The organism is Polynucleobacter difficilis (assembly GCF_003065365.1).
In the GTDB taxonomy this organism is placed as follows: domain Bacteria; phylum Pseudomonadota; class Gammaproteobacteria; order Burkholderiales; family Burkholderiaceae; genus Polynucleobacter; species Polynucleobacter difficilis.
On the sequence record NZ_CP023276.1, the window covers coordinates 1 to 113,063 of the forward strand.

The 113,063-nt window shown below is 49.3% G+C and carries 118 protein-coding genes, 7 tRNA genes, 3 rRNA genes and 1 pseudogene (1 of these 129 running past the window's edge); 112 read left to right on the top strand and 17 right to left on the bottom strand.

Annotated elements, in window-relative coordinates; translation table 11 throughout:
* The first annotated feature begins 40 nt into the window (after positions 1 to 40).
* The 21 genes from dnaA (at position 41) to priA (ending at position 21,980) form a co-directional block, all read left to right on the top strand.
* The gene (gene dnaA, locus AOC34_RS00005) at positions 41 to 1,486 is read left to right on the top strand and encodes a chromosomal replication initiator protein DnaA (protein ID WP_108468204.1); all 1,446 of its coding nucleotides are present in this window, start codon (positions 41 to 43) and stop codon (positions 1,484 to 1,486) included.
* Positions 1,487 to 1,747: 261 nt separating this feature from the next.
* Positions 1,748 to 2,863 (top strand): DNA polymerase III subunit beta, encoded by a 1,116-nt coding sequence (gene dnaN / locus AOC34_RS00010; protein WP_108468205.1) that lies wholly within the window; start codon positions 1,748 to 1,750, stop codon positions 2,861 to 2,863.
* A gap of 11 nt (positions 2,864 to 2,874) precedes the next feature.
* The gene (gyrB, locus tag AOC34_RS00015; RefSeq protein WP_108468206.1) at positions 2,875 to 5,373 is read left to right on the top strand and encodes a DNA topoisomerase (ATP-hydrolyzing) subunit B; all 2,499 of its coding nucleotides are present in this window, start codon (positions 2,875 to 2,877) and stop codon (positions 5,371 to 5,373) included.
* A 3-nt stretch (positions 5,374 to 5,376) separates the two neighbouring features.
* Positions 5,377 to 5,871, top strand: a complete 495-nt coding sequence (locus tag AOC34_RS00020) for an SET domain-containing protein (protein WP_108468207.1) — start codon at positions 5,377 to 5,379, stop codon at positions 5,869 to 5,871.
* Positions 5,872 to 5,880: 9 nt separating this feature from the next.
* Complete coding sequence (locus tag AOC34_RS00025) at positions 5,881 to 6,093, top strand: DUF3717 domain-containing protein (protein ID WP_199908326.1); 213 nt, start codon at positions 5,881 to 5,883, stop codon at positions 6,091 to 6,093.
* 41 nt (positions 6,094 to 6,134) lie between these two features.
* Positions 6,135 to 6,923, top strand: coding sequence for a sulfite exporter TauE/SafE family protein (locus tag AOC34_RS00030; protein WP_108468209.1), 789 nt, complete (start codon positions 6,135 to 6,137; stop codon positions 6,921 to 6,923).
* A gap of 102 nt (positions 6,924 to 7,025) precedes the next feature.
* Positions 7,026 to 8,939 carry a tRNA uridine-5-carboxymethylaminomethyl(34) synthesis enzyme MnmG gene (gene mnmG, locus AOC34_RS00035; protein ID WP_108468210.1) on the top strand — a complete coding sequence of 638 codons (1,914 nt, stop codon included), beginning with the start codon at positions 7,026 to 7,028 and terminating at the stop codon, positions 8,937 to 8,939.
* Positions 8,936 to 9,598 carry a 16S rRNA (guanine(527)-N(7))-methyltransferase RsmG gene (gene rsmG / locus AOC34_RS00040; protein ID WP_108468211.1) on the top strand — a complete coding sequence of 221 codons (663 nt, stop codon included), beginning with the start codon at positions 8,936 to 8,938 and terminating at the stop codon, positions 9,596 to 9,598. Before mnmG ends, rsmG begins: the two co-directional genes overlap by 4 nt.
* Before the next feature lie 15 nt (positions 9,599 to 9,613).
* Positions 9,614 to 10,384, top strand: coding sequence for a ParA family protein (locus tag AOC34_RS00045; protein WP_108468212.1), 771 nt, complete (start codon positions 9,614 to 9,616; stop codon positions 10,382 to 10,384).
* A gap of 13 nt (positions 10,385 to 10,397) precedes the next feature.
* Positions 10,398 to 11,282: a ParB/RepB/Spo0J family partition protein gene (locus tag AOC34_RS00050; RefSeq protein WP_108468213.1), complete on the top strand. Its 885-nt coding sequence runs from the start codon at positions 10,398 to 10,400 to the stop codon at positions 11,280 to 11,282.
* 25 nt (positions 11,283 to 11,307) lie between these two features.
* Positions 11,308 to 11,799 (top strand): ATP synthase subunit I, encoded by a 492-nt coding sequence (locus tag AOC34_RS00055; protein ID WP_199908301.1) that lies wholly within the window; start codon positions 11,308 to 11,310, stop codon positions 11,797 to 11,799.
* A gap of 30 nt (positions 11,800 to 11,829) precedes the next feature.
* Positions 11,830 to 12,699 (top strand): F0F1 ATP synthase subunit A, encoded by an 870-nt coding sequence (gene atpB, locus AOC34_RS00060; protein ID WP_108468214.1) that lies wholly within the window; start codon positions 11,830 to 11,832, stop codon positions 12,697 to 12,699.
* Positions 12,700 to 12,741: 42 nt separating this feature from the next.
* On the top strand, positions 12,742 to 13,008 hold the full coding sequence (atpE, locus tag AOC34_RS00065; protein WP_108468215.1) for a F0F1 ATP synthase subunit C: 267 nt from the start codon (positions 12,742 to 12,744) through the stop codon (positions 13,006 to 13,008).
* Positions 13,009 to 13,070: 62 nt separating this feature from the next.
* Complete coding sequence (locus AOC34_RS00070) at positions 13,071 to 13,541, top strand: F0F1 ATP synthase subunit B (RefSeq protein ID WP_108468216.1); 471 nt, start codon at positions 13,071 to 13,073, stop codon at positions 13,539 to 13,541.
* 1 nt (position 13,542) lies between these two features.
* Entirely contained in the window at positions 13,543 to 14,079 is a 537-nt protein-coding gene (locus tag AOC34_RS00075; RefSeq protein WP_108468217.1) for a F0F1 ATP synthase subunit delta, read from the top strand.
* Between the two features lie 42 nt (positions 14,080 to 14,121).
* Positions 14,122 to 15,663 carry a F0F1 ATP synthase subunit alpha gene (gene atpA / locus AOC34_RS00080; protein ID WP_108468218.1) on the top strand — a complete coding sequence of 514 codons (1,542 nt, stop codon included), beginning with the start codon at positions 14,122 to 14,124 and terminating at the stop codon, positions 15,661 to 15,663.
* 17 nt (positions 15,664 to 15,680) lie between these two features.
* Entirely contained in the window at positions 15,681 to 16,550 is an 870-nt protein-coding gene (gene atpG / locus AOC34_RS00085; protein ID WP_108468219.1) for a F0F1 ATP synthase subunit gamma, read from the top strand.
* A gap of 53 nt (positions 16,551 to 16,603) precedes the next feature.
* Positions 16,604 to 18,004 (top strand): F0F1 ATP synthase subunit beta, encoded by a 1,401-nt coding sequence (gene atpD, locus AOC34_RS00090; RefSeq protein WP_108468220.1) that lies wholly within the window; start codon positions 16,604 to 16,606, stop codon positions 18,002 to 18,004.
* 18 nt (positions 18,005 to 18,022) lie between these two features.
* Positions 18,023 to 18,439, top strand: a complete 417-nt coding sequence (locus tag AOC34_RS00095) for a F0F1 ATP synthase subunit epsilon (RefSeq protein WP_108468221.1) — start codon at positions 18,023 to 18,025, stop codon at positions 18,437 to 18,439.
* A gap of 14 nt (positions 18,440 to 18,453) precedes the next feature.
* Positions 18,454 to 19,560 carry a uroporphyrinogen decarboxylase gene (hemE, locus tag AOC34_RS00100; protein WP_108468222.1) on the top strand — a complete coding sequence of 369 codons (1,107 nt, stop codon included), beginning with the start codon at positions 18,454 to 18,456 and terminating at the stop codon, positions 19,558 to 19,560.
* A 221-nt stretch (positions 19,561 to 19,781) separates the two neighbouring features.
* On the top strand, positions 19,782 to 21,980 hold the full coding sequence (gene priA / locus AOC34_RS00105; RefSeq protein ID WP_108468223.1) for a replication restart helicase PriA: 2,199 nt from the start codon (positions 19,782 to 19,784) through the stop codon (positions 21,978 to 21,980).
* Here priA and gcvH read toward each other — a convergent pair.
* The 3 genes from gcvH to AOC34_RS00120 all read right to left on the bottom strand — a co-directional run bounded on the left by gcvH (position 21,972) and on the right by AOC34_RS00120 (position 24,008).
* Positions 21,972 to 22,364, bottom strand: coding sequence for a glycine cleavage system protein GcvH (gene gcvH, locus AOC34_RS00110; protein ID WP_108469947.1), 393 nt, complete (start codon positions 22,362 to 22,364; stop codon positions 21,972 to 21,974). The genes priA and gcvH overlap by 9 nt on opposite strands.
* A gap of 333 nt (positions 22,365 to 22,697) precedes the next feature.
* Entirely contained in the window at positions 22,698 to 23,732 is a 1,035-nt protein-coding gene (locus AOC34_RS00115) for a fatty acid desaturase (protein WP_199908327.1), read from the bottom strand.
* 200 nt (positions 23,733 to 23,932) lie between these two features.
* Positions 23,933 to 24,008, bottom strand: a tRNA-Arg gene (locus AOC34_RS00120).
* Between the two features lie 106 nt (positions 24,009 to 24,114).
* Between AOC34_RS00120 and AOC34_RS00125 the strand changes: the two genes are divergently transcribed.
* Positions 24,115 to 24,642 (top strand): c-type cytochrome, encoded by a 528-nt coding sequence (locus AOC34_RS00125; protein WP_108468224.1) that lies wholly within the window; start codon positions 24,115 to 24,117, stop codon positions 24,640 to 24,642.
* 40 nt (positions 24,643 to 24,682) lie between these two features.
* On the opposite strand, the gene rsmI is transcribed toward AOC34_RS00125, so the two are convergent.
* The gene (rsmI, locus tag AOC34_RS00130; protein ID WP_234408106.1) at positions 24,683 to 25,588 is read right to left on the bottom strand and encodes a 16S rRNA (cytidine(1402)-2'-O)-methyltransferase; all 906 of its coding nucleotides are present in this window, start codon (positions 25,586 to 25,588) and stop codon (positions 24,683 to 24,685) included.
* Between the two features lie 103 nt (positions 25,589 to 25,691).
* Between rsmI and AOC34_RS00135 the strand changes: the two genes are divergently transcribed.
* Both AOC34_RS00135 and AOC34_RS00140 read left to right on the top strand, forming a co-directional pair.
* A complete protein-coding gene (locus tag AOC34_RS00135; RefSeq protein ID WP_108468225.1) occupies positions 25,692 to 26,294 on the top strand; it encodes a phosphoheptose isomerase in 603 nt (200 codons plus the stop codon).
* A gap of 12 nt (positions 26,295 to 26,306) precedes the next feature.
* Entirely contained in the window at positions 26,307 to 26,948 is a 642-nt protein-coding gene (locus AOC34_RS00140) for a BON domain-containing protein (protein WP_108468226.1), read from the top strand.
* A 48-nt stretch (positions 26,949 to 26,996) separates the two neighbouring features.
* Here the strand turns inward: AOC34_RS00140 and AOC34_RS00145 are convergent, their stop codons facing one another.
* On the bottom strand, positions 26,997 to 27,647 hold the full coding sequence (locus AOC34_RS00145; protein WP_108468227.1) for a GNAT family N-acetyltransferase: 651 nt from the start codon (positions 27,645 to 27,647) through the stop codon (positions 26,997 to 26,999).
* A gap of 427 nt (positions 27,648 to 28,074) precedes the next feature.
* Between AOC34_RS00145 and AOC34_RS00150 the strand changes: the two genes are divergently transcribed.
* The 53 genes and pseudogenes from AOC34_RS00150 to dsbD all read left to right on the top strand — a co-directional run bounded on the left by AOC34_RS00150 (position 28,075) and on the right by dsbD (position 68,278).
* Positions 28,075 to 29,607: ribosomal RNA gene (locus tag AOC34_RS00150) — 16S ribosomal RNA — on the top strand.
* A 59-nt stretch (positions 29,608 to 29,666) separates the two neighbouring features.
* Positions 29,667 to 29,743: transfer RNA gene (locus tag AOC34_RS00155), tRNA-Ile, on the top strand.
* A gap of 30 nt (positions 29,744 to 29,773) precedes the next feature.
* Positions 29,774 to 29,849 (top strand) — tRNA-Ala (locus tag AOC34_RS00160).
* A 248-nt stretch (positions 29,850 to 30,097) separates the two neighbouring features.
* Positions 30,098 to 32,971, top strand: a 23S ribosomal RNA gene (locus AOC34_RS00165).
* A 103-nt stretch (positions 32,972 to 33,074) separates the two neighbouring features.
* A 5S ribosomal RNA gene (gene rrf / locus AOC34_RS00170) occupies positions 33,075 to 33,188 on the top strand.
* Together the 16S, 23S and 5S rRNA genes with 5 tRNA genes alongside form the textbook arrangement of a ribosomal RNA operon.
* A gap of 104 nt (positions 33,189 to 33,292) precedes the next feature.
* A tRNA-Tyr gene (locus tag AOC34_RS00175) sits at positions 33,293 to 33,378 on the top strand.
* 76 nt (positions 33,379 to 33,454) lie between these two features.
* Positions 33,455 to 33,528: transfer RNA gene (locus AOC34_RS00180), tRNA-Gly, on the top strand.
* A 25-nt stretch (positions 33,529 to 33,553) separates the two neighbouring features.
* Positions 33,554 to 33,628: transfer RNA gene (locus AOC34_RS00185), tRNA-Thr, on the top strand.
* 75 nt (positions 33,629 to 33,703) lie between these two features.
* The gene (tuf, locus tag AOC34_RS00190; protein WP_108468228.1) at positions 33,704 to 34,894 is read left to right on the top strand and encodes an elongation factor Tu; all 1,191 of its coding nucleotides are present in this window, start codon (positions 33,704 to 33,706) and stop codon (positions 34,892 to 34,894) included.
* Positions 34,895 to 34,911: 17 nt separating this feature from the next.
* Positions 34,912 to 34,987: transfer RNA gene (locus tag AOC34_RS00195), tRNA-Trp, on the top strand.
* Between the two features lie 19 nt (positions 34,988 to 35,006).
* On the top strand, positions 35,007 to 35,384 hold the full coding sequence (gene secE, locus AOC34_RS00200) for a preprotein translocase subunit SecE (protein WP_108468229.1): 378 nt from the start codon (positions 35,007 to 35,009) through the stop codon (positions 35,382 to 35,384).
* A 7-nt stretch (positions 35,385 to 35,391) separates the two neighbouring features.
* Complete coding sequence (nusG, locus tag AOC34_RS00205) at positions 35,392 to 35,964, top strand: transcription termination/antitermination protein NusG (RefSeq protein WP_108468230.1); 573 nt, start codon at positions 35,392 to 35,394, stop codon at positions 35,962 to 35,964.
* Positions 35,965 to 36,113: 149 nt separating this feature from the next.
* Positions 36,114 to 36,545, top strand: coding sequence for a 50S ribosomal protein L11 (gene rplK / locus AOC34_RS00210; RefSeq protein WP_108468231.1), 432 nt, complete (start codon positions 36,114 to 36,116; stop codon positions 36,543 to 36,545).
* Positions 36,545 to 37,246 carry a 50S ribosomal protein L1 gene (rplA, locus tag AOC34_RS00215; protein WP_108468232.1) on the top strand — a complete coding sequence of 234 codons (702 nt, stop codon included), beginning with the start codon at positions 36,545 to 36,547 and terminating at the stop codon, positions 37,244 to 37,246. Before rplK ends, rplA begins: the two co-directional genes overlap by 1 nt.
* Before the next feature lie 235 nt (positions 37,247 to 37,481).
* Positions 37,482 to 38,000: pseudogene (gene rplJ / locus AOC34_RS00220) on the top strand (50S ribosomal protein L10); the annotation flags it as partial.
* A gap of 138 nt (positions 38,001 to 38,138) precedes the next feature.
* Positions 38,139 to 38,516 (top strand): 50S ribosomal protein L7/L12, encoded by a 378-nt coding sequence (gene rplL, locus AOC34_RS00225; protein ID WP_108468234.1) that lies wholly within the window; start codon positions 38,139 to 38,141, stop codon positions 38,514 to 38,516.
* Between the two features lie 235 nt (positions 38,517 to 38,751).
* Positions 38,752 to 42,852, top strand: a complete 4,101-nt coding sequence (rpoB, locus tag AOC34_RS00230; RefSeq protein ID WP_108468235.1) for a DNA-directed RNA polymerase subunit beta — start codon at positions 38,752 to 38,754, stop codon at positions 42,850 to 42,852.
* A gap of 1 nt (position 42,853) precedes the next feature.
* Complete coding sequence (gene rpoC, locus AOC34_RS00235; protein WP_108468236.1) at positions 42,854 to 47,113, top strand: DNA-directed RNA polymerase subunit beta'; 4,260 nt, start codon at positions 42,854 to 42,856, stop codon at positions 47,111 to 47,113.
* 189 nt (positions 47,114 to 47,302) lie between these two features.
* On the top strand, positions 47,303 to 47,683 hold the full coding sequence (rpsL, locus tag AOC34_RS00240) for a 30S ribosomal protein S12 (RefSeq protein ID WP_108468237.1): 381 nt from the start codon (positions 47,303 to 47,305) through the stop codon (positions 47,681 to 47,683).
* Positions 47,684 to 47,841: 158 nt separating this feature from the next.
* Complete coding sequence (gene rpsG, locus AOC34_RS00245; protein WP_108468238.1) at positions 47,842 to 48,312, top strand: 30S ribosomal protein S7; 471 nt, start codon at positions 47,842 to 47,844, stop codon at positions 48,310 to 48,312.
* Between the two features lie 27 nt (positions 48,313 to 48,339).
* A complete protein-coding gene (gene fusA, locus AOC34_RS00250; RefSeq protein WP_108468239.1) occupies positions 48,340 to 50,442 on the top strand; it encodes an elongation factor G in 2,103 nt (700 codons plus the stop codon).
* Positions 50,443 to 50,493: 51 nt separating this feature from the next.
* Positions 50,494 to 51,684 carry an elongation factor Tu gene (gene tuf / locus AOC34_RS00255; protein WP_108468228.1) on the top strand — a complete coding sequence of 397 codons (1,191 nt, stop codon included), beginning with the start codon at positions 50,494 to 50,496 and terminating at the stop codon, positions 51,682 to 51,684.
* Positions 51,685 to 51,810: 126 nt separating this feature from the next.
* Entirely contained in the window at positions 51,811 to 52,122 is a 312-nt protein-coding gene (gene rpsJ, locus AOC34_RS00260) for a 30S ribosomal protein S10 (protein ID WP_011901899.1), read from the top strand.
* 187 nt (positions 52,123 to 52,309) lie between these two features.
* A complete protein-coding gene (gene rplC, locus AOC34_RS00265) occupies positions 52,310 to 52,966 on the top strand; it encodes a 50S ribosomal protein L3 (protein ID WP_108469950.1) in 657 nt (218 codons plus the stop codon).
* An 11-nt stretch (positions 52,967 to 52,977) separates the two neighbouring features.
* Positions 52,978 to 53,598: a 50S ribosomal protein L4 gene (gene rplD, locus AOC34_RS00270; protein WP_108468240.1), complete on the top strand. Its 621-nt coding sequence runs from the start codon at positions 52,978 to 52,980 to the stop codon at positions 53,596 to 53,598.
* Entirely contained in the window at positions 53,595 to 53,909 is a 315-nt protein-coding gene (gene rplW, locus AOC34_RS00275; protein ID WP_108468241.1) for a 50S ribosomal protein L23, read from the top strand. The genes rplD and rplW overlap by 4 nt, the downstream gene beginning before the upstream one ends.
* 2 nt (positions 53,910 to 53,911) lie before the next feature.
* Positions 53,912 to 54,742 carry a 50S ribosomal protein L2 gene (gene rplB / locus AOC34_RS00280; RefSeq protein ID WP_108468242.1) on the top strand — a complete coding sequence of 277 codons (831 nt, stop codon included), beginning with the start codon at positions 53,912 to 53,914 and terminating at the stop codon, positions 54,740 to 54,742.
* Positions 54,743 to 54,761: 19 nt separating this feature from the next.
* Complete coding sequence (gene rpsS / locus AOC34_RS00285; protein ID WP_011901904.1) at positions 54,762 to 55,040, top strand: 30S ribosomal protein S19; 279 nt, start codon at positions 54,762 to 54,764, stop codon at positions 55,038 to 55,040.
* Between the two features lie 7 nt (positions 55,041 to 55,047).
* Positions 55,048 to 55,380, top strand: a complete 333-nt coding sequence (gene rplV / locus AOC34_RS00290; protein WP_199908302.1) for a 50S ribosomal protein L22 — start codon at positions 55,048 to 55,050, stop codon at positions 55,378 to 55,380.
* Between the two features lie 8 nt (positions 55,381 to 55,388).
* On the top strand, positions 55,389 to 56,219 hold the full coding sequence (rpsC, locus tag AOC34_RS00295) for a 30S ribosomal protein S3 (protein ID WP_108468243.1): 831 nt from the start codon (positions 55,389 to 55,391) through the stop codon (positions 56,217 to 56,219).
* Positions 56,220 to 56,222: 3 nt separating this feature from the next.
* Positions 56,223 to 56,636 carry a 50S ribosomal protein L16 gene (rplP, locus tag AOC34_RS00300; RefSeq protein ID WP_108468244.1) on the top strand — a complete coding sequence of 138 codons (414 nt, stop codon included), beginning with the start codon at positions 56,223 to 56,225 and terminating at the stop codon, positions 56,634 to 56,636.
* 14 nt (positions 56,637 to 56,650) lie between these two features.
* Complete coding sequence (gene rpmC / locus AOC34_RS00305; RefSeq protein WP_108468245.1) at positions 56,651 to 56,845, top strand: 50S ribosomal protein L29; 195 nt, start codon at positions 56,651 to 56,653, stop codon at positions 56,843 to 56,845.
* A gap of 9 nt (positions 56,846 to 56,854) precedes the next feature.
* Positions 56,855 to 57,124, top strand: a complete 270-nt coding sequence (gene rpsQ, locus AOC34_RS00310) for a 30S ribosomal protein S17 (RefSeq protein ID WP_108468246.1) — start codon at positions 56,855 to 56,857, stop codon at positions 57,122 to 57,124.
* Positions 57,125 to 57,305: 181 nt separating this feature from the next.
* Positions 57,306 to 57,674: a 50S ribosomal protein L14 gene (gene rplN, locus AOC34_RS00315; RefSeq protein WP_011901910.1), complete on the top strand. Its 369-nt coding sequence runs from the start codon at positions 57,306 to 57,308 to the stop codon at positions 57,672 to 57,674.
* 9 nt (positions 57,675 to 57,683) lie between these two features.
* Entirely contained in the window at positions 57,684 to 57,992 is a 309-nt protein-coding gene (gene rplX / locus AOC34_RS00320; RefSeq protein ID WP_108468247.1) for a 50S ribosomal protein L24, read from the top strand.
* A 15-nt stretch (positions 57,993 to 58,007) separates the two neighbouring features.
* Positions 58,008 to 58,550 (top strand): 50S ribosomal protein L5, encoded by a 543-nt coding sequence (gene rplE / locus AOC34_RS00325; RefSeq protein ID WP_108468248.1) that lies wholly within the window; start codon positions 58,008 to 58,010, stop codon positions 58,548 to 58,550.
* A gap of 9 nt (positions 58,551 to 58,559) precedes the next feature.
* Entirely contained in the window at positions 58,560 to 58,865 is a 306-nt protein-coding gene (rpsN, locus tag AOC34_RS00330) for a 30S ribosomal protein S14 (RefSeq protein WP_108468249.1), read from the top strand.
* A 24-nt stretch (positions 58,866 to 58,889) separates the two neighbouring features.
* Positions 58,890 to 59,285, top strand: a complete 396-nt coding sequence (gene rpsH, locus AOC34_RS00335; protein ID WP_108468250.1) for a 30S ribosomal protein S8 — start codon at positions 58,890 to 58,892, stop codon at positions 59,283 to 59,285.
* 10 nt (positions 59,286 to 59,295) lie between these two features.
* Positions 59,296 to 59,829, top strand: coding sequence for a 50S ribosomal protein L6 (gene rplF / locus AOC34_RS00340; protein ID WP_108468251.1), 534 nt, complete (start codon positions 59,296 to 59,298; stop codon positions 59,827 to 59,829).
* 12 nt (positions 59,830 to 59,841) lie between these two features.
* Positions 59,842 to 60,195, top strand: a complete 354-nt coding sequence (gene rplR, locus AOC34_RS00345; RefSeq protein ID WP_108468252.1) for a 50S ribosomal protein L18 — start codon at positions 59,842 to 59,844, stop codon at positions 60,193 to 60,195.
* 21 nt (positions 60,196 to 60,216) lie between these two features.
* The gene (gene rpsE / locus AOC34_RS00350) at positions 60,217 to 60,735 is read left to right on the top strand and encodes a 30S ribosomal protein S5 (protein WP_108468253.1); all 519 of its coding nucleotides are present in this window, start codon (positions 60,217 to 60,219) and stop codon (positions 60,733 to 60,735) included.
* A 24-nt stretch (positions 60,736 to 60,759) separates the two neighbouring features.
* The gene (gene rpmD / locus AOC34_RS00355; RefSeq protein ID WP_108468254.1) at positions 60,760 to 60,951 is read left to right on the top strand and encodes a 50S ribosomal protein L30; all 192 of its coding nucleotides are present in this window, start codon (positions 60,760 to 60,762) and stop codon (positions 60,949 to 60,951) included.
* Between the two features lie 28 nt (positions 60,952 to 60,979).
* Positions 60,980 to 61,420: a 50S ribosomal protein L15 gene (rplO, locus tag AOC34_RS00360; protein WP_108468255.1), complete on the top strand. Its 441-nt coding sequence runs from the start codon at positions 60,980 to 60,982 to the stop codon at positions 61,418 to 61,420.
* 11 nt (positions 61,421 to 61,431) lie between these two features.
* Positions 61,432 to 62,775: a preprotein translocase subunit SecY gene (secY, locus tag AOC34_RS00365; RefSeq protein ID WP_108468256.1), complete on the top strand. Its 1,344-nt coding sequence runs from the start codon at positions 61,432 to 61,434 to the stop codon at positions 62,773 to 62,775.
* A gap of 2 nt (positions 62,776 to 62,777) precedes the next feature.
* Positions 62,778 to 62,996, top strand: coding sequence for a translation initiation factor IF-1 (gene infA, locus AOC34_RS00370; protein ID WP_068320132.1), 219 nt, complete (start codon positions 62,778 to 62,780; stop codon positions 62,994 to 62,996).
* Positions 62,997 to 63,030: 34 nt separating this feature from the next.
* On the top strand, positions 63,031 to 63,147 hold the full coding sequence (gene rpmJ, locus AOC34_RS00375; RefSeq protein WP_108468257.1) for a 50S ribosomal protein L36: 117 nt from the start codon (positions 63,031 to 63,033) through the stop codon (positions 63,145 to 63,147).
* A gap of 24 nt (positions 63,148 to 63,171) precedes the next feature.
* Entirely contained in the window at positions 63,172 to 63,537 is a 366-nt protein-coding gene (gene rpsM / locus AOC34_RS00380) for a 30S ribosomal protein S13 (protein ID WP_108468258.1), read from the top strand.
* Positions 63,538 to 63,555: 18 nt separating this feature from the next.
* The gene (gene rpsK / locus AOC34_RS00385; protein ID WP_108468259.1) at positions 63,556 to 63,966 is read left to right on the top strand and encodes a 30S ribosomal protein S11; all 411 of its coding nucleotides are present in this window, start codon (positions 63,556 to 63,558) and stop codon (positions 63,964 to 63,966) included.
* Positions 63,967 to 64,082: 116 nt separating this feature from the next.
* Positions 64,083 to 64,706, top strand: coding sequence for a 30S ribosomal protein S4 (gene rpsD / locus AOC34_RS00390; protein ID WP_108469952.1), 624 nt, complete (start codon positions 64,083 to 64,085; stop codon positions 64,704 to 64,706).
* A 23-nt stretch (positions 64,707 to 64,729) separates the two neighbouring features.
* Positions 64,730 to 65,710, top strand: a complete 981-nt coding sequence (locus AOC34_RS00395; protein ID WP_108468260.1) for a DNA-directed RNA polymerase subunit alpha — start codon at positions 64,730 to 64,732, stop codon at positions 65,708 to 65,710.
* Positions 65,711 to 65,726: 16 nt separating this feature from the next.
* Entirely contained in the window at positions 65,727 to 66,122 is a 396-nt protein-coding gene (gene rplQ / locus AOC34_RS00400; RefSeq protein WP_108468261.1) for a 50S ribosomal protein L17, read from the top strand.
* Between the two features lie 98 nt (positions 66,123 to 66,220).
* Positions 66,221 to 66,550, top strand: a complete 330-nt coding sequence (gene cutA, locus AOC34_RS00405; protein ID WP_108468262.1) for a divalent-cation tolerance protein CutA — start codon at positions 66,221 to 66,223, stop codon at positions 66,548 to 66,550.
* Positions 66,551 to 68,278 (top strand): protein-disulfide reductase DsbD, encoded by a 1,728-nt coding sequence (gene dsbD, locus AOC34_RS00410; protein WP_234408107.1) that lies wholly within the window; start codon positions 66,551 to 66,553, stop codon positions 68,276 to 68,278.
* Positions 68,279 to 68,292: 14 nt separating this feature from the next.
* On the opposite strand, the gene hemB is transcribed toward dsbD, so the two are convergent.
* Together hemB and yihA are read right to left on the bottom strand one after the other, a co-directional pair.
* The gene (gene hemB / locus AOC34_RS00415) at positions 68,293 to 69,300 is read right to left on the bottom strand and encodes a porphobilinogen synthase (RefSeq protein WP_108468263.1); all 1,008 of its coding nucleotides are present in this window, start codon (positions 69,298 to 69,300) and stop codon (positions 68,293 to 68,295) included.
* Positions 69,269 to 69,976 (bottom strand): ribosome biogenesis GTP-binding protein YihA/YsxC, encoded by a 708-nt coding sequence (gene yihA, locus AOC34_RS00420; protein WP_108468264.1) that lies wholly within the window; start codon positions 69,974 to 69,976, stop codon positions 69,269 to 69,271. Before yihA ends, hemB begins: the two co-directional genes overlap by 32 nt.
* A gap of 106 nt (positions 69,977 to 70,082) precedes the next feature.
* Between yihA and AOC34_RS00425 the strand changes: the two genes are divergently transcribed.
* Entirely contained in the window at positions 70,083 to 70,772 is a 690-nt protein-coding gene (locus tag AOC34_RS00425) for a c-type cytochrome (RefSeq protein WP_108468265.1), read from the top strand.
* A gap of 52 nt (positions 70,773 to 70,824) precedes the next feature.
* On the opposite strand, the gene lysA is transcribed toward AOC34_RS00425, so the two are convergent.
* A complete protein-coding gene (gene lysA / locus AOC34_RS00430; protein ID WP_108468266.1) occupies positions 70,825 to 72,126 on the bottom strand; it encodes a diaminopimelate decarboxylase in 1,302 nt (433 codons plus the stop codon).
* Positions 72,123 to 72,308: an LPS translocon maturation chaperone LptM gene (gene lptM / locus AOC34_RS00435; protein WP_108468267.1), complete on the bottom strand. Its 186-nt coding sequence runs from the start codon at positions 72,306 to 72,308 to the stop codon at positions 72,123 to 72,125. Before lptM ends, lysA begins: the two co-directional genes overlap by 4 nt.
* A gap of 32 nt (positions 72,309 to 72,340) precedes the next feature.
* On the opposite strand from lptM, the gene cyaY reads away from it, so the two are divergent.
* A complete protein-coding gene (gene cyaY / locus AOC34_RS00440) occupies positions 72,341 to 72,733 on the top strand; it encodes an iron donor protein CyaY (protein WP_108469954.1) in 393 nt (130 codons plus the stop codon).
* A 16-nt stretch (positions 72,734 to 72,749) separates the two neighbouring features.
* On the opposite strand, the gene aroB is transcribed toward cyaY, so the two are convergent.
* Genes aroB through AOC34_RS00460 form a run of 4 tightly spaced genes read right to left on the bottom strand, consistent with a single transcriptional unit; the run spans position 72,750 to position 76,249 of the window.
* Positions 72,750 to 73,835 (bottom strand): 3-dehydroquinate synthase, encoded by a 1,086-nt coding sequence (gene aroB, locus AOC34_RS00445; protein WP_108468268.1) that lies wholly within the window; start codon positions 73,833 to 73,835, stop codon positions 72,750 to 72,752.
* On the bottom strand, positions 73,832 to 74,317 hold the full coding sequence (locus AOC34_RS00450) for a shikimate kinase (RefSeq protein WP_108468269.1): 486 nt from the start codon (positions 74,315 to 74,317) through the stop codon (positions 73,832 to 73,834). The genes aroB and AOC34_RS00450 overlap by 4 nt, the downstream gene beginning before the upstream one ends.
* A gap of 51 nt (positions 74,318 to 74,368) precedes the next feature.
* A complete protein-coding gene (locus AOC34_RS00455; protein ID WP_108468270.1) occupies positions 74,369 to 75,481 on the bottom strand; it encodes a type II and III secretion system protein in 1,113 nt (370 codons plus the stop codon).
* Between the two features lie 3 nt (positions 75,482 to 75,484).
* The gene (locus AOC34_RS00460) at positions 75,485 to 76,249 is read right to left on the bottom strand and encodes a hypothetical protein (RefSeq protein ID WP_108468271.1); all 765 of its coding nucleotides are present in this window, start codon (positions 76,247 to 76,249) and stop codon (positions 75,485 to 75,487) included.
* A 108-nt stretch (positions 76,250 to 76,357) separates the two neighbouring features.
* On the opposite strand from AOC34_RS00460, the gene AOC34_RS00465 reads away from it, so the two are divergent.
* The 17 genes from AOC34_RS00465 to AOC34_RS10200 all read left to right on the top strand — a co-directional run bounded on the left by AOC34_RS00465 (position 76,358) and on the right by AOC34_RS10200 (position 95,191).
* The gene (locus AOC34_RS00465) at positions 76,358 to 78,694 is read left to right on the top strand and encodes a penicillin-binding protein 1A (protein ID WP_108469955.1); all 2,337 of its coding nucleotides are present in this window, start codon (positions 76,358 to 76,360) and stop codon (positions 78,692 to 78,694) included.
* A 12-nt stretch (positions 78,695 to 78,706) separates the two neighbouring features.
* Positions 78,707 to 79,414, top strand: a complete 708-nt coding sequence (locus AOC34_RS00470) for a transposase (RefSeq protein WP_108468272.1) — start codon at positions 78,707 to 78,709, stop codon at positions 79,412 to 79,414.
* A 198-nt stretch (positions 79,415 to 79,612) separates the two neighbouring features.
* Positions 79,613 to 84,394, top strand: a complete 4,782-nt coding sequence (locus tag AOC34_RS00475) for a glutamate synthase-related protein (RefSeq protein ID WP_108468273.1) — start codon at positions 79,613 to 79,615, stop codon at positions 84,392 to 84,394.
* Between the two features lie 31 nt (positions 84,395 to 84,425).
* Positions 84,426 to 85,889 carry a glutamate synthase subunit beta gene (locus AOC34_RS00480; protein ID WP_108468274.1) on the top strand — a complete coding sequence of 488 codons (1,464 nt, stop codon included), beginning with the start codon at positions 84,426 to 84,428 and terminating at the stop codon, positions 85,887 to 85,889.
* A 35-nt stretch (positions 85,890 to 85,924) separates the two neighbouring features.
* Positions 85,925 to 86,776 carry an ABC transporter ATP-binding protein gene (locus AOC34_RS00485; protein WP_108468275.1) on the top strand — a complete coding sequence of 284 codons (852 nt, stop codon included), beginning with the start codon at positions 85,925 to 85,927 and terminating at the stop codon, positions 86,774 to 86,776.
* Positions 86,773 to 87,567, top strand: a complete 795-nt coding sequence (mlaE, locus tag AOC34_RS00490) for a lipid asymmetry maintenance ABC transporter permease subunit MlaE (protein ID WP_108468276.1) — start codon at positions 86,773 to 86,775, stop codon at positions 87,565 to 87,567. Before AOC34_RS00485 ends, mlaE begins: the two co-directional genes overlap by 4 nt.
* A 34-nt stretch (positions 87,568 to 87,601) precedes the next feature.
* Positions 87,602 to 88,084 (top strand): outer membrane lipid asymmetry maintenance protein MlaD, encoded by a 483-nt coding sequence (mlaD, locus tag AOC34_RS00495; protein WP_108468277.1) that lies wholly within the window; start codon positions 87,602 to 87,604, stop codon positions 88,082 to 88,084.
* Between the two features lie 20 nt (positions 88,085 to 88,104).
* Complete coding sequence (locus tag AOC34_RS00500; RefSeq protein WP_108468278.1) at positions 88,105 to 88,851, top strand: MlaA family lipoprotein; 747 nt, start codon at positions 88,105 to 88,107, stop codon at positions 88,849 to 88,851.
* Between the two features lie 108 nt (positions 88,852 to 88,959).
* A complete protein-coding gene (locus AOC34_RS00505; RefSeq protein ID WP_407675569.1) occupies positions 88,960 to 89,604 on the top strand; it encodes an MlaC/ttg2D family ABC transporter substrate-binding protein in 645 nt (214 codons plus the stop codon).
* 10 nt (positions 89,605 to 89,614) lie between these two features.
* Entirely contained in the window at positions 89,615 to 89,881 is a 267-nt protein-coding gene (locus AOC34_RS00510; protein ID WP_108468279.1) for an STAS domain-containing protein, read from the top strand.
* Positions 89,878 to 90,630: an ABC transporter ATP-binding protein gene (locus tag AOC34_RS00515; RefSeq protein WP_108468280.1), complete on the top strand. Its 753-nt coding sequence runs from the start codon at positions 89,878 to 89,880 to the stop codon at positions 90,628 to 90,630. Before AOC34_RS00510 ends, AOC34_RS00515 begins: the two co-directional genes overlap by 4 nt.
* Entirely contained in the window at positions 90,627 to 91,406 is a 780-nt protein-coding gene (locus AOC34_RS00520; RefSeq protein ID WP_108468281.1) for an ABC transporter permease, read from the top strand. The genes AOC34_RS00515 and AOC34_RS00520 overlap by 4 nt, the downstream gene beginning before the upstream one ends.
* A gap of 41 nt (positions 91,407 to 91,447) precedes the next feature.
* Positions 91,448 to 91,696 carry a BolA family protein gene (locus AOC34_RS00525; RefSeq protein WP_108468282.1) on the top strand — a complete coding sequence of 83 codons (249 nt, stop codon included), beginning with the start codon at positions 91,448 to 91,450 and terminating at the stop codon, positions 91,694 to 91,696.
* Between the two features lie 52 nt (positions 91,697 to 91,748).
* Positions 91,749 to 93,011, top strand: coding sequence for a UDP-N-acetylglucosamine 1-carboxyvinyltransferase (gene murA / locus AOC34_RS00530; protein ID WP_108468283.1), 1,263 nt, complete (start codon positions 91,749 to 91,751; stop codon positions 93,009 to 93,011).
* Between the two features lie 7 nt (positions 93,012 to 93,018).
* A complete protein-coding gene (gene hisG / locus AOC34_RS00535) occupies positions 93,019 to 93,645 on the top strand; it encodes an ATP phosphoribosyltransferase (RefSeq protein WP_108468284.1) in 627 nt (208 codons plus the stop codon).
* 5 nt (positions 93,646 to 93,650) lie between these two features.
* Entirely contained in the window at positions 93,651 to 94,985 is a 1,335-nt protein-coding gene (gene hisD, locus AOC34_RS00540) for a histidinol dehydrogenase (RefSeq protein WP_108468285.1), read from the top strand.
* 29 nt (positions 94,986 to 95,014) lie between these two features.
* On the top strand, positions 95,015 to 95,191 hold the full coding sequence (locus AOC34_RS10200) for a hypothetical protein (RefSeq protein ID WP_159074762.1): 177 nt from the start codon (positions 95,015 to 95,017) through the stop codon (positions 95,189 to 95,191).
* A 54-nt stretch (positions 95,192 to 95,245) separates the two neighbouring features.
* On the opposite strand, the gene hisC is transcribed toward AOC34_RS10200, so the two are convergent.
* Positions 95,246 to 96,313 (bottom strand): histidinol-phosphate transaminase, encoded by a 1,068-nt coding sequence (gene hisC, locus AOC34_RS00545; protein WP_108468286.1) that lies wholly within the window; start codon positions 96,311 to 96,313, stop codon positions 95,246 to 95,248.
* A gap of 139 nt (positions 96,314 to 96,452) precedes the next feature.
* On the opposite strand from hisC, the gene hisB reads away from it, so the two are divergent.
* The 10 genes from hisB to tatC all read left to right on the top strand — a co-directional run bounded on the left by hisB (position 96,453) and on the right by tatC (position 102,253).
* Positions 96,453 to 97,040, top strand: a complete 588-nt coding sequence (hisB, locus tag AOC34_RS00550) for an imidazoleglycerol-phosphate dehydratase HisB (RefSeq protein WP_108468287.1) — start codon at positions 96,453 to 96,455, stop codon at positions 97,038 to 97,040.
* Positions 97,041 to 97,120: 80 nt separating this feature from the next.
* Complete coding sequence (gene hisH / locus AOC34_RS00555; protein WP_108468288.1) at positions 97,121 to 97,792, top strand: imidazole glycerol phosphate synthase subunit HisH; 672 nt, start codon at positions 97,121 to 97,123, stop codon at positions 97,790 to 97,792.
* Positions 97,793 to 97,808: 16 nt separating this feature from the next.
* Entirely contained in the window at positions 97,809 to 98,585 is a 777-nt protein-coding gene (gene hisA, locus AOC34_RS00560) for a 1-(5-phosphoribosyl)-5-[(5-phosphoribosylamino)methylideneamino]imidazole-4-carboxamide isomerase (protein WP_108468289.1), read from the top strand.
* Between the two features lie 3 nt (positions 98,586 to 98,588).
* On the top strand, positions 98,589 to 99,347 hold the full coding sequence (gene hisF, locus AOC34_RS00565; protein WP_108468290.1) for an imidazole glycerol phosphate synthase subunit HisF: 759 nt from the start codon (positions 98,589 to 98,591) through the stop codon (positions 99,345 to 99,347).
* A 48-nt stretch (positions 99,348 to 99,395) separates the two neighbouring features.
* A complete protein-coding gene (hisI, locus tag AOC34_RS00570; protein WP_108468291.1) occupies positions 99,396 to 99,800 on the top strand; it encodes a phosphoribosyl-AMP cyclohydrolase in 405 nt (134 codons plus the stop codon).
* Between the two features lie 9 nt (positions 99,801 to 99,809).
* Positions 99,810 to 100,196 carry a phosphoribosyl-ATP diphosphatase gene (locus AOC34_RS00575; RefSeq protein WP_108468292.1) on the top strand — a complete coding sequence of 129 codons (387 nt, stop codon included), beginning with the start codon at positions 99,810 to 99,812 and terminating at the stop codon, positions 100,194 to 100,196.
* A gap of 46 nt (positions 100,197 to 100,242) precedes the next feature.
* Complete coding sequence (locus AOC34_RS00580) at positions 100,243 to 100,599, top strand: histidine triad nucleotide-binding protein (protein ID WP_108468293.1); 357 nt, start codon at positions 100,243 to 100,245, stop codon at positions 100,597 to 100,599.
* 17 nt (positions 100,600 to 100,616) lie between these two features.
* Positions 100,617 to 100,853, top strand: coding sequence for a Sec-independent protein translocase subunit TatA (gene tatA, locus AOC34_RS00585; protein WP_108468294.1), 237 nt, complete (start codon positions 100,617 to 100,619; stop codon positions 100,851 to 100,853).
* A gap of 35 nt (positions 100,854 to 100,888) precedes the next feature.
* Positions 100,889 to 101,377 carry a Sec-independent protein translocase protein TatB gene (gene tatB, locus AOC34_RS00590; protein ID WP_108468295.1) on the top strand — a complete coding sequence of 163 codons (489 nt, stop codon included), beginning with the start codon at positions 100,889 to 100,891 and terminating at the stop codon, positions 101,375 to 101,377.
* Positions 101,378 to 101,380: 3 nt separating this feature from the next.
* Positions 101,381 to 102,253, top strand: coding sequence for a twin-arginine translocase subunit TatC (tatC, locus tag AOC34_RS00595; protein WP_108468296.1), 873 nt, complete (start codon positions 101,381 to 101,383; stop codon positions 102,251 to 102,253).
* 16 nt (positions 102,254 to 102,269) lie between these two features.
* On the opposite strand, the gene AOC34_RS00600 is transcribed toward tatC, so the two are convergent.
* Positions 102,270 to 103,898, bottom strand: a complete 1,629-nt coding sequence (locus AOC34_RS00600; RefSeq protein WP_108468297.1) for an SEL1-like repeat protein — start codon at positions 103,896 to 103,898, stop codon at positions 102,270 to 102,272.
* 206 nt (positions 103,899 to 104,104) lie between these two features.
* On the opposite strand from AOC34_RS00600, the gene AOC34_RS00605 reads away from it, so the two are divergent.
* Complete coding sequence (locus AOC34_RS00605) at positions 104,105 to 105,331, top strand: porin (RefSeq protein WP_108468298.1); 1,227 nt, start codon at positions 104,105 to 104,107, stop codon at positions 105,329 to 105,331.
* Positions 105,332 to 105,755: 424 nt separating this feature from the next.
* A complete protein-coding gene (locus AOC34_RS00610) occupies positions 105,756 to 107,747 on the top strand; it encodes an O-linked N-acetylglucosamine transferase, SPINDLY family protein (protein ID WP_108468299.1) in 1,992 nt (663 codons plus the stop codon).
* A 122-nt stretch (positions 107,748 to 107,869) separates the two neighbouring features.
* On the opposite strand, the gene AOC34_RS00615 is transcribed toward AOC34_RS00610, so the two are convergent.
* Positions 107,870 to 109,042 carry a Do family serine endopeptidase gene (locus AOC34_RS00615; RefSeq protein ID WP_108468300.1) on the bottom strand — a complete coding sequence of 391 codons (1,173 nt, stop codon included), beginning with the start codon at positions 109,040 to 109,042 and terminating at the stop codon, positions 107,870 to 107,872.
* A gap of 50 nt (positions 109,043 to 109,092) precedes the next feature.
* On the bottom strand, positions 109,093 to 109,527 hold the full coding sequence (mscL, locus tag AOC34_RS00620; RefSeq protein WP_108468301.1) for a large conductance mechanosensitive channel protein MscL: 435 nt from the start codon (positions 109,525 to 109,527) through the stop codon (positions 109,093 to 109,095).
* A 140-nt stretch (positions 109,528 to 109,667) separates the two neighbouring features.
* On the opposite strand from mscL, the gene petA reads away from it, so the two are divergent.
* The 4 genes in view from petA to AOC34_RS00640 are tightly spaced (at most 48 nt apart) and all read left to right on the top strand, a layout consistent with a single transcriptional unit that may run on beyond the window.
* Positions 109,668 to 110,270 carry a ubiquinol-cytochrome c reductase iron-sulfur subunit gene (petA, locus tag AOC34_RS00625; RefSeq protein WP_108468302.1) on the top strand — a complete coding sequence of 201 codons (603 nt, stop codon included), beginning with the start codon at positions 109,668 to 109,670 and terminating at the stop codon, positions 110,268 to 110,270.
* 11 nt (positions 110,271 to 110,281) lie between these two features.
* Positions 110,282 to 111,682 (top strand): cytochrome b, encoded by a 1,401-nt coding sequence (locus AOC34_RS00630; protein ID WP_108468303.1) that lies wholly within the window; start codon positions 110,282 to 110,284, stop codon positions 111,680 to 111,682.
* A gap of 41 nt (positions 111,683 to 111,723) precedes the next feature.
* Positions 111,724 to 112,500, top strand: a complete 777-nt coding sequence (locus tag AOC34_RS00635) for a cytochrome c1 (protein ID WP_108469957.1) — start codon at positions 111,724 to 111,726, stop codon at positions 112,498 to 112,500.
* A gap of 48 nt (positions 112,501 to 112,548) precedes the next feature.
* Positions 112,549 to 113,063, top strand: partial view of a glutathione S-transferase N-terminal domain-containing protein gene (locus tag AOC34_RS00640; protein WP_108468304.1) — the 5' portion only. The gene runs 97 nt beyond the window's last position; the window shows 515 of its 612 coding nt (coding positions 1–515); its start codon is at positions 112,549 to 112,551; its stop codon lies beyond the right edge, outside the window.

Consider the following 113,063-nt stretch of genomic DNA (forward strand, 5'->3'; position numbering starts at 1 on the left):
TGGATAACTTTAGAAAATCGCTACAATCAACCCTCCGAAAATGAGCAATCTAGAAAATAACATCACCCTCTCTTCCTTAAGCCCGCTGGGCTTTTGGGATCACGCCACCGCTACTTTGCTGCGTGAACTTTCCCCGCAACAATTTAAGACCTGGATTCAACCCCTTAAATTAAATGGTCTGGATGAGAGTGAGTGTTTGCTTACAATATCTGCTCCCAACCGGTTTAAGTTGGATTGGACGAAAAAAACGTTTTCCGATCGATTTCAAGAGCTTGCCCAAGGCTATTTTGGCAAGCCCTTCACTTTACTGTTTGTCTTGGATGACGGCGGCTCCCCATCGGCCGCAAGCCCTTTGGCTACAGCCCCCGCAAGCAGACCCCAAGAGGTAAATGCGGCGGCATCCGATTATTTACAGGCCGCGCCAGAAGCGGAGTTGGGTGAGTCATCCGCCTTTGAATTAGAAGACCATTCCAAGCTCAACCCCATGTTGACCTTTGAAACCTTCGTTACAGGTAAGGCAAACCAATTAGCACGTGCAGCCTCCATTCAGGTGGCACACAACCCAGGCACATCCTATAACCCCATGTTCTTATATGGCGGGGTTGGCCTCGGCAAAACCCACTTAATTCATGCGATTGGTAACCACCTTTTAAAAGAGAAACCAAACGCCCGCATTCGTTATATCCATGCGGAACAATATGTGTCCGACGTTGTTCGGGCGTATCAACAGAAAGCGTTTGACCGCTTTAAGCGTTATTACCACTCACTAGACCTGCTATTGATTGATGACATTCAATTCTTTAGCGGCAAATCACGAACCCAAGAAGAGTTCTTTTATGCGTTTGAGGCCCTTTTAGGTAATCGCGCACAAGTCATTATTACCAGCGACACCTACCCCAAAGAGATGGCTGGGATTGATGATCGGCTTATTTCCCGTTTTGATTCTGGTCTCACGGTTGCCATCGAACCCCCTGAGCTGGAAATGCGCGTCGCTATTTTGATGAAAAAGGCGGCGGCAGAAGGCATACCAATGTCGGAAGATGTTGCTTTTTTCGTGGCCAAGCATCTTCGCTCGAATGTGCGCGAACTTGAGGGTGCGCTACGTAAGATTTTGGCGTTTGTGCGCTTTCATGGGCGGGATGTAACGATTGATGTTGCCCGCGCCGCCCTGAAAGACCTACTGTCGATTCAAAACCGCCAAATTTCGGTTGAAAATATTCAAAAATCCGTAGCCGACTTTTACAACATAAAAGTAGCGGATATGTACTCCAAGCGCAGGCCGGCCAACATTGCCAGGCCCCGCCAAATCGCTATGTTTATGGCGAAAGAGCTGACCCAAAAAAGCCTCCCTGAGATTGGTGAGTTGTTTGGTGGGCGGGATCACACCACCGTTTTACACGCGGTCCGCAAAATTACCGAAGAACGTGCCCATGACAATCAACTAAACCATGAAATTCATGTGATTGAGCAGACGCTGAAGGCATAAATGGGCTGTGGATAAGTATGTGGATGAGTCTGTGTGTAACCGGGCAAATTACATGTGTATAAATTGGGGAAAACTGCCCTGATATGCAAAAATAGAGTTAGTTAAAAAAGTTATCCCAAACCTATCCTTCATTTATACCGAAGTTGTACACAGGTTTTTTTAGTTATAAGTGGTTGTTGTGTAAGTCTTTAGTGGGTTATCCACCGGTTTTTTAAAGCTTATTACTATTACTAGTTAGATATATACAAGGATTTAAAAGCAATGCAACTTATAAATACATCGCGCGATAGTTTATTAAAACCACTTCAAATCGTAAGCGGCATTGTTGAGCGTCGACATACACTTCCTATCCTGGCCAATCTGTTGTTTAAGAAAACAGGTGAGCGCGTTTCGTTTGTATCTACCGATATTGAAATTCAGATAGCAACCAGCGCCAATTTTGGTGTGGGTGATGCCGATATGACAACTACGGTTGCGGCCCGCAAGTTATTGGATATTTTGCGAGCGCTACCCGAAGGCCCAGTATCTTTAAATTTAAAAGATTCAAAGTTGGTAGTGCAGAGCGGAAAAAGCCGCTTTACCCTACAAACCCTATCTGCTACAGAATTCCCGGTGATGCAAGCTGTTGGTGAAATGACGGCCAGTTGGAAAATGCCACAAAAGGCATTTAAGCAATTAATCAGTCAAGTGCATTTCGCCATGGCGCAACAGGATATTCGTTATTACCTCAACGGCATGTTGTTGGTTATTGATGGTAAAGAAGTTGTTGCGGTCGCTACAGATGGCCACCGACTGGCATACAGCCGTGTCGAGTTAGCGCAGCCGGTTGCTGGTAGTGGTGGTCATCAGGAAATTATCATCCCTCGTAAAACAATTCTGGAGTGCCAACATTTGTTGGATGACACCGATGCCGAGCTTGAGGTTAGCCTTACCGCAAATCAAATCAAATTTAATTTTGGTGATGTTGAGTTGATTTCAAAACTGGTCGAGGGCAAGTTCCCCGATTTCCAACGGGTGATTCCAAAGGGCCATAAAAACTCATTAGTGGTTGCGCGTGAAACCCTCCAGGCAGCCCTGCAACGGGCCGCCATTTTGACAACCGATAAGTTCAAAGGTGTTCGCTTTTCCCTATCACCCAATCGCATTACGATTCAATCGACCAACGCCGAACAAGAAGAGGCTCAGGAGGATATTGAAACGGAATATGCCGGTGATTCAGTTGAAATTGGTTTTAATGTGAGTTATTTGCTTGATGTCCTTGCAAACGTCAAAGTGGAGCGCATTCAGATTAGTCTGGGTGATGCAAACAGTAGCGCTGTAATTACCTTGCCCGCGTCCGAGGACTTTAAGTACGTTGTAATGCCAATGCGCATTTAAATTAGAAAAATATGACTGAAGATATAAAGGCAGTAGAGCAGTACGGCGCATCATCCATTCAAATTCTGGAGGGTTTAGAGGCGGTTCGTAAGCGTCCCGGAATGTACATTGGCGACACATCTGATGGGACCGGTCTTCATCATTTGGTATTTGAGGTGCTTGATAACTCGATTGATGAGGCTCTTGCTGGGTATTGCACTGAAATCACCGTAGTTATTCAAACCGACAATTCGATTTCCATTGTCGACAACGGCCGCGGTGTTCCGACCGGTGTGAAGTTCGACGATAAGCATGATCCAAAACGTAGTGCAGCCGAAATCGTAATGACCGAGTTGCATGCGGGCGGTAAGTTTGATCAAAACAGCTATAAGGTATCTGGCGGCTTACATGGTGTTGGTGTAAGTTGCGTTAACGCCCTGTCTAAGTGGTTGAAGTTAACCATACGCCGCGATGGCAAAGTCCACTACATGGAATTTGCCCGTGGTGTGATTCAAAATCGCAACATTGAAGAGGCAAAAGGCGTAGCAATTTCACCCATATCCGTTACAGGTGTTACCGAAAAAACAGGTACCGAAGTTCATTTCTTGGCTGACGAAGAGATTTTTGGAAAAGTTGAGTTTCATTATGAAATCTTAGTTAAGCGCATTCGCGAACTTTCTTTCCTAAACAATGGTGTTCACATCCGCTTAATTGATCAGCGCTCTGGTCAGGAAGAGGACTTTGCCTATTCTGGTGGTGTAAAGGGGTTTGTTGAATACATCAACCAAACCAAGAACGTTTTACATCCCAACATTTTCTATGCCGAAGGTAATCGCCCATCGGATCTCGGCGGACAAATTACCGCTGAAGTATCGATGCAATGGAATGATAGCTTTAGTGAGCAGGTGCTCTGTTTCACAAACAATATTCCGCAGCGCGATGGCGGCACCCACTTAACTGGTTTGCGCGCAGCCATGACGCGCGTAATTAATAAGTACATTGATGAGCATGAGGTTGCTAAAAAAGCTAAAGTCGAAATATCGGGCGACGATATGCGCGAGGGACTTACATGCGTTTTATCCGTAAAAGTTCCTGAACCAAAATTCTCCAGTCAAACCAAAGACAAATTGGTTTCTAGTGAGGTTCGTGGTCCGGTAGAGGAGATTGTGGCAGAAGCGTTAAGCGCCTATCTTCAAGAGCGCCCCGCAGACGCCAAGATCTTATGCGGCAAGATAGTCGATGCAGCCCGTGCGCGCGAGGCTGCCCGCAAGGCCCGTGACATGACTCGTCGCAAGGGTGTGCTTGATGGTTTGGGTCTGCCAGGTAAGTTGGCTGATTGCCAAGAAAAAAATCCAGAAAAATCGGAATTGTTTATCGTCGAGGGCGATTCTGCGGGCGGTTCTGCAAAGCAGGGGCGCGATCGCCGCTTTCAGGCAATCCTTCCTTTAAAAGGAAAGATTCTGAACGTTGAAAAAGCGCGCTTTGACAAAATGCTCGCTAGCCAAGAGGTGGTGACTTTAATCACTGTGCTGGGCACTGGTATTGGTATTGAAGAGTACAAGGCCGATAAGTTGCGCTATCACCGCATCATCATCATGACCGATGCGGACGTTGACGGCAGCCATATTCGCACCTTGTTGTTAACCTTCTTTTACCGTCAGATGCCAGAGTTGATTGAGCGCGGCCACATTTATATTGCTCAACCCCCGCTGTATAAGGTGAAGTTTGGTAAGAACGAACAATACATCAAAGATGATTCTGAATTAAATCAATTGCTATTAAAAATAGCCCTGGAGTCCGCCTCGATTCAAACCCCGGGTGGTGAATTAATACAAGGCTCGGAATTGGATGAGTTGGCCAGGAACTACCAAGTCATACAGGCGGTTGTGGATCGTCTGTCGCGCACCATGGATGAGGATGCCTTGCGCGCTATTGCTGCTGGCATTCCACTGAATCTCGACACCGAGTCTGCCGCCCAAGAGTCCGCCGAGCGTTTGCGTGTGGCGCTTAAAGAAAGTTTAGATTCCCTTGCGCTTGCGCCCGAGGTGATTGTTCAAAAGGAAGATCGGACCGAGCGTTTCCGTCTTCTCTTGTCACGCCGAATTCATGGAAACTTAAAGTTGTCTGCCATTAGTTCAGACTTCATTCATGGCGATGATTATCAAAGCTTGACTGCAGCCGCTCGCGCCCTTAGCGGAAAAGTGTTGCCTGGTTCACGAGTGCGTCGCGGCGATCCTGAAAAATCACAAAAGGAGCAAGTGGTTGCCGACTTCCGCGCGGCATTTGCCTGGCTGCTGTCCGAGGCTGAGCGCGTTGTGAGTCGTCAACGTTATAAGGGCTTGGGTGAGATGAATCCTCAGCAGCTGTGGGAAACCACCATGGACACCACAACTCGCACTCTGTTGCGCGTCCAAATTGAAGATGCGATTGTGGCAGATCAGGTATTCACCACCCTAATGGGTGATGAGGTAGATCCGCGTCGCGCCTTTATTGAAAAGAATGCATTGATTGCCCGCAACCTTGATGTGTGATGTATGAAAAAAAGTAAGTTGTCTTTACCTAAGGTGAAGCGTGGCGCGATTGTTGTTCGCTCCTCTCCTGTCCATGGCAAGGGTGTGTTTGCAAAAGAGGCTATTAAAAAAGGCAGCGCCCTAATTGAGTACGAGGGTGAGCGGATCAGCTGGAAAGAGGCCGAACGCCGTCATCCACACAATCCCGAAGAGCCAAATCACACATTCTATTTTTCTTTGGATAGTGGTCACGTGATCGATGCCAATCGCGGCGGAAATGCGGCGCGTTGGATTAATCATTCATGTAAACCGAATTGCGAAGCCCAAGAAGGCGCATACAAAGATATGCCGCGCGTGTTTATTTTTGCTAAGCGCGACTTAGAGCCTGGCGAAGAATTGTTTTACGACTATTCGCTTGATGTTGAGGGTCGCCGCACGAAACAAATGAAAAAAGATTACGAATGCCGTTGTGGCGCCAAGCGTTGCAGAGGCACCATGCTTGCCAAGCGCGATAAGTAAGACGGCGGCATTATGTTTGTGTCTATTCAAGAATTAGAGGCGGCAATTAATTATTGGCGCAATCAATCCCCGGCATCGGGCGAGGCTCTCCAGTTGTGTGCTGAAGCCTCTGCCCTAGCAAAGCCTTACGCGATGATGATTGTTCAGGGCTCTGCTCGCATTCCTCTGGATGTGCTCGATGAAACTGCGCGCAGCGCACTGAAAGTATTTCTTGCGCGGTAAAGTGGTTTGGTTACAGCCCTTAAAGAGCGCAGGATGTTGCCTTGCTTGAAACAGCCATTGAATTTTCTTTGTACTTGTGGCCCCTACTCTTGGCGGCCTCTTTTTTTGCTGGCTTAGTCGATGCGGTCGCAGGCGGTGGCGGCCTAATTCAAGTGCCCGCTCTTTTTGCTGCATATCCTGAGGTCCAGCCAGCCACCCTGTTGGGTACCAATAAGGTGTCGGCCATTGGCGGCACAATTAATGCAGCTCGCAAATATTTGCGTTATGTACGCCTGCCTTGGGCATTGATTGTTCCTGCGATTATTGCGGGCTTTGTTGGCGCGCTTTTTGGCGCCGCTGCGGTTAGTGTGTTTCCTGCCGAGCCGCTGCGCAAAGCCCTTCCGTTCTTATTATTTTTTCTATTGATCTACACCATTTTTCAACCATCGCTTGGTCAGGATCACCGGCCCGGGGCGCATAGCCGCCTGTTACAGCTAAAAGGGATTGGTTTGGGATTGGTGGTGGGTTTCTACGATGGGTTCTTTGGGCCTGGGACAGGAAGCTTCCTTTTATTTGGCTTTGTCCGTTTTTTTCAGTTTGATTTTCTGCACGCGTCTGCTGCCACCAAGCTGGTTAATGTGTCGACCAATTTGGCGTCGATTGTTATGTTGGGCGGTTTGGGCAAAATTAGCTGGGCCCTTGGTTTTGCAATGATGATTGCAAATATTGCGGGCAGTCATTTTGGCAGCCGCCTTGCAATTAAGCACGGTAGCAGCTTCGTGCGGAAGGCCTTCCTGATTTTTGTTTCCGCTTTAATCTTAAAGTCGGCCTGGGATGCCTATTTTTCTTAATTAAATCAAAGCATTAGAAGTATTTTAGTATAAACTTGCTTGCCCTTGTTTCACGTGAAACAAGGCAAAATGATATGATCATGGCCCTTATTGAGGCAAACCATGCGGTACTCTAAAAAATTCGATGTCATTGTTATTGGCGGCGGGCATGCTGGCACCGAGGCGGCGCTGGCTTCCGCACGTATGGGCTGCGACACCCTGCTGCTTACCCATAGCATTGAGACGCTTGGCGCAATGAGCTGCAACCCTTCGATTGGCGGTATTGGTAAGGGCCACTTAGTAAAAGAAATCGACGCTTTGGGTGGCGCAATGGCTGCGGCTACCGATGAGGCGGGCATCCAGTTTCGAATATTAAATGCCAGTAAGGGCCCTGCAGTTAGGGCAACCCGCGCCCAGGGCGATCGCATTCTATATAAAGCAGCTATACGGCGCAGGCTTGAAAATCAACCGAACTTGAGCTTATTTCAGGCTGCCGTGGACGACCTCCTTGTTGTGGGTAATGCCGTTGTTGGCGTTCGTACCCAATCTGACCTTGAGTTTGCGGCTAGCCGCGTTGTCTTAACGGCGGGTACGTTTTTGGATGGCAAGATTCATGTGGGTCTGAATAGTCATTCGGGCGGCCGCGCTGGTGATCCTGCGGCCTTAACCTTGTCGGCGCGACTAAAAGACCTAGCCTTGCCACAGGGGCGCCTAAAAACCGGCACCCCCCCTCGCATTGACGGCAGAAGCATTGATTTTTCAGTGATGCTGGAGCAGCCGGGCGATCTTGACCCCGTTCCCTGTTTTTCCTATCTAGGGCGGCCCGAGCAGCACCCCAGGCAGGTTCCGTGTTGGATTACCCATACGAATGAGGCAACCCACGACATTATTCGGGGCGGCCTGGATCGTTCGCCGATGTATACGGGGGTTATTGAGGGTGTTGGGCCGCGCTACTGCCCTTCAATTGAAGACAAAATCCATCGCTTTGCTTCTAAAAATAGCCATCAGATCTTTTTAGAGCCTGAGGGCCTGACAACAAATGAGTATTACCCGAACGGAATCTCAACTAGCCTGCCCTTCGATGTGCAATGGGATTTGGTGCGCAGCATTCGTGGGCTCGAGAATGCCACCATCGTGCGCCCTGGCTACGCCATTGAATATGATTTTTTTGATCCGCGCCAGCTGCGGCACAGTTTAGAAACCAAGGCTATTGAGGGCCTTTATTTTGCGGGCCAAATCAATGGCACAACCGGGTATGAAGAGGCTGCAGCCCAAGGGCTTCTTGCTGGTATGAACGCGGGGCTAGCCGCTAGGGGCCTCTCACCTTGGGCGCCCAAGCGTAGCGAGTCCTACATCGGGGTTTTGGTAGACGACCTTATTACTCGGGGCGTACAAGAGCCCTATCGGATGTTTACAAGCCGGGCCGAGTATCGGCTTAGCCTGAGAGAAGACAACGCTGACTTGCGCCTAACTGAGATTGGAAGGTCCCTTGGTTTGGTGGATGATGCGCGCTGGTCGTTCTTTTGCAAGAAAAGGGACGCTGTTTCACGTGAAACAATGCGGCTCAAGGATGCTTGGGTGAGCCCAAAGCATGCCTCCGCACAATCATTGGCCCTGCTTTTGGGGCAAGAGTTGTCCCACGAGGCCAGCCTGGCCGACATTTTGAAGCGACCCACGGTCACCTACGCACTGCTTTCTGAGGCCTATGATGGTTCTACGCCGCAGCTCGATACGGACCCAAACCTAAATCAGCAAATTCAGGATCAGGTTGAGATCTCGATTAAATATGCGGGCTACATTGATCGGCAGGCCTTGGAAATTGCCCGCCAAGAGTTTAATGAGGGCTATCCATTGCCAGATTTCTTGGACTACAGCCTGGTTCGGGGGCTATCAAAAGAAGTCCAGCAGAAACTGGGCGCGCAAAAACCAGAAACCTTGGGGCAGGCTGCGCGCATATCTGGCGTCACCCCAGCGGCCATTTCTTTATTGTTGGTGCATTTAAAGCGGGGGATTGGCAAATCCCAGGAGTCGGCGTGAGGGCGGAAATCCTTGAGCTTGGGGTTGCCGAGCTTGGCTTAGCCTTATCGCAGAAGCAGGTGGCCGATTTAAATACCTTTCTGCAGGAGCTCGAGCGCTGGAATCGTGTGCATAACCTAACCTCGGTTGAGGGCGATCAAGCCAGTATTGATCTGCATCTCATTGATTCTATTGCAATTTTACCAATAATGCGTGAATTTTTGCCGCCAACACAAGTCCAAATTGCAGACCTTGGGTCTGGCGGGGGTTTGCCGGCAATCCCCATTGCCATTGCAGAGCCCAATTGGAGCATTAGCCTAATTGAGGCGGTTCGCAAGAAAACAGCCTTTTTGCAGAACGTAAAAGGCAAGCTCGGCCTTGGTAATGCATCAATTTACAGCGATCGCGTGGAGCATGTCGCAAGCCAAGAGCCAGGCAAATACGATGCGGTCATATCCAGAGCCTTTACAAGCCTAGATCGTTTTTTAGATCTGGCAGAGCCATTCTTGAAGCCGGGCGGCTTGGTTTTTGCCATGAAGGCAAAGCGAGCGGACGAGGAGCTCTTGGCTGTATCGACCGCGCGCTGGCGTCTTGTGGCAGACCGCTTTGTAGTTATACCCAACAGCACAGCAGAGCGGCGACTTTTGGTCTTTACGCCCCATGCGAAAATCACTTTTTAAGGGCAAATAAAAACCATGGCCAAAATATTCTGTATTGCAAATCAAAAAGGCGGCGTTGGAAAAACCACGACAGCAGTGAATCTAGCCGCAGGTTTGGCTGGACATAAGCAGCGGGTGCTGTTGGTTGATTTAGACCCACAGGGCAATGCAACCATGGGCTCGGGCGTTGAAAAAGCAGAGCTTGATATGAGCGTGTATCAAGTGCTGATTGGTCAAGCAACTGTAGCGGCCTGTGTGCAACGTTGCGTGAGTGCTGGCTATGACGTCTTGCCAGCAAACCGCGATTTGGCTGGAGCAGAAATCGAGTTGGTCGATCTTGATGAGCGCGAGCTGCGCCTCAAAGCTGCGCTGGCCTTGGTGGGCGCTGAGTATGACTTTATCTTGATTGATTGCCCGCCTGCGCTCTCCTTGTTGACGCTCAATGGCCTATGCGCAGCCAATGGCGTGATTGTGCCGATGCAGTGCGAGTACTTTGCCCTAGAGGGCTTATCGGATTTGGTAAACACCATCAAACAAGTGCACGCTAATCTCAATCCGGATCTGATGATTATTGGTTTGTTGCGGGTGATGTTCGATCCGCGTATGACCTTGCAGCAACAGGTTTCGGAGCAGCTGCTGGAACACTTCGGTGACAAAGTATTTAAAACAATTATTCCGCGCAACGTCCGTTTAGCAGAGGCACCCTCGTATGGCTTGCCGGGCGTTTCTTTTGATAAGTCATCCCGTGGTGCCAAGGCCTATTTAGATTTTGGTGCGGAAATGATTCAACGAATTCAACAAATGTGATTGATCAAACACCATGAGCACAATAAAGAAAAAAGGCCTTGGCCGCGGCCTTGAGGCTTTGCTGGGAGAAAAATCAAAACCAGCCCAAGATGGCGGCGCCATTACAAGCCTGCCCCTCGCCGCACTTCAGGCTGGCAAATACCAGCCCCGCCAAAAAATGGATTCAGGCCCACTGCAAGAGCTGGCTGAAAGTATCCGCGAACAGGGCATCATGCAACCCCTCTTGGTGCGCGCCATTTCCACAGGTAAATACGAAATTATTGCTGGCGAGCGCCGCTTTAGGGCTGCCACTTTAGCTGGGCTTGCCGAGGTTCCGGTCCTCGTGTCCCAGGCGGACGATAAGGGCGCGGCGGCAATGGCGCTCATAGAAAACATGCAGCGCGAGGACCTAAATCCCCTAGAGGAGTCGCAGGGGCTGGCGCGCCTAATTGAAGAATTTGGGTTTACACACGAACAGGCAGCAAAGTCTGTCGGCAAATCAAGAAGCGCCGTTAGCAACCTATTGCGTCTGACCCAACTGGCAAAGCCAGTTCAGGCAATGCTGTTGGCAGGCGATATAGACATGGGCCATGCGCGCGCCCTGCTCCCTCTGCCGGGGGCGAGCCAGGTTGCCTTGGCGCAAAAAATCATTGCCCAAGGGCTTTCGGTGCGCGAAGCCGAGCGACTCGCAGTTGTGCTGGCTCGGGCTGGCGGGCAAATCGGTACGAAGCAGCTCAAAAAAGGGGCCGACTCCCCGGCGGCGGATCCAGACTTACAGCGTTTATCACGCGAAATTGCGGATTTAATTGGCCTCAGCGCCGAATTTAAGCTTAAAGGCAAAGGTGGGGAGCTGCGGATTCGTTTCAGTAAAGCAGACGAACTGGATGCCCTTTTAAAAAAACTAGGTATTGAAACGTAAGCACAAGATAAGTCAAGGGATATATTTGAAAGCCTCAAGCGATCAACCGAACGCCGATGACCCGTGGAAGGAGCCAGAGCAGCCATATCGGGTCTATAGTGGCGAAGAAATGCAAGCACTATTGCAAGCCAACTCAGACAAAAGCAGATGGACCTTGCCATGGCGGGTAGTCGCTGGTCAAATGCTTGCAACAATCTTCGGCGCGCTCATTGCTTTTATTTTTTGGGACGACGGACGCATTAGCGTTTATACTTACTCGGCATTTTTAGGTGGGTTAATTGGTGTTTTGCCTGCGGCGCTATTTTTGCTCCGTTTAGAGATTGCAAGGCGTGCACAGCGTCTTACTTCTGGCGGTTTTTTGTCAGCGCTTGTTTCTGGTGAAGTAATAAAAATTACCGCTACAATCGCAATGTTTATTTGGTTGGCGTTTAATTACGCAGAATTAAAGTGGATACCGCTGTTGCTGACTTACATAGTCACGCTTAAATGTTATCTGCTGGGATTGTTTTGGCGTTAAACAGCATTTTGTAAAAAGGAATTGCTTACGATGGCAAGTGCAGTAACTGGAGCTCCTAATGAGCCATTAACGCCAACAGCGTACATTGCAGAGCATTTGCAAAATTTAAACAATATTGGCGGAGCCCAAACGTCAATTATTGATTTCAGCGTAATTAATTTAGACACTATTTTTTGGACCCTCGCAATGGGCCTATTAACGGTTGGATTTTTGCTCCTTGCCGCACGGCGCGCAAGCCCGGGAGTGCCTGGACGCTTCCAGGCGTTAATCGAAATGCTAGTCGAAATGGTTGAAACGCAATCCAAAAGCATTGTTCACGGCGACCGAAGCTACATTGCACCTCTGGCGCTTTTTGTATTCTGCTGGATCATTTTGTTAAACACGCTGGATCTTGTTCCCGTAGATTGGGTGGTAGGCGTGAACCACTTCTTTGAAAATTTTGGCATTCATGTGCCGCACCATAAGCTAGTCCCGACGACCGATTTAAATGCGACTTTAGGCATGTCTTTCGCGGTTTTGTTGCTGGTTTTTTACTACAGCTTCAAGGTAAAGGGCTTAGGAGGGTTTGTACACGAGCTTCTATCCGCACCATTTGGAGCAAAGTGGTATTTGGCCCCATTCAACCTTGTTCTAAACATAATCGAGTACATCGCCAAAGGGGTTTCCTTAGGCATGCGGTTGTTCGGAAATATGTATGCGGGCGAGCTAATTTTCTTGCTCATCGCCTTGCTGGGAAGCATTTGGACCTTTAGTCTCGACCTGAGTGTGCTTGGCCTTGTTGGGCACGTCATTGCAGGGTCTGCCTGGGCAATATTTCACATCCTTGTTATTTTGTTACAAGCTTTTATTTTTATGATGTTGACTTTGGTCTACATCGGCCAGGCACACAGCCACCATTAACCGTTTTATTTTTATTACCACTTTTATTACTCAGGAGTCATCATGCAAGAATTTTTAGCAAACATTCAAGGTTTAACTGCAATCGGCATCGGCCTCATTATTGGTTTGGGCGCACTAGGCGCATGTCTAGGCATTGGCCTTATGGGCGGAAAATTTATTGAAGGCGCCGCACGTCAGCCCGAGTTAATGAATGAACTGCAAACCAAAATGTTCTTGTTAGCCGGCCTGATTGACGCTGCTTTCTTGATCGGCGTCGGTGTTGCAATGTTGTTTGCGTTTGCAAACCCATTATTGGCCGTCATTAAGTAATTGTTCTGACGCGGACAACACTGTGTCGTCCGCACGCTCTTAACAATACCGAAAGGAATACCGTGAATCTGAACGCGACCCTATTCGCGCAAATGATCGTCTTTTTCATTTTATGGTGGGTAGTTGCACGCTTTGTGTGGCCACCCTTAGTAAAAGCCTTGGACGAGCGCGCCACCAAAGTTGCAGAAGGCTTAGCAGCTGCTGAGCGTGGTAAGGCTGATCTTGCCTCCGCATCAAAACTGGCCGAGGAAGAGTTAGTGCGTGCCCGTCAAGAAGGCGGACAGCGCGTAGCCGAAGCAGAAAAGCGCGCACAGCTTAGTGCGGATGAGATTCGAAGTAATGCACAAGCCGAGGCAGCCCGTATTATCAATCAAGCAAAGCAAGACGCAGAACAGCAAGTTTCCCGGGCGCGCGATGTGTTGCGAGCCGAAGTTGCAAGCCTGGCTGTGCGCGGTGCCGAGCAAATTTTGCGCCGTGAAGTGGATCCAAAGGCGCACGCTGCGTTGCTAGACCAACTCAAGGCAGAGCTCTAATATGGCTGATTTAGCTACCATTGCACGCCCCTACGCTGAGGCGCTTTTCTCAAGCGTTAAGCCTGCAGATCTGGGCTCTTCAATGGTTCAGTTAACTGAACTTGCGCAGTTGGCGGCGATGCCGGATGTGTCGGTGTTAGCCAATAATCCTAAAATTTCGGCAGAAGATCTCAGCAAGCTACTGAGCGGAATGGTTAAGACTAAATTGGACGACAAAGTTAGCGCTTTTTTGCGTTTGATTAATCAAAACCATCGCTTGGCAGCATTACCCGAAATTGCAGCCCAATTTGAGTTGTTGAAAAATCAAAGTGAAGGCGCTGCAGAGATTCTCATTACCAGTGCGTTTCCGCTTGAAGGTGATGCATTAAACAGTTTGTTGGCGAGCTTGAAAAAGCGCTTTGGCGGTAAGGAGTTGCGCCCAACGATTGAAGTGGACCCCAGCTTAATTGGCGGCGTCCGCATTCAAGTTGGTGATGAGGTATTGGACAGCACAGTTAAGGCCCAGTTGGCCACAATGCAAGCAAGCCTAAGCGCATAACCTTTTACTAAGAACATACGAAATAATATCCAGGAGTAATTGATGCAACTGAACCCTTCCGAGATCAGCGAACTGATCAAGAGCCGAATTAGTGAAATGGGAGTTGACTCCCAGCTGCGCAACCAAGGCACCGTTATTTCAGTAACCGACGGTATTTGCCGCGTATATGGTTTGTCTGGCGTGATGCAAGGAGAAATGTTGGAGTTCCCTGGCAACACCATCGGCCTTGCGCTGAACTTAGAGCGTGATTCAGTCGGTGCGGTGGTGCTGGGTGAGTACACCCATATCAAAGAAGGCGATCCAGTTAAATGCACAGGACGCATCTTAGAAGTTCCAGTTGGTCCGGAACTACTCGGCCGCGTTGTAAACGCCCTTGGTCAGCCGATCGACGGCAAGGGCCCAGTAAACGCTAAGTTAACCGACTTTATTGAAAAAGTAGCTCCAGGCGTAATCGCTCGTCAATCGGTTAGCCAGCCAGTACAAACTGGTTTGAAAGCGATTGATGCCATGGTTCCAATTGGCCGCGGTCAGCGCGAGCTCATCATTGGCGACCGCCAGACTGGTAAGACCGCAGTTGCTGTGGATGCAATCATTAACCAAAAAGGCAAAGGCGTCTATTGCGTTTATGTTGCGATTGGTCAAAAAGCATCTACCATTGCTAACGTAGTGCGCAAGCTAACAGAGCTCGGCGCAATGGAATACACCGTAGTAGTTGCTGCTAGCGCATCGGAATCCGCCGCAATGCAATACCTCTCTGCATATGCTGGTTGCACCATGGGTGAATATTTCCGCGATCGTGGTGAAGATGCTTTGATTGTGTATGACGACTTAACTAAGCAAGCCGTTGCCTATCGTCAAATTTCCTTGTTACTCCGCCGCCCACCAGGCCGCGAAGCATATCCCGGCGACGTGTTTTATCTCCACTCCCGTTTATTAGAGCGCGCTGCTCGTGTGAACGCCGATTACGTTGAGAAGTTCACCAATGGCGCTGTAAAAGGCAAGACCGGCTCACTAACAGCCCTACCCATTATTGAAACCCAAGCGGGTGACGTATCTGCCTTCGTCCCAACCAACGTAATTTCGATTACCGACGGTCAGATCTTCTTAGAGACCGACCTCTTTAATGCGGGCGTACGCCCAGCGATTAACGCTGGTATTTCAGTATCCCGCGTGGGTGGCGCTGCACAAACCAAAGTAATTAAAAAACTGTCTGGCGGTATTCGTACTGACTTGGCGCAGTACCGTGAGTTAGCTGCGTTTGCACAGTTTGCATCTGACCTTGATGATGCAACTCGCAAACAGCTCGAGCGTGGCAAGCGCGTTACAGAGTTGTGTAAACAGGCGCAGTACAAGCCTTTGCAAGTTTGGGAAATGGCGGCCTCACTTTATGCAATGAATAACGGCTACTTTGACGATCTCGAAGTAAAGCATGTATTGGCGTTTGAAAAAGGCTTGCAAGATCACCTCAAATCAAAATATGCAGACTTAGTTGGACGCATTGAAGAAACGAAAGACTTGAGCAAAGACGATGAAGCTGCTTTACGTGCTGCAATTGAGGACTACAAGCGCTCGGCCTCCTTCTAAGAGGGAACGCATACATCATGGCAAGTACAAAAGAGATACGGTCTAAGATCAAGAGCGTGCAAAACACGCGCAAGATCACGAAGGCAATGGAAATGGTCGCTGCATCGAAGATGCGGCGTGCCCAAGAGCGTATGCGCAATGCACGCCCCTATTCTGAAAAAATTAGGGAAATCGCTGCTAATTTAGCGGAAGCAAATCCCGAGTACCGCCCTACTTATATGGTGGAGCGCGAGGTTAAGAATATAGGGACAATTTTGGTAAGCACGGACAAAGGCCTCTGCGGCGGTCTCAATACCAATATATTGCGCCTGATTACAAACCAAGTTCGTGAAATGCAAGAAAAGAAGATTGGCATTGAATTTACAGCTATTGGCTCTAAAGGATTGCAATTTTTAAATCGCTCAAAAGCAAAGTTGCTGTCAGAAACGATTCAATTAGGCGACACGCCTCATATGGACACCTTGATAGGCGCCATTACTGCACAGCTCAAGGCCTTTGAGCGCGGCGAAGTAGATGAGGTTTATCTTGCATACACACGCTTTGTGAACGCGATGAAACAAGAGCCCGTATTAGAAAAGATCTTGCCGCTTGCCTCCACTGCGATTGCCGCCGGCAAAGATAAGGCAGCATCATGGGACTATATTTATGAGCCCGATGCCGAGACGATTTTGGACGGCCTGCTAAAGCGCTATGTTGAGGCTTTAATTTATCAGGCGGTTGCAGAAAACATGGCCTCAGAGCAATCTGCACGGATGGTTTCAATGAAGGCAGCGTCCGACAATGCGAAGAATGTCATTGGCGAGTTGCAATTGGAATACAACAAAACCCGTCAGGCCGCGATTACAAAAGAGCTTTCAGAGATTGTTGGTGGAGCGGCAGCGGTTTAAGCTGGCTGCATTTAGAAGTACGACAGAATTTAGGAATAAATCGGAGAGATGCGATGAGTAACGGAAATATCGTGCAGTGTATTGGTCCTGTAGTGGACATTCAGTTCCCGCGTGACAGCATGCCAAATATTTATGATGCCTTGACATTGGTCGAGAGCGGTGAAAAATCATTTGTTGAAAAAGGCTTGACCTTTGAAGTACAGCAACAAATTGGCGATGGTGTAGTACGCGCAATTGCCATGGGCGCAAGCGATGGCCTGCGTCGCGGCATGGAAGTGGCGTCAACAGGTAAGGCCATTTCTGTCCCTGTTGGCCCAGCAACACTCGGTCGCATTATGGATGTTTTAGGCCGTCCTATTGATGATGCCGGCCCTATTGCTACTCAAGAGCGCCGCGCAATTCACCAGCCAGCACCAAAGTTTGACGAATTATCACCATCGATTGATTTATTAGAAACCGGCATTAAGGTTATTGACTTAGTTTGTCCATTTGCCAAAGGCGGAAAAGTTGGTTTATTCGGTGGTGCGGGTGTGGGCAAAACCGTGAACATGATGGAGCTGATTAATAACATCGCAAAACAGCACTCCGGTTTATCCGTGTTTGCTGGTGTAGGTGAGCGTACCCGCGAAGGAAATGACTTTTATCACGAAATGAAAGAGTCCAATGTTATCGATAAGGTAGCAATGGTATTTGGTCAGATGAATGAGCCTCCTGGCAATCGTTTGCGCGTAGCTTTAACTGGCTTGACTATGGCCGAAGCCTTCCGCGATGAGGGTCGTGACATTCTCTTCTTCGTAGATAACATTTATCGCTACACCCTGGCTGGTACCGAGGTGTCGGCGCTATTGGGCCGTATGCCTTCCGCGGTGGGCTATCAGCCAACGCTTGCGGAAGAAATGGGTAAATTGCAAGAGCGCATTACATCGACCAAAACAGGTTCTGTCACATCGATTCAGGCCGTCTATGTTCCTGCTGATGACTTAACAGATCCATCCCCAGCAACAACCTTCTTGCATTTGGATTCCACCGTCGTGTTATCGCGCGACATTGCTGCTTTGGGTATTTATCCTGCGGTTGATCCGCTGGACTCCACTAGCCGCCAGCTTGACCCACAAGTTGTAGGTCAAGAGCACTATGAAGTAGCGCGGGGTGTACAAATGACATTGCAGCGCTATAAAGAGTTGCGTGACATTATTGCGATTTTGGGCATGGACGAATTGTCACCAGACGATAAGTTGGCCGTAGCCCGTGCCCGTAAGATTCAACGTTTCTTGTCCCAGCCCTTCCACGTGGCCGAGGTATTTACTGGATCACCAGGAAAGTACGTTCCACTGAAAGAGACCATTCGCGGCTTTAAGATGATTGTCAGTGGCGAGCTGGATCATTTGCCAGAGCAGGCATTCTATATGGTGGGCTCAATTGATGAGGCCATTGAGAAAGCCAAGAAGCTTTAATCGAACACCAAGGAAACCATGTCTACCATTCGCGTCGATGTTGTTAGTGCGGAGCAATCCATTTTTAGTGGAGAGGCAAAGTTTGTTGCCCTCCCCGGAGAAAATGGTGAGCTCGGCATTTTGCGTGGGCACACCCCGCTAATAACGCGCATTCGCCCTGGTTCGGTGCGCATTGAAAAAGCCGATGGTGATGAAGAATTTGTTTTCGTGGCAGGCGGCTACTTAGAGGTGCAGCCTGATCACGTCACAGTGCTTGCCGATACGGCCATTCGTGGCCATGATTTAGATGAAGCAAAAGCCCTTGAGGCAAAAAAGCGTGCAGAAGAGGCCATGCAAAATCGCGGCAGCGATTTTGATTTGGCCTTAGCGCAATCTGAATTTGCTATGGCTGCTGCACAGTTAGCAGCTATTGCCCGGTTTCGGCGCAAAAGATAAGTCTTCATCGGCACATGCTTCTAAACGATCGGTTTATTAAAGCCTGTCTTGGACAGTCGGTTGATCGCACGCCGCTGTGGCTAATGCGTCAAGCAGGACGCTATCTCCCTGAATACAATGCGACACGGGCAAAGGCCGGTAGTTTTTTAAGCCTTGCTAAAACCCCGGCATACGCAACGGAAGTCACCCTTCAGCCTTTGGATCGCTATCCACTGGATGCGGCCATTTTGTTTTCGGACATTTTGACGATCCCGGATGCGATGGGGCTTGGATTGCAATTTACGGCAGGCGAAGGCCCCAGCTTCCAGCACCCACTGCGCACCGAGGCGGACGTAAAAAAATTACGCGTTGCGGACATGGGTGAGTTGACCTACGTGTTTGATGCCGTATCTGAAATTCGTAAAGCATTAATTCAAGATAGTAAGCAACGTGTGCCCTTGATTGGCTTTTCAGGAAGCCCTTGGACCTTGGCGTGCTACATGATTGATGGCTCAAGCGCCGATGAATTTCGTCACGCTAAAACCATGATGTTTGATCGCCCCGATTTATTGGAGCGCATTCTCGAGGTTAATATTCAGTCGGTCGCTGCTTATCTCACAGAGCAAGTGAAGGCAGGAGCGCAAGCCCTAATGATCTTTGATACGTGGGGCGGCATGCTGCCAGACGGTTGGTACCAGCAGGTATCGTTGGCTGCGATGCAAAAAGTAATTGCCCTGTTGCCCAGAGAACACGAAGGTCAACGCATCCCGGTCATCATTTTCACCAAAGGCGGCGGTCTGTGGATTGAAGACATGGCCCAGGTTGGCGCAGATGCGATTGGGCTCGATTGGACTATTTCCTTAAGCCGTGCTCGTAAAGCCCTCTTGGCAGCCGGCAAGCCACTGGCGATTCAAGGAAACCTAGACCCATTAATTCTGTTTTCTAGCCCAGAGAAGATTGCCCAAGAAGCAGGTAAGTTGCTGACTGATTTGGCTGGTGCGCCAGCATTAAAGCCCGGACTGCATCCCTTAGATGGCCACGTTTTTAATCTGGGCCATGGCATTTCCCAATTTACCCCTCCCGAAAGCGTCACTGCCCTAGCCCAAGCGGTTATTGAGCATTCGCAAAAACTTCGCCGATAATCCCAATTGTTGACGTAAAGAAGCGTTTACTTACCTGCCCGCCTCAGGTTATGCACAGCTAGCAGTGCAAAAATTAATTCAGTGGGATTGCAGTTAATTTTCAATTAATTTATCGAAATTAAGACATAAGTAATTGATTTAATTGAATTTATAGTAGTTTAGTTAAAAAGAGCATTCTTGGTGCATTTCAAGGTGAAAATAGCAAAAAGCACCACAGACAAATGATATCCACAGACTTATCCACAGATCAGCAGCAGAGCGATACCAATAAAGTATCGCGGCATTGCTACGTGCAGGTGGTGCTGGATAAGCCTTTAGTTCAGGGCTTTGATTACATATGGGATGCAGATGAATTGGGCTGCATGCCCACAATAGGCCAGTTGGTTGAGGTGCCTTTTGGCAGGGCCAATACAGTCGCTATAGTAATAAAAGTAAGTAATCACTCAGATTATGAGCATTCTAAATTAAGGAAAGTAAGCCAACGGGCGCCCTTGCCCCCTTTGGACAGCAAGACCTTAGGCATGCTTAACTTTGCTAGCCAGTATTACTTCAGCACCTTAGGTGAAATTGCATTGCCATCCATACCGGCGTATTGGAAAAAACCCAAAAAATGGCAGGCACTTACACAGAAAGCAGATGATAACGAATTAAAGCCCGCAAAAAAGACCAGCAATAAAAAGGCGGCTGTAGAACAAAAGGCCGAAGTGCCCGAGCCCCCTTCCGGAATACAGAAAGACCAATTAAACGCAGAACAAACCAAAGCGCTTCACCACCTCATGGGCGATGCTAATGCCGAGCAGAAATATCGCGCCATCCTCTTGCAAGGTAAAACCGGCTCCGGAAAGACGGCCGTTTACCTGAACTGGATTAAGGCAGCGCTGCGAAGCGACGACGATCAAGCATTGATTTTGGTTCCAGAAATTAACCTCACGCCACAACTAGAAAAACGCATTGCAGAATTTTTCCCCGATAAGCGCATTGCAGTGATGCACAGTGGACTCACTGAAAAACGCCGTGGCATCGCATGGCAAGAAGCCGCCCTGGGCAAGGCGCAAATTATTTTAGGTACGCGATTGGCTGCACTTGCAGCAATACCAAATTTGAAGGCAATCGTGGTAGATGAAGAACATGATGCATCGTATAAACAGCAAGAGGGAACGCGCTATTCGGCCAGAGATCTCTGTGTGTGGCGAGCCCATCAATTAGCAATACCGGTAGTGTTGGCGTCGGCTACGCCATCATTGGAAACATGGCTTGCTGCTGAAGACGGACGCTATGAACGCATTCGGCTTGATACGCGCGCAGTGAGTTCAGTGATGCCAAAGGTAAAACTCGTGCGCTTGAATAAAACAGGCACAGCCAGTTCGCCGGGGAATCCACACCTCATATCATCCGAGGTACGCAATGCTGTTACACGGAACCTGCTGCAAAAAAAGCAAAGCCTGGTATTAATCAATCGACGCGGTTATGCGCCCATACTCAGTTGCTCTGCATGCAGTTGGTTATCGGGCTGCAGCAAATGCTCCTCCTATATGGTGATGCATAAGTCCAGTATCCTCGGTAAAAAAGCAGTATTGAACTGTCACCATTGCGGACTCATCAAAGAGGTGCCACCCTTTTGCCCAGAATGCGGCAACGCAGAGCTCGGCACCATTGGGCAAGGCACCCAACAGATGGAAGATTACATACAAGCCCAGTGGCCAAATGCAAAAGTCCTTCGAATCGATGCAGACTCCAGTAAGAAAAGTGCGAATGCCGAAGGCCTCTTTGAACAAATACATGACGGTACTGCCGACATCATTGTGGGCACCCAGATGATTGCCAAAGGCCATGATTATCAAAACATTGGTCTTGTTGCTGTGATCGATGCAGACAGTCGACTTTTCTCGCAGGACTATAGAGCGGCTGAGCGGTTGTTTGCACAGCTCGTGCAGGTTGCTGGGCGCGCTGGGCGTGCCAGCAAAGAGCAGGATGACGCAGGTGAGATCTGCATCGAAACGCGCTATCCCGATCTGCCCGTATTTCGTCACGTATTAGGGCATGACGTCGATGGATTTTTAGGGCACATTGCGGCTGAACGTAAAGATGCCCTATTGCCGCCCTATAGTTTTCAAGCGCTAATACACGCTGAAGCAAAAAACATCAGTACTGCAATTCAGTTTTTAGCGGACATTAAAAAAACCGTTCGTAGGGAGATAGATTTTCCAGATGGAGTTCGGATGTATGACCCGGTTCCAAAATCCATTGTGCGTGTCAGCAGCATGGAAAGAGCCCAGCTTGTAATTGAAAGCGATAGCCGAAAAAATCTACAGCAGGCATTAACGCAGCTCGATCAGGTATTGCGCAGATCATCGCAAGGACGCATCAGCATTGGTAGCCGAGTGCGCTGGTTAATTGAGCGCGACCCGCTCTTAATTTAATGTGGATTCGTATTGCGCGAGGGAATGAAGGCGCGCAAGCTCTTGCGTTTGAGATTCAACGCTGACAGTTTGGATTTTAAATAACCAAGTTCCGTACGGGTCCTGATTAATTGTTTCGGGTGCGTCAATGGCCGCTGAATTAACTGCAACCACGGTTCCGGATACCGGAGCATGAATGTCACTCGCCGCCTTCACCGATTCAATAACGGCGCATGCGTTACCTTGCTCAACCACCGCTCCAACAGCGGGAGTCTCCAGAAAAACAACATCACCTAAAGCGATTTGAGCATGATCACTAATGCCAACCCAGACGAGGCCGTCGGATTGAAGATCTGCCCACTCATGGGTGTCGGCAAAAAGGTAATTGGGCTTTGCGTTCGTCATGTCTGTGCTTGCCTGAGTTACAAAAGTACGGGCTGTGTTGTTTGGGGTTGAATCGAGAGGCCGTTGGATTACGCCATAGCGCAATGCCAAACGAAGATAGGGGACTAAAGCTTAGGTTTTAGCCGAGCCTGTACGGTGGGTGCGGTTATACAAACAGCTTGCGCAAATCCAGCGTTGCTTGCGGTTACTTGTTGGGATCCAGGTCCCGCCTTCAAGGCGCTTTTCTCGACTGCAAGAAGAGCAAAACTTTAAGCTCTGGGATGTATCTTGCGTTGATTCAGGTGCGGTGGTAGTCATGGGTAAGCTGGCCAACTAATCTACTAAAGCTCTATTTTACCCTGTTTGCCCTACGGGAGCAGGGGTTAGCATCACGCGCACTGAATCCGCTGTTTTATTGCCATCAAAGTCCAGCCAAGCCTTATTCTCAAAGTCATAGAGCTTGCATTTGCGGGCTGTATCGAAATACCACTTCCACGAGAATTTTTGAATGAAAATACGCTCTGGCAGCAGTGTTTCAAGGGTATTTTGGGCTTCTTGGAGGCGATATAGGGGCACGCTCATATCAACGTGGTGGGCGGTATGCTCCATGATGTGGTGCATTAAGGCGCCCCAGTAAAAGCCAAACGTCAGGTGTACTGTGGTCGACACAAAGGGTTGCGCGCGTAGCCATTCCGACTTTTTGTCATACCAAGAGACGGAGGGGTGGGTATGGTGTACGTAGACAACAAAACCGATCATGCCATTCCAAAACAAGAATGGCAGCACAAATCCAGTTAAAAGGCCAATCCAAACCGACTGACCAGTAGCTAAGGCTCCGGCGATCAGGCAAGCAATCCACACAATCGCAAAGCCGGTGACCAGGAGATTGTCTTTAAGGAAGATAGGGCGATCGCCCGGCTTATTCTGAGCATTGGGGAAGTATTCACGTCTCCACCAAATTTCGATTAAATAATAGAAGACCGGCCCCCAGCCACTGCGGTAAAGGCGCTCAAGGCTTTTGCGCCATGCTGGCAGGGCATCAAACTCGGCTTTGGAGAGCGGTGCCCACACAAAATCAAAGCCTTTTAAATCGGTTTGTCCATGGTGAACGACGTTATGGCCAACGTCCCACAAGCTGTATGGCGTAAGGGAGGGCAAAAAGGCAATGCGGCCCAATACTTTATTGAGCTCGCGGTTTGGTGTAAAGCTTTGGTGGCAGGCATCGTGCCCCAAGATGAAGATGCGGCCGGTAACAAAGCCGGCGATTACACCAAATACGATCTTGAGAATGATGCTTTCAACAAATATAGTAGCTGCAATCGCTCCAAGCCAGAGGGCTGCGTCGATCAACAAGAGCAACAATGCCCTGCCGGTTTGGCCTTCTGCCATCGGAATCAGCCAGCTCCGAATGATTTTGCGGTGTGGCAAGGGCTCCGTTGGCGCTAATGGCGCAACAATCGACGGATCAGTGAGCGTTGAGTTTAGGTGTGTAGACACAGTAGTTAGCAGTAATTAGCAGTAGTTAGACCTATGAATCATAGAGGTTTTCACATTATTCTGCATGGGCTGAACCAAATCCCTAGTTCAGCTGGTGCGCCCGGCAGGAATCGAACCTGCGACCCTTGGCTTCGGAGGCCAATACTCTATCCACTGAGCTACGGGCGCCAAGAATGTGGAAACTAGCCCCTATTGTAAGTGGCTGCATCAAAAACCACTCGCTATAATCGCAATAGTCTATTTTTTAACCCCAAACCAATAAGTTCACTCCAACATGAGCAACGACCACGGCAGTCTGATTAAGTCACCCAAACAACTCATCATCATGGTGTTTGTCAGCTTTTTTGTACCGTTAATAGTGATTTTGTTATTAATGGTTTATGTTGATAACGGCAAACGCACCGGCGGCGATGCCGAAGAGGCCTCTAAGTCAGCCAGCCAGCTCATTAAGCCGGTGGCTCAACTCGATTTTCGCGATGCAAACGCCCCCCGGGAAATGAAGACCGGCGCAGCAGTTTATAAAGCGGCGTGTGCCTCATGCCACGCCAATGGCGCTGCTGGCGCCCCCCGTTTTAACAATGCGGGAGATTGGTCCGGCAGGCTCGGCAAAGGCTACGATGCGCTTTTAACCTCGGTGATTAAAGGCAAGGGCGCAATGCCAGCCCGCGGCGGCGCAAACCCTGCTGACATTAGCGACTATGAGCTCGGCCTATCTGTGGTTTATTTGACTGCCTCTGCAGGCGGTAAATTTCCAGAGCCCAAAGCGCCGGCAGCAGCGCCAGCTGAGGCTGCCGCAAAGTAAGCAGCCACAAATGAACAGGCCGGCGTCATCGCCGGCTTTTTTATTTGCCCTCCAGCGCCAGCTGATACGCCTCTTTTTTCGATATACCCGTAATCGTGGAAATGACGTTCGCCAGTTCTTTGCTGCCCAAGAAGGGTTTGAGGGCCGCCACCCAGCGCAATATTTCTGCATGATTGGCTGGTGTATTGGTATTTTGCTCAGAAGCTGAAACAACCACAATAAATTCGCCTTTGAGGCTCTCGGCCTCACTCAGCCAGTTGGAAAGCTGACTGGGCCTTAAGTGGACAACCTGTTCAAATTTTTTAGTTAGCTCCCGCCCCACCATCACCATTCGGCTGTCGTCAAGGCAGGTCGCCAACTTCAGTAGGGTATTGGCAATTTGATGCGGGGATTCAAAAAAAACCGTTGCCTTACTGCAATGGGCAATCTGCCTTAGCCACTCTTCCTGATCGCGCAATTTGTGAGGCCAAAAGCCAAGAAACTGAAACTGCCCGTCCGACGGGAGGAGTACCGAACCCCCTACCGATACGGCGCTAGCAACGGCACTTGCGCCCGGTATGGGCACAACCCGAAAACCAGCTAGGCCAGCAGCAGCAGCCAGACGGGCTCCTGGGTCGGATATGCCTGGCGTGCCCGCATCTGAAATGTAGGCCCAGCGCTCGCCTTGTTGCAGGCTCCCAATCAGCGTATCCGATGCAGAGGCTTCATTATGGGCATGCAGCGCCAAGCGTTTCTTATGTATGCCAAAGTGATTCAGTAGGGGCGCGCTATGGCGCGTATCCTCGCACGCAATTCCATCCACTGCATTCAGAATATGCAGTGCGCGCAAGGTGATATCGCCTAAGTTGCCAATGGGGGTTGCGACCATATACAAAGTAGATGCTGGGAAGTCTTGCTGATTTAGAAAATCAGTCGACCACGTATTGGGCATGCTAGTAGTAACCATGGACTGATTATGCAGAAAAAAGCCAATAGGCACGAGTAATTCATGGCGCGTGCTGTGCGGCCATAAAGCGCATTAGGGCCTTTGTTTGGCGCATAATATTGCCATGGATACAAAAATACTGAATCGACTAAGCGAGCGTGCATCCGCACATTTTGTTGAGAGCATCGCAGTAAAGCAAGAGGCTCTAAAGTTGCTACCAGAACATGTTGCTAAAGGCGTTGTAGCCATGGCAAATTGCTTACAGTCGGGCGGAAAAATATTGGCTTGTGGCAACGGTGGATCTGCGGCCGACGCGCAGCATTTTGCCGCTGAATTACTTGGTCGATTTGAGCGCGAGCGTCGCGAGTTAGCAGCAATAGCGCTTACCACCGACAGTTCTATCCTAACGGCAATCGCTAACGACTATCACTACGACGAGATCTTTAGCAAGCAAGTTCGCGGCCTTGGAAAAAAAGGCGATATCTTGTTGGCGATCTCGACATCAGGAAATTCAAAAAATGTGGTCGCAGCGATTGAAGCCGCAAAAAAAATTGGCATGCACGTCATTGCGCTTACCGGCAATGGCGGCGGAAAAATAGCGGGACTTTTAGGAGAGCACGACATTCATTTGTGCGCTCCCTCTACTCGCACTGCACGCATTCAAGAAACGCATTTAGTATTACTGCACAGCCTGTGCGATGGCGTTGATCATCTACTCTTAGATTAAATAGGAAATCACATGACGCAATGGATGAAGTGGTCTCTTGGGTTCATAGCAACAGCGCTCCTGAGCGGGTGTGGAATTTTGGCGGTGGGCGCGGTGACCGGAACTACCACCATTCTTGCCGATCGCAGGTCGCCTGGCGTGCAAGCAATTGATGTCGGTATTCAGCTAGAGGCAGGCAATCAGCTCATCAAGCGCTATGGTGATAACGCACACATTACAGTCACATCGTTTAATCAAAAAGTCTTGTTGACAGGCGAAGCAAAAGACGCCGACATCAAGGGCGCAGCAGGCGCCTATGTGCAGAGTTTAAAAAACGTCCGTACTGTATTTAATGAAATTGTGATTGGGCCAAATAGTTCATTTACTGCGCGCGCGAACGATACGTATCTTGCCTCCCGCATCAAAACACAAATGATCTTTACGAACGAATTGCCATCCAACTCGATGAATATTGTGGTCGAGGCAAGCAATGTTTATTTGATGGGAATCTTGACAAAAGCAGAAGCAGAGCGCGCAAAAAAAGTGGCAAGCAATACGAGTGGTGTCAAACAAGTGTTCGTATTTTTTGACATCATTTCCGATGCGGAAAGACTGCGTCTTGAGCAAGAAGGTAAAGCAGATAGATCACAGCCCAACACAAACGTAAACAATTAACCTCAACTTGTTTTATGTCATCAATGCCCATGCATGCATGGGCATTTTTTATGGTTGGCTTTGCATGCCATAAAACCAACGCCACATTTGTTTGGATTGTTTTAGGTTTGCCTTGAGGGCGTAGTCAAGGTCCGCCATGTGCTCTTGCGATGCTTCATGCAAAATACTTTGCGCATTTACTGGCGGCAAAATTAAATATGCATCCGCATCGCCGTAAGCGAATTCCACTCGCATACCAAGCTTCTGCGCTAAGTGCATCATCGCTTTGTTTTTCGCTAAGCAATGCACAAATAAAGTATCGATGTGCGTATTGCGTGCATGGACAGCAGCGCGCGCTAAGAGTGCTGCGCCTAGACCGCGATGGCGGCTGTCGTGCAAGACAGAAACTCCAAACTCCGCAAAGCGCGGGCCGTCCTTAGCTGGTGGTACATACGCAAGATGCGCAATGCCGACAAGGTCCAGTGCGTCATTAAAAACACCAAACAACGCATCGCGGCTGAAATCCAGGTTTGCTACGTAACGCTCGATGACCGTATCCGAGGTGGGCGAGCCGAAGCGCAAGTGGCGGTCGTCAGCCTCTAAGGCCAAAAAATGCCTTAATACGGCGGCACCATGGCTGTCGTCAAGCTCGCGGACCGGCGCTGCTGGAGTGGGCGCTAGCCTTGTAGTGCGGGCGGCGGCGGATGGTGTGGGTGTCATTCAGACCACTCTAGCAGAACGGCTGGAATAAATCAGGGTTTTCCCTAGTTTATTTGCTCAGAACAAAAAGACGGAAGATTTTTAAAAACTCAGCAAAAAAAGTCTATTTCTTAACTTATTGATTTGTATGCATATTTCGCTAAACCTGCAAAAAAACATGCAAATAATAGGAAAAAGACTACGAAAGGTGTTGACAGACCTCTACAGTCATGGCATAGTCTCACCTCTCTGCCGAAACATTTTTATTTAAAGCGTTTTGGCCCTCTTTAAAAAATAGTCAATCGATAATTGTGGGTACTGAGTGAAAGCATCCAGTCCTTCGGGACAGATGTAAATAAACAGTACTCAATGTCAGTAAAAAGATTTGGTTTTATAACCAAGTCAATTTCTAATATGAGTGCGACGGACCGCAAGGTTCACAGTGATTAAACTGAAGAGTTTGATCCTGGCTCAGATTGAACGCTGGCGGCATGCCTTACACATGCAAGTCGAACGGCAGCACGGGTGCTTGCACCTGGTGGCGAGTGGCGAACGGGTGAGTAATATATCGGAACGTACCTTATCGTGGGGGATAACGCAGCGAAAGCTGCGCTAATACCGCATACGCCCTGAGGGGGAAAGCGGGGGACCGTAAGGCCTCGCGCGATTAGAGCGGCCGATATCTGATTAGCTTGTTGGTGGGGTAAAAGCCCACCAAGGCGACGATCAGTAGCTGGTCTGAGAGGACGATCAGCCACACTGGGACTGAGACACGGCCCAGACTCCTACGGGAGGCAGCAGTGGGGAATTTTGGACAATGGGGGCAACCCTGATCCAGCAATGCCGCGTGAGTGAAGAAGGCCTTCGGGTTGTAAAGCTCTTTTGTCAGGGAAGAAACAGCAGCTCTAACACAGTCTGCGAATGACGGTACCTGAAGAATAAGCACCGGCTAACTACGTGCCAGCAGCCGCGGTAATACGTAGGGTGCAAGCGTTAATCGGAATTACTGGGCGTAAAGCGTGCGCAGGCGGTTATACAAGACAGGCGTGAAATCCCCGGGCTTAACCTGGGAATGGCGTCTGTGACTGTATGACTAGAGTGTGTCAGAGGGGGGTAGAATTCCACGTGTAGCAGTGAAATGCGTAGATATGTGGAGGAATACCAATGGCGAAGGCAGCCCCCTGGGATAACACTGACGCTCATGCACGAAAGCGTGGGGAGCAAACAGGATTAGATACCCTGGTAGTCCACGCCCTAAACGATGCCGACTAGTTGTTGGGAATTTACATTCTCAGTAACGTAGCTAACGCGTGAAGTCGGCCGCCTGGGGAGTACGGTCGCAAGATTAAAACTCAAAGGAATTGACGGGGACCCGCACAAGCGGTGGATGATGTGGATTAATTCGATGCAACGCGAAAAACCTTACCTACCCTTGACATGTCACTAACGAAGTAGAGATACATTAGGTGCCCGTAAGGGAAAGTGAACACAGGTGCTGCATGGCTGTCGTCAGCTCGTGTCGTGAGATGTTGGGTTAAGTCCCGCAACGAGCGCAACCCTTGTCTTTAGTTGCTACGCAAGAGCACTCTAAAGAGACTGCCGGTGACAAACCGGAGGAAGGTGGGGATGACGTCAAGTCCTCATGGCCCTTATGGGTAGGGCTTCACACGTCATACAATGGTGCATACAGAGGGTTGCCAACCCGCGAGGGGGAGCTAATCTCAGAAAATGCATCGTAGTCCGGATCGTAGTCTGCAACTCGACTACGTGAAGCTGGAATCGCTAGTAATCGCGGATCAGAATGTCGCGGTGAATACGTTCCCGGGTCTTGTACACACCGCCCGTCACACCATGGGAGTGGGTTTTGCCAGAAGCCGTTAGCCTAACCGCAAGGAGGGCGACTGCCACGGCAGGGTTCATGACTGGGGTGAAGTCGTAACAAGGTAGCCGTATCGGAAGGTGCGGCTGGATCACCTCCTTTCTAGAAAAAAGATGCCGTAGCTTTAGTGCCCACACTTATCGATTGACAACAAAAGCCACGGGTCTGTAGCTCAGCTGGTTAGAGCACCGTCTTGATAAGGCGGGGGTCGTAGGTTCAAGTCCTACCAGACCCACCACCATAAGCAATACAGACTTAGTGGGTCGATGGGGGATTAGCTCAGCTGGGAGAGCACCTGCTTTGCAAGCAGGGGGTCGTCGGTTCGATCCCGTCATCCTCCACCATCATCTAAATGTCAAAACTAAGCGAATGCAGCACGTTTAGTTTTGCCATTTATGGCTGTTCTTTAAAAATTTGAGTAAGCAATGCGTTTGATGCATCTTTTGAGAGTGCGTCAAACATAAGTAGTATGGGTAAAGATTGAATCATCAGTAATACAAGCAATAAGTTTTATTTGTTTGGATTACGGCGCAAACATGTCAGAAGTAGAAGTAAAACCTATAGCGTTTACTAGCAATGGTGCTCGTTATAGGATCAAGTGAATAAGTGCATGTGGTGGATGCCTTGGCGATTACAGGCGATGAAAGACGTTATAGCCTGCGATAAGCCCCGGGGAGCTGGCAAATAAGCTTTGATCCGGGGATTTCTGAATGGGGAAACCCGCCGCTTTTGCGGCACCCACATCTGAATACATAGGGTGTGTGGAGCGAACCTCGTGAACTGAAACATCTAAGTAGCGAGAGGAAAAGACATCAACCGAGATTCCCAGAGTAGTGGCGAGCGAAATGGGAAGAGCCTTCTAGTGATAGCTCAGTAATTAACAGAACGGAATGGAAAGTCCGACAATAAAGGGTGATAGTCCCGTATGTGAAAATTATTGGGTGGTACTAGGCTAGAGACAAGTAGGGCGGGACACGTGAAATCCTGTCTGAATATGGGGGGACCATCCTCCAAGGCTAAATACTCGTAATCGACCGATAGTGAACAAGTACCGTGAGGGAAAGGCGAAAAGAACCCCGGGAGGGGAGTGAAATAGATCCTGAAACCGCATGCATACAAACAGTAGGAGCCTCGTAAGGGGTGACTGCGTACCTTTTGTATAATGGGTCAGCGACTTACATTCAGTAGCAAGCTTAACCGGATAGGGAAGGCGTAGCGAAAGCGAGTCCGAATAGGGCGTTAGTTGCTGGGTGTAGACCCGAAACCAGTTGATCTATCCATGGCCAGGTTGAAGGTGCGGTAACACGTACTGGAGGACCGAACCCACTAACGTTGAAAAGTTAGGGGATGAGCTGTGGATAGGGGTGAAAGGCTAAACAAAACTGGAAATAGCTGGTTCTCTCCGAAAACTATTTAGGTAGTGCCTCGTGTATCACCGTAGGGGGTAGAGCACTGTCATGGTTGTGGGGTCCATTGCGGATTACCGCGCCATAGCAAACTCCGAATACCTATGAGTGCAAGCACGGGAGACAGACATCGGGTGCTAACGTCCGGTGTCAAGAGGGAAACAACCCAGACCGCCAGCTAAGGTCCCTAATATATGCTAAGTGGGAAACGAAGTGGGAAGGCTAAAACAGTCAGGAGGTTGGCTTAGAAGCAGCCATCCTTTAAAGAAAGCGTAATAGCTCACTGATCGAGTCGTCCTGCGCGGAAGATGTAACGGGGCTAAGCATATAACCGAAGCTGCGGATCACAGCAATGTGATGGTAGGAGAGCGTTCTGTAAGCCTGTGAAGGTGCGTTGTAAAGCGTGCTGGAGGTATCAGAAGTGCGAATGCTGACATGAGTAGCGATAAAGGGGGTGAAAAGCCCCCTCGCCGTAAGCCCAAGGTTTCCTACGCAACGTTCATCGGCGTAGGGTGAGTCGGCCCCTAAGGCGAGGCAGAGATGCGTAGCTGATGGGAACAAGGTTAATATTCCTTGACCATTGTTAAATGCGATGGGGGGACGGATCGCGGAGAGTTGTCCGGGTGTTGGATGTCCCGGTTCCTGCATTGGAGATGGCTATTAGGTAAATCCGGTAGCGTAATTCAAGGGTGTGGGACGAGTGAGCTTGCTCACGAAGCAATTGGAAGTGGTTCCAAGAAAAGCCTCTAAGCTTCAGTTTAACAAGACCGTACCGCAAACCGACACAGGTGGGCGAGATGAGTATTCTAAGGCGCTTGAGAGAACTCAGGAGAAGGAACTCGGCAAATTTGCACCGTAACTTCGGGATAAGGTGCGCCCTTGTAGTTTGACTGTGAACAACAGGAGGACGAAGGGGTTGCAATAAAAAGGTGGCTGCGACTGTTTAATAAAAACACAGCACTCTGCAAACACGAAAGTGGACGTATAGGGTGTGACGCCTGCCCGGTGCTGGAAGATTAAATGATGGGGTGCAAGCTCTTGATTGAAGTCCCAGTAAACGGCGGCCGTAACTATAACGGTCCTAAGGTAGCGAAATTCCTTGTCGGGTAAGTTCCGACCTGCACGAATGGCGTAACGATGGCCACACTGTCTCCTCCTGAGACTCAGCGAAGTTGAAATGTTTGTGATGATGCAATCTACCCGCGGCTAGACGGAAAGACCCCATGAACCTTTACTGTAGCTTTGCATTGGACTTTGAACCGGTCTGTGTAGGATAGGTGGGAGGCGTTGAAATCAGGATGCTAGTTCTGATGGAGCCAACCTTGAAATACCACCCTGGTTTGTTTGAGGTTCTAACCTTGGCCCGTTATCCGGGTCGGGAACAGTGCATGGTAGGCAGTTTGACTGGGGCGGTCTCCTCCCAAAGTGTAACGGAGGAGTACGAAGGTACGCTTGGTACGGTCGGACATCGTACCTAAAGTGCAATGGCAAAAGCGTGCTTAACTGCGAGACCGACAAGTCGAGCAGGTGCGAAAGCAGGTCATAGTGATCCGGTGGTTCTGTATGGAAGGGCCATCGCTCAACGGATAAAAGGTACTCTGGGGATAACAGGCTGATACCGCCCAAGAGTTCATATCGACGGCGGTGTTTGGCACCTCGATGTCGGCTCATCTCATCCTGGGGCTGTAGCCGGTCCCAAGGGTATGGCTGTTCGCCATTTAAAGAGGTACGTGAGCTGGGTTTAAAACGTCGTGAGACAGTTTGGTCCCTATCTGCCGTGGGCGTTGGAGATTTGACGGGGGCTGCTCCTAGTACGAGAGGACCGGAGTGGACATTCCGCTGGTGTACCTGTTGTTTCGCCAGAAGCATCGCAGGGTAGCTATGAATGGAAGAGATAACCGCTGAAAGCATCTAAGCGGGAAACTTGCCTGAAGATGAGATCTCCCGTAGGTTTAACCTACATAAAGGGTCGTTGAAGACCACAACGTTGATAGGTCAGGTGTGGAAGCGCAGTAATGCGTTAAGCTAACTGATACTAATTGCCCGTTAGGCTTGATCCTATAACCAGCACTATTGTGTTGGCTGTTTGCGAGATTCAATCGCTTATCCAATAAATTGCTTACTCAAATGGGGTTGTAGATGTATTACAGCCCACCCTCTACGCCCGGTGACCATAGCGAGTTGGAACCACCCCTTCCCATCCCGAACAGGACCGTGAAACGACTCAACGCCGATGATAGTGCGGATTACCCGTGTGAAAGTAGGTAATTGCCGGGCACCAATGCGACGCCCAGACCCTTTTAGGTCTGGGCGTTTTTACTTGTGCAACGCCTTTTTAGGATTGACAGCAGTGCTAGAAGAGGCGAAAATTTAAGGTTCCCGGAGAGATGCCCGAGCGGCTAAAGGGGGCAGACTGTAAATCTGTTGGCTTACGCCTACGTTGGTTCGAATCCAACTCTCTCCACCAGTTGTTTTGTAAGAAAGTATTAAGTGTTTTAAGCGGGTTAGTTGGGGATGTTGCAGATTATTGAAATTGATACGCTGCGGGTGTAGCTCAATGGTAGAGCTGAAGCCTTCCAAGCTTATGACGAGGGTTCGATTCCCTTCACCCGCTCCAGCATTGCGGAGCATTTTGGAAATTCGCCCATGTGGCTCAGTGGTAGAGCACTCCCTTGGTAAGGGAGAGGTCGGCAGTTCGATCCTGCCCATGGGCACCACAATTGAAGTTGAGTTAACGCGCAGTTCATTTGCAATTGATTTAATTAAAGAGTTATTTAAAGGCAGACAAAAAAATGGCAAAAGAAAAGTTTGAGCGGACAAAACCGCACGTAAACGTTGGTACGATTGGTCACGTTGACCATGGTAAGACCACCCTCACTGCAGCAATTGCAACCGTGCTGTCAAAAGCATTTGGTGGCGAAGCAAAAGCATACGATCAGATCGATGCTGCTCCAGAAGAAAAAGCACGTGGTATTACGATTAATACCGCGCACGTTGAGTATGAAACAGCGAACCGCCACTATGCGCACGTCGATTGCCCAGGCCACGCTGACTATGTGAAGAACATGATTACCGGCGCAGCCCAGATGGACGGCGCTATTTTGGTTTGCTCTGCAGCCGACGGCCCAATGCCACAAACCCGTGAGCACATCCTCTTGGCTCGCCAAGTTGGCGTGCCTTACATCATCGTCTTTCTAAACAAGTGCGACATGGTGGACGACGAAGAACTCCTCGAGCTCGTCGAGATGGAAGTGCGTGAGCTTCTCTCCAAGTACAAGTTCCCTGGCGATGACACACCAATCGTGCGTGGTTCTGCTAAGTTAGCCTTGGATGGCGACGAAGGTCCTTTGGGCAAAGAAGCCATCATGAAATTGGCTGAAGCCTTAGATACCTTTATCCCCACACCAGAGCGCGCAGTTGACGGCGCTTTCTTGATGCCAGTAGAAGATGTGTTCTCGATCTCTGGCCGCGGTACGGTAGTAACTGGCCGTATTGAGCGCGGTATCGTTAAGGTCGGTGAAGAGATTGAAATCATCGGTATCAAGCCAACACTCAAGACAACCTGTACTGGTGTTGAGATGTTCCGTAAATTGCTCGACCAAGGTCAAGCGGGCGATAACGTTGGTATCTTATTGCGCGGTACTAAGCGTGAAGAAGTCGAGCGCGGTCAAGTATTGGCTAAGCCAGGCTCAATCACCCCACACACCCACTTTACTGCTGAGGTTTACATCTTAGGTAAAGACGAAGGTGGTCGTCATACTCCCTTCTTTAACAACTACCGTCCTCAGTTTTACTTCCGTACTACGGACGTAACGGGTTCGATCGAGTTGCCAAAAGACAAAGAGATGGTCATGCCGGGCGATAACGTCAGCATTACCGTCAAACTCATCGCCCCAATCGCGATGGAAGAAGGTTTGCGTTTTGCGATCCGTGAAGGTGGCCGTACTGTTGGCGCCGGCGTGGTAGCAAAGATTTTGGCTTAATTTAGTTCATTAGATAAAGGGGTGTAGCTCAATTGGCAGAGCGTTGGTCTCCAAAACCAAAGGTTGGGGGTTCGATGCCCTCCGCCCCTGCCACAGTTAAATAGAAAAGACTATGTCGCAACAATCGCTAAATCAAACTGAACAAAAGAGCGGCTGGATTACATTCCTAGCCGTGATTTTGCTTGTCGCAGCCCTGGTGTTGTATTACACCTTGGTGGACTATTCCATGGGCATTCGTTTGGCTGTGCTGTTTGGCGGTATTGCGCTGGCTATTTTAATTGTGGCCATTTCACCCGATGGGCGCCGTTTTATTGCGTACGCGGGTGATTCATGGCAAGAAGTAAAGAAAGTGGTGTGGCCAACCCGTCGTGAGTCCACACAGATGACACTCGTTGTATTTGGCTTTGTCGTGATCATGTCGCTTTTCTTGTGGCTTGCAGACAAATTAATTGAATGGCTTGTGTTTTCCGTATTCTTAGGCTGGAAGTGAGTAAAAAATGACTGATTCAGAATTAGCCACGAATCCACAGGCAACCGGCAATATGCGCTGGTATGTCATCCATGCTTACTCTGGAATGGAAAAAAGCGTTAAAAAAGGCCTGGAAGAGCGTATTGCACGCTCTGAAATGACCGATAAATTTGGCCGCATCCTTGTTCCGTCGGAAGAGGTCGTGGAGATAAAGGCAGGTCAAAAGTCGGTCTCCGAGCGCCGTTTTTTCCCCGGATATGTACTGATTGAGATGGAAATGACCGATGAATCGTGGCATTTGGTGAAAAACACGCCAAAAGTGACCGGTTTTGTTGGTGGTGTACGCAATCGCCCAAGCCCGATTTCCACTGCAGAAGTGACCAAAATCATGGATCAAATGCAGGCCGGGGTGGATAAACCCAAGCCCAAGACGCTATTTGAGGTGGGTGAAATGGTTCGTGTCAAAGAAGGTCCATTTACCGATTTCAACGGAAACGTCGAAGAAGTGAATTATGAGAAGTCAAGATTACGCGTTTCTGTTACAATTTTTGGCCGCGGCACCCCAGTTGAGCTGGAGTTCGGCCAAGTAGAAAAGATGTAAAAACAAGGACTTAGTCCGGTTTTGCAGTGCAGTAGTTTTAAGTGGTTAGCAATAACCGAGGAGCGGAGCTAGTAAGCCAAAAACTAGCAAAGCGTTTACTCAACAGCGGTCTTTCCTAATGAGGTGAGGCGCGCTTTTAGGAGCAACACATGGCAAAGAAGATTATTGGCTTTATTAAGCTGCAGATTCCTGCAGGTAAAGCAAATCCATCCCCACCCGTAGGCCCAGCCTTGGGTCAGCGCGGTCTCAATATTATGGAATTCTGCAAAGCGTTTAATGCGCAAACGCAGAGCATGGAGCCAGGTCTCCCAATTCCAGTTGTGATTACAGCGTTTGCAGACAAGAGCTTCACCTTTGTGATGAAGACGCCTCCTGCGACTGTGTTCATTAAGAAAGCGGCCAAGATTGAAAAAGGCTCACCACGTCCACATACCGACAAGGTCGGAAGCATTACACGTGCACAAGCAGAAGAAATTGCCAAGGCAAAAATGCCTGACTTAACAGCAGCTGACATGGACGCCGCTGTGCGCACCATCGCTGGAAGCGCCCGCTCCATGGGCATTACTGTGGAAGGAGTCTAATCATGAAAATTTCTAAGCGCGTAAAAGCAATTCAGTCCAAGGTTGACCGCAATAAATTCTATCCGCTCGACGAGGCGTTGAGCCTGGTGAAAGAGTGCGCAACAGCCAAATTCGATGAGTCAATCGACGTTGCTGTTCAGCTCGGCATTGATGCAAAAAAATCCGATCAAGTGGTTCGCGGCGCAGTGGTATTGCCAGCGGGCACCGGTAAGCACGTTCGCGTAGCGGTTTTTGCGCAAGGCGAAAAGGCAGAACAAGCCAAAGCAGCTGGCGCAGAAATTGTTGGCATGGAAGATTTGGCAGAGCAAATCAAAGCCGGAAAAATTGACTTTGATATTTTGATTGCCTCTCCTGACACCATGAAGATTGTAGGTACTTTAGGTCAGGTGCTGGGCCCACGTGGCTTGATGCCTAATCCAAAGGTTGGCACCGTAACCCCGGATGTTGCAACTGCTGTGAAGAATGCAAAAGCCGGTCAAGTCCAGTTCCGTGTTGATAAAGCCGGTATTGTGCACGCCACCATTGGTCGTCGTTCCTTTGAGCCAACAGCGCTCAAGAGCAACTTAATGGCATTGCTGGAGGCGCTCAATAAAGCGAAGCCACCAGCATCAAAAGGCATCTATTTAAAGAAGGTTGCCGTAAGCAGCACCATGGGTGCGGGCGTACGTGTTGATCAAGCATCACTGCAGGCAGCTCAATAAGCTGTTTGTAAAAAAGAACTTTGGGTCGACTCTTGGCTCCCATTAGCGAGAGTCGAACATCAAAGACCGTTGGTGAGTCTGTGCATTGAAAGATGAATGGATTCTTAATTGTTGCGAAAGCAGTGACCAACGCAGATGGCGACCCTGAAACCGATTTCACATAAATTGTGATTGATATATCAGACGCTGGTGTGCAACCCCAACTGGAAACAGTTGGTTTTTATGGAGTTAAACCGTGCCTTTGAATGTAGAAGACAAAAAAGCAATCGTTGCTGATGTCGGCGCTCAATTGGCGGCGGCCCAAACTGTCGTGCTTGCTGAATACCGTGGTATTCCAGTTGAGCAATTGACAAAGCTTCGTGCTAGCGCGCGTGACCAAGGTGTTTATCTTCGCGTTTTGAAGAACACATTGGCGCGCCGTGCAGCGCAAGGCACTCAGTTTGAGCCACTTGCTGATTCGATGGTTGGCCCCTTGATTTATGGTATTTCCGCAGACCCGATTGCTTCGGCAAAAGTGTTGCAGAACTTTGCCAAAACGCAAGATCAGCTAGTCATTAAAGCCGGCCTTTACAACGGCAAATTGCTCGACGTTGCAGGCGTAAAAGCCCTGGCAACAATTCCAAGCCGCGATGAGTTGTTGTCGCAGTTACTCGGTGTGATGCTGGCACCTGTTTCTGCAATGGCTCGCGTATTGGGCGCAGTAGCAGCGCAAAAAGCTGAAGGAGCACCTGCTCCCGTAGCCGCGCCTGTAGCTGAAGCAGCCGCTCCCGCAGCTGCCCCAGAAGCAAGTGCTGAGCCTGCAGCAAGCCCAGAAGCTGGAGCCGAGTCAAGTGTTCAAACCCCTGCCGCTGAATAAGCGCTGGACTAACTATTTAAGTATTAGGAGCTAAAAATGGCGATTACCAAAGAAGAAATTATTGAAGCAGTAGGTAGCATGTCTGTAATGGACCTGAACGACCTCGTTAAGGCATTTGAAGAGAAGTTTGGCGTTTCTGCTGCAGCAATGGCAGTTGCAGGGCCAGCTGGCGCCGGCGGTGGTGGCGCAGCTGCTGAAGAGCAAACCGAATTTACCGTTAACCTCCTTGAGGCTGGCGCAAACAAGGTTGCCGTTATTAAGGCGGTTCGCGAAATCACTGGTCTTGGCCTCAAAGAAGCCAAAGACTTGGTTGATGGTGCACCAAAGCCAGTTAAAGAAGGCGTTGATAAAAAGACTGCCGAAGAAGCCAAGAAGAAACTCGACGAAGCCGGCGCTAAGTCAGAGCTTAAGTAATACAAATATAGGCTGGTGCCCTGAATTTAAGGCCCCGGCTTATTTTGGTTTGATCTTTAGAGGTCAAACCCGATTTCATTTCAGTCAGAGTGATTGATATCGGGTTTGCCTTCTGATACGACTGCAGAAGACAAGTTTGGTCGGGCACTGAATCCATGCGATTTAGTGTTGTCCGCCAGTGGTTGGTAGAGGCCAGCCGCCAAATCTTTGCTCAGTCGCTGAATTCGGAGATGAAATGAACTATAGCTTCACCGAACGCAAGCGAGTCCGTAAAAGCTTTGCTAAGCGAGTAAACAATCACCAGGTTCCTTACCTGATCGCAACGCAGCTGGAGTCTTACGCTAAATTTTTACAGGCTGATAAAGCGCCGGCAACCCGCATTAATGAGGGTTTACAGGCCGCCTTTACATCAGCATTCCCAATTGTCTCGAACAATGGCTACGCACGTATGGAATACGTGTCGTTCCAATTGTCGCAACCGCCTTTTGACGTTAAAGAGTGCCAGCAGCGTGGCTATACCTACCACTCGGCATTGCGCGCTAAAGTTCGCTTGATTATTTATGATCGCGAAGCGCCTACCAAGGTAAAAGAAGTAAAAGAGAGCGAAGTCTACATGGGTGAAATTCCACTCATGACCGAAAACGGTTCTTTTGTGATCAATGGCACAGAGCGCGTAATTGTTTCGCAGCTGCATCGCTCACCTGGCGTGTTCTTTGAGCACGACAAGGGTAAGACACATAGCTCAGGTAAGTTGTTGTTCTCAGCACGCATCATTCCTTACCGTGGTTCATGGCTCGATTTCGAGTTTGATCCAAAAGACATTTTGTATTTCCGTGTTGACCGCCGTCGTAAGATGCCCGTCACCATTTTGCTCAAAGCCATTGGCTTAACCAATGAGCAAATTTTGGCTAACTTCTTTAACTTCGATCACTTTACGCTGAGCCAAAATGGCGCATCGATGGAATTTGTTCCAGAGCGTTTGCGTGGTCAGTTGGCTAACTTTGATGTGCTCGATAAGAATGGTGTTGTTGTTGTTCAAAAAGACAAGCGCATTAACGCAAAGCACATTCGCGAACTGGAAGCCGCAAAAACCAAAACCATCATCGTTCCAGATGACTATTTGGTTGGCCGCGTAGTTGCTAAAAATATTATTGATCCGGATTCGGGCGAGTTATTGGCCTATGCCAATGATGAAATCACCGAGGAGCTCTTGGCTTCTTTGCGCGATGCGGGCATTAAGCAACTCGAAACCATTTATACCAATGACCTGGATTCAGGCGCGTACATCTCGCAGACATTGCGCACAGACGAAACTGCTGATCAAACAGCGGCACGGATTGCGATTTATCGCATGATGCGTCCTGGTGAGCCACCAACCGAAGATGCGGTTGAGGCTTTGTTTCAGCGTTTGTTCTACAGCGAAGACAGCTACGATTTATCGCGCGTCGGCCGTATGAAGGTCAACAGCCGCCTTGGTCGTTCCGAAATGGAAGGACCAATGGTTCTGTCGAACGAAGATATTCTCGACACCATTAAGTCCCTCGTTGACTTGCGTAACGGCAAAGGCGAAGTGGATGACATCGATCACCTCGGTAATCGTCGCGTTCGCTGCGTTGGCGAATTGGCTGAAAACCAATTCCGCGCTGGTTTGTCACGTGTTGAGCGTGCGGTTAAAGAGCGTCTCGGCCAAGCCGAAACCGAAAACCTGATGCCGCATGATTTGATTAATAGTAAGCCAATTTCTTCGGCGATTCGTGAGTTCTTCGGCTCTTCACAGTTATCCCAGTTTATGGATCAAACCAACCCATTGTCTGAAATCACGCACAAGCGTCGTATTTCTGCATTGGGACCAGGTGGCTTGACACGTGAGCGCGCAGGCTTTGAAGTGCGCGACGTGCATCCAACCCACTACGGACGTGTTTGCCCAATCGAAACGCCGGAAGGACCAAACATTGGTCTGATCAATTCACTCGCGTTATTTGCGCGCTTGAATGAGCATGGTTTCTTAGAGACGCCTTATCGCAAGGTTGCTAATAGCAAGGTAAGCGACGAAGTGGTTTACCTCTCGGCGATTGAGGAGGCAAAGTATGTGATTGCGCAGGCCAATGCAACGATCGACAAAAACGGTAAGTTAGCCGATGAGTTGGTGTCGGCGCGTCAGGCAGGCGAGACCATGATGGTGAGCCCAGAGCGCATTGATTTCATTGACGTTGCTCCAAGCCAAATCGTTTCTGCAGCTGCTTCGCTTGTTCCGTTCTTGGAGCACGATGATGCAAACCGCGCCTTGATGGGTGCGAACATGCAGCGTCAAGCGGTTCCATGCTTGCGTCCAGATAAGCCTTTGGTTGGTACAGGCCTTGAGCGTATTGTGGCGGTGGATTCCGGCACGGTTGTATTGGCAACCCGCGGCGGTATCGTGGACTACGTGGATGCGAATCGTATTGTGATTCGTGTCAACGACGACGAAACAGCGGCTGGCGAAGTGGGCGTAGATATTTACAATCTCATTAAGTACACCCGCTCAAACCAAAATACCAATATCAATCAGCGTCCAATCGTTCAGGTTGGCGACCGTGTTGAACGTGGCGACGTCGTTGCTGACGGCGCATCGACCGATTTAGGTGAATTGGCTTTAGGTCAAAACATGACTGTGGCATTTATGCCATGGAACGGTTACAACTTCGAAGACTCCATCTTGATCTCTGAGAAGGTCGTTGCGGACGATCGCTACACTTCGATTCACATTGAAGAGTTGTCGGTTGTTGCCCGTGACACCAAGCTAGGCTCGGAAGAGATTACACGCGATATTTCCAATTTGGCAGAGTCACAACTTTCCCGCCTGGATGAAAGCGGTATTGTTTATATCGGTGCTGAAGTCGAAGCAGGTGATGTTCTGGTTGGTAAAGTAACGCCAAAAGGTGAAACTACCTTAACGCCAGAAGAGAAGTTGCTGCGCGCCATTTTCGGTGAGAAGGCCTCGGATGTAAAAGACACATCCCTGCGCGTTCCTTCCGGCATGATTGGTACCGTTATCGACGTTCAAGTCTTCACCCGTGAAGGCATTGAGCGCGATGTTCGTGCTCAGTCGATTATTCAGGAAGAATTGCAGCGCTATCGCCTGGACTTAAATGACCAGCTGCGTATTGTTGAGGGCGATGCCTTCATGCGTTTAGAAAAGTTGCTCATTGGCAAAGTAGCCAATGGCGGCCCTAAGAAACTAGCTAAAGGCACCAAGATTGACAAGGCTTACCTTGGCGACTTGGATAAATACCATTGGTTTGATATTCGTCCAGCAGACGACGATGTTGCTACTCAAGTAGAAGCGATTAAGTCGTCGATCGAAGCCAAGCGCAAACAGTTTGATGAGGCTTTTGAAGAAAAGCGCACCAAGCTCACGCAAGGCGATGATTTGCAGCCTGGCGTAACCAAGATGGTTAAGGTGTACTTGGCTGTTAAGCGTCGTCTGCAGCCTGGCGACAAGATGGCCGGCCGTCACGGTAATAAAGGCGTGGTCTCTAAGATTGCGCCAGCAGAAGATATGCCGTTTATGGCCGATGGCCGTGCAGTTGACATTGTCCTCAATCCACTTGGCGTACCGTCCCGCATGAACGTGGGCCAGATTCTGGAAACCCATTTAGGTTGGGCAGCCCAGGGTATTGGTAAACGCATTGATGCGATGGTCAAGGAGCACGTAAAGCAAGCCGAGCTACGCAAGTTCCTCAAGCAGCTTTACAACGAGACTGGCCGAATCGAAGACATCGATAACTTTACCGACGAGCAAATTACAGTACTGGCTGAGAATTTACGCCAAGGCTTACCATTTGCTACGCCAGTATTTGATGGCGCAACCGAATCAGAAATCGGCCGCATGTTGGAGTTGGCCTATCCTGCTGATGTTGCAGAGTCCCTCAAAATGACTCCATCGCGTCAACAGATGATTCTGTGCGACGGCCGTACTGGCGATCAGTTTGAGCGCCCAGTTACGGTTGGTGTCATGCACGTCTTGAAGCTCCACCACTTAGTGGATGACAAGATGCATGCCCGTTCAACCGGACCATACTCCTTGGTAACGCAGCAGCCTCTCGGCGGTAAAGCGCAGTTCGGTGGTCAGCGCTTTGGTGAGATGGAAGTCTGGGCCCTCGAAGCATACGGCGCTTCCTATGTCTTGCAGGAAATGCTGACAGTGAAGTCCGATGACGTCGCAGGCCGTACTAAGGTTTACGAAAACATCGTCAAGGGCGAGCACACGATTGATGCTGGCATGCCCGAATCCTTCAACGTACTGGTAAAAGAAATCCGTTCGTTGGGTATTGACATTGACATGGAGCGCAACTGATATGAAAGCATTGCTCGATTTATTTAAGCAAACGCAGGGTGATGAGCAGTTTGATGTCATCAAGATTGGCCTCGCATCTCCTGAGAAAATTCGCTCATGGTCTTTTGGTGAAGTACGCAAACCAGAAACCATCAACTACCGGACTTTTAAGCCCGAGCGTGATGGTTTATTCTGCGCCAAGATTTTTGGACCCACCAAAGACTACGAGTGCTTATGCGGCAAGTACAAGCGCTTAAAGTTCCGTGGCGTTATCTGCGAGAAGTGCGGTGTTGAAGTTACCCTCGCTAAGGTACGTCGTGAGCGCATGGGCCACATTGAGTTGGCGGCCCCAGTTGCACACATTTGGTTCTTGAAGTCCTTGCCATCCCGTTTGGGCATGGTTCTCGATATGACCTTACGGGACATCGAGCGCGTTCTCTACTTTGAAGCTTATGTCGTAGTCGATCCTGGCATGACGCCTGAAGGCGCGATGAAGCGCGGTCAGATCATGTCTGAAGACGAGTATTACGCTAAGACAGAAGAGTATGGTGACGGTGCATTCACGGCCATCATGGGCGCAGAAGGCATTCGTGATCTCTTGCGCGGCATTGATATTGACCGCGAAGTAGAAACCATTCGTGCGGATTTAAAAGCCACTGGTAGCGATGCCAAGATCAAGAAATACGCCAAGCGCTTAAAAGTGCTCGAGGCGTTCCAGACTTCAGGCATTAAGCCTGACTGGATGATCATGGAAGTGTTGCCAGTATTGCCACCTGAGTTGCGCCCATTGGTGCCACTCGATGGCGGTCGCTTTGCTACCTCTGATTTGAACGACCTCTATCGTCGCGTAATTAACCGTAACAACCGTTTAAAGCGTTTGTTGGAGCTGCGCGCACCAGAGATCATCGTTCGTAACGAAAAACGCATGCTGCAAGAAGCGGTGGATTCATTGCTCGACAACGGTCGTCGCGGTAAGGCCATGACAGGCGCTAACAAGCGTCCTCTCAAGTCCTTGGCTGAGATGATCAAAGGTAAGAGCGGTCGTTTCCGTCAGAACTTGCTCGGCAAGCGCGTTGACTACTCTGGCCGTTCGGTCATCGTGGTTGGCCCAACATTGAAATTGCACCAGTGCGGCTTGCCAAAATTGATGGCCTTGGAGTTATTCAAGCCCTTCATTTTTAATAAGCTCGAGACTTTAGGAATCGCAACCACCATTAAGGCGGCGAAGAAAGAAGTTGAAAGTCAGACGCCAATCGTTTGGGATATTCTCGAAGAAGTCATTCGCGAGCACCCAATCATGCTCAACCGTGCGCCTACATTGCACCGTTTGGGTATTCAGGCGTTTGAGCCAATGCTGATTGAGGGCAAGGCGATTCAATTGCACCCACTCGTCTGCGCGGCATTTAACGCCGACTTTGACGGTGACCAAATGGCGGTTCACGTTCCGTTGTCGCTCGAAGCGCAAATGGAAGCACGCACATTAATGTTGGCATCGAATAACGTGTTGTTCCCAGCCAACGGCGAGCCTTCCATCGTTCCTTCACAGGACGTGGTTTTGGGTCTTTATTACGCCACGCGCGACAAGATTAACGGCAAGGGTGAGGGCATGGTATTTGCCAACATCACTGAAGTGATTCGTGCGCATGAGGCCGGTGTTGTTGAAATCGCATCCCGCGTTGCTGTTCGTATTACTGAGTTTGAGATTGTGGATAAAAAGGCAGAGGGCGATGCCCGTTTTGCTGAGAAGACCAAGATTTATCAAACCTCGGTAGGTCGCGCGATGTTGTCGGAGATTTTGCCTAAGGGCATGTCTTTCGAGGAAATCAACAAGCCGCTGAAGAAAAAAGAAATCTCACGCCTGATTAATACGTCGTTCCGCAAGTGTGGACTGCGCGATACAGTGATCTTTGCTGATCGCCTCTTGCAGTCTGGCTTCCGCTTGGCGACTAAGGCTGGTATCTCGATTGCAATTGACGATATGCTGATTCCATCGTCCAAAGAGCGCATCATTACCGAAGCATCCACCAAGGTAAAAGAGTACGACAAGCAATTCATGTCAGGTCTCGTAACCAATCAAGAGCGTTATAACAACGTGGTTGATATTTGGGGTGCTGCGGGCGATCAAGTGGGCAAGGCCATGATGGACGAGTTGTCGTTTGTCGATGTACTCGACCGTAACGGTAAAACAGCACGTCAAGAATCCTTTAACTCCATCTACATGATGGCCGATTCTGGCGCGCGCGGTTCGGCAGCTCAGATTCGTCAGTTGGCTGGTATGCGTGGTTTGATGGCAAAGCCTGATGGCTCGATCATTGAAACCCCTATTACAGCGAACTTCCGCGAAGGCTTGAATGTATTGCAGTACTTCATTTCAACCCACGGCGCTCGTAAAGGCTTGGCTGATACTGCACTGAAAACAGCGAACTCAGGTTATTTGACACGCCGTTTGTGCGATGTGACTCAAGACTTGGTTGTGATCGAGGAAGATTGCGGCGCAACCAATGGCGTAACCATGAAGGCCTTGGTTGAGGGCGGCGAAATCATCGAAGCATTGCGTGACCGTATTTTGGGTCGCGTTTGCATCGGCGATATCGTTCATCCCGATACGCAAGAAGTCATCGTTAAAAATGACACCTTGCTCGATGAAGATCATGTTGACGAAATCGTCGGACTTGGTATTGATGAAGTAAAAGTGCGTACCGTATTGTCCTGCGAAACACGCTATGGTCTTTGCGCTAAGTGCTATGGCCGTGACTTAGGTCGTGGCGGCTTGGTGAACGTGGGCGAGGCAGTTGGTGTGATTGCTGCTCAGTCGATTGGTGAGCCAGGTACACAGCTCACAATGCGTACCTTCCACATCGGTGGTGCAGCGTCGCGTGCATTGGTAGCAAGCAACGTTGAGGCGAAATCCAATGGCGCCTTGAAATTCTCGGCAACCTTGCGCGTGGTTAAAAACGCCAAAGGTGAGCAGATTGTGATTTCACGTTCGGGCGAAGCCTTGATCGTGGATGACAACGGCCGTGAGCGTGAGCGTCACAAAGTTCCATATGGTGCAACTCTGTTGCTTAAAGAGGGTGCTGCTGTTAAGGCTGGCGCAAGCTTAGCAACCTGGGATCCATTAACCCGTCCAATCGTTTCTGAATATGCGGGGGTCGCTCGTTTTGATAACGTCGAAGAAGGCGTTACCGTAGCCAAGCAGGTTGACGAAGTAACTGGCCTCTCCACCTTGGTGGTGATTGATGGCAAGCGCCGCTCTGCAGCAAGCAAAGGCGTTCGCCCAGTCATCAACTTGGTCGATGACAAGGGTAATGAAGTGCTGATTTCTGGCACAGACCACCCCGTCACCATTGGCCTGCAAGTCGGCGCTTTGATCACCGTGAAGGATGGTCAAAAAGTCGAGGTGGGTGAAGTGTTGGCGCGTATTCCAATCGAATCACAGAAGACACGCGACATTACCGGCGGTCTGCCACGCGTTGCTGAGTTGTTCGAGGCGCGCTCACCAAAAGATGCTGCCGTATTAGCTAAAGTCACTGGAACCGTTTCCTTCGGTAAAGAAACCAAAGGCAAGCAGCGCTTGGTGATTACCGATATGGATGGCGAAGCGAATGAATTCTTGATTCCGAAAGAGAAGCAAGTGCTCGTTCATGACGGCCAGGTGGTGAATAAAGGCGAAATGATTGTGGAAGGCCCAGCCGATCCACATGACATCATTCAGCTCAAAGGCATCGAAGAGCTCGCAATCTACATTGTGGATGAAGTGCAGGACGTATATCGCCTACAAGGTGTGAAGATTAACGATAAGCACATCGAGGTGATTGTTCGCCAGATGCTGCGTCGTGTTCAGATTACCGATCCAGGCGATACCGATTTCATCACCGGTGAACAGGTCGAGCGCTCGAAGTTGTATGACGCAAATGATCGCGTTGTCGCAGAAGGCAAGCATCCTGCTCAATTTGAGAACATCTTATTGGGTATTACCAAAGCTTCTTTGTCGACCGACAGCTTCATTTCTGCCGCGTCCTTCCAAGAGACAACCCGTGTATTGACCGAAGCCGCCATTATGGGCAAGACCGATACACTGCGTGGCCTCAAGGAAAACGTCATTATTGGTCGTTTGATCCCTGCAGGTACCGGCTTGGCGTATCGCCGTGCACGCAAGGTCAGAGAGCAATTTGAGCGTGATCGTGCGCAAATGATTGCCGCCGAAGAGGAAGCAATGGCCAATATGCCTGAAGTTGAGGCTGAGGCGGCTGCTCCTGCTGGGGAGTCAGATCAGGCGTAATTCTCTGTATTCGATGCGAATTGGCCAGTTTCTCCCGCATTCAGTTGACGGGAGGGGCTGGCCAAGCTAGAATGCTGAGTTCTACTTGTTCAGTAGGGGGTCTAGTTTACTTAGAAATATTCTAAGTCCTTGATTTTCCTAAAGAAAGCATTACAGCAGTACTTAAAGAATTATTAACCGAGCCATTTTATGCCGACAATTAATCAGTTATTACGCAAGCCAAGAACACGGCTGACCGTTAAAAGTAAGAGCCCTGCGTTGCAAAACAGCCCGCAACGCCGTGGTGTGTGCACACGTGTGTATACGACAACCCCTAAAAAGCCAAACTCTGCGCTGCGTAAAGTCGCCAAAGTTCGCTTAACCAATGGTTTCGAAGTAATTTCGTACATCGGCGGTGAAGGCCATAACTTGCAGGAGCACTCGGTTGTATTGATCCGTGGTGGTCGTGTAAAGGATTTACCAGGCGTTCGTTACCACATCGTTCGTGGATCGCTGGACTTGCAGGGCGTTAAAGACCGTAAGCAATCGCGTTCTAAGTACGGTGCAAAGCGCGCTAAGAAATCAGCGTAATTGCATTGAAGTAGTTTAGTAATTCAGCATTAAGTCATTTATTGCCGGACTTTAAAGGCAAGTAAGTGGTTACTCCGTTTAGGCATCTTGCCTAAATAGTAGGGTAACCGGAGCGGAGATCTTTTTTGGATCTCCCTAACTGAACTGAAGGAGTGGTTATGCCGCGTCGTCGCGAAGTCCCCAAACGGGAAATCTTGCCTGATCCAAAATTTGGCAATGTAGAAGTAGCAAAATTCATGAACGTCCTCATGTTGGACGGCAAAAAATCGGTTGCGGAGCGCATTGTGTATGGCGCCTTTGAGCACATCGAGAAAAAAGCAAATAAAGAGCCAATCGAAATCTTTTCAAGCGCCATGGGCAATGTGAAGCCAATGGTTGAGGTGAAAAGCCGCCGCGTTGGTGGTGCGAACTACCAAGTTCCAGTTGAAGTACGTCCATCCCGTCGTTCAGCTTTGGCCATGCGCTGGTTGCGCGAGGCGGCGAAGAAGCGTGGTGAAAAATCCATGGCACAACGCCTGGCAAATGAATTATTAGAAGCGGCTGAAGGCCGTGGCGGCGCAATGAAAAAGCGTGAAGAAGTGCACCGTATGGCAGAAGCCAACAAAGCATTCTCGCATTTCCGCTTCTAATCGCACAGTAAAGAAAAGGTACCAACCGTGGCACGTAAAACCCCCATCGACAAATACCGCAACATCGGTATTTCTGCGCACATTGACGCAGGCAAGACAACAACCACAGAACGCGTTTTGTTCTACACCGGCGTTAATCACAAAATTGGTGAAGTGCATGATGGCGCAGCAACTATGGACTGGATGGAGCAAGAGCAGGAGCGTGGCATCACGATTACTTCTGCTGCTACTACCACGTTCTGGAAGGGCATGGCTGGAAATTTTCCAGAGCACCGCATTAACATTATTGATACCCCGGGTCACGTTGACTTCACCATTGAAGTAGAGCGCTCGATGCGCGTGCTCGATGGTGCTTGCATGGTTTACTGTGCGGTAGGCGGCGTTCAGCCTCAGTCTGAAACCGTTTGGCGTCAGGCAAACAAATACCAAGTTCCACGTTTAGCATTTGTGAATAAGATGGACCGTACGGGCGCGAACTTCTTTAAGGTCTATGACCAAATGAAAGTGCGCCTCAAAGCCAATCCTCTGTTGATTCAAATTCCAATCGGAGCAGAAGAAAACTTCAAGGGCGTTATTGACCTGGTCAAGATGAAGGCTGTTATCTGGGATGAAGCCTCACAGGGCATCAAGTTTGAGTACCAAGATATCCCAGCGGAATTGCAAGCATCTGCTGAAGAGTGGCGCGAGAAGTTAGTTGAAGCCGCCGCTGAAAGTTCAGAAGAGCTGATGGAAAAATACCTTGGCGGCGAGCCGCTGAGCGAAGACGAAATTAAGAAGGCATTGCGTGTACGTACCATTGCGGGCGAAATCGTTCCAATGCTGTGCGGAACTGCGTTTAAAAACAAAGGCGTTCAGGCTATGTTGGACGCGGTTGTTGAGTACTTGCCATCCCCACTCGATGTGCCACCGGTTCCATGCGAGAAGGAAGACGGCACACCAACAACGCGTAAAGCGTCGGATGACGAGAAGTTTTCTGCCTTGGCATTTAAGATCATGACCGACCCGTTCGTAGGTCAATTAATTTTCTTCCGTGTTTATTCCGGCATGATGAAGTCAGGCGACACAATCTATAACCCAATCAAGGGCAAAAAAGAGCGTGTGGGTCGATTGCTTCAGATGCACGCGAATCAGCGTGAAGAGATCAAAGAAGTGTACGCAGGCGACATCGCTGCAGCAGTTGGTTTAAAAGACGCAACCACCGGTGAAACATTGTGCGATCCAGACAGCATTGTTATCTTGGAGCGTATGGTTTTCCCAGAGCCTGTGATTTCACAAGCGGTTGAGCCAAAGACAAAAGCTGACCAAGAAAAAATGGGCCTAGCGTTGAATCGCTTGGCACAAGAAGATCCATCCTTCCGCGTGAAGACCGATGAAGAATCTGGCCAGACCATTATTTCTGGAATGGGCGAGCTCCATCTGGAAATTCTAGTAGACCGCATGAAGCGCGAATTCAGCGTTGAAGCAACTGTTGGTAAGCCACAGGTTGCTTATCGCGAAACTATTCGCAAAACCTGCGATGAAGTCGAAGGTAAATTCGTTAAGCAATCGGGTGGTCGCGGTCAATATGGTCACGTTGTTTTGAAGCTCGAGCCACAAGAGCCAGGCAAAGGCTTTGAATTCGTCGATGCAATTAAGGGCGGTGTCGTTCCTCGTGAATACATCCCTGCAGTTGAAAAAGGCATTATCGAAACCCTCAACTCCGGCATTTTGGCTGGGTATCCTGTTGTGGATATCAAGGCAACTTTGTTCTTTGGTTCGTACCACGATGTTGACTCGAACGAAAATGCGTTCAAGATGGCAGGCTCAATGGCGTTCAAGGACGGTATGCGTAGAGCTGCTCCCGTATTGCTTGAGCCAATGATGGCAGTTGAAGTAGAAACGCCAGAAGATTTCATGGGTAACGTGATGGGTGATCTTTCGTCCCGTCGCGGCATTTTGCAGGGTATGGATGACATTCCAGGCGGCGGTAAGATTGTGCGCGCTGAAGTGCCATTGGCCGAGATGTTTGGTTACTCAACGGGCCTACGTTCGTTGACCCAAGGTCGCGCTACTTACACCATGGAATTTAAGCATTATTCCGAAGCACCTAAGAACGTAGCTGAAGCAGTGATGGCTGCTAAAGCGAAGTAATTTATCCACATTATTTTGAATATTGACTAGCTAAAGAAGGCAGACAAAAAAATGGCAAAAGAAAAGTTTGAGCGGACAAAACCGCACGTAAACGTTGGTACGATTGGTCACGTTGACCATGGTAAGACCACCCTCACTGCAGCAATTGCAACCGTGCTGTCAAAAGCATTTGGTGGCGAAGCAAAAGCATACGATCAGATCGATGCTGCTCCAGAAGAAAAAGCACGTGGTATTACGATTAATACCGCGCACGTTGAGTATGAAACAGCGAACCGCCACTATGCGCACGTCGATTGCCCAGGCCACGCTGACTATGTGAAGAACATGATTACCGGCGCAGCCCAGATGGACGGCGCTATTTTGGTTTGCTCTGCAGCCGACGGCCCAATGCCACAAACCCGTGAGCACATCCTCTTGGCTCGCCAAGTTGGCGTGCCTTACATCATCGTCTTTCTAAACAAGTGCGACATGGTGGACGACGAAGAACTCCTCGAGCTCGTCGAGATGGAAGTGCGTGAGCTTCTCTCCAAGTACAAGTTCCCTGGCGATGACACACCAATCGTGCGTGGTTCTGCTAAGTTAGCCTTGGATGGCGACGAAGGTCCTTTGGGCAAAGAAGCCATCATGAAATTGGCTGAAGCCTTAGATACCTTTATCCCCACACCAGAGCGCGCAGTTGACGGCGCTTTCTTGATGCCAGTAGAAGATGTGTTCTCGATCTCTGGCCGCGGTACGGTAGTAACTGGCCGTATTGAGCGCGGTATCGTTAAGGTCGGTGAAGAGATTGAAATCATCGGTATCAAGCCAACACTCAAGACAACCTGTACTGGTGTTGAGATGTTCCGTAAATTGCTCGACCAAGGTCAAGCGGGCGATAACGTTGGTATCTTATTGCGCGGTACTAAGCGTGAAGAAGTCGAGCGCGGTCAAGTATTGGCTAAGCCAGGCTCAATCACCCCACACACCCACTTTACTGCTGAGGTTTACATCTTAGGTAAAGACGAAGGTGGTCGTCATACTCCCTTCTTTAACAACTACCGTCCTCAGTTTTACTTCCGTACTACGGACGTAACGGGTTCGATCGAGTTGCCAAAAGACAAAGAGATGGTCATGCCGGGCGATAACGTCAGCATTACCGTCAAACTCATCGCCCCAATCGCGATGGAAGAAGGTTTGCGTTTTGCGATCCGTGAAGGTGGCCGTACTGTTGGCGCCGGCGTGGTAGCAAAGATTTTGGCTTAATAGGTTTAAGTATTAAGTAGTAATAATTATTTAGCGTTTTGCTAACCGGTGGCGTCTGTGCTGCAGATGCCACCGAGCTCTTTAGAAATATAACGCGGCAGCACCGCACCGCTCTTTGGAATTACTATGCAAAACCAGAAAATTCGTATTCGTCTTAAAGCGTTTGATTACCGTCTCATCGACCAGTCTGCTGCTGAAATCGTTGATACAGCAAAGCGCACCGGCGCAGTGGTAAAAGGTCCAGTACCTTTGCCAACGCGTATCGAGCGTTTTGACATCCTGCGTTCACCCCACGTGAATAAAACCTCACGCGATCAGTTAGAGATTCGTACCCATCTGCGTTTGATGGATATCGTTGACCCAACCGAAAAGACAGTGGATGCATTGATGAAATTAGACCTCCCAGCTGGTGTGGACGTCGAAATCAAGTTGCAGTAATGGCATTTATCCGATTTAGGCCTTGCCTAAATCGGTTTAGCACGATAGAATTGAAGGCTTTTCTCGGTTCAGAGATGTAATTTCTGACTGGTTTTTGTTGTAAGTTATTGATTTATCGACATATTTGTCCATAAATCACTTAAATTAAATTATTGCTGACCAATCGAAGTCGGCGTGGAGCATGAATATGAGCTTAGGCTTAATCGGCCGCAAGGTCGGTATGACCCGTCTTTTTACGGATGAAGGGGATTCCATCCCAGTCACCGTTATTGACGTGAGTGATAACAGGGTTGCTCAAATTAAGACCCAGGAAACGGATGGCTACGATGCTATTCAGTTGGCCCACGGCACCCGTAGAGCAACGCGCGTAACCAAACCCATGGCAGGTCATTTTGCAAAAGCTGGCGTAATGGCTGGCAATGCACTGAATGAATTTCATTTGGATGCAGCCAAAATTGCAGAAATGAAGCCTGGTCAAGTTATTCCAGCGGATGCAGCATTTGCAGCCGGCCAAAAGGTCGACGTGCAAGGCGTTTCGATTGGTAAGGGTTATGCCGGTACCATCAAGCGTTACCACTTTGCTTCTGGTCGTGCCAGTCACGGTAACTCCCGTTCGCATAACGTGCCAGGCTCGATTGGTATGGCACAAGATCCAGGACGTGTATTCCCAGGTAAGCGCATGACAGGCCACCTTGGCGACGTTACACGCACCGTACAAAATTTAGTCATCGCCCGCATTGATACAGAACGTAATCTGATCATGGTGAAAGGTGCCGTACCCGGCGCCCCAGGCGGTAAGGTCATCGTTACTCCAGCGGTTAAGACTCCGCTGAAGAAGAAATAAGGAGAGCGAATATGGAACTCAAGCTTCTCCAAGATAACGGCACTCTCGCTGCAGGCATTCAAGCCTCACCCGAAGTGTTCGAGCGCGAATACAACGAAGCATTGGTGCACCAAGTTGTAGTGGCTTATCAAGCCAATGCACGTAGCGGTAACCGCGCACAAAAAGACCGCGAGCAAGTTAAGCACACCACGAAAAAGCCATGGCGCCAAAAAGGCACTGGCCGTGCACGTGCTGGTATGAGCTCTTCCCCATTGTGGCGTGGAGGTGGTCGGATATTCCCGAACTCCCCAGAAGAAAATTTCAGCCACAAAGTAAATAAAAAAATGTATCGCGCTGGTATGAGATCAATTCTGTCTCAACTCGCCCGCGAAGGTCGCTTAAACGTCGTAGATCAATTTGAGCTCGACGCACCAAAGACCAAAGTACTTGCTGAAAAAGTGAAAGCAATGGGCTTGGATTCGGTGCTGATCATCGTTGATCAGGTTAGCGAAAACTTGTATTTAGCTGCACGCAATTTGCATAAAGTTGCAGTAGTAGAGCCACAACATGCTGATCCGCTTTCCTTGGTTCAGTATCAAAAAGTGTTGGTGAGCAAAGCAGCGATTGCCAAAATCGAGGAGTTGCTGAAATGAGCCAAACACGCAGAAATGATCACAACCTGATGAAGGTTTTGCTTGGACCGGTTATTTCGGAAAAAGCAACGATGGTCGCTGAGAAAAACGAACAAGTCGTTTTTCAGGTGGATCGCGCAGCAAACAAGAGCGATGTAAAGCAAGCCGTTGAATTGCTATTCAAAGTTCAAGTGGACTCGGTTCAAATCGTCAATCAAAAAGGCAAGCCAAAGCGCTATGGCCGTTTTGAAGGTCGTCGCGATCACGTCAAGAAGGCTTACGTTAATTTGAAGCCTGGTCAAGAAATCAACTTTGAAGCGGAGGCGAATTAATCATGCCTTTGATGAAAACAAAACCGACCTCACCAGGTCGTCGCTCAATGGTCAAGGTGGTAAACCCAGACCTGCATAAAGGTAAACCTTTCGCAGCGTTGTTGGAGCCACAGATTCAAAAAGCCGGTCGTAATAACAACGGCCACATTACCACCCGCCATAAAGGCGGCGGTCATAAGCACCACTATCGCGTTGTTGACTTTAAGCGCAACGATAAAGATGGCATTGCAGCCAAAGTAGAGCGCTTAGAATACGATCCAAACCGTAGCGCAAACATCGCCTTATTGTTGTTTGCTGACGGTGAGCGTCGTTACATCATTGCCGCTAAAGGCATGGTTGCAGGTCAGCCCGTCATGAATGGTTCGCAAGCACCAATCAAAGCAGGTAACAATTTGCCAATTCGTAATATTCCAATTGGTAGCACGATCCATTGCGTTGAAATGCTCCCAGGTAAAGGCGCACAAATCGCCCGCTCTGCAGGTGGTTCAGCTGTATTGCTGGCACGTGAGGGAGTATACGCTCAGGTTCGTTTGCGTTCCGGCGAAGTACGTCGCATTCTGATTGACTGCCGTGCCACGATTGGCGAAGTTGGCAATGAAGAGCATAGCTTGCGTCAAATTGGTAAAGCAGGTGCAAATCGCTGGCGTGGTATTCGCCCAACCGTTCGCGGTGTGGCAATGAACCCAGTCGATCACCCACATGGTGGTGGTGAAGGTAAGACCGGCGAAGGCCGTGTTCCTGTATCACCATGGGGTACTCCAACCAAAGGTTATCGTACACGTCGTAACAAGCGTACAACTTCGATGATCGTTCAACGTCGTCAAAAACGTTAAGCGATAAGGATAAATAGATATGACACGTTCAGCTAAAAAAGGCCCGTTTTGCGACGCCAGCTTGGTAAAAAAAGTCGAAGTTGCACAGGCCAACAAAGACAAAAAGCCGATTAAAACTTGGTCACGCCGTTCCACAATTCTGCCCGACTTCATTGGTCTGACAATTGCTGTGCACAACGGTCGTCAACACGTTCCGGTTTATGTATCAGAAAACATGGTGGGTCATAAGTTAGGCGAATTCGCTTTGACCCGTACTTTCAAAGGTCACGCTGCTGACAAGAAAGTAACGAAGAAGTAAGGGGATGATGATGGAAGTTAAAGCTATTCACAAGGGCGCCCGCATTTCTGCGCAAAAGACACGTTTGGTCGCTGATCAAATTCGTGGTTTGCCAATTGCACGCGCCATGAACATTTTGAATTTCAGCCCCAAGAAGGCCGCATTTATTGTGAAGAAGGTAGTTGAGTCTGCAATGGCCAACGCTGAACACAATAAAGGTGCCGACATTGATGAGCTCAAAGTTGCCGCAATTATTGTTGACAAGGGTACCTCCTTGAAGCGATTTACAGCGCGCGCCAAAGGCCGTGGCAATCAAATCGAAAAACAAACTTGTCACATTAGCGTGACCTTGAGTAACTAAGGAAAGATATGGGCCAAAAGATAAACCCCACCGGATTCCGACTCTCGGTAAGCAAGAATTGGACATCACGTTGGTATGCAAACAATACTGACTTTGCAAAAATGCTCAAAGAAGATGTGGATGTTCGCATCTATTTGAAAAAGAAATTGAAGAATGCATCCGTTAGCAAAGTCATCATTGAGCGTCCCGCTAAAAATGCACGCATTACGATTTATAGCTCACGCCCAGGTGTCGTGATTGGTAAAAAAGGCGAAGACATTGAAGTGCTCCGCCGCGAACTGCAAAAGCGCATGGGCGTTCCTGTTCATGTGAACATTGAAGAAATTCGCAAGCCTGAAGTCGACGCACAATTAATTGCTGACTCGATTACTCAGCAGTTAGAGAAGCGGATTATGTTCCGTCGTGCAATGAAGCGTGCCATGCAAAATGCAATGCGCCTTGGCGCACAGGGCATCAAGATCATGTCTTCAGGCCGTTTGAATGGTGCTGAGATTGCGCGTCGCGAATGGTATCGCGAAGGTCGCGTTCCACTTCACACCTTGAAGGCGGACATCGATTACGCAACATCGGAAGCAGAAACAACCTACGGCATTATTGGTGTCAAGGTATGGGTATACAAAGGCGACACATTGGGTCGTGGTGCGGATGCTCCAGTAGCAGCGCCAGCAGAGCCAGTCGTTGATGAAAAAAAGCCACGCCGCGCTCCATCCAAAACAATCGCGCGTAAACCAGCAGGCGATGCAAAGCCATTAGTAGCTGCAAAGCCAGCCGTTAAGCGTGTTAGCAAAGCAGCCGCTAAGCCAGAAGCTGCCGCTGATACACAGAAGTCAGGAGAGTAAAGCATGTTGCAACCAAAGCGTCGCAAATATCGCAAAGAGCAAAAGGGCCGTAACACTGGGGTCGCAACGCGCGGCAGTTCAGTTGCCTTTGGTGACTTTGGATTAAAGGCAGTTGGTCGCGGTCGATTAACCGCGCGCCAAATTGAGTCGGCACGTCGTGCGATGACTCGCCATATTAAGCGTGGTGGCCGTATTTGGATTCGTATTTTCCCAGATAAGCCAATTTCGCAAAAACCAGCTGAAGTCCGTATGGGTAACGGTAAAGGTAATCCAGAGTACTACGTTGCTGAGATTCAGCCAGGCAAAGTATTGTATGAAATGGACGGAGTCGATGAGACCTTGGCGCGCGAAGCTTTCAAGCTAGCTGCAGCGAAGTTGCCTATTCAGACCACATTTGTGATTCGCCACTTAGGCTAATCGGGATAGAGATAATGAATAACAAAGAATTGCAAACCAAAGACCTGAATGCCTTAAACAGCGAACTGTCTGAGCTCCTCAAAACGAGCTTCAAACTGCGCATGCAAAAGGGTACTCAGCAACTTCAAAACACTAGCCAATTGGGTAAAGTTAAGCGCGACATCGCTCGCGTGAAGACATTCATTACTCAAAAGACTGCCCAGAAATAAGGAAGGGATATGACAGAAACCTCCAAACCCTTACGCCGGACATTAATTGGCCGTGTTGTAAGTGACAAAATGCAAAAAACAGTTACGGTCCTGGTAGAGCGCCAAGTAAAGCACGCGCTCTATGGAAAGTACGTTGGCCATTCCAAAAAGTACCATGCTCACGACGAAGCCAGTCAGTACAAGATGGGCGATACGGTTGAAATTGCTGAATCTAAGCCAATCTCACGTACAAAGTCATGGGTTGTTACCCGTTTGGTAGAGGCATCAAAGGGTATTTAAGGTTTTTAAGGGGGAAATGCGCAAGATTCCTTGCCATAGCCCCTGTTTCAGTAGTAGAATAGAAGGCTTTTCGCGGTACAGAGAAGTAGTTTTTCCATAAAATCCGGGTTTTAGCGTCGCTAAATGCCCATTGACGGAACCAAAACTGTTTGCCTTTGGCAAATAAGTTGGGAATTAAGAAATGATTCAGACCGAAAGTAGATTGCAGGTTGCCGATAATACTGGCGCCAGTGAAGTGTTGTGCATCAAGGTATTGGGCGGCTCTAAGCGTCGCTACGCCAGTATCGGTGATGTCATCAAAGTCAGCGTGAAGTCCGCTGCTCCACGTGGCCGAGTAAAAAAAGGTGATATTTATAACGCAGTAGTGGTGAGAACTGCTAAGGGCGTTCGCCGCCCAGACGGCTCATTGATTAAGTTCGATGCCAATGCCGCAGTACTGCTGAATGCCAAGCTTGAGCCGATAGGAACTCGCATCTTTGGACCAGTTACGCGTGAATTGCGTACCGAGAAGTTCATGAAGATCGTTTCCCTCGCGCCTGAAGTGATTTAAGGGGTAGATATGAAAAAGATTCGTAAAGGTGACTCCGTTATTGTTCTGACCGGCCGCGATAAAGGCAAAAAAGGAACAGTGACGGATGTACTCGAGAACAAATTGGTAGTTGAAGGTGTCAACGTCTATAAGAAGAGCGTTAAACCCAACCCAAATACAGGCACAACTGGCGGCATGATCGACAAAGTGATGCCAATTCACGTATCCAACGTGGCTTTGGTGGATGCAAACGGTAAACCTTCTAAGGTTGGTATCAAAGTGGATGCCGGCAAGAAAGTCCGTTTTCTGAAAACCACTGGCGCAACGTTAAGCGCATAAGGGCCCGGAGAAATTATGAGCACACGTTTTCAAGAACACTACAAAGAAAAAGTCGTTGGCGATTTGATGACCAAATTCGGTTACAAGTCGGTAATGGAAGTTCCACGCATTACCAAGATCACCCTAAACATGGGCCTTGGCGACGCAGTGAATGACAAGAAAATCATCGAGAATGCTGTTGGTGATTTGACGAAGGTTGCAGGCCAAAAGCCCGTCGTAACGAAAGCACGCAAAGCGATTGCCGGATTTAAGATTCGTCAAGGCTATCCGATTGGTGCAATGGTTACCTTGCGCGGCGCACGCATGTTTGAATTCTTAGACCGTTTTGTTACGGTTGCATTGCCACGTGTACGTGACTTCCGCGGCATCTCAGGCAAAGCATTTGATGGCCGTGGTAACTACAACATCGGCGTTAAAGAGCAAATTATTTTCCCTGAAATTGAATACGACAAAATCGATTCGCTTCGTGGTCTAAATATCAGCATTACGACAACCGCAAAAACAGACGATGAAGCAAAAGCGCTGTTGGCGGCATTTAAATTCCCTTTCCGCAATTAAGAGGCTAACGTGGCAAAACTATCCCTAATTGAGCGCGAGAATAAGCGCGCTAAATGTGTAGAGAAATACGCAGCAAAGCGGGCTGAACTAAAGGCCATCATCGCCGATACAGCCCGTAGCGACGAAGAGCGCTATGAAGCCCGCCTGAAATTGCAAGCTCTACCACGTAACGCAAGCCCGATCCGCCAGCGGAATCGTTGTTCATTGACCGGTCGACCACGTGGCACATTCCGTAAATTCGGTTTGGCCCGTAGCAAGATTCGTGAAATCGCCTTCCGTGGCGAAATCCCCGGTTTAACCAAGGCCAGCTGGTAAGCGGCGAAAGAATTAGGAGAACTCATGAGCATAAGCGATCCAATCGCCGACATGTTGACCCGGATTCGCAACGCGCAAGCGGTGCAGAAGCCGATGGTTGTCATGCCGTCATCAAAAATTAAAGTAGCTATCGCTAAAGTCCTGAAAGAAGAGGGCTACATCGATGGTTTTGAAATCAAAGGCGAGGCAGCGAAGCCGGTATTGCATATCGAGCTGAAGTATTACGCTGGCCGTGCTGTTATCGAACGCATTCAGCGCGTCTCTACGCCTGGATTGCGGATCTATAAAGGCCGTCACGATATTCCTGAAGTCATGAATGGTTTGGGAGTAGCAATCATTTCTACGCCCCAAGGCGTGATGACTGATCGCAAGGCTCGCGCTACTGGCGTGGGTGGCGAAGTTATTTGCTACGTCGCCTAAGGAGAGCACTATGTCCAGAGTCGGAAAATCCCCCATTCCAGTACCAAAAGGTGCTGAAGTAACAATTAGTGGTTTGAATGTAACGGTCAAGGGCCCATTGGGTACCCTGAGCCATACTTTGAACACCTGCATTGGTTTAAGCCAAGCAGACGGTTTCATCAATGTCGAACGCAAAGATGACACAGTCGAGTCCGCTGCACTGTCAGGTACTACCCGTGCATTAGTCAACAATATGGTGATTGGTGTTACCACTGGCTTTGAGCGCAAGCTCAGCTTGGTAGGTGTTGGTTACCGTGCTGCTGCTCAGGGCGAAACCCTGAAATTGCAACTCGGTTTCTCGCACGACATTATTTACAACCTGCCTAAGGGTGTAAAAGCGGAAACGCCATCACAAACAGAAATCATTATTAAAGGTTCCAACAAGCAGCAGGTTGGTCAAGTTGCAGCAGAGGTTCGCGCATACCGTTCACCAGAGCCATACAAAGGCAAGGGTGTTCGTTATATCGACGAAGTCGTGCATCTCAAAGAAACTAAGAAGAAGTAATCGGGATTAGATATGAATAAAGACGAATCAAGATTAAGGCGCGCTCGGCAGACCCGCATTCGGATCGCTGAAGCATTGGCAAACCGTTTAACGGTTATCCGCAGCAACTGCCACATTTCTGCACAGGTTTATAGCCCATGCGGTACAAAAGTACTCGCAACAGCCTCAACCATGGAAAAAGATCTCCGTGCAGCAATCAAGAACGGCGGAAGCGCATCTGCAGCCCAACAAATCGGCAAGTTAATTGCTGAACGCGCTGTTAAAGCTGGCGTTGTTGACGTTGCCTTTGATCGCTCTGGCCACCGTTATCACGGCCGTATCAAAGCATTAGCTGAAGCCGCGCGTGAAGCCGGCCTGAAGTTCTAACAGATTGGTTTAGGAAAAAACATGGCAAAAATGCAAACCAAAATGCAATCCGAAGAGCGCGATGATGGTCTTCGCGAAAAGATGATTGCTGTTAATCGCGTAACGAAAGTAGTGAAGGGCGGCCGTATTTTAGGTTTTGCTGCACTCACTGTAGTTGGCGATGGCGATGGCCGTATTGGAATGGGCAAAGGAAAATCGAAAGAAGTTCCTGTGGCCGTTCAAAAAGCAATGGACGAAGCTCGTCGCAAGATGATCAAAGTAACGCTCCGCAAGGGCACTTTGCAACACACCGTAATCGGTCAGCATGGCGCGTCACGGGTAATGATTTCCCCAGCCAAAGACGGTACAGGTGTTATTGCCGGCGGTCCAATGCGCGCTATTTTTGATGTAATGGGCGTAACCAACGTGGTTGCAAAGTCGATTGGCTCAACCAATCCTTACAACATGGTTCGTGCAACCATCGATGGTTTAAGCAAGATGAGCACTCCTTCTGAAATTGCTGCAAAGCGCGGCAAGTCAGTTGAAGAGATTCTCGGCTAAGACCACTAGATTAGGAATTTATAAATGACAACGCAATCCAACTCCAAAGTCAAACTGCAATTGGTTCGCAGTTTGATTGGTACTCGTGAAAGTCACCGTGCGACTGTTCGCGGTTTAGGCTTACGCCGTATCAATTCGGTTTCAGAATTACAAGATACGCCTGCAGTACGCGGAATGATTAATAAAGTTTCTTATTTGGTCAAAGTCATCGGCTAACGATCAGCAAGATATATAGGCAAATACTATGCAACTCAACACAATTAAACCTGCAGAAGGTTCTAAGAAAAATCGCCGCCGCGTTGGACGCGGTATCGGTTCTGGCCTTGGTAAAACAGCTGGTCGTGGACATAAGGGACAAAAGTCCCGTTCAGGCGGCTTTCATAAAGTTGGTTTCGAAGGCGGTCAAATGCCAATGTATCGTCGTCTGCCAAAGCGCGGCTTCGTGTCCTTGACACGCCGTCACGTTGGCCAGATTACATTGAATGATCTTGAAAAGATTGGCTTGCCAGAAGTAGATCTTTTGGTTTTGAAGCAGCATGGTTATGCCGGTGAGCAGATCAATGCCGTTAAGGTAATTAAGACCGGCGAGCTCAAGCGCGCTGTCACTTTAAAAGGCTTAACCGCAACAGCAGGCGCAAAAGCGGCCATTGAAGCTGCTGGCGGTAAGTTGGTTGATCAGGCTTAATTGAGACAGTAATGGCACTCGGCTCTTCCAACACGCAAGGCGCTGCGCAAGCAGGGGGCAAGTTCGGCGATTTACGCCGACGCTTGGTTTTCCTGCTGCTCGCTTTGATCGTGTTCCGAATCGGTGCGCATATTCCAGTACCTGGTATTGATCCAAATCAGTTGGCTGAATTATTTTCAGGCCAAAAAGATGGCATCTTGGGAATGTTTAATCTGTTCTCAGGTGGCGCACTGTCCCGCTTCACCGTATTTGCACTTGGCATCATGCCTTACATTTCTGCATCGATCATCATGCAGTTAACAACAATCATTGTTCCATCGCTCGAGGCGATGAAAAAAGAAGGTCCTGCTGGCCAGCGCAAAATTACGCAATACACCCGCTATGCAACCGTTGTTTTGGCAACCTTCCAAGCGTTGGGTATTTCTGTGGCACTGGAAGCCCAGCCTGGTCTTGTAATTGACCCCGGTATGGCATTTCAGATTTACACCGTGATTACCTTGGTTACTGGAACGATGTTCCTGATGTGGCTTGGTGAGCAAATTACTGAGCGCGGTTTAGGTAACGGCATTTCAATCATTATTTTTGCTGGAATTGTGTCTGGTTTACCCAGTGCAATTGGTGGCTTGATGGAGTTGGTTCGTACTGGCTCCATGAGCATCTTGGCTGGTCTATTCATTGTGCTCATCGTGATTGCAGTGACTTATTTCGTAGTATTTGTTGAGCGTGGCCAGCGACGCATCCTGGTGAATTATGCAAAGCGCCAGGTTGGTAACAAAGTGTATGGCGGTCAGTCATCCCATTTGCCTTTGAAGCTCAATATGGCTGGAGTTATCCCCCCCATTTTTGCTTCATCGATTATTTTGTTCCCTGCAACGATTGCTGGCTGGTTTACCTCAGGCGAACCCACCAATATGTTTAGTAGCGTGATTAAAGACTTAGCGGCGACATTGGCTCCAGGTCAGCCGGTGTATGTGATTCTGTATGCCACAGCCATTATTTTCTTCTGCTTCTTTTACACCGCTTTGGTATTCAACAGCCGTGACACAGCAGATAACTTAAAGAAGAGCGGCGCTTTTGTTCCAGGCATTCGCCCAGGCGATCAAACTGCCCGTTACATCGACAAGATTTTGGTACGTTTAACTTTGGGCGGCGCAATCTATATGGTGCTGGTCTGTTTACTACCTGAGTTCTTGGTCTTGAAGTACAACGTGCCGTTCTATTTTGGCGGTACCTCGCTCTTGATTATTGTCGTTGTGGCAATGGACTTTATGTCGCAAGTGCAGTCGTTTGTAATGCAGCAGCAGTATGGCTCTTTAATGAAGAAGGCCAACTTTAAGATGGGTATTACACAGTAACTATGTCAAAAGATGATGTTATTCAAATGGCTGGTGAAGTAGTTGAGAATTTGCCGAACGCGATGTTTCGCGTAAAGCTGGAAAACGGACACGTAGTATTGGGGCACATTTCTGGAAAGATGCGGATGCATTACATTCGAATCCTTCCAGGGGACAAGGTGACGGTGGAGATGACTCCGTACGACCTGACGCGCGCACGCATTATTTTCCGCGCGAAGTAGTAATTAGCAGTAAATATTTTTGAATAGGTGAGTTATGAAAGTATTGGCATCCGTAAAGGTCATTTGCAGAAATTGCAAGATCATTAAGCGCAAGCGCGTTGTGCGTGTGATTTGCTCGTCAGATCCACGTCATAAGCAGCGTCAAGGCTAATTCGGTTAATTAAGAGGAATTCTCATGGCACGTATCGCTGGGGTAAACATCCCAAATCATCAACATACCGTTATCGGTTTAACGGCTATTTTTGGCATTGGCACAACACAAGCGCGCAAAATCTGCGCGTCGACTGGTGTTCCAATTGACCGTAAAGTAAAAGACTTAACCGATAGCGATTTAGAAAAATTGCGCGACGAAGTTGGCAAGCTGACGACAGAAGGCGACCTGCGTCGTGAAGTTACGATGAGCATCAAGCGCTTGATGGACTTGGGTTGCTACCGTGGTGTTCGCCATCGCAAAGGCCTGCCAGTTCGTGGTCAGCGTACCAAGACAAATGCACGTACCCGCAAGGGCCCACGTAAGTCCGGCATCGCACTTAAGAAATAATCGAGAGAGTTAAACGACATGGCAAAACAGCAAACTAGTTCAAACGCAGCCGCCCAGCGTGCGCGTAAGAAAGTTAAAAAGAACGTAGCAGACGGCATTGCGCACGTACACGCCTCTTTTAACAACACCATTATTACGATTACAGATCGTCAGGGTAATGCGCTTTCATGGGCAACTTCAGGCGGCCAAGGTTTTAAAGGATCACGTAAGTCAACTCCATTTGCTGCTCAGGTAGCGGCTGAAGTTGCAGGTAAAGCTGCAATTGAATGTGGCATTAAGAATTTAGAAGTTCAAATTAAGGGCCCTGGCCCAGGTCGTGAATCCGCTGTTCGTGCCTTGAATTCCTTGGGAATCAAGATTACGGAGATTCAGGACGTAACGCCTGTGCCACACAATGGTTGCCGCCCACCAAAGCGTCGCCGTATCTAATTTTTTGTAGTTCGCAGTATCCGTTTAGTTATTTTTTATTAAAGCCCACTGTTCATCTGATGTAAGGGATGGACTCACCGCCGGTCGAAAGACTGCGGCAAAGAAAGGAAAGCATCGTGGCACGTTACTTAGGCCCTAAGGCCAAACTATCACGTCGGGAAGGTACCGACTTATTTCTGAAGAGCGCACGCCGTGCTCTATCGGACAAATGCAAACTAGACACCAAGCCAGGTCAACATGGACGCACATCGGGCTCCAGGACTTCGGACTACGGCAATCAGTTGCGCGAGAAGCAAAAAGTAAAGCGCATGTACGGCATTTTAGAGCGTCAGTTCCGCCGCTATTTTGCTGAAGCTGAGCGTCGTAAAGGCAATACCGGCGCGACATTGCTGCAGCTTTTGGAGTCCCGTTTAGACAACGTCGTGTATCGCATGGGCTTTGGTTCTACACGTGCTGAAGCACGTCAGCTGGTGTCGCATTGCGCCGTCATGCTGAATGGCAGTGCAGTGAATATTCCATCGATGCAGGTCAAGCCTGGTGATGTTATTGCGATCCGCGAAAAAGCAAAGAAGCAAACGCGCATTCAAGAATCACTCAATTTAGTACAGCAATCAAGTGCGGTCAACTGGGTTTCCGTTGATGCGGCAAAGCTAGAAGGAACATTTAAACAAGTGCCTGACCGCGATGAAATTAGCGGTGAAATTAATGAAAGTTTGATCGTCGAATTGTATTCGCGCTAATTAGGCACTCTAAGGAAGAAAATATGCAAACAAATTTGCTCAAGCCAAAAATTATTTCTGTTGAAGCAATTACAGCAAATCAAGCAAAAGTTGTAATGGAGCCGTTTGAGCGTGGCTATGGCCACACTTTAGGTAATGCCTTACGCCGTGTATTGCTGTCATCCATGGTTGGTTTTGCTCCTACAGAAGTTGCTATTGCTGGCGTTGTTCATGAGTATTCCACTCTGGATGGCGTCCAAGAAGACGTTGTTAACTTATTGTTGAATTTGAAGGGCGTTGTATTCAAGCTCCAGTCACGCGATGAAGTCACGATCAATTTACGCAAAGAAGGTCCTGGCGTTGTTACTGCAAAGGACATTGATTTGCCCCACGACGTTGAGATCATTAACCCAGATCACGTGATTGCGCATTTGTCCGCGGGCGGCAAGCTGGATATGCAGATCAAAGTTGAAAAGGGCCGTGGCTATGTTCCAGGTAACATGCGCCAGTATCACGATGAAGCGACCAAGTTAATTGGACGCATTGTGCTTGATGCATCGTTCAGCCCAGTTTCGCGCGTAAGCTATGCAGTAGAGTCCGCTCGCGTTGAGCAACGTACCGACTTAGATCGTTTGGTCATGACCATTGAAACCAACGGCGTGTTATCGCCAGAAGAATCGATTCGTCAAGCCGCTAGCATCTTGGTTGATCAGCTGGTTGTCTTTGCTGCGCTCGAAAGCAGTGAAGTGATGGGTGATTTGGCTCCAAGCCGCTCATCGACGGTTGATCCAATGTTGATGCGCCCAGTCGATGATCTCGAGTTGACAGTGCGCTCGGCTAACTGCTTGAAGGCTGAGAATATTTATTACATTGGTGATTTGATCCAACGTACCGAAAATGAATTGTTAAAGACGCCTAACTTGGGTCGCAAGTCCTTGAATGAAATTAAGGATGTATTGGCAGCCCGTGGTTTGAGTCTTGGCATGAAACTTGAGAGCTGGCCACCCGCTAGCCTCGAGAAATAATTAGAAAGGAAGCACCATGCGTCACGGAAACGGCTTACGCAAACTCAACAGAACTTCATCCCATCGTTTGGCGATGTTGCGCAATATGTCCAATTCGCTTTTAGAGCATGAAGTGATTAAAACCACTTTGCCAAAAGCAAAAGAATTGCGCATGGTTGTTGAGCCTTTAATTACCTTGGGTAAAAAAGACAATTTGGCAAACCGCCGCTTGGCTTTTAACCGCACACGCGATCGCGATATCGTTACCAAGCTCTTCGCCGAACTCGGTCCACGTTATGCAACACGCCCAGGCGGTTACTTGCGCATTTTGAAGTTTGGCTTTCGCCATGGCGACAATGCGCCAATGGCTTTGGTTGAGCTGATGGATCGCCCAGAAGTCGAAGAGACTGCAGTCGAAGCTGACGCAGCTTAAGTCTTTGGGGTATAGTCAAAAGCCAGGCTTCGGTCTGGCTTTTTGCTTTGTTAATAAGCCCAATTTATGAATCACACAGTGAACAATGGATTCTTGCAATGACTGAATTGCTCTTGGTGATGACAAGCCTTCCAGACCCAGATGCCGCCAAGGCATTGGCAAAGCGCTTAATTGATAGTCATTTAGCGGCCTGCGTGCAAATACAGACAGGCGTGCAATCCATTTACCGTTGGGAAGGGCGCATCTGCGAGGAGCAAGAGGTGGTATTGGTGGCAAAAACTACCGCTGCGCAGTGGCCTGGGATTTCAGCCTTTATCAAGCAAAATCACCCCTACGATGTTCCTGAAATTATTGCTCAGCCACTTACCCATAGCGATACGGACTATGCTCGGTGGGTTATTGCAGAGACAACAGGTACGACCAATTAGATGATGCTATTTCAAGCCCATTCCCGAATCAATGCGTGGCTATTGTCTGCCATGGCGATCGCAGCTAGCTTCCTATTGATGCTGCCGGCCAGCGCTCAGAAAGCATTTTTACATCCCGATAAAGCGTTTCCAGTAACCGTCAGCTGGCTTGAAAATAAGACGCAACTGGAAGTTAATTTTTTAACGGCAAAGGGATACTACCTCTACCAAGAGACCTTCCAGTTTCGGTTGATGCAAGGCGATGGTGCTAGTCAAGCCTTGACGGCAACATTACCCAAAGCGGAAGTGAAGTTTGACGAGACCTTTCAGAAAAACATGCCGATCTATCGCTACCCCATCGACGTCATTTTGACTCTGCCGGGCGGGGTTGCGTTAGCGGAAAAAGGTCAAGGGATTCAGATTGAAGTCGATTTACAAGGCTGTGCGGATGGCGGAATTTGCTACCCACCCACTACCTTGAAATTCAATATCGCTGCGCCGGGTGTACAAGTCATGCCCATGCCGGATGAATTAATTCCGAGTGCTAGTAGCGCCACTAGCAATCAACAAGTAAGCGTTTCAGATCGTTTTAAGGGCTTGTGGCAGCAGCGTGATGATGTGAATGCTATTGACCAATTTTTAAAGGAAACACCAACCGCTTATTTATTCATTGCTTTCTTTGTGCTTGGTCTGGCATTAGCATTTACGCCCTGTGTATTGCCAATGCTACCTATTTTGTCGAGCATTGTTTTCGGTACGCAAGGCAGTAAACCCATTAAAAAGTCCCGCGCAGCCGTGCTTGCGGCAGCATATATTTTGGGGATGGCCCTTATGTATGCGCTGGCCGGAGTATTGATGGCAGCATTGGGTAGCGGCGCGCAGCAAGCCTTACAAAATCCTGTCGTGTTAATTGCCTTTGCGATATTGCTTTTGGTACTTGCTGGAAGTCTATTTGGTTTTTACGGACTAAGCCTCCCCCAGTCTTGGCATGGTCACATTGATCGGATTGCCGGTCGACAAAAAGGCGGAAGTATCGCGGGTGCTTTTATTTTGGGCGGTGTATCCACCTTGGTAGCTAGCCCATGTATCACCGCGCCACTTGCTGGCGTGCTCGGGTTTATTGCTCACACCGGATCCATGAGTTTAGGCGGCGGCCTCTTGTTTGTGATGGCACTTGGCATGGGGCTACCACTCTTTTTCATTGCTGTAGAAGCGCGCATGCTGATACCAACTACAGGCAAATGGATGATTGGTCTTCAGCGCATACTGGGCATCATGCTGATCATGCTGGCTGCATGGATTGTGTCGCCGATTCTGCTTGGCAATACCAATTCATCAAGTGGTAATGGTGGTGGATTGGCGCGCTCTGAAAAGCAGCTTGGTGATTTGACCTTTAAGGTGATTGGATCGATCGAAGCATTGCAACCCTTCTTTGAAGAAGCTAAGCGCACAGGGAAACCATTGCTGCTCGACTTTTATGCCGACTGGTGCATTAGTTGCAAAGAGATGGAAATCAAGACCTTTGCCAATCCAGCGGTTGCAAAAAAAATGCAGGACTTTATTTTGGTACAGGCCGATGTCACCAGTAACTCTGCTGCGCACCAAGCCTTATTAAAGCGTTATGGCTTATTTGGCCCGCCCGGCATTTTGCTATTTAATGCTGCAGGCGAGGAGCTGATCAATCAACGCGTAGTCGGCTTCATGCCGCCGGATCGCTTCTTGCTGCGTTTGAACACTGCTGCACCCTAAGCAAGTAAGACTGCTTAGGGATTTGCTTTGAGCAGGCGCGCAGCCTCGAGTGCAAAGTACGTCAATATCCCATCCGCACCGGCGCGCTTAAACGCCATCAGCGATTCCATCATGACTGCATCGTGGTCAAGCCAGCCGTTTTGCGCTGCCGCTTTTAGCATGGCATATTCGCCGCTCACTTGGTAGGCAAAGGTGGGGTAAGCGAATGTATCTTTGGCCCGGCGCACAATATCCAGGTAGGGCATGCCGGGCTTGACCATCACCATATCAGCACCTTCGCTGATGTCGAGCGCCAGTTCACGCAACGCTTCATCACTATTTGCGACATCCATTTGATAGGTTTTTTTATCGGCTTTGCCGAGATTTTGGGCCGAACCCACTGCATCCCGAAATGGACCATAAAATGCCGACGCATATTTAGCCGAGTAGGCCATGATGCGCGTGTGAATCAAGTTTTGCTTTTCAAGTGCTGCACGAATGGCGCCAATGCGACCATCCATCATGTCCGACGGCGCCACGATATCGACACCGACGCTTGCATGCATCACAGCCTGCTTCACAAGGATGGCGGTAGTTTCATCATTCAGAATCCGGCCAGCATCATCCAAGACACCATCTTGACCATGGCTGGTGTAGGGATCAAGGGCAACATCGGTCATGATGCCCAGAGTAGGGAAGTGTTTTTTTAGCTCGCGTACTGCAGTCGGCACAAGGCCATTGGGGTTAAACGCCTCTTGCCCATCGGGGGTTTTAAGTTGGCTACTGATGACTGGAAACAGGGCAAGTACTGGGATGCCCAAAGTGACGCATTCTTGTGCAACCGGCAACAGTAAGTCGAGTGACACCCGATTAATGCCGGGCATGGACTTGACCGCTTCCGTTTGCTTTGATCCTTCCAGTAAAAAGACCGGGTAAATCAAATCACTGCAAGACAGGGTATTTTCTTGAATCAGGCGGCGCGACCAATCATCGCGACGCATCCGGCGGGGTCTATGGGCGGGGAACTGGAATAGTGAGCTCATGGGGTATGTCGGTAGTTAAAGGTGCAGTAATGGTTTGGGGTTCAGGAAACAGCCAACTTAGAATCAGTTTATCGGCTTCTTCCAGTCCTATTCGCTTTGTACTCGAAAATAGCTGTGCTGTTAATCGGGAAGATGCCTTAGCGCCGTCACCCAAGTCCGGATCGTACTGCTGTAATTGCTTAGTAACCGCCTCAAGGGCATGACGGCACTCACTTTTATTCAATTTATCGCACTTGCTCAGCAAGATATGAATCGGTTTGCCGGTGGGCACAAACCACTGAATCATTTGCTCATCCAGGTCGGTAATGCCTCGTCTGGCGTCGACAATCTGGATCAGGCCAACCAAGGGGTTGCGTTGCTGCAAATAGTCGCTTAGAAGGCCATTCCAGTGGTATTTGGTTTCGCGGTTGACGGCGGCATAGCCGTATCCCGGCAAGTCCACCAAATAAGCCAATAAGTCCTCTTTGGCAAAAACCCCGAAATAATTGATATGCTGGGTCCGTCCGGGGGTTTTACTGGCAAAAGCCAGCCTTTTTTGATTGCACAGCACATTAATCGCAGTGGATTTGCCCGCATTTGACCGCCCAGCAAAGGCGACCTCACGCAGCCCCAGCTCAGGCAGGCAGTGGATGTCGTTTACGGTAGTGGCGAAACGCGCTTGAAAGAGTTTAGACATGTGTGCAAGCTATTGTAAAATCACGGAAAATAGTGGAAGAAATGGTGGGCGTCGGTAAATTGGCGTTATCCATGCACTCTTAGGAATTTTTGTTAAGGTAAACATAATGCGTCAATCTGTTCAAATCTCCAAATTAAACGGCTTTCGGTCCGGTTTCATGGCCTTTTTAGTTGCCGCCAGTTTCGGCTTTAGTGCCTCTAGCATTGCTGCGGGCCCTGCTACCAAGCCAGCCAAACCCGATGCAGCAATTGGAGAGAAGTTGTATACCAATGGTGATCCACAGCGCGGTGTAATCGGCTGCGCAAGTTGCCACGGTGCGGAAGGCAAGAGTGCTGCCGGCGCATGGCCAAAGTTGGCTGGCCAACACAGCGCTTACACCATCAAGCAGCTTAAAAACTACAAAGATGGCACACGTGCAAATGCCATTATGGCCGGCATGTCAGCCGCTTTAACAGAACAAGATATGGCCAATATCGCCGCGTATCTGAGTAAGCAAACGGTTTCCTTGGGCGTTGCTCAGAACAAAGAGACCATTGGCTTGGGTAAGCAAATTTATGCGGGCGGTATTGCAGAAAAAGGCATCCCAGCTTGCGCTGCATGCCATAGTCCGAACGGCGCTGGTATTCCTGCACAGTACCCACTTCTGAGTGGTCAGTGGGCAGATTATTCCATGGCACAACTTGGTTACTTCCGCGATGGCACGCGGAAAAATAATGCAGCGATGACCGCCATTGCTGCCAAGCTATCGGACGTTGAAATGAAGGCAGTTTCAGATTACATGGCTGGTTTACGCTAAACCTGCTTGCTGCATCAAAGACAAACCCCGCATACTGTGCGGGGTTTTTGTTTTAAGGCAGGGTACGTTCGCCCGCAAAAAGATCGCTCACATTTTCACGATCACGAATCACATAGGCTTTATCGCCATCCACCATGATCTCAGCGGGGCGGGGCCGCGTGTTGTAGTTTGAAGACATCACAAAGCCGTATGCACCAGCAGACAAGATCGCTAAATAATCTCCTTCTGCAATCGCAAGCGCGCGATCACGACCAAGCCAATCACCCGACTCACAAACCGGTCCCACCACATCATAAGTTTGATGCGAAAGTTCTTTTGTCTGAATCGGCACAATCGCGTGATACGCCTCATAGAGTGCGGGGCGCATTAATTCGGTCATCGCCGCATCCACAATACAAAAATTCTTTTCCGCGCCGGGTTTGAGGTACTCCACACGCGTGAGTAAAACGCCTGCATTACCAACCAATGACCTACCCGGCTCAAGGACCACATCCAGGTGCGCAAAGCCACGTTTGGCAACGTGATTGAGCAGGGCGTTAGTAAATTCAGTAATGTCGGGTGGCGTTTCGGCTCCGTAAGATATGCCAAGGCCGCCTCCTAAATCGAGGTGGTGAATCACGACCCCCTCTTTTTTGAGGTGGACCACCAAGTCCAATACTTTATCAACGGCATCTAAGTAGGGTGCGATGCTGGTGATTTGCGAGCCAATGTGGCAATCAATTCCGACGACATCGATGTGCGATAAGAGCGCTGCCTCGCGGTAGGTCTTCAGAACCTCATGGTAAGCAATGCCAAACTTATTGTCTTTGAGGCCAGTAGAAATATACGGGTGTGTTTGTGCATCGACATCGGGATTAACGCGCAAGGAAATGGGGGCGCGGCAACCCTGCTGTGAAGCGATGCGATTGATTTGATGCAGCTCCGGAATAGACTCCACATTGATGCATTTAACCCCGGCTTTCAGTGCCGCTGTAATTTCAGTGGCAGATTTGCCTACTCCAGCAAATACGAGACTCGAAGGCTCAGCACCAATGGCTAGGGCGCGGGCCAGTTCGCCGCCACTCACTAAATCAAAGCCAGCTCCCAAGCGCCGCAAGCAATCCAAGACTGCTAAATTGCTATTGGATTTCATCGCAAAGTGGATGCGGGCACGCCGCTTACCGGCTGCGTCTACACAGGCACGATCGTAGGCTTGATAGGCCTCGGTGATTGCGCGCTTACTGTAAATGTAGAGAGGCGTTCCATATTGTTCTGCCAGGCTTGCTAAAGAAACATCCTCGGCATACCACTTGCCGCCACGCTCTGAAAAGCCAGCTAAATGGGGGAGGGGGTTAGATTGGGTGTCGACGGTCATTGCTTTGGTGGGTTGGCGCTAGCTGGACTACTAGGCGGGTATAAAACGCCCTTGGGCTCAGCTTGAGTTGGGGGATTGGGGACGGGTGGTACCGTGGGCAAGTACAGGGGGCCCCTAACCCCGCATCCCGTGAGGGATATTAGAAGTCCAATACCCAGTGCTCTGATTAGAATGGCTATCATGGTTATCTTTATTACGAATGATTGAATATAGCATGCAGCAGCCTGATACCAAGCCTAGTAATTCAGCGGCGGAAGCAATTGATGACTCGCAATTTCATCAGTTGGGTGCGCACCTGCTGCAGTCGATCGAACTGGCATTGGAAGCTACCGATGATCTCCTGGACTTGGATCTCGATGTATCGCGTCAGGGGGGTAATGTCATTACCATTCAGTTTCGTGATCGCAGTGTGATTGTGGTCAACACCCAGCCACCCCTCCATGAAATCTGGGTAGCCGCAAAGTGTGGCGGCTTTCATTACCGCTGGGCAGGTAGTATGGCAAAGCCGCTATGGCTGGACACCAAAACCGGCCGTGAGTTGCTCAGTGATTTATCCGAGTTTGCTAGTGCGCAAGCAGGCCAGCCACTAACCATCGCACTGAAATAAGCGCGACCTCGTTTTATTACGCTGCGCCAGTAGCAACCAGTGTTTCAATCACGGTAGCGTCCGGCACTTGCTGAATGCGCGCAGCGCCAATCGATCCCAATGTGATGTAGCGAATTTGCCCTGCCTCTGTCTTTTTATCGACCTGCATTAATTCCATAAAGCGCTCTGTGCCTAGCTTGGGCGGCACGATGGGCAAGTGCATTGCTTTAATCATTTGTTTCAGGCGCTGTGCATCAGCCTGGCCAATGTGACCTAAGCGCGCACTCAGATCGGCTGCCATCACCATGCCGCAGCCTACCGCCTCACCATGCAACCACTCGCCATATCCAAGCCCAGATTCAATCGCATGACCGAAGGTGTGACCAAAATTTAAGGTGGCCCTAATTCCTCCTTCACGCTCATCGGCAGAGACAACCGCAGACTTAATTTCGCAGGAGCGCAAAACCGCGTGGGCCATTGCATCGGTATCGCATGCAAGTAAGGCGCTGGTATTGGCTTCGATCCAATTTAAGAAATCAGCATCGGCAATCGCACCATGTTTAATCACCTCAGCTAGGCCAGCGGAGAGCTCGCGGGCCGGCAGTGTGCGGAGTGTATTTAAATCGGCAATCACGGCTACTGGCTGGTGAAAGGCGCCAATCATATTTTTCCCTAAGGGATGATTGATGCCAGTTTTGCCGCCAACCGACGAGTCAACTTGAGCCAATAGGGTTGTAGGGACTTGAATAAAGCGAATGCCACGCATGAAGCTAGCAGCGCCAAAGCCAGCCATATCGCCCACCACGCCACCGCCGAGTGCAACGATCATGCTTTGACGATCGGCACCATGTGCAAGTAGTTCGTCAAAAATGAGCTGCAGGTGCTGCCAGTCTTTATATGACTCGCCATCCGGTAATTCGAGTAAGCGAACGGTTTTACCCAGTTGGCTTAAGGTGCTCATCAGCGTCTTTGCATACAGCGGTGCAACGGTTGTATTGCTCACAATAAAAACCGTAGTACTGGATTTGAGGTGGGGCTCGAATAGCGCCTTCTGCTCAAGCAAATCCGTGCCAATGTAAATGGGATAGCTGCGGCTAGCTAAGTCGACGTGTAGTGTTTTCATGAGGAGAGTTCAAGTTGCATCAGTAATGTATGGACCAGCTGATTGACACTGGGTTTGCCAGTTTCAATCACATGGTCTGCGATTTCGCGGTAGAGGGGGTCACGTACCCGGTATAAATTTTCTAGGGTTTGGCGTGCATCTCCGGTTTGCAAAAGAGGGCGGCCTTCACCGCCTTTAGTGCGGTGCCAAAGCTCAGTTGGCCCTGCATGTAAATAAATCACAGTGCCTCTGCTGCTGAGTAAGGCGCGATTCTCTGGAAGAATGACAGCCCCGCCACCAGTAGCCAGAACAATTGACTCTTCCTGTGCTGCCTCCTTAATCGCTTGAGCCTCCCGCTTACGAAAGCCGGCCTCACCCTCCATTTCAAAAATGACGGGGATTTTGACGCCACAGCGCTCTTCGATCAATGTATCGGCATCAATAAATCGACGGTCTAATTTACGGGCCAATAATTTACCCACCGTGGATTTACCGGCGCCCATTAGGCCAACAAGATAAATGTTTTTTGTTAAGGAATTCACCTCTTGATTTTATTAGGGTTTGCCGACAACAGTGGGGGTTATAAAGACCAATAGCTCGGTTTTATCGCGTAAGGTGGATTTATGCTGAAAAAAGTGCCCAATTAGTGGGATGTCCCCCAATAAAGGGATTTTGACTACATCCTCGCGTTCTGTGGTTTGGTAGACGCCCCCAAGAATCACGGTTCCACCATTTTCAACCGTGACTTCCGAACTCAGATTTTTAGTATCAATGGCATACCCTTGTTCGGTTTTCATGCCGACCGTATCTTTGTTAATGGAAACCAGCATCGAAATCGTGTCGTCGGGATGAATTTTGGGAACGACCTCAAGGCGTAAGTTGGCCTTACGAAATTGCAGCTTACTGCCTGTTTGGCTCGATGTTTGATAGGGAAGTTCAGTGCCTTGCTCAATCGTCGCTTTTACCTGGTCAGCCGTCATGATGCGTGGATTCGACAAAATCTTCCCTTGACCATCGCTTTCCAATGCGGACAACTCCATCTGCAGTAATCGCGTTGCGCCCTTGGACAAAAGGGTAGCGGCTACTGTACTCGGATCAAGGCCCGCTAGCCCCGATGCCCCCAAATCCCAATTACTGATCAGCATGTTATCGGCATCCCCGCCTATGCCCTTGGCCTGCAATCCCAGTTTGGCACCTAAGTTCCGTGCAAAGCGGTGATCCGCTTCGACGATGCGCGCCTCAATCAAAATTTGCTTTGGACTGCTGAGGTGATCGCCCCCAAAAGGCAATGCGGCATCGTCTCTGCGGTGCTTTTGAAAACTCAGAATTTCGGCATGAGGAGCAATCCAGTAAATATCGCCTTGCCGAATGATACCCAAACCCCTGCTGGCTAAAATCGAGTGCAAGGCGGTATGCCATGCTGTATTTTTAAGGTCCAAGGAAATACGCCCTTGAATGGCCGCACTTAATAAAAAGTTGGTGTTACCCAGGCGCGCTAATTCGTGCAAAAGCGCGCTGACCTCAATGTTGGCAAAGTGGAGGCTAATGGTATTTTGCTGAGCTGGGCGCATGGCGGCTGGCCCGAGGTTGTCGGAGGCCGCATGTACACCATAAAAAGGGCTGAACGTAATGATCAGGAGAAAAAGTAGGCAATACACCAATCCCATGCATTACTCCTTGCTGACGGAAATCGCGACAGACTTGCCGTCATTGGATGTGAGCATGGCGAGCTCGCGTGTGACGGAGGAGAGGCGCCACCCTTCTACTGCGGGGCTGTTTAAGGAAATGTGTTGCATGCCTTCCCCCGTATGAAAAAGACCACTGGTGCCTGAACTGGAATTACTCATGCCCAAGTAGCGCCACCGCTTAAGGGATTGCTCAGCAGGGCTGATTTTTGGCGCCTGCGAACTATGGGCATTACGCGCCCGAGTTGTATTGGCATTTTGCAACACCACACTTTCCAGTGATTCCAGTTCGGATAACAGCAACGCTTGGTTATCTTCCAGCTGGTCCTTCAGACTTAAAACAAGCGCCTTGACCTGATCGACGCTCTGCCCCGCTTCATCCGCTGCAGACGGTTGCAAGCTTTGGGCTGTGCGCAACTCAAATAACCAATAACTATTGAGTAGGGTGGCCGCCGCCATGCAGACGACCATTGCAAGCCAAATGGGCCCTGCTTGTAAAAGGGCTCTTAACTGGAGATTTTTTGTCAGGGGGCTAGATGCCCCCTGAATGGAGTCCGCTTTGCGGTTTTGATGTGAGGGAAACTGCTCGGAAAGGCGATGGGCATCCGCTTCATATGAATGGCGATTCATGGTTTTGTTCTCAGGTATGGAGGTATTGCCACGTAGCTTGGAATGACCGATGGCAGGGTCATCCCCCAATTCACTCAAAATGGCATCAAAAGACTCGGGGGAAATGGATCGCTTCGGCACGCCATGATTTTTGCTGATCGCGCAATCCTGTGCTATCAGGAAAAGACTCCTCTTGTATCGGCTAAATCTGATTTAGAGGGGGATAAGCAGCCGACATATAATCCCAATATGGCGATCTCCCCTAAAGACAAGCCACCAGTCAAGCCCTCGCTCAAGCGATCGCCTGACGGTCGGTCTTACCGTCCACACCCAGATAATGTGTCGCTATCGAGCACCATTCGTGGGCCCTTGATTAAGGCCTTATTGGTCTTTGCTTTAGCCGGCGGGGTGATGGTTACGATGTTGATTGCCTATGCATTCATTATCGCTATTCCGAATTTGCCGCCAATCTCGGCTTTGGTCGACTACAAACCAAAAGAGCCGTTGCGTGTTTTTACGGCCGATAAAGTATTAATTGGGGAGTTCGGTGAAGAGCGTCGCACGGTAGTTCCTTTGTCTGAGATTCCATTGCAGATGCGCAATGCCGTATTGGCAATTGAGGACGATCGCTTTTATTCCCATGGCGGGGTCGATTACTTGGGTGTTTTGCGCGCAAGCTTAGCGAATTTACGGGGCCGCCTTTCTCAGGGCGCATCCACCATCACCATGCAAGTAGCGCGCAATTTCTTTTTAGGTAACGAAAAAACATTTAGCCGAAAGATCTATGAAGTATTGCTGGCTTGGGAGATTGAATCGAAATTATCGAAAGATAAGATTCTAGAAATTTACATGAACCAGATTTTTTTGGGTCAGCGGGCCTATGGGTTTTCAAGTGCAGCGCAAATTTACTTTGGTAAAGACCTAAAAAGTTTAACCATTGCAGAATCTGCCATGTTGGCCGGTTTACCTAAAGCACCTTCAGCATATAACCCGGTTAGTAATTTCCGACGCGCCAAGATTCGTCAAGAATACATTTTGCAGCGCATGCGCGATTTAGCTTACATCACGCCAGAGCAATATCAGGTCGCAATGGCAGAGCAGTTGCGGGTGCGCGGCCTTGGTAATGAGTTCTCGACACGCGCAGACTTTGCTGCAGAGATGGTCCGTCAATTATTGTTTAGTCAATATGGCGAAGCCATTTACTCACAAGGCTTGAGTGTTTACACCACCTTGATTAAAGCAGATCAGGATGCGGCGTATGCAGCGGTACGCCGCGGTATTTTTGATTATGACTTGCGGCATGCTTACCGTGGTCCAGAGGGCTTCATTGATTTACCTGAAGATGAACTCAAGCGGCAGCGCGCAATCGACATAGCTTTGCTGGATTACCCCCCATTGGATGAGCTGCAATCCGGCGTCGTATTGGAAGTGAAGCCAAAAGAGTTGCAGGTTATGATTGCAACAGGCGATGTCATCTCCATTAAAGGCGATGGCTTAAAGTTAGCATCCGCATCCCTAACGGACAGTTCGCAGCCTAAAAAACGCTTACGTCCTGGCGCGGTAGTTCGCCTGCTTTCCGATGGCGGTGTCTGGAAGTTAGCTCAGCTCCCCCAAGTCGAGGCAGCATTTATTGCTTTAGATCCGGAGAATGGTGCAATTCTCTCCTTGGTTGGTGGGTTTGATTTTCGTCGTAATCAATTCAATCACGTTACCCAGGCGCAACGTCAACCCGGCTCTGCTTTTAAGCCCTTCATATACGCCGCCGCAATTGAAAAAGGGTTTAACCCCGGCACCTCAGTCAATGATGCGCCTTTATCGATTGGTAGTTTGGAGACTGGCAGCCAAGCATGGGAACCAAAAAATTACGATGGTAAGTTCGATGGTTTTATGCCGCTACGAACGGCGCTCGCCAAGTCTAAAAACTTAGTGTCAGTGCGGGTGATACGCAAAATTGGACCATCCTATGCGCAAGACTTCATTCAGCGTTTTGGCTTTGAGCCGGAGAAGCATCCACCCTATTTAACAATGGCACTGGGCGCTGGATCGGTCACACCCTTACAAATGGCAACGGCGTATAGCGTGTTCGCCAATGGCGGATACCGTGTGGATCCCTTCTTAATTAGTAAGATGGTCGATTCCAAGGGCGTCGTTCTCTTTGAGGCACAGCCGGTACGCGCAAGTGTCGATGCCACCCGAGTGCTCGATGCGCGCACGACCTTTGTCATGGATAGCATGCTGCAAGAAGTTACGAAGTCGGGCACGGCGGCCAGCACGAGAGGCAAATTAGGCCGTACTGATTTGGCTGGCAAGACCGGAACAACAAATGACTCCCATGACGCTTGGTTTGCCGGCTACAACCCAGATGTTGTTGCAGTGGCGTGGATTGGGTTTGATCGGCCGCGCAGTCTTGGCGATCGCGAAACAGGTGGTGGATTAGCGCTGCCGGTATGGACCTCATTTATGGCAACTGCTCTAAAAGGGAGGCCTGAACAATCTCGATTGGTTCCTGAGGGGGTAGTGCAGTCCGGTGGAGATTGGTTTATTCCCGACTTTGCTCCGGCGGGTGGTTTAGGTACGGTTAACTAGGAGGCCAGCATAATGGCACGCCAGGCGCGCATTGTTATTTCGGGTCAGGCAATGCATGTGCTGGTGCATGGAAATAATCGTGAGACCTTGTTTCATGCGCCGGCAGACTACACCACTTACCTCGATTGGCTGCGCACTGCAGCCGCTCAATTTTCAGTAGCGGTTCATGCTTATGCGCTAATGCCCAATCATGTGCATTTGCTCCTCAGTCCCAAAGAGTCGCAGTCGCTAGCGAAATTAATGCAATCCTTAGGGCGGCGCTATGCGCAATTCTTTAATCAAAAGCACGGACGTACCGGAACAGTTTGGGAGGGCCGTTATCGCTCATCCTTAATTGATCCCGATTACGTTCTACGTTGTCAGCGTTACATTGAGCTAAATCCTGTCCGTAGCGGCCTGGAATCCCGGCCTACTGACCATCCTTGGACGAGTTATGCCAGTCACATCGGCGGAAAAGCGGAAGTATGGTTACAAGACCACCCGCGGTTTTGGGGCCTCGGAAATACCCCGTTTGAGCGTCAAATGGCTTGGGCAAACTGGGTCAAAGAAGGTGCCCCCCACTCGGAGGACCGCGCAATTACAGAAGCCGTTCTACGGTCAAAGCCATGGGTAGGCCCAGAGTATGCAAAAACCCTCTTTAAGGGCAATCTAGACTTTATGCAGATTCGCCCACGTGGGCGCCCGATTAAAAAAGACCCTCCCGAAGTAAGGCCAACTTAATTAACGGGCACTAAGGTTGGTGTGGAGTGAATAAGTGAATAAATAGTCACTCTGTCCCTATTAAAATAATCATCCTCGTTGATCTCCCTATTTAAATGGGACAGAGTCAATTAAAAAGATTGCACTTAAGGGGGTATTCCCCTATATTTGATCTCCCACGCGCTTTCGCGCCATTATGCGCCGTTATCGAGACACACTATGAATAGCAAAATTACCAAAAATACTTCAGATACTTCAAAAGTAGCGGCTGAAACAATTCGGCCAATCGCACAGGGTTTGTACGATCCGGCAAATGAACATGATGCATGTGGCGTCGGTTTTGTTGCGCACATCAAAGGTAAAAAATCCCACGCGATTGTGGCGCAGGGTTTGCAAATATTAGAAAACTTGGATCACCGCGGCGCTGTTGGTGCTGATCCACTGATGGGTGATGGTGCCGGTATTTTGATCCAAGTTCCCGATCTCTTGTATCGCGAGGAAATGGCCAAGCAAGGAGTCACATTACCTCCGTTTGGTGAATACGGTGTGGGTATGATCTTTTTGCCAAAAGAAAGCGCATCACGTTTGGCCTGTGAACAAGAGCTCGAAAGAACAGTTCGCTTAGAAGGTCAAGTAGTGCTTGGATGGCGTGATGTACCAATTGATGTCAAATTGCCGATGTCACCAACGGTACAAAAGACAGAGCCGTTCATTCGCCAAATTTTCATTGGGCGCGGTCGCGACATCATGACAACCGATGCCTTAGAGCGAAAGTTATATGTCATCCGCAAAACAGCGAGTCACGCCATTCAAGATTTGCACTTAAAGCACGGCAAAGAATATTTCGTTGCATCGATGTCAGCACGCACCATTGTTTACAAGGGACTCCTGCTTGCAAATCAAGTAGGTGCGTATTACTTAGACTTACAAGATCAACGCTGCGTGTCGGCGTTAGCCTTGGTGCATCAGCGTTTTTCAACCAACACTTTCCCGGCGTGGGAGTTGGCCCACCCTTATCGCATGATTGCGCACAACGGTGAAATCAATACCGTTAAAGGAAACGTAAATTGGGTTAATGCACGCACCGGCGCAATTAGCTCCCCAGTATTGGGTGATGATCTACAAAAATTGTGGCCATTAATTTATCCAGGTCAGTCTGATACGGCTTGCTTCGATAACTGCTTAGAGTTATTGGTTATGGCGGGCTACCCCTTGGCACAAGCCATGATGATGATGATTCCTGAGGCATGGGAACAGCACACCTTGATGGATGAGAACCGCCGCGCGTTTTATGAATACCATGCAGCGATGATGGAGCCATGGGATGGTCCTGCCGCCATGGCCTTTACCGACGGCCGTCAGATTGGGGCAACGCTCGATCGCAATGGATTACGTCCAGCACGCTATTACGTCACCGATGACGATCTCGTGATCATGGGTTCCGAGGCAGGTGTATTGCCGGTACCTGAGAACAAGATTGTGCAAAAGTGGCGCCTGCAACCCGGCAAGATGTTCATGATTGACATGGAGCAAGGCCGCATCATTGATGACCTTGAACTCAAAGATGCGGTATCGAAAGCCAAGCCATACAAGAGCTGGATTGATGCCGTACGCGTTAAGTTGGATGAAGTCGATTTATCCAAAAAAGATAGTGTGGATGAACAGGTTCATATACGGCCAGCTGCAAAACTATTGGATCGCCAGCAGGCATTTGGTTATAGCCAAGAAGACCTTAAGTATTTAATGGCGCCAATGGCCTTATCAGGTGAAGAAGCAATTGGTTCGATGGGTAACGACAGCCCACTGGCTGTTTTGTCGAATAAAGACAAATCCCTTTACAACTACTTTAAGCAACTCTTTGCTCAGGTTACCAACCCTCCAATCGATTCGATTCGGGAAAATATGGTGATGTCCTTAGTTTCGTTTGTGGGACCAAAACCCAATTTGCTCGACACCAACAACATCAATCCCCCAATGCGGCTAGAAGTGAGTCAGCCCATTTTAGATTTTGAAGAGATGGCGAAGATTCGCCACATTGAGCACTACACCAATGGCAAGTTCCGCACTTACGAATTGGATATCTGCTATCCAGTCGCTTGGGGCAAAGAAGGTATTGAGGCGCGCCTAGCATCCTTGTGCGCAGAGGCTGCCGATGCAGTTAGCCTCGGCTTCAACATTGTGCTGATCAGTGATCGCCAAGTGGATGAGAAGCACGTTGCTATTCCAGCGCTATTGGCAACGTCTGCCATTCACCAGCATTTGGTTGCTAAGGGATTGCGTACTAGCGTTGGTCTAGTTGTAGAGACCGGTAGCGCGCGCGAGACCCATCACTTTGCATTGCTCGCGGGCTATGGTGCAGAAGCCATTCACCCCTTCTTGGCAATGGAGACTTTGGCGGAAATGGCAAAAGGTTTGCCCGGTGATCTATCACCCGAAAAAGCCATCAAGAATTACGTAAAAGCGGTAGGCAAAGGCTTGCAAAAAGTCATGTCAAAAATGGGTATCTCAACCTATATGTCCTATACCGGATCACAAATTTTTGAGGCCATTGGACTCAATCAGGAAGTGATTCAACAGTATTTCAAAAATACGCCATCGAATGTGGGCGGTATTGGTGTGTTTGAAATTGCCGAAGAGGCCCTGCATATGCATCAGCAGGCGTTTGGAAACGATCCTGTGCTCAGCAATATGCTCGAAGCGGGCGGCGAATATGCCTATCGTGTTCGCGGTGAAAATCACATGTGGACACCCGATACCATTGCAAAGCTACAGCATGCAGCGCGTACGGGTTCTGACAAGGGCTACCAGACATATAAAGAGTACGCCAACATCATCAATGACCAGAGCAAGCGTCAGATGACCTTGCGCGGCTTATTTGAATTTAAGGTGGATCCTGCTAAAGCGATTCCGCTCGATGAGGTGGAGTCTGCTAAAGAGATCGTCAAACGCTTTGCCACGGGCGCGATGTCCTTGGGCTCCATCTCAACCGAGGCCCATGCAACCTTAGCAATTGCAATGAACCGTATTGGAGGTAAGTCCAATACAGGCGAGGGCGGCGAAGATCCGAATCGCTACAAGAACGAACTCAAAGGCATTCCGATTCGTAAGGGCGAAAGTCTTGCAAGCATTCTGGGTAGCGATGTGGTCGAAGCCAATATTCCATTGGAAGATGGCGATTCCTTGCGCTCAAAAATCAAGCAAGTAGCGTCCGGCCGCTTTGGCGTCACCGCCGAATATTTACGCTCAGCCGATCAGTTGCAAATCAAAATGGCGCAAGGCGCAAAGCCAGGCGAGGGCGGTCAGTTGCCTGGTAGCAAAGTATCCGATTACATTGGTAAGTTGCGTTATTCGGTACCGGGCGTTGGTTTGATTTCTCCGCCTCCACACCATGATATTTATTCGATTGAAGACATTGCGCAGCTGATTCATGACCTTAAGAACGTCAATCCGAAGGCAGATGTGTCAGTCAAGCTTGTTGCTGAAGTGGGAGTGGGTACGGTTGCTGCGGGTGTTGCTAAAGCGAAAGCCGATCACGTGGTGATTGCGGGCCATGATGGCGGTACCGGCGCCTCGCCACTTTCATCGATTAAGCATGCGGGTTCCCCATGGGAGCTTGGTCTTGCTGAAACCCAGCAAACCTTGGTACTCAATCGTTTGCGTAGCCGTATTCGGGTGCAGGCCGATGGTCAAATGAAAACCGGTCGTGACGTGGTGATTGGCGCCTTACTTGGTGCGGATGAATTTGGTTTCGCCACTGCACCACTGGTAGTAGAAGGTTGCATCATGATGCGCAAGTGCCATTTGAATACCTGCCCAGTTGGTGTTGCTACGCAAGATCCAGAGCTGCGTAAAAAGTTCGCGGGTAAGCCAGAGCACGTGGTTAATTTCTTCTTCTTTGTTGCAGAAGAAGCACGCGAAATCATGGCTCAGTTAGGCATACGCAAGTTTGATGATCTGATTGGCCGAGTTGATTTACTCGATACCCGCAAGGGCATCGATAACTGGAAAACCCACGGACTGGACTTCAGTAAGATTTTTGCAGCCCCGGCTGTACCAGCCGATGTGCCGCGCTATCAAGTGCTCACGCAGGACCATGGACTCGGCACTGCCTTAGACCATATTTTGATTGAAAAGAGCGAGCCTGCATTAGAGCGCGGCGAGAAAGTGTCCTTCATTGTTCCTGTGAAGAACGTGAATCGTACCGTAGGCGCAATGCTATCCGGTGAAATCGCTCAGCGCTATGGCCATGCTGGCTTGCCAGACGACACCATTCACATCCAGTTAAACGGCACAGCCGGTCAAAGTTTTGCCGCATTCTTGGCGCACGGCGTTACCTTGGATCTGGTTGGCGATGCCAATGATTATGTTGGTAAAGGATTGTCGGGTGGCCGTGTCATCGTGCGCGCACCGCATGAGTTCCGTGGCGATACAGCCAAGAACATCATTGTCGGCAATACCGTCTTGTATGGCGCGATTGGTGGCGAAGCCTTCTTTAATGGCGTAGCTGGCGAGCGATTTGCAGTTCGTAACTCGGGTGCTACGGCTGTAGTTGAAGGTACCGGTGATCACGGTTGTGAATACATGACGGGTGGTACGGTTGTCGTTCTGGGTGAAACCGGACGCAACTTTGCAGCCGGCATGAGCGGTGGTATCGCTTATGTCTACGACGAAGATGGTTTGTTTGCAAAGCGTTGCAATACCAGTATGGCTACTTTAGAAAAAGTACTACCCCATGCAGAGCAGGTCGCGAGCATTCCTGAAGCCCAGTGGCATGCACCAATCGATGTGAAGGATGGCGGTCAGCGTCTTAGCGATGAGCATATTTTAAAGGCCTTAATTGAGCGTCATTTCCGGCACACCGGTTCTGAGCGTGCGAAGGCCTTGCTCGCTGATTGGGATCAGGCGCGTACTCGCTTTATCAAAGTACACCCCACTGAATACAAACGTGCCTTGGGTGAGCTTTGGGAAAAAGCGCAAAAAAATGCAAAAGCGATTGCTTAAGTAACAACACGATATTGAAGGAGTAGTTGAGATGGGTAAGGTCACTGGATTTATGGAGTTTGAGCGTGTTAAGGAAACCTACGAGGCTCCCGTAACGCGCTTACACCACTACAAAGAGTTTGTTGCAGCACTCAGCGATGATGAAGCTAAAGTGCAGAGCGCACGCTGTATGGATTGCGGCATTCCGTTTTGCAATAACGGCTGCCCAGTCAACAACATCATTCCGGACTTTAATGAACTGGTATTTCAGGGAGATTGGAAAAATGCCATTGAAGTACTGCACTCCACTAACAATTTCCCTGAATTTACTGGCCGTATTTGTCCTGCTCCATGTGAGTCTGCCTGTACATTAGGCATCAATCGGGATGCCGTTGGCATCAAATCAATTGAGCATGCCATCATTGACAAGGCTTGGGAAAATGGTTGGGTTAAGCCCATGCCGTCCAAAACGAAAACGGGCAAAAAAGTAGCGATTGTCGGATCAGGCCCTGCCGGTATGGCAGCGGCACAGCAATTGGCGCGCGTTGGCCACGATGTCACCGTATATGAAAAGAATGATCGGGTTGGTGGCTTACTGCGCTATGGCATTCCTGACTTCAAGATGGAAAAGTGGCTGATTGATCGCCGCGTTGAGCAAATGCAAGCTGAAGGCGTTGTCTTCGCTACCGGCGTTTATGTTGGCAAAGAGGTAATGGGCGCGGAAGTCAAAAACTATTCCAGCAAGACAGTCACACCAGAGCAGTTGATGAAGGAATTTGATGCCGTCATTATTAGCGGCGGCGCAGAGCAGCCCCGTGATTTACCAGTTCCTGGGCGCGAACTCGAGGGTATCCATTACGCTCTGGAATTCTTAATTCCGCAAAATAAAGAAGTCGCTGGCGATTTGCAAAATGGCATTCGTGCAACAGGCAAGCACGTTGTGGTGATTGGCGGCGGCGATACCGGTTCGGATTGCGTTGGTACGTCGAATCGCCACGGTGCAAATCATGTGACCCAATTTGAATTGTTGCCTCAGCCTCCCGAGGAAGAGAACAAGCCCTTAGTTTGGCCGTATTGGCCAACCAAGTTGCGCACCTCCTCATCGCATGAAGAGGGTTGTGAGCGCGATTGGTCGGTAGGTACAAAACGCTTTGAGGGTAAAAACGGCAAGGTTGAAAAACTCATTGGCGTCCGTTTGGAGTGGCAAGGCGGCAAGATGACAGAAGTGCCAAACTCGGAGTTTGAGATCAAGGCCGACCTCGTTTTGTTGGCCATGGGCTTTGTATCTCCTGCTCAGCAAGTACTGAATGCATTTGGCGTCGATAAAGATGCGCGCGGCAATGCGAAGGCCCACGTTGAAGGTCAAAAAGCCTACCAAACCAATGTAGCAAAGGTATTTGCTGCCGGCGATATGCGTCGTGGCCAGTCTTTGGTGGTTTGGGCGATTCGGGAAGGCCGTCAGTGTGCGCATGCAGTGGATTCGTATTTAATGGGCTCATCGGTATTGCCGCTCTAAAATCGAATCATTGACTACTCATTAAAAGACACGCATTGAATCATTCTGAATCTCCGCAAAGTCACACCAGCAAAGATGATGTTGTTGTCTCGATTCAGGACGTTAACTTTTCCTATGCGCCGGGTGAGCGTCAGATTTTGTCTGGCCTCAATATGGAGTTTCGCCGCGGCAAGGTAGTTGCTGTGATGGGTGGCTCGGGTTGTGGCAAAACAACCGTGCTGCGTTTGATTGGTGGCCAAGTTACCACAACGGAAGGTAAGGTCTTATTCGAGAGCAGTAACGTTGGTCAAATGAGCAGTGCGGAGTTGATGCAGGCGCGCCGGCGTATGGGCATGCTGTTTCAGTTTGGCGCTCTGTTTACAGACCTCAGTGTTTTTGAAAACGTCGCTTTTCCGCTGCGCGAGCATACCAACCTCAGCGAGGATTTGTTACGTAGCCTTGTACTCATGAAACTCAATGCAGTGGGTTTGCGCGGCGCACGTGATTTGATGCCCGGGCAAATCTCGGGCGGCATGGCAAGGCGTGTGGCACTCGCGCGCGCGATTGCACTTGATCCGCCACTCATCATGTATGACGAGCCGTTTGCTGGCTTAGACCCGATTGCACTGGGCATTACAGCGCGTTTGATTCGTGATCTGAATACCGCACTCGGCGCCACTAGTATTTTGGTCACCCATGATGTGGAAGAAACGTTTGCGATTGCAGATTACGTGTACTTCATTGCCAATGGCCGCATTGGCGCCCAAGGCACGCCCGACGAACTCAATCGTTCAAGCGATCCATTTGTGCGCCAGTTCTTGGATGCTTCTCCCGATGGACCGGTGCCATTTCATTATCCGGGCGCAGACCTCTTGGATGATTTTGCTGCCCAGGTAGACGCGCGATGATCGTACGTAAAACCATCGATTTGCTTGGCGATCTCGGATTCTTTATCCGCAGCAATATTGTTAGTCTCGGCCATGCAACGCGCATGTTCATTGCAGTGATGGCGCGCTCGGCTCCGCTACTAAAGCGCCCACGCCTGGTTTCGGATCAAATCCTCTTTATCGGTAATCACTCCTTTGTGATTATTGCGGTCTCGGGTTTATTTGTTGGCTTTGTATTGGGACTGCAGGGCTACTACACCTTGAATCGCTATGGCTCGGAACAAGCGTTGGGCCTGTTGGTTGCCTTATCGCTCACGCGTGAACTGGGCCCCGTAATTACTGCCCTCCTTTTTGCGGGCAGGGCAGGCACTTCGTTGACCGCAGAAATTGGCCTAATGAAGGCAGGCGAACAATTGAGTGCAATGGAGATGATGGCCGTCGATCCTTTGAGCCGAGTAGTAGCGCCGCGCCTGTGGGCTGGCATTATTTCCATGCCGATTTTGGCAACCATCTTTACTGCGGTTGGTGTGGTTGGCGGTTACTTTGTAGGCGTGCCATTAATTGGTGTTGACTCGGGTGCGTTTTGGTCACAAATGCAAGGTGGCGTTGATCTCTTCTCCGATATTGGCAACGGTTTAATTAAGAGCGTTGTATTTGGTATTGTGGTGACCTTTATCGCCCTCTATCAAGGCTTTGAAGCCAAACCAACGCCAGAAGGGGTGTCCCAGGCAACTACCCGGACGGTTGTGATTTCATCCTTGGCAGTATTGGCATTGGATTTCTTGCTGACTGCCTTGATGTTCTCTAACTAGCGATCAAATACAGAAGGATTAAACTGAGGTCCATATGAGAAAAAGTGCGATTGATGTCTGGGTTGGAATATTCGTTGCCATTGGCTTATTGGCCGCCCTCTTTTTGGCCCTCAAGGTCGGCAATATGAATGCCGTATCGTTTCAGCCCACCTACACCATTACCGCTCGCTTTGACAACATCGGCGGCCTAAAGCCACGTGCACCAGTCAAAAGCGCTGGCGTAGTTGTTGGCCGTATTGCGGACATTCGCTTTGATGACACGACATACCAAGCAACCGTCACGATGACGCTGGAGCGTAGCTACCAGTTTCCAAAAGACTCGGCCGCGAAGATTTTGACTTCGGGCTTATTAGGTGAGCAATACGTTGGGCTCGAGGCCGGCGGCTCAGATCAAATGTTGGCACAGGGCAATATGATTACGCAAACCCAATCGGCTGTTGTGCTCGAAAACCTCATCAGCCAATTTTTGTACAACAAGGCGGCTGATGGCGGTAAAGATGAAGGCACTAAAAAGTGATTTTTTGGCCCCACAGCGCCATGAAGCACGCCATCAGACGTGTTTTTATTGCTGTACTGTCCGTAAGCATGATTGGATGCGCCACTATTCCGGCGGGTGTCCAGCCTTCGGCGCAAGACCCATGGGAGTCATTTAACCGCTCTATTTTCAGTTTCAATGAAGGCTTAGACACATACGTTCTCAAGCCGGTAACTACCGGTTATCGCTATGTGGTGCCTTCCGTGGCGCGCGATGGCATCAATAATTTTTTTGGTAACTACAACGATATTTATTCTGCACTGAACCAGTTATTGCAAGGCAATCCCGGCGTAGCAGCCAAAGGCTTGATGCGTGTGGTCGTTAACACCCTTTTTGGATTGGGCGGCTTCATTGATATGGCCACGCCTGGGGGCCTACCAAAAAACAAAGCCGACTTTGGGCAAACCTTCGGCGTGTGGGGTATTCCATCGGGCCCCTATGTTGTCTTGCCGTTTTTTGGCCCTAGCTCGGTGCGCGATACCTTTGGAACGGCCGCTGACATAGAGTCCGATTATTTATTGCGCTTATTGCCTGACGTTGCCTTGCGAAATAGCCTGACTGGCTTACGTATCGTGAATGCTCGAAATAACTACTATCAGGCTGGCGATCTTTTGGAAGGCGCGGCAATTGATAAGTACTCTTTTGTGCGGGATGGGTACATTCAGCGTCGACAGTACCAAATTGATGAAAGTAAGGCGGGTTATGACGATGAAGAACCACTGCCGCCATTTCAAAATCCCTACGAATAGATTCCAAGATAGTGAATGGCAGCGCTTTTGCTGAGTTTGCTAGGGCGAGCTAAAATTACGCTACCTACTCAAATCGAGCTGTAACACTAAAGAGAAGCCCAATTGAATATCAATATCCGCAACATTTTTTCCATCTGCACTGCACTGGCCGCAATCTGGTTTGTTAACCCGGTTAGCGCCCAAAATGCCCCCATCGACGAATCCAGTCCAAATGGATTAATTCGCAGCATTGTGAGCGATGTCATGGCCTCGATTAAAGCGGATCCAGAAATTCAGAAGGGCAATATTGCGCGTGTAGTTGATCTGGTAGAGAAGAAAATTGTTCCCTATACCGATATGCGGCGTACCACCGAGATGTCGATGGGCCCCAATTGGCGAAAGGCAACACCAGAGCAACAAACGCAACTCATCGCTGAATTTAAAACCCTATTGATCCGCACGTACTCGGGCGCATTAAGCCAGGTGCGCGATCAAACCGTTCAATACAAAGCCTTGCGTGCAGCGCCCACGGATACCGAAGTAATTGTGCGTACGGTGGTGCTTGGCCGCGGCGACCCGATTCCGCTGGATTACCGTTTGGAGAAAACACCTGCTGGCTGGAAGGTATATGACATCAACGTTTTAGGGGTGTGGCTGGTAGAAAACTACCGTAACCAATTTACAAATCAAATTAATCAAAATGGTATTGATGGCCTGATCGCGTTTTTAAAAGAGCGTAATAAGATGCTGGCCTCTGCTCGTCCTAGTAATTAACGAACAAGCTATGCCGTATACCCTGCCATCTACCTTAACCCAGCAAAATGCTTTAGCAGTCGAGGCTGATGGACTACGCGATCTGGCGCTATTAGAAACGGTCGATTGTGCTGCGCTGAGCGATTTTGATTCCAGTGCGTTGGCTGTCTTGATTGCATGGCAAAAAAAATTACGGCAGGCTCAGCGCGAGCTAACCTTGGTAAGTTCACCACTAAAATTGTGTGTCTTAGCCCAGGTTTACGGCGTTGCTGAGTTGTTGGGCACGCCAGTAGCATGACTTCGGCAATATCGATTAAAGGCATATCAAAGCAGTACGGCGTCTTGCAAGCCTTAGACGACGTTTCCCTTCAAATCCATGAAGGTGAGTTCTTTGGTCTTCTTGGTCCTAACGGTGCTGGCAAAACAACCCTCATCTCCATTTTGGCTGGGCTGTGTAAGCCGGATCATGGCAGCGCTTCAATCATGGGCGTTGATGTGCAGTCGACCCACCGCGAAGCGCGCCGCATGCTGGGTGTGGTGCCACAAGAATTGGTTTTTGATCCCTTCTTTACGGTACGCGAAACCTTACGCTTTCAGTCGGGCTACTTTGGTATTCGCAATAACGATGCGTGGATCGATGAGATCATGGCCAACTTAGACTTGACTGGTAAAGCCGATAGCAATATGCGCTCCCTCTCGGGCGGCATGAAACGCCGTGTCTTGGTCGCGCAAGCGCTAGTGCACCGCCCGCCGGTGATCGTTCTGGATGAGCCAACGGCCGGAGTGGATGTGGAGTTACGCCAATCCCTGTGGCAATTTATTAGCAGACTCAATCAGGATGGGCACACCATCGTATTGACCACCCATTATTTAGAAGAGGCTGAGGCCTTGTGTCAGCGCATTGCGATGCTAAAGCAAGGGAAGGTAGTGGCATTAGATACCACAGCTAATTTACTGTCTCGGTTTGGCGGTGCAAAAAAAGAAAATGGCGAGGCAGCGGATTTAGAGGATGTCTTTGTTCACATCATGTCTGGAAACGCAGCATGAAGCATGCTCCATTTGACTATGGCAGCGGCTTTCCGACGCTGCTTCGCAAAGAAGTAAAACGCTTTTATAAGGTGGCGTTTCAGACGGTGGCAGCGCCGGTACTGACCGCAGTACTCTACCTTTTGATTTTTGGCCACGTACTGGAAGGCAAGGTGGAGATGTATGGTCACCTGAGCTATACCGCCTTTTTGATTCCGGGCCTCGTGATGATGAGTCTGTTGCAAAATGCATTTGCGAATACCTCATCCTCTTTAATTCAATCCAAGATCACCGGCAATTTGGTTTTTGTTCTATTGGCGCCCTTAAGTAATCTAGAGTTTTATGCCGCCTATGTGCTGGCTGCAGTAGTGCGCGGCGTGGTGGTTGGCCTGGGCGTTTTCTTAATTACGGCTTGGTTTGTAGAGCCCAGCTTTGCATACCCAATTTGGATTATCGTTTTTGCTTTTCTGGGCGCGGCAATTTTAGGTAGCATGGGCTTAGTTGCTGGCATCTGGGCTGATAAGTTTGATCAACTGGCTGCCTTTCAGAATTTCTTGATCATGCCTGCGACGATGTTGTCAGGCGTTTTCTATTCCATTCATACCTTGCCGCCGGTGTGGCAAACCATATCCCATTTCAATCCCTTCTTTTATATGATTGATGGATTTCGCTATGGCTTTTTTGGCGTATCGGATGTTTCTCCGTGGATGAGCTTTGCCATCGTCGGTGGATTTTTTGTGGCGGTGTCGCTTGCTGCCTTGCGCATGCTTAAAACCGGGTATAAATTACGGCATTAAGCCGCACCTGAATTCAATTGCTGTACTTTATGGAGTAACCGATGTTCCCAACCCCAGAACAAATACAGTCCTATATTCAGCAAGGTATTGCTTGTAGCCATCTTACGGTGGAGGGCGATGGCCAGCATTTTTATGCAACGGTGGTGAGTGCCGAGTTTGAAGGCAAGCGCCTGATTCAGCGCCATCAATTGGTGTATGCCGCTTTGGGTGATCGCATGAAGGCTGAGGTGCATGCCTTATCGATTAAAGCATTGACACCAGCTGAGTTTGCAGAAAAAGCAGGTCAATAATTCAGTAGCAATATGCATGAAGCACGCAGCAATATAAAGAAAATAAAGCGCAATGGATAAGTTAAAAATGATTGGCGGAAAGCCGCTGCAAGGCGAGGTACTCATCGCGGGTGCAAAAAATGCAGCCCTACCGATTCTGTGCGCATGCCTTTTAAGTAAGGATCCGATCGAACTGCGCAATGTGCCTGATCTGCAGGATGTGCGCACCATGCTTAAGTTGCTTAAAAACATGGGTGTACAGGTGAGCTTCCCCGACCCTGAAAATCGTACCCACTTGATCTTAAGTGCAGCCAGCATCACCAGCTTTGAGGCGACGTACGACATCGTCAAGACCATGCGCGCCTCGATCTTGGTTTTGGGCCCCTTGTTAGCGCGCCTCGGTAAGGCAACGGTTTCTTTGCCTGGAGGTTGTGCGATTGGTGCTAGGCCAGTTGATCAGCACATTAAAGGTTTAAAGGCGATGGGCGCTGCCATGAAAATCAAGGGCGGCAATATTGAAGCTAAAGCAGAGCGCTTACAGGGCGCATCGATTCTGACGGACATGATTACTGTTACTGGTACTGAAAACCTCTTAATGGCAGCAACATTAGCTAAAGGAACAACCACCTTAGAGAATGCCGCGCGCGAACCCGAGGTGAGCGATTTAGCGGAGTTGCTGGTCAAAATGGGCGCCAAGATTACTGGCATTGGCAGCGATAAGCTTGTTATCGAAGGCGTAGATGCCTTGCACGGCGCTGAGCATAGCGTCATCCCAGACCGAATTGAGGCCGGCACCTTCTTGTGCGCCGTTGCTGCAGCCGGCGGCGATGTGCTGGTAAAGCACTGCCGCCCCGATACCTTGGATGCGGTCTTGGTCAAATTGCGTGAAGTGGGATTAGATGTAGAAACCGGACCCGATTGGATTCGGGCCAAGATGCAGGGGCGCCCAAAGGCGGTGAACTTTCGTACCTCGGAGTATCCGGCATTCCCAACCGATATGCAGGCACAGCTGATGAGCGTGAATGCCATTGCACAGGGCAGTTCGACCATTACTGAAACGATCTTTGAGAACCGCTTTATGCACGTGCAAGAGCTCAACCGCCTGGGCGCGGATATTGCGATTGAGGGCAATACCGCCATCGCCCAGGGCGTTGAGGCTTTGTCAGGCGCGACGGTCATGGCAACGGACCTTCGGGCATCTGCCAGTCTCGTGATTGCTGGACTGGCGGCGCAAGGGGAGACGATCGTTGACCGGATTTACCACTTAGACCGTGGTTATGACCGGATGGAGCAAAAATTAACCCAATTGGGCGCAAACATCGAGCGCGTGAAATAATAGTTCCATGAAATTAACCCTCGCCCTCTCCAAGGGCCGCATCTTCGAAGAGACAACAGCGATTCTGTCCAAGATCGGCATTCGGCCGCTGGAGGATCCTGAAAAGTCACGCAAGCTCATTATTGAGACCTCGAATCCCGATGTGCGCCTAATCATTGTGCGCGCCTCGGATGTACCAACGTATGTGCAGTTTGGCGGCGCTGATTTTGGGGTAGCTGGCTTGGATGTCTTAATGGAAAAGGGCACGGATGGTCTTTACGTACCATTTGATCTGGGTATTGCCAAATGCCGTATGTCGGTGGCCGTGCGCGCCGGTTTTGATTACGCTGAAGCCGTTCGTCAAGGATCGCGCCTGAAGGTAGCCACTAAGTATGTGAACTGCGCGCGTGAGCACTTTGCCAATAAAGGGGTGCACATCGATACGATTCAGCTCTATGGTTCGATGGAGCTTGCTCCCTTGGTCGGTTTAGCAGATGCGATTGTTGATTTAGTGTCGACGGGTAACACCTTAAAAGCCAATGGCTTGGTTGAGGTGGAGGCGATTGCTGATATCAGTGCGCGTCTGGTGGTGAACCAGGCATCGTACAAGCGCAAGCGTGCGCAGCTACAACCCTTTTTTGATCAGCTGAAGTAATAACCATGTCAGCTTCAATTCAGATTAAGCGCCTTAATAGCGGCGATGCGAACTTCAAAGCGACACTGATGGCCAGTTTGTCTCTGCCCAGCGCAGATGACAATGCCATTGATGCTGCAGTGATGGGCATTTTGGCCGATGTCAAAGCGCGCGGCGATGCAGCGGTGCTGGACTACACCAAGCGCTTTGATCGATTGAGCAGTGCTAACACAGCTAAGAGCGTTGCAGATTTAGAAATCGCGCGCGGTGATCTCGAGCAGGCCTATCTGCAGTTACCGCCTGAGCAAAAAAATGCATTGGATATTGCCGCAAGCCGGGTACGGGCGTATCACGAACAACAGCGTATCGAAGCGGGTTGCCATTCTTGGGAATACACCGAAGCCGATGGAACGCGCTTAGGCCAAAAGGTCACACCGCTTGATCGTGTCGGTATTTATGTGCCTGGAGGTAAAGCGGCTTACCCTTCATCGGTGTTAATGAATGCCATTCCAGCGAAGGTCGCTGGCGTGCAAGAAGTCATTATGGTGGTGCCAACGCCAGACGGCGCGCGCAATCCCTTGGTGCTGGCTGCTGCCTGGTTGGCTGGGGTTGATCGGGTCTTTACGATTGGCGGCGCACAAGCCGTTGCTGCCTTGGCTTACGGCACAGATACCGTACCTGCGGTGGATAAGATTGTCGGTCCAGGCAATGCCTATGTTGCTGCCGCAAAGCGCCGCGTGTTTGGTACGGTTGGTATCGACATGATTGCCGGCCCCTCAGAAATACTGGTGCTGTGCGATGGCACTACCAATCCCGATTGGGTTGCTATGGATTTGTTCTCGCAGGCCGAGCACGATGAATTAGCGCAGTCGATTTTGCTCACGCCCGATGCACAATTTATTGAAGCAGTCCAAAGTAGCATCGATCGCCTCTTACCCGAGATGCCACGTAAGGATGTGATCCGCACATCACTAACGAATCGCGCATTATTGATTCAGGTGAAAGACATGGCGGAGTCGTGTGCGATCGCCAATGCAATTGCCGCAGAACATTTAGAGATTTGCGCACAGGAACCCAGAAAGTGGGCTGAGCTGATTCGCCATGCAGGCGCAATCTTTATGGGTAACTACACCAGTGAATCACTCGGTGATTATTGCGCAGGACCCAATCACGTTTTACCGACAGCGCGCACAGCGCGTTTCTCATCGCCACTGGGTGTCTATGACTTTATTAAACGCTCCAGCATGATTGAAGTCAGCGAAGCTGGCGCACAAGCCTTAGGTAAAGTTGCCAGCACACTAGCCCACGGTGAGGGCTTGCAAGCCCATGCTCGGGCTGCTGAGATGCGTTTGAAGAAATAAGCGACAAAATTTAATAGAGGTAAAGCAGTATGGTCACTACGACAAAAAGCCGCATTATTGATGAAATGTTAGAAACTTTTGCTGAGCTTAAAAAAGCAGGAGTAGTCAGCAAAAAGCAAATAGCTGAATTTGAGGCATTAAAAAGCCTAGAGCAAAAACCGATTAAATCAAAAGCGGTCCATCACCAAAATCGTTATCAAAGCTGAAAAAAGCTTTAGGCTTTTCTATAGGCGAGGATAAGCTGGGTAATACAATGTGCTTTATTTAACCAACTCCTCTAAAGCCCCAATCAATTCCTGATTCTGCTCATCCGTACCAATCGTGATGCGCAAGAAGGCATCAATGCGAGGCGACTTAAAGTGGCGCACGATGATGCCGCGTTCACGCAGCTGCTGATAAAGCGTAGCGCCTGCATGCTTGGAGTGACGTGTAAATACAAAATTGGCAGTGGACGGAAGGGTTTCAAAGCCGAGTCGGTCTAGTGCGTTGACTAGAGCCTCTCTGGTTTTAACTACCTTGGCCGACATTGCCTCCAGGTGCGCTTGGTCTTCAATCGCAGCAATGGCGCCTACCTGTGCAAGGCGACCCAAGGGGTAGGAGTTAAAACTGTTTTTGACTCGCTCGAGGCCCTCAATCAACGCGGGGTGACCCACAGCAAAACCAACCCGCAGCCCAGCTAAGGCACGTGACTTGGACAGGGTGTGGCTGACTAATAAATTCTCAGGGCAGTTTGGGCCACGCAGGAGCGGTATGCAGGACTCAGTGCCGTAGTCGACGTAGGCTTCATCTACCACGATGACGGAGCCGGAGTTTTTCTTGAGCAGTCGCTCAATCTCGGAGCGGGGGATGGATCTGCCGGTGGGCGCATTGGGATTAGGAAAAATAATGCCGCCATTGAGTTTGGCGTAATCGTCTAGATTGATTGCAAAATCAGCGCTCAGGGGGACGGTTTCATACTCAATGCCAAACAGTTTGCAGTAGACCGGATAAAAGCTATAGGTGATGTCTGGAAACAAAATCGGCGATTTTTGCTTGAGTAGACCCTGGAAAACATGCGCTAAGACTTCATCCGAGCCGTTGCCCAAAAAAACCTGTTTGGGGTCAAGGCCGTGTAGTGTGGCAATCGCTTGTTTTAGGCGCGCACCCTCAGGATCTGGATACAGGCGTAAGTCGCTGGTATTTTCGGCGGCAATTGCTGCAAGCGCTTTAGGCGATGGGCCGTAAGGGCTTTCGTTGGTATTGAGCTTAACGAGCCGCTCCACCTGCGGCTGCTCCCCGGGAACATAGGGGGTCAATGTTTGTACAACGGGGCTCCAAAAGCGACTCATCGAAATTCTTCTCGGTAATGTTAAACAATGCCGCAGGGCAATAAACCAAAGGCTAAGTGAATGATTTAAATACAACAAATCCAACGGCAATGATATTATGAGGCTTCACTCAACACTTCGCCTACAGGCGCTTTGATGTATGCGGCAAGCTGACGTTACCCGAAACACTTCGGAAACCCAAATTCAAATAGCCCTCAATCTGGATGGCACGGGCAAGGCCGAGCTCGCCTCTGGCGTGCCGTTCTTAGACCATATGCTCGATCAGATTGCCCGTCACGGCATGATTGACCTCAAGGTCGTCGCCAAAGGCGATACCCACATTGATGACCACCACACCGTAGAGGACGTTGGAATCACCTTGGGACAGGCCATTGCCAAAGCAGTGGGCGATAAAGCCGGCATTACGCGCTATGGCCATTCGTACGTTCCCCTGGATGAAACTCTCTCTCGGGTCGTGATTGATTTTTCCGGCCGCCCTGGTTTGGAGTTCCATGTGCCCTTTACCCGAGCACGGGTAGGTGATTTTGACGTGGACTTAAGCATTGAGTTCTTCCGTGGTTTTGTAAACCACGCTGGTGTGACCCTGCATATCGATAATTTGCGGGGGGTCAATGCGCACCACCAAATCGAGACGGTATTCAAGGCCTTCGGCCGTGCCTTGCGCATGGCGCTGACCCCAGACCTGCGCGCAGCTGGTCAGGTTCCTTCCACGAAAGGTAGCCTCTAATTATTGTTAGAAGTGCATGGGTTGCTCTGCATTGCATGCACCTCAGTCCTTACATTAGTCGCTAAGCCACAGGTCTCCCGTTGACCCAAACCATCGCCATCGTTGATTACGGAATGGGTAATTTACGTTCTGTTTACCAGGCCTTCCATCGCGTTGCTCCTGATGCCAATGTTCTGATTGCGACTAAGCCAGAACAGATTCAACAAGCCGACCGTGTGGTCTTGCCTGGTCAAGGGGCGATGCCCGATTGTATGAAGCAGTTGGGTGAGTCCGGCTTATTAGAGGCCCTACTGCACGCTGCAAAAAATAAGCCCATGCTCGGTGTCTGCGTGGGGGAGCAAATGCTACTCGATCGCAGTTACGAGGTGCGGGCAGAGCAACAGGGCAGTAGCGATGCGTTTACGCCGTGCTTAGGGCTGATTCCGGGCGAGGTACAGCGTTTTGAACTCGCCGGCCAATTGCAGGCCGACGGATCCGAATACAAAGTACCGCACATGGGCTGGAATCAGGTTCGGCAAGACAAAGAACATCCCCTATGGGCCGGCATTCCCGATCTCACCCCCTTTTATTTTGTGCATAGCTTTTATGCAGTACCTGTAGATGAAAATCACACCATAGGTAGTACCGAGTACGGCGTATGGTTTACATCTGCGATCGCACGCGATACTATTTTTGCTACGCAGTTTCATCCGGAAAAGAGTGCAGAATACGGATTACGGCTTTATCAAAACTTTACTACCTGGCAACCTTAATTTTTTTCTATTCATCATGCTGCTGATTCCTGCAATTGACATTAAAGACGGCCACTGCGTTCGCTTAGAGCAAGGCGATATGGATCGCGCTACGGTTTTTTCAGAAGACCCTGCTGCGATGGCAAAACATTGGGTTAGCAAAGGTGCGCGCCGTTTGCATTTAGTTGACCTCAATGGCGCCTTTGCCGGTAAGCCCAAAAATGAGTCTGCCATCAAAGCTATTCTCAAAGCAGTAGGCGATGACATCCCAGTACAACTCGGTGGCGGCATTCGGGATCTGGAAACGATTGAGCGTTTGCTCGACGACGGCATTAGCACCATCATCATTGGCACTGCGGCAGTGAAGAGTCCTGGCTTTGTACAAGACGCCTGCACTGCATTTAGCGGCCACATCATGGTGGGTATTGATGCCCGTGATGGCAAGGTGGCTACCGACGGTTGGAGCAAGCTCACCGGCCATGAAGTGATTGATCTTGCAAAGAAGTTTGAGGACTATGGCGTCGAAGCAATCGTTTATACCGACATTGGCCGCGATGGCATGCTCAAGGGCGTGAATATGGATGCGACGATCAAACTGGCACAAGCCGTACGCATTCCGATTATTGCCAGTGGCGGCCTATCCAATAACAAAGACATTGAAGCTTTATGCGCAGCCGAAGAAGAGGGCGTGATGGGCGTGATTGCCGGTCGCTCGATTTACTCAGGCGATTTGGATCTGACCACAGCGCAGAAGTATGCCGATGAGCAGACGGCCAAGTACGCCGCACTCATTGCAAAAAAGCTCAGTAGCTAAACAGTGCTAACGAAACGAATTATTCCTTGCCTGGATGTGACTGCAGGGCGCGTAGTGAAGGGCATCAATTTTGTAGGATTGCGTGATGCTGGTGATCCTGTTGAAATTGCCCGCCGCTACGATGAGCAGGGCGCCGACGAGTTAACTTTTTTAGACATTACTGCAACGTCGGATGGCCGTGATTTATTACTCCCCATCATTGAGGCCGTTGCCGCGCAAGTATTTATTCCGCTGACGGTTGGTGGTGGAGTGCGCGCTGTTGGAGATGTCCGCCGTTTACTCAATGCGGGCGCCGACAAAGTGAGTATGAATTCTTCTGCGGTAGCCAATCCTGATTTAGTGTCGGACGCTGCTGCGCACTACGGCTCGCAGTGCATTGTGGTGGCGATTGATGCCAAGCGGGTTGCCGATAATCGCTGGGAAGTTTTTACCCACGGCGGTAGAACCGGAACCGGGCTGGATGTGGTGGAGTGGGCCAGTGAAGTCAGCCGCCGCGGCGCCGGAGAAATTTTGCTCACCAGTATGAACCAAGATGGTACCCAAGACGGTTTTGATCTTGCGCTAACCGCGGCCGTCAGTAAAGCGGTTCCAGTTCCCGTGATTGCCAGCGGCGGCGTAGGCAATCTTCAACACTTGGTCGATGGCATTACCAAAGGCCGTGCGGATGCCGTGCTAGCAGCCAGCATCTTTCATTACGGTACCTACACAGTCAGGCAGGCCAAGGAATTTATGGCGGCCCAGGGAATAGCGGTTCGCTTGTAACCCATTTAAATTGGCGGCTGCCTTGTGCTTCTGTCAGAATAAAACCCTATGAATACCCCCGCCCGATTATTTAAGCCTAGTCCCAATCTCGCTCCAGGTGCATGGCTCGATGCAGTCAGCTGGAATGAGCAAGGCTTGGTGCCTGTGATTGCCCAAGAGTTTGGTTCTGGCGATGTGCTGATGATGGCGTGGATGAACCGTGATGCCTTACTTAAAACCATGCAGATTGGTGAGGCAGTGTATTGGTCACGCTCACGTCAAAAGTTGTGGCACAAGGGTGAAGAGTCTGGCCATACCCAAACAGTAAAAGATATTCGTTTGGATTGCGACGGCGATACGATCTTGTTGGTTGTGGATCAAAAAGACGGCATTGCTTGCCATACTGGTGAGCACAGCTGCTTTTTCTTAGACTGGGATGCCAATGTGAGTGCCTGGAAAAAGCCGGTGGAATAGAATGCACCTATGAGCAAGGACAACAATTCCCCTAACTTAGATGCGGTACTAGCCCACTTAGCGGATGTGGTGGATGGTCGCCGTGCCGATCTGGCTGCGGGCAAGGTTGATCCCAAATCCTCTTATATTGCCCAGCTTTTTTCAAAGGGCGATGACGCCATCCTCAAAAAGATTGGCGAAGAGGCTACCGAAGCCGTAATGGCCGCAAAAGACAGTCGCAACAGCCATTTAGCCTCAGAGCAGCAGGCTCTCCTCGTCGGTGAAATGGCCGATCTGTGGTTTCATTGCCTGGTGGCTTTGTCCCAGTTTGGCCTTCGCCCCGAGGATGTCTTGGCAGAACTCACCCGCCGTGAAGGGGTTTCTGGCATTGCTGAGAAAGCCGCCAGAGCACCCTAACCCATCGCTTTTGTAGTACGAGAGCACTATTTTGATTGAGCGCACCATGGAAAATCACGAAAACTGCATTTTTTGCAAAATTGTTGCTGGAATCATCCCATGCCAAAAAGTCTATGAAGATGATGAGGTCTTTGGCTTTAAGGACATTAACCCGGCTGCCCCCATCCATTTTTTGTTAATCCCGAAGCGGCACATCACCACCCTAGAGGCAGATGCGCCCCTGGACGCCCAATTGCTGGGTAGAATGATGGCATTAGCACCACGCTTGGCAGTTGAGCAGGGTTGCCGTCCCGGACGGGAAGGCGGCTTTCGTTTATCGCTGAACAATGGCGCAGATGGGGGTCAAGAGGTTTATCACACGCATTTGCATGTGATGGGCGGGCCGCGCCCCTGGAACAAATAAGACAAGGAGAGCAGAAAATGGGTTCATTCAGTATTTGGCATTGGCTGGTTGTTCTGGTAATCGTGATGCTGGTATTTGGCACCAAAAAGCTGCGCAATATGGGTAGTGATTTGGGCGGTGCTGTTAAAGGCTTCAAAGATGGCATGAAAACCGGCGAAGACAAAGCAGAGCAAATTCCACAACAAGCAGCAGCCCAGCAAACAGCCTCCGCTGACAAAACCGTGGATGTTCAGGCTAAAGACCTCAATAAGTAATCTAGACATGATTGCAATCCCCGCAGTGCAGTTACATGATTGATCTTGGAGTTTCAAAACTCGCATTGATTGCAGTCGTCGCATTGGTAGTAGTTGGGCCAGAGCGTTTGCCTAAGATCGCCCGCATGGCCGGTAATTTATTTAGCCGTGCGCAGCGCTATATGTCGGAAGTGCGTAGCGAGGTGAATCGCCAAATGGAGCTCGATGAATTCAAGAAGCTCCGCGAAGAAAGCACCTCGATGTTCAAAGATGTTGAAAGCAGTATTAATTCAACAGTGCAAGAGGCTCAGCTCAACTTAAGTGATCAAGCCGACTCCAGTACTTTTGTCTCGAACTTTGGTAGCAATATGAGCCTCGATGAGGCCACTGTCTATCGCGAGAGTTTGCGCCAAGGCCGTGACAGTTGGCGCGTCAAACGCGGCAATCGCCCAACGTGGTTTAAGCATTCGTCGGGTACGCGTACCAGGGTACAGTCAGGCGCAGCGCGCATGAAGCGCTATCGCCACACCTCTTCTGTGAAGTAATGTATGACGCAGCCAAACGATAGCAACAAACTCAATAACGATGCAGCCGATCACGATGCCAAGGCCGATGCAACCGTAGGCGAGGGCTTGCAAGAGAGTTTTTTATCGCACTTATTTGAGTTGCGCGATCGCGTCATCAAAGCGGGCCTTGCCGTCATTATTGTGTTTGCCAGCTTGGCCTATTGGGCGCCTGATATTTTTCATATCTTTGCGCAGCCCCTCTTAAGCTCTTTGCCTGCAGGCGGCAAAATGATCGTGACCGATATTACGGGCTCCTTTTTTGTGCCGATGAAGGTCACCATGCTAGTGGCATTCTTAATTGCCTTGCCATGGGTGCTCTATCAACTGTGGGCCTTTATTGCTCCGGGCCTCTATCAGCACGAACGTAAATTAGTTATTCCACTGGTGGTGAGCAGTTATAGCCTCTTCATATTCGGTATGGCCTTTGCTTACTTCTTAGTTTTTCCAACGGTATTTAATTTCATGGCGCAGTACAACGCTCCCTTGGGTGCGGAGATGAGCACGGACATCGATAAGTACCTGAGCTTTGCCATGACCACCTTCCTGGCATTTGGTATTACCTTTGAAGTACCGGTTGTAGTCGTAGTCTTGGTGCGCATGGGTATTGTGACCCTAGCCAAGCTGAGAGAAAGCAGACCCTACGTGATTGTGGGTGCCTTTGTCATCGCAGCGATTGTGACTCCGCCCGATGTGCTCTCGCAATTACTGTTAGCGATCCCGATGACTTTGCTCTATGAGCTCGGTTTACTGATTGCGCGCTTCTACGAACCTAAAAAATCAGCCGAAGACATTGCGGATGATTTAAAGGATGCAGAGCTCGATAAGGCAAGGGCCGAGGCAGAGCAGCAGCCCTAGGCTCAGTAAAACCGCATCACTTCTTTTTTGAGGAAGTCGTAGCAGCTTCTTTAGCAAACGTGTCAAGCAACCACTGGCTGACTTTATCAAAGCGGTAACGCCGTTGCCGCAAGTTACCCTCTCGCTCCCTACTATTGAATAAATCATCTTCATACTCATCGGTATTGCGGGCGATTGGATCGCGTGACTTGGGCACTGCGCCAAGCTCGCTGCCATTGTTTCCGGCGAATACTTTTCCAGCAGCAAGAAGGGCGCGGCGCTGCCCAATGGTTTCAATCTGAATTAACCTGGGCAAAATCTTCGGTAGTTCCCAGCGAATATCCACCACCACGCAGTGCTCATGCTGCAGCTGGGCAATCTCGGCCAATAATAATTCCGCCTTACTAAATTGAAATTGATTGGCAATGATGAGGCGATGGCAAAGCAAGAGCCACTCGTATTCGATTTTGTATTCGGCATGCCGATTAATGGCCTGCTCCGCCAGTAAGGCTAAATCATGCCAATCGTTCAATGCAGGCTTAGGGCAGCTTTCCAGAATCTTCGTCAGCAAATCCTTTGCCTCATGAACACCTTGTTGTTGCGATTGCCATACCCAATAAGACGCTTGCAGCCCTTTTACTTTTTCGTCTAACTTCTCACGCTTGCGCCATAGATTGGCCCCTTTCCGAAACTGCGCCTGTGCATGGCCAAGGTCCGCAGCGCGATCAAAGCAGCGATCACTCTCGCTTGCGCTGTATCCCGAGAACTGCGGACGGCGATAAATTTCACCGAGCGCAAACCAGGCATTTCGATCACCATCCTTGGCTGCTAACTCGAGCCAATAGACGGCTTTCTTGAGTGAGGCATTTGAGCGCCCCCTATCGACTTCCCTGCTGTTAGAGTTCGAAACAGGATCACAATCAGAGACACCATCTAATTGCGCCAACTGCAATCCAAGCGTTAGACGTGCAATCGTTAAGCCCATTTCTGCGGCTTCGAGCAAATGCTCTTGTTTGCCACTAGCTAACCACTGCGACCAAAGTCCAGAGAGGGTTTCGTCTTTCGGCTGCAGACGCAGCAATAATTCTTTAGCAGCTTGGGTAAAACTGTTTTCAGTTTCAGCAAGTGACTGCAAGTAGGATTTGCATACCAACTGCAAAGAGGCAAAATCAGCTGCGGGGAGTAAATCTATTTCTCCAGCATCGTTAGAGGCAAGCCAATCACGCAAGCGAGTTTGTTCATCTGCATACTCTGGCGACAATAGACACTGTATGAGCTGCCACCGGGCATTGAGCGCAGATTGAGAAAGGGGTGACGATGTAGCATCGGAAGAGGGTGAGGCATCGGCTAGCTTCCAAAAAAGCGTCCAGCCAAATGGAAAAGCGGGGGAGCCTACTGTGTTGGCAAGGGGAATAGTGCTCAGCAGACTAAAAATAGGGGCCAAGGACTCACTAAAAAAAACATCAGGGGTATCGCCCGAGCTTATATCTGCAACCACTTGATTTTTAATGGATAAATAGGATTTTTCTAGCCAAACCAAGGAGTTAGCTGGCTGAATCGGGGTATTGAAGGCCCCAGTCAAATATGCGGAGGCTAAACTATGTTGCGCAGAAACATCACCAAATCGGGCCGACTGGAGAATTTTTAGGAATTGACGGCTTGCCATCTGACAATTTTGGCATTAACAGGCCAAAAAGAGCAAAAAACCAAGTCCTTGTTGCCGTGATACAACAAAGAAAGCCAAAAAACATTCTTTTCACAAGCAAAAGTACCTACATATGCCTCTGCACCTGGTCTAGAGGGTGAAAAGAGGCAAAATTCTTAGGTCCCAAATTATTTGGGCATTACTTTTAATTTATGGAGATTTAAAGAATGAAAAAATCGCTATTTGCAATCGCAGCGGTAACAGCATTTGCTGGTGCAGCTCAAGCTCAGTCCTCGGTGACTGTGTACGGTATTATCGATATGGGTTATTCGAATGCTTCAACACGTGCTGGTGCATCGAAAGTTCAAAGCTCCGGATTTACAACCAATGCTGAAACTGATAGCCGTTTAGGCTTTCGCGGCACAGAAGATCTAGGCGGTGGTACATCTGCATTTTTCACCATTGAAGCCCAGATTTCTGGAAATAATGGCGGCGCAGCACAATACGCTGGCGTAACACAAACGATTGCAAATCAAGCAAACGTAATTGGCGGAAATCGTCAAACATTCGTAGGTTTGGCACAAAAAGGAATTGGACGTGGAGCAATCGGTACTCAGTACACTCCAATGCACGATGCTGTTGCAGCAACAGATCCAGGTGGCTCAAACAACGTAATTGGTAGCATCATTCGCCCAATTGGCGCAGGCGCTGCTAACGCCGCCGCAACAGGTGCATCAGGCAACCACCTTGTTCGCACTACAAATGCAATTAAATTTAATTCAGATAAAGTCGCCGGCTTTAGTCTGAATGCAATGTATGCATTGAACGCAATTAACAAAACCCAAACTGGAGCGCAAGTAACTACTGCTCCTGCTGCTACAACTGCAACCGCTACAACCACTTTTGGTAATGATAATTACTCTGGTTATGGTGTTTCTCTAGACTACACATGGAAGAAGTTGTATGCAACAGCTGCCATGAACCAGTTCAGCCAAGAGCAAACATTTATTGGTCAGTCAGGTACAACAGCAGCATTGCCAGGCACAGAATCATTAGGTACACAAACAAACGTAAAGCTTAATGATGTCTATGCTGCAGCAACTTATGATTTTGGTGTTTTGAAGGCTTTTGCTGCATATACAAACCGTAAAGTTACTGGCGGCTTGAATTCAAACGAGTATCTGAAGCGCTCTGGCCAACAAATTGGTGTTCGTGGCTTTGCTACTCCTAAAGTCGAGGGTTGGGCTTCTATTGGTAACGGTAAATATCGTTCATTTGGCAGCACTTCACCAACAGCCAACTTCAATTCTTGGCAGTTGGGCTCAAACTACTGGTTAAGCAAGCGCTCTAACTTGTACGCAATTTATGGTCAATCTTTGACATCGAGCACATCAGCTCAAGTTCAAGGTGCGGCTGGCAGCCAATTTGCGTTGGGTGTACGTCACACTTTCTAATTTAATGCTAGCGCAAGCTAGTTGATGATTAGTTAAGTATTAAATCAACCCACTGTGGTAACACAGTGGGTTTTTAACTTTTTATATACAAACTACTTAAGATAATCAAAAAATAATGAACTCCTTTACAAAAATTATGGCCACGATTTTATTTGTTCAGGTTTTAGCTGGCTGCCTTGCCAGCACAGAAACGCAAGTTGGAGTTAAGTGCGATTACAGTCAAGGAAAGCCCCTTTGGGAGTTGCCCCTAGTTTGCCAGGGAGGGCATTAAAGTTTAAAAGCCACGCATCAATCTACAAAATTTGGCAGAGTGAACAATTTCTTAGTGCCAAGAAAATACTAGGCCTAAGAGTGGCCCTAATTATTAGTTGCTAGTTATGGGGAGTCAGATTTTCGATATAGTCAGATGAAATACAATTAGAAAATGAATCCTCAGATTGGCTTTCTCCTAAATAAAGCGCTCGAAGCCATAAGGGTTGCAAATTTAGATTCCGCAGAGTTATTTGTAAAGCAAGCCTTAAAAATACAGCCAAACAATCCGCATACACTTCGGCTATTTGGCGTTCTATTGGCGCAAAGGGAGAATTATTTAGAGGCCAAGAAATATTTCATTCTATCTATTAAAAGACTTCCAAAAAATGGGCTTGCACATAGTAATTTAGGCAACGTTCTGCAAAAGCTAAACCAAAATGAAGAATCAATTAAATCGTACGATTTAGCAATTAGGTTAATTCCTGATGATTATGAAGTTTGGTCGAACAAAGGGAATGCCCTGTTTGCATTAAAGCAGTATGAGGATGCAATAGCTCACCATAACAAATCAATTAGCCTCAATCCGAATTACGCGCAGGCTTGGTCGAACAAAGGGAATGCCCTGTTTGCATTAAAGCAGTATGAGGATGCAATAGCTCACCATAACAAATCAATTAGCCTTAATCCGAATTACGCGCAGGCTTGGTGGAACAAGGGAAATGTTTTGCTAGAGTTGAGACTTTACGAAGATGCAATAATGCATTATGAACAAGCGATTAACTTAAATCCACATAATCGATGGGCTTTAGGTCGATTGGCTCATGCAAAGATGATCATTGCAGATTGGAATGGACTAGAAAGAATTGTTGCTTGGCTAGGTGACAAGCATAATGCCGACACTCAAGCATCAGACCCATTTCGAATTTTGTCGCTGCTTGACTCGCCCGAGCTGCATCAAATATATGCTCGGAGTTATATTAATCACCCCAGTCAAAATGAGTGCGTTCAAGAACAATTTTCTAGAAAATCTCAAAAAGATAAAATAAAAATTGGATATTTTTCAGCCGATTTTCGCAATCATCCTGTCGCGTACTTATTGGCAGAAGTGTTGGAGCTACATAATAGGGAAGAGTTCGAAATATATGCCTTTGCCATTGGTCCTTTAAGCCTGGATCCTATTCGTAAGAGAATCAAATCTGGAGTTGATTATTTCCTAGAAATTGAAAATAAAACTAGTAAGGAAATTGCGCTATTAAGTAGAGAGTTGAAGATTGATATTGCTGTAGATCTGGGAGGGCATACCATGAACGACAATACTGAGATCTTTGCTACATTTCGTGCGGCTCCAATACAGGTAAATTTCTTAGGCTATCCAGGCACTATGGGGTCAGATCATTATGAATACATCATCGCAGATAGAGTAGTAATTCCTCAAATTAATCAGCAATACTTTAATGAAAAGATAATCTATCTACCAAACTCATTCTTGGTGGACGATTCCAAAAGAGTTCCGAGTGAAATAGTATTAAAGAGAGGTGAATTTGGCTTGCCAGAAGAAAAATTTATCTTTTGTTGTTTTAATAATAGCTATAAATTTAATCGAGAATTTGTTACGAGTTTGTCGAGAATAATGAAAGAGGTTGATGAAAGTATTTTTTGGGTTTCTGAGAACAATGAGCTATTTAGAGTCAATTTTTTGGATGAATTACAAAAGCAGGGTATCCATGCAGATAGAATCTTTTTTGCTAAAAGAATAGACTCAATGGGAGAGCATCTATCAAGGTTAGCACTGGCAGATCTTTTTTTAGATACAAATCCATACAATGCTCACACCACAGCATTGGACGCTTTAAAAGTAGGATTACCCGTGCTTACAATGATTGGTGAATCTTTTCCTTCCCGTGTGGCTGCGAGTTTATTAAATACACTTGATTTGCCAGAGTTGATTACACATTCTAGGATGGAGTTTGAAAATCAAGCAATAAAGCTTGCAAATGATGGTGTTGTGCGGCAGAAAATAAAGATGAAGTTAGCGAAAAACTCTTTAATTGGCCCACTTTTTGATACCGCTAGATATACAAAAAATCTTGAGAGCGCATATCGGCAAATTCTTACGAACTATGAGTCTAGTTTGCCAGAGGGAAATATTTATATTGCTGAATGAGGCGAAGCTAAATTCGAATGATAGGCAGCTTAGTCTTTATAAGCGCTATATTGCATTCTGCATCAGTGCGACTAAGAGACCAATACAAAACTTAATCGTATTTACTTTAATTTATTTGGAACCTAGTTTTTGGTCTTAGACTTAGGCCGTTTTCCCACTTGCACCTTCAGCGTCATTGGCTTGCCTTTACGCAGTAAAGCGACCTTGGCTTCATCACCAGGGTTGGTTTGTGCAATGCGATTAAGTAAGGCAACGACATCGCCTACTTTCTGGTCATTCACTTGGGTGAGCACATCACCGGGCTTCATGCCCGCTCTATCAGCAGGTCCACCCTCGAGTACGCCCGAGATGAGGACGCCAGCAGTATCTTTGGGGAGATTCAGTGACTCAGCCAGTTCTTTGCTGAGATTCTGGGGCTCAACGCCAATCCACCCTCTGGTGACGGAGCCATTGGTCAGAATCGATTCCATCACCAGTTTGGCTGTATTAATGGGGATAGCAAAGCCAATGCCCATATTGCCGCCGCTGCGGGAGTAGATGGCGGTATTGATTCCAATGAGGTTGCCCTTGGTGTCGACCAAGGCGCCTCCAGAGTTACCCGGATTAATCGCCGCATCGGTCTGAATGAAATTCTCAAAGGTATTGATGCCGAGTTGACTGCGGCCCAGCGCTGAAACAATGCCGGAGGTGACGGTTTGCCCAACGCCAAAGGGGTTGCCAATGGCGAGGACCACATCGCCCACTTGCACCGATTCCATTTTTCCTAATGTAATGGGGCTGGGCAGGTCAGTCTCATCGATCTTGAGGACGGCAATGTCGGTTTCAGGGTCACTGCCGATCAGCTTGGCGTTGCGCTTACGGCCATCGGCAAAGGCCACTTCAATCTCATCCGCCCCTTCAATCACGTGGTGATTAGTCAAAATAATGCCCTGGGGGCTAACGATGACCCCAGACCCAAGGCTGGAACTCGGCTCGTCACTGGGGGCTTGGTCACCAAAAAAGAACTGAAACCACGGCTCATTCTGATGGGGAGCCCCTTTTTTGCTTGGCTTTTTCTTATTGATCTTGCTGGTAAAGATATTGACCACGGCTGGACTCGATACCTTCGCTGCCTCGGCCAAGGAGCCTGGATTCTGGATGATGCTTTCGGGGGCTTCGCGCAGGGTCACTTGACCCACTAAGGAGTTCACCTGGGGGCTGGAAATCCACCCCGGCTGGAGGGTGGTTACCACGAACCACGCAGCCAGCAGGATGGTGATGGCTTGGCAAAAGAGGAGCCAAAGGCGGTTCATTATTTTATATAAGTAATTGATTTATATGATTAATTTAGATAAGTGTCCTAAAATCAGCTACCTTTTTTATTCTGCAGGCTGTCACGGATTTCACGCAAGAGAATGATGTCTTCTGGGGTTACTGGCGGAGGAGGAGCCTCAGTAGCACGGATGCGATTGACCACTTTGACCATTTGGAAGATCACAAAGGCCAGCAAAATAAAGTTAATCGAGATCGTGATGAAGTTGCCGTAGGCAAAAATCGGGATACCGGCTTTTTTGAGAGCATCAAAGGTGCGGGGAACGCCATCCGGTACGTTACCCAGCACAATAAAAAGGTTGGTGAAGTCGATTTTTCCGCCCAGCAGGGAGGAAATGACCGGCATCACGATGTCATTCACCAGGGAGTCGACAATCTTGCCAAAAGCCCCGCCAATAATGACGCCAACGGCCAGGTCCATTACATTGCCTTTTACGGCAAATTCCCGAAATTCCTTCAAAACCGCCATAAATCCGATCCTTTGAGATGAGTCCTTGGTGAGCGCTGCTCTATTGAGCACGCAACTCCGATGCTAAACCACTTTTTACATTAAAATCGATGCTTTAAGCAATTTCCACCTATCTTGTTTCTTTAGAGGATGTTCTGTAAATGAGTGATAAGCCCAGCATGGATCCGGATCGCCGCAAATGGCTGATCGCCACTACCGCGGTAGGCGGTGTTGGCGGCGCAGCAGCCCTTTATCCATTTGTAAATAGTTTTGAGCCATCGGCGCGCGCGAAAGCAGCAGGCGCAGCGGTGGAAGTGGATATCTCTGGCATGAAGCCCGATGAAATGAGAACCGTTGAGTGGCGCGGTAAGCCAGTGTGGGTGATTCGTCGCACACCTGAGCAAGTGTCTGAATTGGCTAAGCTCGATGGCGAGTTGGCTGATCCAAACTCCTTACGTGATCCTGCTGTGTATACGCCAAAGTATGCGCAAAATGGCTATCGCTCCATCAAGCCAGAATATTTAGTGGTCGTTGGTATTTGCACCCACCTTGGTTGCTCCCCATCACCAAAAATTCAGGCAGGCCCACAGCCTTCTTTACCCAATGATTGGCCAGGCGGTTTCTTCTGCCCATGCCATGGCTCGACTTTTGACTTAGCTGGTCGCGTCTACAAAAACAAACCCGCACCAGATAACTTGGAAGTACCGCCACACATGTATTTGAGCGATACCAAGATTCTGATTGGCGACGATAAGAAGGCCTAAGGAGAAATACGATGGCGTTTCATGAAATTAAAACCGCTGAAAATGCGCCCGTCCAAGAGAAAGTATTAGCTTGGGTCGATTCGCGTTTTCCGTTAACCGCTACCATCAAGGCGCACTTAACCGAGTATTACGCACCAAAGAACTTTAACTTTTGGTACTTCTTCGGTTCCTTCGCTATTTTTGTTTTGGCCTTGCAGATCATCACTGGTATTTTCCTGACGATGAACTACAAGCCCGACGCAGCAAAAGCGTTTGAGTCGGTTGAGTACATCATGCGCGAAGTGCCCTTTGGTTGGTTGATTCGTTACTTGCACTCCACCGGAGCATCGATGTTCTTCGCCGTGGTCTACCTGCACATGTTCCGCGGCTTGATCTACGGTTCGTATCAAAAGCCACGCGAGCTCGTTTGGATTTTTGGTTGTGCGATTTTCTTGTGCTTGATGGGCGAGGCCTTCTTCGGCTACCTCCTGCCATGGGGCCAAATGTCCTATTGGGGCGCGCAGGTAATCGTGAACTTGTTCTCGGCTATTCCGCTGATCGGTCCTGACCTGTCCTTGTGGCTGCGCGGCGACTACGTTGTCGGCGATGCTACCTTGAACCGTTTCTTTGCATTCCACGTGATTGCATTGCCATTGGTCTTGGTTGGTTTGGTTGCTGCTCACATCATTGCCTTGCATGAAGTGGGTTCAAACAACCCAGACGGCGTTGACATTAAATCCAACTTGGATAGCAAAGGTGTGCCAGTCGATGGCGTGCCATTCCATCCCTACTACTCCGTACACGATGTCATGGGCTTGGGTGTCTTCTTGTTTATCTTCGCTGCGATCGTATTTTTTGCGCCGGAGATGGGCGGCTACTTCTTGGAAGCCAATAACTTCATTCCGGCTGATCCATTACAGACTCCATTGCACATTGCGCCCGTTTGGTATTTCACGCCCTTCTATTCGATGTTGCGTGCAACCACAACGGAGTTTTTGATTCCTTTATGGATCTTCTTTGCAGTTGTTCTTGGTCTTGCGATTAAGAATGCCAAAGACGTTCGCCTCAAGGGCGGCTACGCCGCAATTTTGCTCGGCTTGGCTGCAGGCTTTTATTTCTTCGATGCGAAGTTCTGGGGTGTGGTCATTATGGGCGGCACTGTAGTGATTTTGTTCTTCTTGCCATGGCTTGATAAGTCACCCGTGCGCTCGATCCGCTATCGTCCCAAGTTCCATCTTTACATCTACGGCAGCTTTGTGGTGAGCTTCATTATCTTAGGTTACTTGGGCATTAAGCCGCCTTCACCGCTGTTCGATAAGATGTCGCAGATTTGCACCATTTACTACTTGGCGTTCTTCTTCTTGATGCCGTATTGGAGCAAGATGGGTACGTTTAAGCCGGTGCCAGACCGCGTTGTCTACCATGCGCATTAATCATGATGGCAGATAGAACGAAAGAACAATTAGGAATCAGTATGAAATATATTCTGCACACTGTAAAAGCGAGCCTTCGTGCGATTGCTGTCACAGCAACATTGGGTCTCGCGGCAACCGCCGCATATGCCGGCGGTGGTGACTATCCCCTCGATAAGGCGCCGGATCGCGTTAGTAGCAATGCCGCTTTGCAAAACGGCGCTAAGCTTTACGTTAATTACTGCGCAGCCTGCCATTCTGCTGTCAGTGTGCGTTATTCTTCTCTGCGCGATATTGGACTGACCGATCAGCAGATCAAAGATAATTTGATTTTGAATGGCGCCAAGGTAGGCGATGTCATGACGGTATCGATGACGCCGAAAGATGCTAAGGCCTGGTTTGGTAAAGTGCCACCCGATTTATCGGTTGAGGCACGTGCTCGCGGTACCGATTGGATTTACACCTATCTGCGTACCTACTATCAGGATGACTCCACGCCAACCGGTTGGAATAACTTGGTATACCCCAATGTCGGTATGCCCCATGCCCTTTGGCAGTTGCAAGGCATTCGTACGGCGACCTTTGAGGAGCGTAAGGATCCAAAGGATCCAAGCCGCATGGAAAAAGTATTTGTAGGTTACGAGCAAGTCACTCCAGGAACCATGAAGCCACAAGAATACGATGACAACATCGCTGACTTAGTGTCCTTTATGTCGTGGATGGCTGAGCCAATGCAGTTGCAGCGTAAGCGCATCGGCGTGGTTGTGCTCTTGTTTTTAGCGATCTTTACATTCGTTGCATGGCGCTTAAACAAAGCCTATTGGAAAGATGTGAAGTAAGCGTTTTGCTGTGGCATGAATGAAGTACATTTTTAAGGATCTTTGCATATGATGGTGTTGTACTCGGGCACAAACTGCCCATTCTCGCAACGCTGCCGCCTGGTGCTTTTTGAAAAGGGCATGGATTTTGAAATCCGCGATGTTGACTTGTTCAACAAACCGGAAGACATCTCCGTGATGAACCCCTACGGCCAGGTTCCCATCCTCGTTGAGCGAGATCTGATTCTGTACGAATCCAACATCATTAATGAATACATTGATGAGCGTTTTCCGCATCCACAATTAATGCCGCCCGATCCAGTTGCGCGCGCACGGGCACGCCTTTTCCTCTTTAATTTTGAGAAAGAGTTATTTGTGCACGTGGCTGCACTTGAGAATGAAAAAGGCAAGGCCGCAGAAAAGACCCATGAAAAAGCCCGTTTGGCGATTCGGGATCGTTTAACGCAGCTTGCCCCAATCTTTGTTAAAAACAAATACATGCTCGGCGATGAGTTCTCAATGTTGGACGTTGCGATTGCACCACTCTTGTGGCGCCTTGAGCATTACGGCATTGACCTATCACG

Bases quoted from the DNA above. Each gene is read 5' to 3' on its own strand.
- dnaA (WP_108468204.1), top strand. From the start codon at position 41: ATGAGCAATCTAGAAAATAACATCACCCTCTCTTCCTTAAGCCCGCTG.
- dnaN (WP_108468205.1), top strand. From the start codon at position 1,748: ATGCAACTTATAAATACATCGCGCGATAGTTTATTAAAACCACTTCAA.
- gyrB (WP_108468206.1), top strand. From the start codon at position 2,875: ATGACTGAAGATATAAAGGCAGTAGAGCAGTACGGCGCATCATCCATT.
- AOC34_RS00020 (WP_108468207.1), top strand. From the start codon at position 5,377: ATGAAAAAAAGTAAGTTGTCTTTACCTAAGGTGAAGCGTGGCGCGATT.
- mnmG (WP_108468210.1), top strand. From the start codon at position 7,026: ATGCGGTACTCTAAAAAATTCGATGTCATTGTTATTGGCGGCGGGCAT.
- AOC34_RS00045 (WP_108468212.1), top strand. From the start codon at position 9,614: ATGGCCAAAATATTCTGTATTGCAAATCAAAAAGGCGGCGTTGGAAAA.
- AOC34_RS00050 (WP_108468213.1), top strand. From the start codon at position 10,398: ATGAGCACAATAAAGAAAAAAGGCCTTGGCCGCGGCCTTGAGGCTTTG.
- atpB (WP_108468214.1), top strand. From the start codon at position 11,830: ATGGCAAGTGCAGTAACTGGAGCTCCTAATGAGCCATTAACGCCAACA.
- atpE (WP_108468215.1), top strand. From the start codon at position 12,742: ATGCAAGAATTTTTAGCAAACATTCAAGGTTTAACTGCAATCGGCATC.
- AOC34_RS00075 (WP_108468217.1), top strand. From the start codon at position 13,543: ATGGCTGATTTAGCTACCATTGCACGCCCCTACGCTGAGGCGCTTTTC.
- atpA (WP_108468218.1), top strand. From the start codon at position 14,122: ATGCAACTGAACCCTTCCGAGATCAGCGAACTGATCAAGAGCCGAATT.
- atpG (WP_108468219.1), top strand. From the start codon at position 15,681: ATGGCAAGTACAAAAGAGATACGGTCTAAGATCAAGAGCGTGCAAAAC.
- atpD (WP_108468220.1), top strand. From the start codon at position 16,604: ATGAGTAACGGAAATATCGTGCAGTGTATTGGTCCTGTAGTGGACATT.
- AOC34_RS00095 (WP_108468221.1), top strand. From the start codon at position 18,023: ATGTCTACCATTCGCGTCGATGTTGTTAGTGCGGAGCAATCCATTTTT.
- hemE (WP_108468222.1), top strand. From the start codon at position 18,454: ATGCTTCTAAACGATCGGTTTATTAAAGCCTGTCTTGGACAGTCGGTT.
- priA (WP_108468223.1), top strand. From the start codon at position 19,782: ATGATATCCACAGACTTATCCACAGATCAGCAGCAGAGCGATACCAAT.
- gcvH (WP_108469947.1), bottom strand. From the start codon at position 22,364: ATGACGAACGCAAAGCCCAATTACCTTTTTGCCGACACCCATGAGTGG.
- AOC34_RS00115 (WP_199908327.1), bottom strand. From the start codon at position 23,732: ATGGCAGAAGGCCAAACCGGCAGGGCATTGTTGCTCTTGTTGATCGAC.
- AOC34_RS00125 (WP_108468224.1), top strand. From the start codon at position 24,115: ATGAGCAACGACCACGGCAGTCTGATTAAGTCACCCAAACAACTCATC.
- rsmI (WP_234408106.1), bottom strand. From the start codon at position 25,588: ATGGTTACTACTAGCATGCCCAATACGTGGTCGACTGATTTTCTAAAT.
- AOC34_RS00135 (WP_108468225.1), top strand. From the start codon at position 25,692: ATGGATACAAAAATACTGAATCGACTAAGCGAGCGTGCATCCGCACAT.
- AOC34_RS00140 (WP_108468226.1), top strand. From the start codon at position 26,307: ATGACGCAATGGATGAAGTGGTCTCTTGGGTTCATAGCAACAGCGCTC.
- AOC34_RS00145 (WP_108468227.1), bottom strand. From the start codon at position 27,647: ATGACACCCACACCATCCGCCGCCGCCCGCACTACAAGGCTAGCGCCC.
- tuf (WP_108468228.1), top strand. From the start codon at position 33,704: ATGGCAAAAGAAAAGTTTGAGCGGACAAAACCGCACGTAAACGTTGGT.
- secE (WP_108468229.1), top strand. From the start codon at position 35,007: ATGTCGCAACAATCGCTAAATCAAACTGAACAAAAGAGCGGCTGGATT.
- nusG (WP_108468230.1), top strand. From the start codon at position 35,392: ATGACTGATTCAGAATTAGCCACGAATCCACAGGCAACCGGCAATATG.
- rplK (WP_108468231.1), top strand. From the start codon at position 36,114: ATGGCAAAGAAGATTATTGGCTTTATTAAGCTGCAGATTCCTGCAGGT.
- rplL (WP_108468234.1), top strand. From the start codon at position 38,139: ATGGCGATTACCAAAGAAGAAATTATTGAAGCAGTAGGTAGCATGTCT.
- rpoB (WP_108468235.1), top strand. From the start codon at position 38,752: ATGAACTATAGCTTCACCGAACGCAAGCGAGTCCGTAAAAGCTTTGCT.
- rpoC (WP_108468236.1), top strand. From the start codon at position 42,854: ATGAAAGCATTGCTCGATTTATTTAAGCAAACGCAGGGTGATGAGCAG.
- rpsL (WP_108468237.1), top strand. From the start codon at position 47,303: ATGCCGACAATTAATCAGTTATTACGCAAGCCAAGAACACGGCTGACC.
- rpsG (WP_108468238.1), top strand. From the start codon at position 47,842: ATGCCGCGTCGTCGCGAAGTCCCCAAACGGGAAATCTTGCCTGATCCA.
- tuf (WP_108468228.1), top strand. From the start codon at position 50,494: ATGGCAAAAGAAAAGTTTGAGCGGACAAAACCGCACGTAAACGTTGGT.
- rpsJ (WP_011901899.1), top strand. From the start codon at position 51,811: ATGCAAAACCAGAAAATTCGTATTCGTCTTAAAGCGTTTGATTACCGT.
- rplC (WP_108469950.1), top strand. From the start codon at position 52,310: ATGAGCTTAGGCTTAATCGGCCGCAAGGTCGGTATGACCCGTCTTTTT.
- rplD (WP_108468240.1), top strand. From the start codon at position 52,978: ATGGAACTCAAGCTTCTCCAAGATAACGGCACTCTCGCTGCAGGCATT.
- rplW (WP_108468241.1), top strand. From the start codon at position 53,595: ATGAGCCAAACACGCAGAAATGATCACAACCTGATGAAGGTTTTGCTT.
- rplB (WP_108468242.1), top strand. From the start codon at position 53,912: ATGCCTTTGATGAAAACAAAACCGACCTCACCAGGTCGTCGCTCAATG.
- rpsS (WP_011901904.1), top strand. From the start codon at position 54,762: ATGACACGTTCAGCTAAAAAAGGCCCGTTTTGCGACGCCAGCTTGGTA.
- rplV (WP_199908302.1), top strand. From the start codon at position 55,048: ATGATGGAAGTTAAAGCTATTCACAAGGGCGCCCGCATTTCTGCGCAA.
- rpsC (WP_108468243.1), top strand. From the start codon at position 55,389: ATGGGCCAAAAGATAAACCCCACCGGATTCCGACTCTCGGTAAGCAAG.
- rplP (WP_108468244.1), top strand. From the start codon at position 56,223: ATGTTGCAACCAAAGCGTCGCAAATATCGCAAAGAGCAAAAGGGCCGT.
- rpmC (WP_108468245.1), top strand. From the start codon at position 56,651: ATGAATAACAAAGAATTGCAAACCAAAGACCTGAATGCCTTAAACAGC.
- rpsQ (WP_108468246.1), top strand. From the start codon at position 56,855: ATGACAGAAACCTCCAAACCCTTACGCCGGACATTAATTGGCCGTGTT.
- rplN (WP_011901910.1), top strand. From the start codon at position 57,306: ATGATTCAGACCGAAAGTAGATTGCAGGTTGCCGATAATACTGGCGCC.
- rplX (WP_108468247.1), top strand. From the start codon at position 57,684: ATGAAAAAGATTCGTAAAGGTGACTCCGTTATTGTTCTGACCGGCCGC.
- rplE (WP_108468248.1), top strand. From the start codon at position 58,008: ATGAGCACACGTTTTCAAGAACACTACAAAGAAAAAGTCGTTGGCGAT.
- rpsH (WP_108468250.1), top strand. From the start codon at position 58,890: ATGAGCATAAGCGATCCAATCGCCGACATGTTGACCCGGATTCGCAAC.
- rplF (WP_108468251.1), top strand. From the start codon at position 59,296: ATGTCCAGAGTCGGAAAATCCCCCATTCCAGTACCAAAAGGTGCTGAA.
- rplR (WP_108468252.1), top strand. From the start codon at position 59,842: ATGAATAAAGACGAATCAAGATTAAGGCGCGCTCGGCAGACCCGCATT.
- rpsE (WP_108468253.1), top strand. From the start codon at position 60,217: ATGGCAAAAATGCAAACCAAAATGCAATCCGAAGAGCGCGATGATGGT.
- rpmD (WP_108468254.1), top strand. From the start codon at position 60,760: ATGACAACGCAATCCAACTCCAAAGTCAAACTGCAATTGGTTCGCAGT.
- rplO (WP_108468255.1), top strand. From the start codon at position 60,980: ATGCAACTCAACACAATTAAACCTGCAGAAGGTTCTAAGAAAAATCGC.
- secY (WP_108468256.1), top strand. From the start codon at position 61,432: ATGGCACTCGGCTCTTCCAACACGCAAGGCGCTGCGCAAGCAGGGGGC.
- infA (WP_068320132.1), top strand. From the start codon at position 62,778: ATGTCAAAAGATGATGTTATTCAAATGGCTGGTGAAGTAGTTGAGAAT.
- rpmJ (WP_108468257.1), top strand. From the start codon at position 63,031: ATGAAAGTATTGGCATCCGTAAAGGTCATTTGCAGAAATTGCAAGATC.
- rpsM (WP_108468258.1), top strand. From the start codon at position 63,172: ATGGCACGTATCGCTGGGGTAAACATCCCAAATCATCAACATACCGTT.
- rpsK (WP_108468259.1), top strand. From the start codon at position 63,556: ATGGCAAAACAGCAAACTAGTTCAAACGCAGCCGCCCAGCGTGCGCGT.
- AOC34_RS00395 (WP_108468260.1), top strand. From the start codon at position 64,730: ATGCAAACAAATTTGCTCAAGCCAAAAATTATTTCTGTTGAAGCAATT.
- rplQ (WP_108468261.1), top strand. From the start codon at position 65,727: ATGCGTCACGGAAACGGCTTACGCAAACTCAACAGAACTTCATCCCAT.
- cutA (WP_108468262.1), top strand. From the start codon at position 66,221: ATGACTGAATTGCTCTTGGTGATGACAAGCCTTCCAGACCCAGATGCC.
- dsbD (WP_234408107.1), top strand. From the start codon at position 66,551: ATGATGCTATTTCAAGCCCATTCCCGAATCAATGCGTGGCTATTGTCT.
- hemB (WP_108468263.1), bottom strand. From the start codon at position 69,300: ATGAGCTCACTATTCCAGTTCCCCGCCCATAGACCCCGCCGGATGCGT.
- yihA (WP_108468264.1), bottom strand. From the start codon at position 69,976: ATGTCTAAACTCTTTCAAGCGCGTTTCGCCACTACCGTAAACGACATC.
- AOC34_RS00425 (WP_108468265.1), top strand. From the start codon at position 70,083: ATGCGTCAATCTGTTCAAATCTCCAAATTAAACGGCTTTCGGTCCGGT.
- lysA (WP_108468266.1), bottom strand. From the start codon at position 72,126: ATGACCGTCGACACCCAATCTAACCCCCTCCCCCATTTAGCTGGCTTT.
- lptM (WP_108468267.1), bottom strand. From the start codon at position 72,308: ATGATAGCCATTCTAATCAGAGCACTGGGTATTGGACTTCTAATATCC.
- cyaY (WP_108469954.1), top strand. From the start codon at position 72,341: ATGCAGCAGCCTGATACCAAGCCTAGTAATTCAGCGGCGGAAGCAATT.
- aroB (WP_108468268.1), bottom strand. From the start codon at position 73,835: ATGAAAACACTACACGTCGACTTAGCTAGCCGCAGCTATCCCATTTAC.
- AOC34_RS00450 (WP_108468269.1), bottom strand. From the start codon at position 74,317: ATGGGCGCCGGTAAATCCACGGTGGGTAAATTATTGGCCCGTAAATTA.
- AOC34_RS00455 (WP_108468270.1), bottom strand. From the start codon at position 75,481: ATGGGATTGGTGTATTGCCTACTTTTTCTCCTGATCATTACGTTCAGC.
- AOC34_RS00465 (WP_108469955.1), top strand. From the start codon at position 76,358: ATGGCGATCTCCCCTAAAGACAAGCCACCAGTCAAGCCCTCGCTCAAG.
- AOC34_RS00470 (WP_108468272.1), top strand. From the start codon at position 78,707: ATGGCACGCCAGGCGCGCATTGTTATTTCGGGTCAGGCAATGCATGTG.
- AOC34_RS00475 (WP_108468273.1), top strand. From the start codon at position 79,613: ATGAATAGCAAAATTACCAAAAATACTTCAGATACTTCAAAAGTAGCG.
- AOC34_RS00480 (WP_108468274.1), top strand. From the start codon at position 84,426: ATGGGTAAGGTCACTGGATTTATGGAGTTTGAGCGTGTTAAGGAAACC.
- mlaE (WP_108468276.1), top strand. From the start codon at position 86,773: ATGATCGTACGTAAAACCATCGATTTGCTTGGCGATCTCGGATTCTTT.
- mlaD (WP_108468277.1), top strand. From the start codon at position 87,602: ATGAGAAAAAGTGCGATTGATGTCTGGGTTGGAATATTCGTTGCCATT.
- AOC34_RS00500 (WP_108468278.1), top strand. From the start codon at position 88,105: ATGAAGCACGCCATCAGACGTGTTTTTATTGCTGTACTGTCCGTAAGC.
- AOC34_RS00510 (WP_108468279.1), top strand. From the start codon at position 89,615: ATGCCGTATACCCTGCCATCTACCTTAACCCAGCAAAATGCTTTAGCA.
- AOC34_RS00515 (WP_108468280.1), top strand. From the start codon at position 89,878: ATGACTTCGGCAATATCGATTAAAGGCATATCAAAGCAGTACGGCGTC.
- AOC34_RS00520 (WP_108468281.1), top strand. From the start codon at position 90,627: ATGAAGCATGCTCCATTTGACTATGGCAGCGGCTTTCCGACGCTGCTT.
- AOC34_RS00525 (WP_108468282.1), top strand. From the start codon at position 91,448: ATGTTCCCAACCCCAGAACAAATACAGTCCTATATTCAGCAAGGTATT.
- murA (WP_108468283.1), top strand. From the start codon at position 91,749: ATGGATAAGTTAAAAATGATTGGCGGAAAGCCGCTGCAAGGCGAGGTA.
- hisG (WP_108468284.1), top strand. From the start codon at position 93,019: ATGAAATTAACCCTCGCCCTCTCCAAGGGCCGCATCTTCGAAGAGACA.
- hisD (WP_108468285.1), top strand. From the start codon at position 93,651: ATGTCAGCTTCAATTCAGATTAAGCGCCTTAATAGCGGCGATGCGAAC.
- AOC34_RS10200 (WP_159074762.1), top strand. From the start codon at position 95,015: ATGGTCACTACGACAAAAAGCCGCATTATTGATGAAATGTTAGAAACT.
- hisC (WP_108468286.1), bottom strand. From the start codon at position 96,313: ATGAGTCGCTTTTGGAGCCCCGTTGTACAAACATTGACCCCCTATGTT.
- hisB (WP_108468287.1), top strand. From the start codon at position 96,453: ATGCGGCAAGCTGACGTTACCCGAAACACTTCGGAAACCCAAATTCAA.
- hisA (WP_108468289.1), top strand. From the start codon at position 97,809: ATGCTGCTGATTCCTGCAATTGACATTAAAGACGGCCACTGCGTTCGC.
- hisI (WP_108468291.1), top strand. From the start codon at position 99,396: ATGAATACCCCCGCCCGATTATTTAAGCCTAGTCCCAATCTCGCTCCA.
- AOC34_RS00575 (WP_108468292.1), top strand. From the start codon at position 99,810: ATGAGCAAGGACAACAATTCCCCTAACTTAGATGCGGTACTAGCCCAC.
- AOC34_RS00580 (WP_108468293.1), top strand. From the start codon at position 100,243: ATGGAAAATCACGAAAACTGCATTTTTTGCAAAATTGTTGCTGGAATC.
- tatA (WP_108468294.1), top strand. From the start codon at position 100,617: ATGGGTTCATTCAGTATTTGGCATTGGCTGGTTGTTCTGGTAATCGTG.
- tatB (WP_108468295.1), top strand. From the start codon at position 100,889: ATGATTGATCTTGGAGTTTCAAAACTCGCATTGATTGCAGTCGTCGCA.
- tatC (WP_108468296.1), top strand. From the start codon at position 101,381: ATGACGCAGCCAAACGATAGCAACAAACTCAATAACGATGCAGCCGAT.
- AOC34_RS00600 (WP_108468297.1), bottom strand. From the start codon at position 103,898: ATGGCAAGCCGTCAATTCCTAAAAATTCTCCAGTCGGCCCGATTTGGT.
- AOC34_RS00605 (WP_108468298.1), top strand. From the start codon at position 104,105: ATGAAAAAATCGCTATTTGCAATCGCAGCGGTAACAGCATTTGCTGGT.
- AOC34_RS00610 (WP_108468299.1), top strand. From the start codon at position 105,756: ATGAATCCTCAGATTGGCTTTCTCCTAAATAAAGCGCTCGAAGCCATA.
- mscL (WP_108468301.1), bottom strand. From the start codon at position 109,527: ATGGCGGTTTTGAAGGAATTTCGGGAATTTGCCGTAAAAGGCAATGTA.
- petA (WP_108468302.1), top strand. From the start codon at position 109,668: ATGAGTGATAAGCCCAGCATGGATCCGGATCGCCGCAAATGGCTGATC.
- AOC34_RS00630 (WP_108468303.1), top strand. From the start codon at position 110,282: ATGGCGTTTCATGAAATTAAAACCGCTGAAAATGCGCCCGTCCAAGAG.
- AOC34_RS00635 (WP_108469957.1), top strand. From the start codon at position 111,724: ATGAAATATATTCTGCACACTGTAAAAGCGAGCCTTCGTGCGATTGCT.